The following is a 115,343-nucleotide window of genomic DNA, read 5'->3' on the forward strand; positions in this document are numbered from 1 at the left end:
AACTCATGATAGTTTTTTATTTCAGCAATTTGGTCGAGTAGATTGGGTTCAGGTTTTGTTGCATGGTGTATTTTTTGGTCCGGTTCAGTTTGTATGTTTTGTTTTTGAGCAGGTAGGCTCTGTATTTCTGGTTCCAGCTTTTCAGTGACCAGAGAATAAGGAGGGCAGTAGCAAGCACCAGTCCTGCAGTGGCGGGCCAGAAATAAGGTGAAATGACACCTGACTCGTATGCAAGGCCGATCGGTGAAAAGATGAAATACGTCAGGACGACTGAAGCCATCAATACGATCGACAGCGGGATGCTGTATTTCCATGGCATCATGTCCACCTTTGGATTATAACGGTATTCGTACGGTTTCTTCATCGGTTTCCACCAGCCGATCGCAAGCATCAGGAACACTTCTGCCACGAACAGAATTCCGTAGATGTGAATGAAGTTGATGTCGATCGTAAATCCGAAGAGATGACCTGTCCCCCACACCAGCATATAATACGTGATGACATGAAGGATAATGACCGTTTTCGCAGCTACTGCCGGAATCCGCTTTGAAAATACGCCGACTAAGAGGACCACGATGATCGGGATGTTAAAGAAGCCCGTGAATCGTCTGATCAGATCCCATAGCCCGTCCGTCGCATTGATCAATAACGGGGATACACACATGGATACAACGGCCAGAAGCGCCCCGAACCATTTACTGATTGTGATCAATTTCTGATCGCTCACATCCGGGTTGAACTGAGGCTTGTATATATCAAGGGCAAATAGCGTTGCTGCACTGTTCAGTAATGAATTAAAGGAGCTTAATACCGCCCCAAGCAGCACAGCCAGGAAAAAGCCTGTCAGGTATGAAGGAAGCACGGCGTTGATCAAAGCCGGATAGGCTAAGTCTACGCTCTTCAGGGAATCGCCATACAGATGAAAGGCAATGACTCCCGGGAGCATCATCATAAAAGGGACCAGCAGTTTATAAAAACCGGAAATGATGACCCCTTTCTGCCCTTCCGCCAGATTCTTCGCCCCAAGGGTACGTTGGATCACATATTGATTGGAGGCCCAGTAGAATAAATTCGCAAAGAGCAAACCGGTAAAGATGGTTGAAAAAGGAACGGAATCAGAGGCCGATCCAATGGAATTCAACTTTTCCGGATTTTTGGTGGCAATTTCTTTCACACCGGATAAGAAGCTGCCTTCCCCCAAGGCATAAAACCCTAAGATCGGAACGAGGATCCCAATGATCAACAGACCGATACCATTTAACGTATCGGAGATCGCCACAGCTTTCAATCCTCCAAAAATAGCATAGATACTGCCGATGATCCCGATCGTCCACACGATCATCCAAATCGATTGTGTGTAAGAAATTCCGAGCAGTGCGGGGACATCGAATAATTTCAAGACAGCAAGGGCCCCGGAGTACAGCATCGAAGGAATCGTTACAAACACATAACCAAGCATAAAGAGAATCGTCGTATATTGACGGACCCCCTTGTCATACCGCTGATTCAGAAACTCCGGCAATGTCGTGAAGCTTCTCCCCAAATATTTCGGAAGCAAATACAGGGCCATGATGATGATGGCGAATGCAGCCGTCACTTCCCACGCCATATTCGAGAGATTCGCACGGAAGGCCTGCCCATTCAGTCCGACCAGCTGCTCAGCCGATAAGTTTGTGAGTAGCAGTGACCCGGCGATGAATGTCCCTGTCAGCCCTCTCCCTGCCAAAAAATAACCTGTGGAATCATTCAGCGATCCCTTTGTTTTTATGTATGAAACCCACGCAACCAATCCCATGAAAAACACGCAGGACAAAAGTGTAAACAATAAACCATTCTCAAACATCGATCCTCTTCCCTTCATATTAAGTACTGAGACTGTTCCCTGAAAGTTATTCTAGTAAACTATTATGTTTGAGATTCTGTTAAAAATAGTAAAAAAGAACCGCCACGTTTTTCCAACGGATTCTTTCAAAAAAACGGTTGTGGATAGCTTTCATCCTGTGATAAAGTAGAGAACATATTTTAAAAATAACTTCATACGAATTCCTTATATATCTATGGTGATATGGACCATAAGTCTCTACCTGGCAGCCGTAAAGTGCCGGACTATAAGGAAAGTCTTTTCTATATGCTATGTGTATGGAGACTTTCCCTATGTTTATTAGAGAATGTCTTCATGCACTTTTTTATTTGTTTTTTTGAGAAGTCTGACATCATACGACATTACCCTAAAGGATTCGATGGAGAAATCATTTTTGGAGGATTGGTATTGTGAGTTTAGTCTACGGCATCTTATCTTTACTTGGCGTTTTATTTCTTGCGTGGTTGTTGAGCAGCAACCGCTCGGCCATTCAATGGAGGACGATCCTCATCGGCATCTGTCTTGAGTTTCTGCTCGTTCTCTTTGTTTTGAAGGTTCCTTTTGGACAGACTGTCCTGAAGAAAGCGGCACTTGGTGTCCAGAAGGTCATTGATTATAGCAATGAAGGAATCATGTTTGTATTCGGAGGATTCTTCGAAAAAGGGACGAACATCTCATTCGTCTTCGCCATCAATGTGTTAGGCGCCATCATCTTTATTTCTGCCTTGATCTCTGCCCTTTACTACCTGCGCATCATTCCGTTCTTTGTGAAATACATCGGGATTGGATTAGGGAAAATTCTTGGTACGACGAAGGTCGAATCCTTTAATGCAATCGGGAATTCGTTCCTCGGTTTGGCCGAAGCTCCTTTATTGATCAAGCCTTACTTAGTGAAACTGACCCGTTCAGAGCTTTTTGCCGTCATGGTCGGGGGTACGGCTTCAGCGAGCGGTGCCATCCTGATTGGATACTCGTTGATGGGGATCGATATGAAATTCCTACTTCTATCTGTATTCAGTGTTCCCATCGTCTCCCTTGTCATCTCGAAGATCATCGAGCCGGAAACGGAAGAATCACAAACAAATGGAGACATTTCATTAGGAAAAACCACTCATACGAACGTGTTTGAAGCGATTTCTGAAGGCGCCCTGAGCGGAACGCAATTAGCCATTAATATTGGCGGGCTGTTGATCGCATTCATCGGGATCCTGGCCGCCGTGAATGGGCTCCTTGGATTAGTGGACACGAGCCTTTCAACCGTATTCGGCTACGTATTTTATCCACTTGCTTTACTCGTCGGTATCCCGATGGATGAAGCATTCCGTGCCGCCTCCATCATCGGGACGAAGCTGTCTGTGAATGAGTTTGTGGCATACAAAGAGCTATCTGGAATGATGAGCGAGCTTTCACCCAAGACCGTGGCGATCCTTTCTGTTGCCCTTTGTAATTTCGCCAACCTGTCTTCCATCGGACAGCTGATCGTCGGACTGGGTTCATTAGAACCGACGCAACGACCGATGGTGTCTAAACTAAGCTTGAAGGCCATCCTTGCAGGAACACTCGCAAGCTTTATCACGGCCATCATCATTAGTATATTTCTATAATTTTTTGCGTCTTTTATGTTTCTTCCCGAGCACTTTAGTGAATAGTATAAGGTAGTAATCTTTTTTCACATTGACAACGGAAGGTGAAACCATTGAGAGAAAAAAAGACTATGAAAGAAACGAAAACCAGTAAAACGACCCATGTTCTTCCGCCTGATACGAACCATCACGGTACGCTGTTCGGTGGAAAACTGATGGCCTATATAGACGACGTGGCATCCATTGCCGCCACCCGTCATGCCCGCAAGCCCGTTGTAACGGCTTCCACGGATTCCGTCGATTTTCTTCAGCCCATTAAAGTCGGAGATGCGGTTACATTAGAAGCGATGGTCACTTATACCGGGCGCAGTTCCATGGAAATTTGCGTGAAAGTGACCTCGGAGGTCCTGCTGACAGGAGAAACCAATGTGGCTGCGATATCCTTCTTAACCTTTGTGGCACTGGAAGGAAACAAGCCGGCGATCATCCCTGAAGTCGTACCGGAAACAGAAGAAGAGAAATGGCTGAACGAAACAGCCCAAAATCGTGCCGAACACCGTAAAGCACGCAAAAAACATAGTGAAGAGCTGGCGGAATTTTTCCGTAAGGCGTATTAGTTTGTATGGAGATGCTTGTTATGGGCATCTCTTTTTTTGTGTCCATTTGTCCCTCGATAAAAATGAAACATTGGTCCACTCCCTCCACTCTTTTTTCCTTTTACACTTCAAAATAGGTCCGTCCCTCCGATATTAGAGAGGTACGGACATGTGAAGTGTCTTATCATTTTTTATTTTTGGAGGTTACGGTTTGAAAAAAATAGTCAGTATGTTTCTTCTTGTCATGCTTATGATGGCAGGATGCTCTACGCCCATGACGAATGAAACCAGCAAAGAAAAACAGCAAAGTATCGGTATCCTTCTCTCCGATACGGGTCTTGGGGATGGTTCCTTTAATGATTCCGCGTTCAGGGGGCTCGAACGTGCACGTGAAGAATTGGGGATTTTATTTGATTATAGAGAAGCGCCGGACGGGGATTTCGAAGGAGCCCTTCAGGAACTTGTCGATCAGGATCATGAACTTGTCATCGGACTCGGGTTTTCAATCCAGGATGCCCTTGAAAAAATCGCTGCAGAGAACCCCGATCAGAAATTTCTATTAATCGACGGATTTTCTGAACTTGATAACATTACATCGATTACATTCAAAGAACATGAAGGGAGCTTCCTTCTGGGTATGGTAGCCGCGATGAAATCCAAAACCGGTACGGTCGGGTTCATCAGTGGGGCAGATGTTCCTGTCATACAGCGCTTCGAAAAAGGGTATGAACAGGGCGCTAAATATATCAATCCTTCCATTAAGATCATCAAAGATACGGCAAACAATTTTGGTGATGCCGAATTAGGGAAGACCATTGCAGAGAAACAGATGAAGCAAGGGGCGGATTTCCTTTATCCTGCTGCCGGATTCACGGGGGTCGGGGCCATCCAGGCTGCCCAGAAAGCAGGTGCCTTATCAGGCGGTGTAGATTCGGATCAATATTTCATTGCCGAAAAATCCGTTGTCACTTCCATGGTCAAAAAAGTGGATAATGCTGTCTTTAACATAACAAAAGAGCTGACGAACAGTGGGAAGATCCCTGAGCACGCATATGAACTCGGGTTGAAAGAAGACGGTGTCGGACTTGCCCCCATTCGTGTCATCAGTCTTTCCCCGGATGAATCAAAAAAACTCGAAGACGCAAAAGAAAAAATCATCTCCGGGGATATCACGGTTAACATGCAATAATTCTACCTAAGGAGCAATCGATCTCATGGCATTAAAAAAACGTTTACTGATTTTGGGGCTGATCCCCCTTTTCCTTTCCACCATTATCATTGGTTACATCGTCTCACAATTGATTTCACTGCAGAACTCGGCAAAGGAAGATGTGCAGGTGCTTCTGGAGACAGAAACCTTAAGAGGGGATCTCATTGTAACAAAACAAGCTCTGTCGAATTACTCGGTCAACTCATCAGATGAAAATAAGCAGATGGTCGAAAATCTGTTGAAGCAAACCTCCACTCAGATAACCGAATTGAACAAACTCATTTCAGTGAGTAATCAAAAGCAGACCCTTTCTTCCATAGAGTCTAAATTCACCGATCTGAAGTCCGCGGCAGATACCGCTCTCAGTGATATGGACAAAGCGGAGATCAAACGGCAGTCCATCCGGATTTCCGGGATTCTGAACGATATGTATTTATTGAATAAACAAACAAGCGAATGGTATGAAGGTTTATTGAAAGAAAATAAAACTCAAATCCAGTTTATCGTCTGGGCGTCGATCATCGGGTTTATCGTGACCATCCTCCTTTCTCTTACAGCATCGAACCTCCTCACCAGGAGAATCGTCAAGCCGTTGAACCGAATGGTGGATCATGCTGAAAAGATGGCCCATGGAGATTTAACGATTACCATCGACTCCGTTAAAGAGAAAAACAGCCGATTCGAAGTCGATAAGCTTCAAACTGCCTTTCTTCATATGGTAGAAAATCTGCGGAGTACGGTTCAATCCGTCCATGACATCGGTAGTAAGGTCGAGACATTCACACGGGATGTACGCACGCAGATGACAAGTCTCACGGAAAGCAGCAACCAGGTTGCCCTTTCCACGGAGGAACTTGCCAAAGGAAGTCAATCGATTTCTGAAGATATCCAATCGACCGCTGCCCTTATGGCTGTCATGGGCGATGACTTCGCTCAAAATGTCGAACAAAGTGCACAATCTTCCGAGAGCAGTAAAGTCGCATTGACCTCTGTTGGAAACGGCCGAACTTCCTTAACGAAGCAGCAGGAATTTGCCGGGATGATCGCCGATTCTTCCACCTCCATCATGGATTCCGTCGAATCCTTCGCCCAATATACCGGGGAAATCGAAGACGCCGCACGAGCGGTCAGGGAAATCGCCGATCAAACCAACCTTCTTGCCTTGAATGCCGCCATCGAAGCCGCACGTGCCGGCGATGCCGGGAAGGGTTTCGCAGTCGTTGCCCAGGAAGTGCGAAAGTTAGCGGAGGACTCTTCTATTGCCACAGAACGCATAAGCAGCATGGTCGGTAACATTAAACATGGAATTCAGTCCATCATGGAAGCTTCCCAAAAAGGAAAGACCCTTTCTACCCGGCAGGTAGATTCCATGACCGTGACAGAACAGGCTTTTGCAGAGATTTCCGGCAATGTCTCTACTATATATGATAATCTTTCCAAGCTTGAGACAGGGATGCTTGCATCTTCCCAGCGGACAAACCAGGTGATTGCCGCCATCGAAAACATTTCAGCCATCACGGAAGAAACCGCCGCGGGTACCGAAGAAATTTCTTCTTCCACGGAGGAACAGCTCCGTTACTTTGAACGAATGAATGAGCAGGTTGGCGAATTGAATAAAATGACGATGGAAATGAAGAAAGAATTGGAGCGGTTTACGCTTTAGTAGAATGAGAGGATGCCTTGTGAGGAGGCATTCTCTTTTTATATTTCTAAAAGTATAAGTGTTTCGCTGGTCCGGGTCCCTTCCATTCACTGCTGTTCTTCCACTTTCCGCCAGTAACCTCACCCCATTACCCTACTGTCCATCTGAATACTAGTCAAAATAACCCCTTTTATTATTACAGAACGTTTAAATTTTTTTAACGAACAAAAGGAAGAGGTCCGCCCCTATATACGCACACAGGTATTTAAAAGGGCTCTATAGAGAGTTTTAATTTTTTGAGCAGCGCTTTCATGTCTGTCACAGTTTGTAACATTTTGTCGGTGGTAAATATCTCCACCTACATAACCCCCGAAAATCTCCTATACTGTATAGAAGGTTATACTGTATAGAAGGTTATACTGTCTAGAATTCTTATAGTTGGAGGAATACTGATGTTATCAAACTCTGAAATTGGGATCGATTTAGGAACTGCAAATATACTAGTTTACAGTAAAAATAAAGGAATTATACTTAACGAGCCATCTGTTGTGGCCATCGACACTGAAAACAAAACGGTATTGGCTGTTGGAACCGAAGCCAAGAGCATGATCGGGAAAACACCTGGTAAGATTGTGGCTGTCCGCCCTCTTAAAGACGGTGTGATTGCCGACTTTGACGTGACTACTGAAATGTTAAAGCAAGTGATGAAAAAAGCGAGCAAGAAACTTGGATTTTCTATTCGCAAGCCCACGGTTGTTGTATGTACTCCATCCGGCGCGACAAGTGTCGAGAGAAGAGCGATTCAGGATGCGGTGCGGGGAAGCGGTGCAAAATCCGTGACCCTTATCGAAGAACCTGTCGCTGCTGCAATCGGTGCTGACCTGCCTGTAGGCGAGCCTGTTGCCAACGTCATCGTGGATATAGGCGGTGGAACGACGGAAGTGGCCATCATCTCTTACGGTGGCGTTGTTTCCTGTAACACGATCCGAATCGGTGGAGATCAAATGGATGAAGATATCGTTCAATACGTGCGTAAACGCTACAATCTACTGATCGGTGAAAGAACGGCTGAACTTGTGAAAATTGAAGTAGGTCAAGCCCTCATCGACCATGAGGAAAGAACGATGGATATTCGCGGACGTGACCTGGTGACGGGTCTTCCGAAAACGATTGAACTTTCATCAAACGAAATTCAGGATGCATTGAAAGAATCCCTTCTTCATATCCTGGAAACCATCCGTGCCACATTGGAAAATTGCCCTCCTGAATTAAGTGGGGACATTGTGGACCGCGGTGTCATCCTGACAGGTGGCGGAGCACTATTAAACGGGCTCCAAGATTGGTTGAGCCAGGAGATCGTCGTACCGGTTCACTTAGCTCCAAATCCATTGGAGTCAGTGGCCATCGGGACAGGACGCTCCCTATCCGTGATTCACAAATTGCAAAAAGTAAAATAAGACGATTCTATCCCCCATTCATTTGGGGGATATTTTTATTTCCCACACCAAACCCATCTATTTACCCCAATAACAATTTTTTCAAACATTTGTGATCCAAATTCTTATTCCTCTCGTTAGCTTTTTAAAATTGAGTTCCACCCCGTTGTTTAGTATCCTTATTTTATATGTCAAAGATAAGGAGCGTATTATGCCCAATGATCGTCAGGATATAGATTTGTATCAACAAGTTTTGGCAAAAGATTCAACTGCATTACGGCAGCTTTATCAGCAATATGAAAAACTGATCTATTCATTTTCATATAAAATGACTGGAGACCGTGAGATTGCAGAGGAAGTGATCCAGGAGGTCTTCATGAAGCTTTGGAAGAAGCACGCTCCTTATGATCACAGTAAAGGAAAGTTTTCATCATGGCTGTTGACGATGACGAGAAACACGTGCCTTGATGCGATACGCAGACGCAAGAAACATGAGACTGTCGAATATATAGAGAAAGACTCCCTTCAGGTCACCTATGAAACTCCAGCGGATCAATTAGAGTGGAAAGAAAAAGGGACCGCGATCAGAGAGTGTATCCAATCATTAAAAGACGACCAGCAAAAAATCGTACAATTATTCTATTTCAAAGGATTGACTCAACAATCCATTGCCGAATCGACAGACACTCCACTTGGAACCGTTAAAGGAAGGATCCGTTTAGCACTCAAACATTTACACACGTGTCTCAAAGGGAAAGGAGGTACATTCGAATGACTTCACCACAATGCGATCTCTTACTGGATTACTACAACGGTCATTTATCTGAACTCGAGAAAGCTCAATTTGAAAAACACCTAAAGAGCTGCCCCCAGTGTCAGGAAGAACTTCATGAGCTGGAGCAGCTAATGGACTATTTGCCTTTTGCATCAGATGTTATAGAGCCTCCAAAAGACCTTGAGAACCGTGTTTTCACTCATATTCTGGGTGATGAGAAACCTGCTTTCACAGAGCCGCCTAAAATAACGAAGAAGAAAAAATCGTGGTTCCTTCCTTCTGTCGCGGCAGCATTGGCCCTTTCCTTAATTGGCAATGCGTATCTATTTACTCAGCTTGAGGATCAAAATGAAGTCGTGGAACAAGCAACGATCGATCAGGTCGTACAGTATGTCGATCTCGCCGCTGTTAATGGCAACGCCAAGGGAACCGCCAGCATCATCAAACAGGGCACGCAGACGAGCATGGTGGTCCAGGCTTCTGAACTCCAGGAACTCTCTGATGAAGAAGTGTATCAGGTGTGGCTTATAAAGGATGATAAGCCTGAGCGTGCCGGTACATTTGTGACAAGTAAAGATGGGAAAGGCTCTGTTGTATTTAAGTTTAATGAAGAATTCACCAAGAAAGATTGGGATACGGTGGCCATCACCCTTGAACCGGATGCCAATAGCCGGCTTCCCCAGGGAGACATCGTGTTAGCTTCCGAAATTTAAAAAAAGTTTCATTCAACATTTTGCCCGTCAGTCCAGGACTGACGGGCGTTTTTTTAGTTCGTACCTGTTTTAAAAGGAGAAAAATGCCAATCCAAATGTTTAGGAGTTTCAAACCAGGGAACATAGTCCTATGTAACAGAAGTTGTACAATAATTATACAAAACCTTCACTCTTTTAAAAGGTCACAGAGGAAGAGTCAAAATCCCTTTATCCTTCAAACTTTCGTTCTTCCTGAAAAAAAGAATTAAAAAAAGTTTTAAAAAAAGTGATCCGTATCAAAACTTCTGTCGTTAGCTTTATGAAAATATAAAAAACCAAAAGGAGAGAGTTACTTATGAAAATGAAAAAAAGTTATTTAGCCGTCCCATTGAGCATGACATTACTTATCCCGACTGCAGGTACCGTTTCGGCACACAACGGGGAAGATCATTCCCATGATGCCAAAGTGGATACACCGGCTGGAGAATTAAGAACCACACTGGATCACTTACTGACTGAGCACGCATACTTGGCCGTTGAGGCAATGAGACGCGGAGCAGAAGGCGCTGAAGATTTCGATGCAGCAGCTGGTGCTTTAAATGATAACGCAGCCGACTTAAAAGGCGCAATCGCTTCTGTATATGGTGAAGAAGCCGGGAACCAGTTCAACACGATCTGGACGAATCATATCGGATTCTTCGTTGATTATGTAAAGGCAACGGGTGCAAACGACCAGGCAGCGAAAGATAAAGCCCTGGAGAACCTGGCAGGATACAAAGAAGAATTCTCGAATTTCCTTGAGACTGCTACTGGTGAACGTTTGAAATCCGATAGTTTGGCAGAAGGACTTCAAATGCACATCAACCAGTTGATCGGCGCATTTGATAGTTATGTTGCCGGAGACTATGAAAAGGCTTACGAATACGAGCGTGAGGCAATCGATCATATGGGAATGGTAGCCAAAGGACTATCCAGTGCCATCACCGATCAATATCCGGACAAGTTCGAAAATACGATGGCCGTGACACCTGCAACGGACTTACGTTCCACCCTTAACCACCTGCTAACAGAGCACGCCGCCCTTGCGACAATGGCGATGCAGAACGGGATCGACGGTTCAAAAGACTTTGACGCTTCCGTTAATGCCCTGAATGCGAACACGGAAGATCTTTCTGCAGCCATCGCTTCTGTATATGGTGAAGAGGCAGGGAACCAGTTCAAGGATATGTGGTCAAGACATATCGGATTCTTCGTGGACTATGTAAAGGCAACGGGTGCAGAAGATGAAGCCGCAAAAGAAGAAGCAATCAAGAATCTTGATGGATACCGTGCTGAATTTTCAAAATTCCTTGAAACAGCGACAGACGGACGTTTGAAATCCGACGCACTCGCAGAAGGTCTTCAAATGCACGTGGAACAACTGACTGGTGCTTTCGACAGCTACGTGGCAGGTGACTATGAAAAGGCTTGGGATGAAATCCGCATGGCGTATGAGCACATGCTGAACCCTGCTAAAGGATTATCGGGAGCTTTCGTTGATCAATTCCCTGACAAGTTCAAAGCCAACATGCCTTCAGAAATGCCTAATACGGGTATGGGCGGTACCGCTGATACTGAAAACGGATTTCCATTCGAATTCCTGCTTGCAGCCCTGTTGATCATTGCAGGCGGAACAACCCTTGGAATGAAAAAATACGCTTCACACAAACAATAATCTTTAACATGAGAGGGACGGACCTGCATCAGGTCCGTCCCCCAGTGTGAAGATGAAAGGAGTGGCTTCACATAATGTATACTATGAGGGTTGTACTGCTTGTGCTTGTACTATTGCCCATTTCTGCCTGTTCTGCCGGAATTAGTTCAAATTCTACAGAAGAAACGGCGAAAACGCCCGGGAACCAGGAAAAGCCAGCAACCCAGATGGCGACTACCACCACCTCCCCTTCTCCGTTTGCCGATACCATCATTAAAGATGAGCGAAGCGGGATCATACCTGCGACGATCGAGATTCCTGCCATTGATGTCTCTACATCTGTAGAAGCGGTCGGTTTGAAGGAAAATGGAGAAATGGCCGTGACAGAAAGCTTTGAGACGACGGCTTGGTACCAGGGTGGATACAAGCCAGGTGAACCCGGCAACGCGGTCATCGGAGGGCATGTGGACAGCCGGAATGGTCCCGCCGTTTTTTATAAGCTGAACAAGCTTTCCAAAGGTGACAAAATCATCGTCAAAAATAAAGAAGGTGAAAAGAGGACCTTTGTTGTCAGAGAGAAGAAAGAATATCCTTGGGATGATGCTCCCCTTAAGACCATCTTTGGATACTCCCCTGCAAGCTCCCTTAATCTTATCACCTGTACCGGTGACTTTGACCGCTCTGCCAGGAATTACAGCAAGCGCCTGGTCGTCTATACTGAACTTGAATCCTGACTAAAAACAGCTCGGACACCCTCCGCTGCTGTTTTTTTATGGATAATTTTAGAAGAAACAAGAAATCCTACTAGTAAGGAAGGTGATACCATGAACGAGGAGCAATTGGAAGATCTATTCAGCTTCTATGGTTACGAGGATTTATATAAGCGGTTTAAGACTCCCCTTTATGTCACTGGGATCATGGATGATGCCGACGCTGAACTGCTCGAGGACTTCTTTGAGAACTTCACGTTCGATAAGCCTGTTTTATTCGACGAGTTCAGGTTCTGGTTTCAATATTATGAAGTTTCCAAGCGGCCGCCGTTTACTTTTTAGGTATGCAAAAAAGCTGTTCTCTGCATAAAACAGAAAACAGCTTTTCTTAGTATGGTTTATCTTGATAAAAGTAATTGGTCGACTTCCACGTGTTATCATATTCTTTATGGAAAATATGTGTTGTCGCCGGTGACACCGGCGGGATCAACCATGTCCAGTCCCCGGTCACATTGCGATCGGCATTTTTCTCATTTTCTTCGAATAGACGGAATTGCTGAGCCGCCGTATGATGATCGACGATGCTTACTCCCATTTCTTTGAACGAATGGAGAACGGCGATGTTCAATTCGATCAAGGCCTTATCCTTCCACAATGTTGCCGCCCTGGATGCATCGAGTCCCATGCAGCTGGCCACTTTCGGAAGAAGATTGTAGCGGTTCTCATCGGCAAGATTCCGTGCACCGATTTCCGTTTCCATATACCATCCGTTAAACGGTGCCGCCTTGTACGAAATCCCTCCGATCTTCAGTTCCATGTCGGAAATGATCGGGACGCCGTACCACCTTAATCCGAGATCCGCGAACCAATCGAACTCCGGATGACGGAGGGGCACCTCGAGAGTCAGTCCGGTCTTCAATTCCCTCAGCTCTGGAGGCTGATCCCCGATTTGCACGACGAAGGGAAGCACATCAAAGTCCGTCCCTTCCCCCTTCCAGCCAAGCTCCTGGCATTTACGGGTGAATTCAACGGAATGGGGATCTCCCTTGTACCGGCCGTCTTCCACATATCCCGCATACCGGATCAGTTGATGATTCCATAGGCGAATGTCCGGTCTGCCGGGTTGTGATGGTCTGAAAACCGTAATCGCCGGTCGGATCCGGCCTCCATTCGACGCAAAGTCCAAATGGCGGTCGAGGGCCTGGAACACCTCCTCCTCGGTCTCCGCTTCCCTCTCATCAAATACGTTCAACGAATTCCAGAACAGGCGGCCGATGCAGCGGTTGCTGTTCCTCCAGGCCAGCTTTGCGCCAAAGATTAGTTCTTCTGTTGTATGGGTATAGGTTCCCTCTGTATCGAGTTCATCCTTTATTTGTTGTAAGCGAGTCCCGATCTCTGCTTCGCTTTTATTCAATTCCTGATAACATTGTTGTATGAAGGCACTTGCCTCATCCATAATCGGTGTCAATATAATCGCTTCCCTGCTCTCTTATTCAGCGCATACTGTACCTTTAAGTATACCATTTTTCCCATATCATTTTCCTTGGTACATTTGAACAACCCTTGAATTCTAGAGAGTTACGGTTTTTTCATAGCATCTGTATTCCTGGTGACCTGGAGGTTTCGAGGTAAAATAGACCGATCCGCGATACTCATACCCCATTTTCTCATAAAGCGCTTTTGCACCCGTGTTTCTGGAGTAGGCGTCCAGCCTGATGCTCCCATATCCTTTTTCCCCGGCCAGTTCTTCACACTTTTCCATAAACGCCGTGCCGAGTCCTTTTCCCTGCTGCAGGGGATCAAGAAACAGGGCGTGGATCACCCATTCGTTATCAAGCTTCCACGGAATCTCTCTCCATTCCGGTGACTGCCATTCATTGAGGGTCGCGGAGCCCGCCACTTCCCCGTCCACCATCAGGACGTAGAGGTTCCCGCTTCCCATCTCTTCGTCAAAGTACTCCCTGCTTGGGTATTCATCATTCCACTGCAGCAGTCCCTTTTCATCGAGGTCATTTTTACATCGGATATATACATCCATGATCGTATCGAGCTCATCTGGAGTTGCCTTGATTAATTGTATATTCATGAAAATTCCCCTGCTTATCGTCGAATTTATGTAACTCTTAGTAGTGTTTGTCCGGGATCCTGTCGTTATGCGAACGGATCAAAATCCCTTGCATTTCCCGGCGATCCTTTCCCCGGCTGAAATCCCTGATAAATACGCACTTTCAAAGCGTGTCCTTCCTGCTTCATCATTTTCCCGCAGGAAGGCATCACCACATAACGTGATCCGGTGATCATGACCGGTTTCAACAAAAGGCTTGCTGATCACCCCCTCCGCTTCCGCATATCTCCATCTTTTCAATTGGGCTCCCCTGACCTCGCTTCCCTTTTCAAGATAACGTTCGGCCACCAGCCGGATCTCAGCCAATATCTCATGCTCCTCCGTACGGTCGTTCCGCTTCGACCAGTCCCCCGTCATATACACGCTGACGGTGACAGACGGAGAAATGCCCTTCTTACGGTGGTCCACGACCCTCTCCACCCCGTCAGGCAGATTCTCATCCAGATGACCCGGTGAGGGAATGCTGCTGTTCCCGTCGAGGGTGAATAAGCCCACAAAGCAGGGGGCAAAGGAAATATGGGATAACTGGGGCGGGGTCATGCCCTCAAGCAGGGATAAACCTTGAGGTACGGGGGCCGTCACCACACAATGGTTTGCAAGGATCCTCTCCCCACTTTCCAGTTCCACTTCCAGGGGTCCGTCCCTCCCTTCACGTATGGAAGATACTTTTGTGTTGAGTTTTACGGGGATGCCTTCTGCCAGGCGCTTTGCCAAAGAGTTCATTCCGGTTGGGGATGTGTACCGGGGGTAGGGGTCTCCGAACCAGCGTTTTACCCAACCCGATTTCAGCCATATTTCCACATCCCTTTCAAGCTCCCGGGACCGGACCGTGAAGAACTGGGCACCGTGATCGGCTTTCCCTTCCCCGATCCGCCTTGTGGCGAGCCTGCCACCGACACTTCGGCTCTTCTCCAGGATCAGGATGTCTTCTACCCCCTTTTCAATCAGGGTCCTTGCCGCCATGATGCCTGACAGTCCTCCTCCAATGATGATCACTTCTTTCGTCAACATCGTTCCTCATCCTCTCTTTTCTTTCATTATACGAATGTTTTCTGATAAAACGGAAGGGAGATGACTTCTATCGTCATCCCCCTTCTTTTATGCCAATAATTCTTCCAGCTCCCGATACATTTTGTTTCGTTCCATTTCCTTCTGTTCTTTTTCCTTGTACAGCCCCTGCAGGACATCCAGGTCTTCCCCGGAAAGAAGTTTTTCTTCAATGACAAAGAGCTCTTCTTCCAACCGTTCAAGCCCTGCTTCAATCTCCTCCACTGTAAGGGACGGCTTCTCCTCTGCCCGTTTAAGCGGTGTTTCCTTTACCCCTTTTATGACAGGTTCCTCCGGGGCGATTTCCGGAAGTTTTTCCTTCGCCCAGCTGTATGGACCGTCAAAGAAATAAATCTCTTCCTGATGGATCCAATACGTTTTTTTGAACAGCTTATTTAAAAAATACCGGTCATGGGAGACGGCAAGGATCGTGCCTTTAAAGTCCTCCAGGGCATCCTCCAGCACTTCCCGTGAATCGATATCCAGATGGTTCGTCGGCTCATCCAGCACAAGGAAGTTGATGTCCTGATGCATGAGCACTGCAAGGCGGAGCCTCATTTTCTCCCCACCGCTCAGCTGTCCCACCTTCCGGAATACATTCGGGCCATAAAACAGGAATCGGGCGAGGATATGACGGGCATCCCCTTCAGTGACGGCCACCTCATCCCTGAATGCATCAATCAAACGCACGGTCGGGTCAGCCGTGGTGAAGTGCTGGGAAAGGTAGCCGAGCTTCACATTGCTTCCGATCTTCACCGCGCCTGTATCCGAGGACTCTTCCCCAAGAAGCATCTTGATGATGGTCGATTTCCCGGTCCCATTCTGACCGACGATTGCCGTGCGATCCTTAAAATGAACAGTAAGGTTGGCATTTTCAAATAATGTCTTTTCCCCATAAGATTTCGAAACAGTGTCCATGGAGAACACGATTTTCCCGCTTCGATCACTTTCTTCAAATTCCAGACCCATCTTCCTGCGGTCGAGGATTGGACGCTTGATCTTTTCCATCCGCTCCAAGGCCCTTTCCATATTCCGGGCCCGCTTGTGAAGGGCTTCATTCGGCGGGTTGGCCTGGTTCGCCCATTCTTTTAACCGCTTGATGGCCTCTTTCATTTTCTTTATTTTCTTCTGCTGCTCCTGATAAGCCTGAAATTCGATCATCAGGCGCTCTTCCTTTTCCTTCACAAAACCGGAGTAGTTCGTATGATAGATCGTCAGCTCCCCGTCCTCTAGGTCATATACCTTGGTAATGACGTTATCGAGGAAATAACGGTCATGGGAAATGCACAGGACCGTTCCCTCATACTCCTTCAAAAAGTCCTCCAGCCATTCGACTGCGCCGATATCGAGGTGATTCGTCGGTTCGTCCAGAAGCAAAAGATCAGGCTTCTGCAGGAGGATGAGTCCGAGACAAAGCTTCGTCTGTTCCCCTCCGCTGCAGTCATTGAAATCTTTCTCCACCAGTTCACTGATGTCCAGGCCGTTCACGATTTTAGAAATAGAGGACTCTATTTCATATCCCCCGGCAAGAGTGAATTGATCCTGCATTCTGCCGTATTCCTCCAATAAACGATTGAGGATGTCCGGTTCATGCTCCGTCCCCATTTCGATTTCTAACTGCTTTAACCTTTCACCTGTCTTGATCAAATCAGAAAAAGCAGACCGTAATACATCGATTCCTTTTGTCCCTTCAGGATAGTGGGGGATTTGCGCAAGATAGCCTACCTTGGCTCCCTTTTTCAAATGAACAAGACCTTTATCGGCTGCTTCCACACCAGATAATAATTTAAAAATCGTCGTCTTCCCCGTACCGTTCCTTCCGACAAGGCCGATCCGGGCTCCTTCCGGTATTTCAAAGGATAAATCCTCAAATATTACATGTCCTCCAAACATCTTGCTTAATTCCTGTGCGCTGCATAGTATCATGTTCCTCTTCCTTTCGTTCATCTATTTTAAGGTAAGAGGTTCCGTTTTAGATCACAAAAAAGCCATGAGGAAGCAGAAGGCTCTCCCATGGCTGTTTGAAATGCGATTGTACCGCACTTCCCCCTTTTGTATAAAAGAAGGCGCAAAAAAAGAGAGCGAAAACGCCCCCTCTTTCCGAATTCTTTATAAAAAAGTGATTGGAATTGAGACCTCTTACCGTTCAGTATTCATATTCATTTGCTAAAAAAGGGCATACGTGTCCCCTTGAATGCAAACGCATGAAAAATTGCACGGCAAATGTAAATATAGTCTAAATACTTTCCACGCAATCCTACAGAACGATTCATCTCAATTCCACCTCCTTCATTCTTACACGTTAGTTTATATCATCATTATATAATTATTCTGAAAGCATTTGCAATGTGTTTATTTCTTTTTATATAAGATCCTTGATAGGATAAGCCCGATCACCCCAATCGGAATCAGGATCATGGCACGGATCGTGAAATCCAGGAACACAAGATCTGCCAGGAAGAATTTCACCAGGGCAAGAGCTAAAAAGCTGATTCCCACCCAGCGGTAGAACACATCCTTCCTGCTTTCCCCATAAATGAGATAGCCGATGGAAAGAGCCGCAATGGCGACGGTGAAGGCGGTCGTCCGCGGTGTGTACTCCCAGCCGATGACAATATAATCTGTAAAACGGAACACAAAGGACAGCACCAGCCCGGTTAACACAACTTTCATGAAGGTCGTCGACACATTCAGGAAAGAAGATGCCTGTCGGTTGTAATGGGAAAATACATAAACATAACCGAAAGCCAGGATGAAAATCGGGACTTCAATCGTAAAGAAATCATCCGATGACCCGACGGCCACACCCAGGAATGAGAAGATGATCAACAACATGGAGCCGGCAAGACCGGTATAGCTCTCCCTTCTTCCCGCAAGCCATAAAAGGGCATTCGCCTGGATGGCAACGAGGACGAAGCGCCAATCGTATTCGAACAGTTCAAGCAGGAGCAAAAGAACATGAAGGAATCCGAGGACGAGCAGGACATCCTTCGTTCGTTTCTTTTCCTTCGGTTCAATACATGATACACCGATATAAACGGATGCGAATACCACATAATACATGAGTGGTATGCTGACATAAATATCATTCAAAAGTCCAAGAAGGATGAAACAACCTGTCACGAGGGCCGGGATCATTTCGGCGTTCACCCGTTCATCCCGGTTAAGGACGATCAGCAATAGGATATACGCGTGCTGAACCGCAAAAGGAATCAGGACGGTTAACGTGATCTCGCCCACTCCAAAGGCCGCAAAGAAAAACAGGGAGAAATACAGTAAATAATAATGAATATTCCATGCAATCCGGTACCTCTTCAACGTGCTGAACGTCATCAACACAAAGAACAGCACCAATTCGTATCCGTAAAACAGCCATTCATTCCGTTCGTCCCCTGCGAAAATAAACGGAAACAGATACGCTCCTGACCCGATCAGGCACAGGATCAATTGGGAACTGTGCTTGTGAGATGCCCACAGACCGACGGAAATGATGATGATTAATAACAGATTTGTCGTGAGTCCCCCTATATACCCGTAAAGGATGTTAGCTGAAAATAATGTAATGATCGCAAGGACAATGCTTCCTGACAAGAGTGTAAGGGATAGTTTGCGCTGATCCCGGCTGTACCTCTCCCCAAGTGCGTACATCACGATACTGATCAAGGCACCGGTCAACACCCTCAACCCAGGTGTCACCCATCCGTTTTGGGAAGCCGCCATGAAGCCCCATATACTGCCTATTAATAGAACAAACAGGAATACTTTCGGCAGCCAGCGCTCCACTGAGAAGTCATATGGCTCTTTTTCAATGAAAGGCTCCGTTGTTTCCGCAGGTTCCTGTTTTTCAATTTCCGTATAGACCTCTGCTTTTTGTATGACGGGTGAGTCACTTTCGCTCTTCGCCTGAATCAATTGCCTTTTGACAAGATAAAGCTCTTTTTCCAAGTAGCTGATTTTTCTCTCTAATCGCTCAAACTCTTCCTTCTCCATCACTCCACCCCCTTACATTTATTTATACAGGAAAGATGGAATATTTTCCTTTATTTTTTAGAATGTGGGGGATTAATTTCTGCCGGGGCGCCGGGTGGGGAGCGGAAATCAACTACCAATTTCTTCAAAAGAATCGGCACACGCTTAATAAAGAAACATAAAAAACTCCACCTTCTCTATAAAGGTGGAGCCTCTCTGCTATGCTAATCGTTTGAAGTTTTGACCAAGGATTTCGTTCATGGTATGAACGGTGATGAACGCCCGGTTATCGATCTGGGTGATGAAGCCTTTCAGCTTGGAGAAGTCCTTGCGCCCCAGGATCGTCGTGATGACTTCCTTCTCATCGGACGTGAACGCTCCCGTTGCTGTATGGATCGTGGCTCCTTTTCCAAGCTCGTGAACGATATAGGACTTGATTTCATCACTGTACCTGCTGATGATGACAATTTCTTTATTAGAGTTGAATTGCTGCAGGGCATAATCGATGACCAGTCCGTTCAGGATGACACCGAAGAATGCATACATTCCGACTTGAGGGCCGAACAGGACGGCCGACGACAGGGCGATCGATAAGTCAGCCAGCAATACGCCCCTGCCGACATCTATATTGAAATATTTATTAAAGATCAGGGCGATGATATCCGTTCCACCCGTTGATGCCTGCTGGTTGAACACGATGGCCATCCCGGTTGCGGCAATGCATTGACCGATGATCAATTGAATCAGGATATCATCACTTAATGGCGCACTCATCGGGGCGAATCGCTCTAATAACCAAACATAGAATGAAAGGGCGAAACTAGCATAAATGGTTTTCGCACCGAAATTAAAGCCGAGAAAAATCACACCGACGATAAATAGAATGACATTGATGATAATCATGAACAATCCAAGAGACAATCCCGGAAACAGATCGTTCATGATGATCGACAATCCACTGACTCCCCCTGTCGCTAAATTATTAGGCGATAAGAAAAAATGGACATTCACCGAAACAAGAAATGCTCCGAGATTCATCATTAAGAAGGAAAATATTCTTTGTCGCATCACCGCAACCTCCTTTTTCTTTAAGATTTTTTTGGTTTTCCGTAAAAAGTTGAACAACGGGATTATAAAGCCCATCAAGACCCTTTGTAAAGGGAATCCGGTTAAAAAAATAAGGTTTAATAATTGTGAAAATTGGAAGGGTTTCCAGATGTGATGAGGGTGGGGATGAGGTTTGAGGGGGAGTGTTCTTTACAGTCAAATGGATAAACCAGCCGTGATCTCTTATAATCCAGCCGTTTTGTTGGAAAATAGAGCCGATTGCTCTGATAATCCAACCGGTTCGGGCCAAAATCCGGCCGGTTTCACTCATAATACAGCCGATTAACAATTATCTCCAACAAATCCCTCGCCAACGGCAAAAAAAGGACGATCCCATTCAGGAATCGTCCTTCCATCTTATCGATTATCAATCTTCTCCGGATACAAATCATGATTCATCAAGCGGTGGTCGGCCATCGTTTCATATTTCGTACCCGGCCTTCCGTAGTTGCAGTATGGATCGATACTGATTCCGCCACGCGGGGTGAATTTCCCCCATACTTCGATGTAGCGCGGGTCCATCAGCTCAATCAGGTCATTCATGATGATGTTCATGCAGTCTTCGTGGAAGTCTCCATGATTGCGGAAACTGAACAAATAAAGCTTGAGTGATTTGCTCTCCACCATCTTTTCACCTGGTATATAGCTGATGTAGATGGTCGCGAAGTCCGGCTGACCTGTTTTCGGGCAAAGGCTTGTGAATTCGGGACAATTGAATTTCACGAAATAATCCCGGTTCGGGTGCTTATTGTCGAATGCTTCCAAGATATGTGGGGCATACTCGAACAAGTAATTTGTCCCTTGATTCCCTAATAATGATAAATCTGTTAAATCTTCGTCTTTACGTCCAGACATGTAAAAAATCCTCCTCTTCATAGTGACCCGAATGAAGGAGGACATAGCATTAGCCTTAGAATCGACGGAACAGGCAGGTAAATTGCAAAATATGTTGAATCCTGTTACGCTTAAAGGATAACTTGGCACAGACTAGGCCAAGTCAGATTCATAGAACCATAGTTTTTTATAGAGGGTTAATGCTATGAACCTCTCTCAGTTAGCTGAGTGACACTTGTTGGTATAGAGGTAATATTAAATAAGAATTTCGGGAAAGTCAATCCAATTATAGATTGAAACGTACAGAAGGATTTTCGATTAAATCTATAGAATATATTAAATGGTATTTTTGCTAGGAGTGATCGTAAATGAATCAACTGGTAAAGGCTTTCACCAAGTCTATTCTAGAGGGTGACGTGCATTCACTATTGGAATTGCATTCCACTTCCATTCACTCAAAAATAGATAACTTTACTTTTTACGAGAAAATCATTAAACCTTCTATGTATAGAATAGGTGACCTTTGGGAGAAAAATCAAATTACCGTTGCAGATGAGCATCTGGCCACTGCTACCCTTAAATATTTGCTTGCTACTGTTTTTACCCATCAGGAGGCTTTTGAAAACCATCCGAAAGCCCTTTTATTCTGTATAGAGGGTGAACATCACAGCCTTGGGCTCGAGCTTGCGAACGAAGTATTCAAAGAAAAGCAATGGAATACCCGCTACCTGGGTTCCAATGTCCCTGTCAAGGACGCCCTCGCCTTCATCAGTGCATGGGAACCTCACGCCGTTGGGATCTCCATCGGTATGACGACAGAACTGACCAGGTTAAAAGAGTGCATCGGAGAGATCAGATCTCATCATAAAGAAGTTGAAATACTCGTAGGCGGCAGACTCATTTCTAACTATTCCCTTGATTTCCTGGAAAAATCAAAGGTGTCAAGCTTCCACGATTTGTTGGAGCTGGATGAATATCTGACCGATATGTCCGAGGTGCTTGTTTCCCTGAAGGGCTAACTCCTTACCTATAGGCAGCCGGACAAAATGAGGTTCTACTGAATGTTAACCCACATGATATTATCGCCATTTAGGCGGCAGAGGGCAATGACGTCCGTGACCTTACACAAAGGAGCGATCATGTGGAAAATTTACACTTATGCCCTATTCCCTATCTATTGCTGGATAGGCAGTTTAATTTAATAGATGCCTCTAATTCAGGCTATGATTTTTTAATGCCCGGTGAAAATTTCATGTCCATCGTTGAAGAAGAAAGTTCACCGAAGTTCGCACGTATCATTCATAAACGTACTCAAGGTGAGATGGAACTGAATTTGAAGAAAAATGATTCGTTCGAGCTTTTCGACATCTTCTTTCAGTTTTCAGATCTCCAACAGTATTTTCATGTAGCCATCATTGCAAAAGACAACCAGTATAAAAAGGTATCAGAGCAAATGAACGGCTTGTTCGACCTCATGGGTAAGTCCACTTATCCAAGAAAAGAACCGAATCTCACAGAAGTACTTGCGAAAGTTTCTTCATTATATTTAAAACTTGCCAACACATCTGATTGGAATCGGCAAGAAGTTATGGATAAAATAAAAGAGATAGAACATCACATTCAACAAAATGTGAAATAACTTTATTTTATAGGAGAGACGATATGACTTTATTAACGAACATACTTGATTACAACAAACAATTTGTAGAAGAACATTCGTATGAGGAGTACCGGACAACCAAGTTCCCGGACAAGCGCCTAGTGATTCTTACTTGTATGGATACTCGTTTAGTAGAGCTATTACCTAAGTCCATGAACATGAAAAACGGCGATGTAAAAGTCGTCAAAAATGCAGGCGCCATCGTAAGCCACCCTTTCGGAAGCATCATGCGCAGCCTGCTCGTGGCAGTCTACGAACTGCAGGCCGATGAAGTTATTGTGATCGGTCACCACGACTGCGGCATGAGCGCCATCAACAGCGATCAAATCCTGAACAAAATGAAGGACAGAGGCATTACGGAAGATACACTCGACACCGTCAACTTCTCCGGCATCGACCTTCATGACTGGCTGAAAGGCTTCAACTCAGTTCAAGAGAGCGTCGCCCACAGCGTAGAGATGATCAAGAAACACCCGCTTATGGATAAAAAGATTCCCGTCCACGGACTCGTCATCAGTCCAGAGACCGGAAAGCTCGACTTGGTAGTGGAAGGCTACTAAAAAAGCCAAAGGCCCTGCCGGTGACGCAGGCAGCCCCACCGGCATAATCCAAAACCCCCAGAAGGCACAACGCCTTCTGGGGGTTTTTTGGTATCTATAGGAGGGACGGACCTCAAAAATCAACATGATTCAAGGCTTAATCCCTATGATATCAATGTTTATAGGACTGAATGAGAGGTCCGTCCCTCTAAAAAATGAAAAAAATCCTGGAAATAGGGACTAAATTACTATACAATGAAATATGGTTTAAATTACCTGATATGGAGGTGAATAACATGTCAATCTATGGACTATTGGTTCTTGTCCACGTTATTGCTGCAGTCGCAGGACTTGGCGCCAGCTTCGCGATGCCCGTTGTGATGCGTACACCTGAAACGTCACATCAGGCGAAGTTCTCGTTGGAGCTCAGCAAAAGGATCGAGACCTTTGCAAAAGTCGGCAGTATCGTGCTGCTTATTACCGGTCTCATCATGGGTATTATGAACCCTTATTTATTCAAGACGGGATGGTATATCGCGTCCATCGTCATCTACATCGGAGTTCAATTCATCGTCGCCGGCATCATGCCGAAGAAAGTAAAGCAAATGGCTGAGATCATCCATGGCCACGAGGGTGAAGACGTACCGGAAGCCTACGGAAACATCAACTCAGAATTAAAGCCATACAACATCATTATACATAGTGCCGCTATCATTCTTATTATCTTAATGTCTATCAAACCATTTTAATTCTGAGTCGCCAGCCTGCTTGATGCGGGCTGGTTTTTTATTGGATTGAGGGGCCGCGCTCCCCCTTGAACATCACTTTTATTATCAATCATTCCGTTATAGAAAACAGACTTTTTATTCTTCCCCACCTCAATTTCCGTCATGTTCCCTCCACCCACTCATAAAATAGTGTAAGTAAGGAGGGATTGGATGAAGGTATCTCGTGCTCGCCTTTCAGACTTGGAAGGGCTTGTGGATTTGTTTGATTGCTACCGTATGTTTTACCATCAGGCGTCTGATAAGCCTGGCGCCAGAAAGTATCTTGAAGACCGCCTGTCTCATGATGAATCCGTCATTTTCGTCGCCGTCCACCATGACGAATATGTGGGATTCACCCAGCTTTATCCTTCTTTCTCCTCCGTTTACATGGAACGGATCTGGAAGCTGAATGACCTTTATGTATCTTCTCCGGCCCGGAACCGGGGAGTGGGTCAGATGCTGTTGGATGCAGCCAGAATGCATGCTGAACAAACCCATTCGAAAGCACTCATCCTAGAAACGGATCGGGACAATGTGGGGGCACAGGCATTGTATGAACGGAACGGTTATAGAAAGGAAGAGTTGGTGTATCATTACACCCTCCACCTTAAATAGACAGAGTAAAGAAGGTCCGTCCCTCAAAACGGCCCTTCTTTTTCTTTAGATCCAAGACCTTCTGCACCTGCCCCTTTCACATCGATCCTCCTGGCATTTAACCTTCGCCTGCAATTGCATGTATTGATAGAAGAGAAATGCGTGGCGTCCTTTTCGGGTATGAGGATTGATTTCTCTCTCGAGTTTCTTCATGAACATGCGGTCACACTCACAGGTCGGTCCGTACCTGTCGTAGCAAAGGTCATGGGCTTTACACGCTGCATCCACTGAATTGACCGGTGCACCCGGGCCGCTGCACCCCGGTCCGCACCATTTATATTCAGGGAAAATACATAGTTTTGGCGACACGTTTTTTCTCATCGTTTTCTTCCTTTCCAGTCATGATTTGCACACTTATACGTTTTAATTCTCACACAAAGGGAATTACACTTTATGTGAGAAAAAGTCATTACTATACTGTATGAATGTCAATCCGGTCAGGTTTGTCCTAACGCCTATCTGACTGGAAAAGAAAAAACATAGGAGGAATGAATAATGGCAACTTTTCAATTAAATGATACGGTACCAAATTTCACACTCCCGGCAGTTTCCGGTGAAACATTCTCGTTTGAAGACCACCGGAAAGAACATCAAAGCTGGCATCTCATCGTCTTCTTCCGAGGGTCATGGTGCCCTGTATGTCAGGAAGAATTAAGGGAACTTCAAGCAAACAAGGAATACTTCGAAAAACAGAATGTTCATTTACTGACGATCTCCAGTGATAAGATGGAGGACTTACAGGAGTTTGCAAACAAAGAAGATCTGACTTTCCCGGTCTTAGCCGACGAAAAATTAGAGGCGATCAAAGCTTATGATGTTTTCTATCATGGTGAAGATGCTCCGTATGAAGATCATGGCCAGCATGGTGAACCGGCTTACTTCCTTGTGAATGAAAAAGGACAAGCCATGTATCAACAAAGACAAACGAGTCCATTCGGACGTCCACATGCCAATGAACTGCGTAAGATCGTGAAATACATTCAAAAGAACGTGAAATAAAAAACAGGAAGCCGAGTTGATAAAATGATCAACTCGGCTTTTTTATGTCAGGGCAAGCTCCAGGCTCTTCCGGGCTTCCATCAATGTATGGGGCTGCTTTTCATGATAGCCGTAAAGAAGTAAAACCACGTTCGTATAGATGGCTTTAAATCGCGCGTATTCCAACTCGACCTCTTCTACCTCTCCATATTCCCTAAAAAACACCTCTCGACCTTTTGGAGTGAGAAAACAATACACGAGATTCAGATCAATCGCCCGATGACCAAGGTGAGCATCTCCCCAATCGATGATTCCTGATAACACCCCTTCTTCATCTACCACGATATTTTTAAAATGAAGGTCGCCATGGACCAATATCGTTTCCTGTGGCAAAGGCTTCCCGGGCAAGTGATCAAGATACCTCTCCAAATCTGCCACTTGTGGAAATAGGCCAAGCTTCTTGATTTCGTGCGTGTTTTTTTCCACCACAGCCTTCCGTTTTTCAACATTCAACCGATCCATTTCATCATAAGGGACTCCTCGTTTCTCAGCTTCTGAGGGATCTGTTCCATGCAGTTTTTTAAGAAACCGCGCCAGCCTTATAGCCGTCCCCCCTTCTCTCAAAACCGCATCTGCCCGGGATGGTAAGGTTCCCTCCACAAATCGGTAACCAAGAAAGGGCCATTTATAAAGGGACGAGGGCTTGCCGTAATGGACGGGTACCGGAATCTGAAGATCCAGCCCTCTATCTTCAAGGAGGGGCAAGAGCTTCCCTTCCGTTTCCAAAAGCCTTACGGCGATCTCACGCCTTGGAAAACGGAAAATCCAATTTTCATTCACTTTCATCACCGTATTATCAAAACCGTAGTCAATGATCCTGATGTCAGCAGGGATCAATTCCGGAAACTGAGCTTGTATCAATGTTTCAGCCTGCCGGGTGCTGACAGCTATCTCCGCATCCCATAGATGTGTCATATGCAGTACTCCTTTCTCAAGTGTTATTCTTTGTAGAATCCAAACTTTATGTGATAAGTTTCAAGTAACCGGAAAAAATAGTATAGCCAAATTAAGAGGAGGAATGTTTATGTTACCTGAAAAACAACAACAGATTCAATTAGTCTCCCGTCCTGAAGGAATGCCTGTTAAAGAGGATTTCCTTTACAAAGAAATCGAGGTTCCGAAGCCTTCCAAAGGAGAAGTATTAGTGAAGACCCTTTACCTTTCCGTTGATCCTTACATGCGTGGCAGAATGTCCGATGCCAAGTCGTATGTTGAACCCTTCCAATTAAATGAAGCGTTGGCCGGAGGAGCCCTTGGGGAAATCGTGGAGTCAGAATCCGAACACTTCCAAAAAGGGGATTTCGTAGTCGGCATGCTGCCCTGGCAGGAGTATTCCGTTGCGAATGAAAAAGAAGTCCGCTCCATCGATCCGAATGTTGCGCCCATCTCAACACACCTGAGCATACTCGGGATGACAGGTCTGACTGCTTATTTCGGATTAATGGACATCGGTCAGCCGAAAGAAGGCGAAACCGTTGTTGTATCCGGTGCTGCCGGTGCGGTGGGTTCTGTAGTCGGGCAAATCGCCAAGATCAAAGGAGCACGTGTCGTCGGGATCGCAGGCTCTGATGAAAAAGTGAGCTACCTGACTGATACACTCGGTTTCGACGAAGGAATCAACTACAAAACGACGGACAGTATCTACAAAGCGTTAAAAGAAGCATGTCCGGACGGCATCGACGTGTACTTTGAGAATGTCGGTGGGGAAATCGGTGACGCTGCCCTTAGTTTACTAAATAAACATGCACGTGTACCAGTATGCGGAGCCATTTCTTCTTATAATAAAACAGACCGTGACCTTGGACCACGCGTGCAAACGAAACTGATCAAAACAAGCGCGCTCATGAAAGGCTTTGTCGTCAACGACTATAATGACCGTTTCAAAGAAGGCGCTACTGAACTTGGTCAATGGCTGTCACAAGGAAAACTTCAATACGAAGAATCCATCACAGAAGGACTCGACAACGTAACCGATGCCTTCCTCGGCCTCTTCCAAGGAAAAAACATCGGCAAACAACTCGTCAAAATCGCCGACCCAAGCAAATAACCATTATGAGGGACGGACCTCCATTTTCACACCTGAAACCCTGTTATATCAGCGTTCAGGCAGGTGTGAAGGGTGTCCGTCCCTCTTTCATATGCACATCCTTATGTTTACTCCTCCCCATTGGACGGGAAAAGGTAGTGATATGTGATAGAACAGTACATTTCATTGAGGAGGAAATAACGTGAAGAAGTACCAGATGTATATTAATGGTGAGTTTGTTGATAGTACGTCCAAAGAGACGTGGGAGGTCATTAATCCGGCGAATGAGGAGAAGATTTCAACCATTCAGCTTGGATCGGAAGACGATGTCAATCACGCAGTAGATGTGGCCCATACGGCTTTCGCATCATGGAGTAAGGTCCCTTCCAAGGAACGGGCTTCGTATTTATATAAAATCGCTGATAAGCTTGAGGAACGACGGGATTCATTTGTACAAATGCTGACGGAGGAAAACGGAAAGACACTCGCTGCTTCTGAAGGCGAAGTCGATCTTGCCATCGAGTACTTCCGCTATATGGCGGGATGGGCGCTCCGTTATGAAGGTGAAATCCTTGAGAGTGAACGTTCCAACGAGAATATCCTCGTCTATAAGAAACCGATCGGTGTCGTCTCGGGAATCGTTCCGTGGAACTTCCCGATGTTCATCCTGGCAAGAAAAGTGGCCCCTGCGATCGTGACAGGTTGTACCATTGTCCTGAAACCAAGTCAGTATACGCCGAATACCGCATGTGAGTTTGCCAAGATCGTAGATGAAGTGGGACTTCCTAAAGGGGTCTTCAATCTTGTGACCGGGAAAGGCTCCGATATCGGTAACCCTATGTCCAGCCATCCTAAAGTGCGCATGGTGTCCATGACGGGAAGCTATCCGGCCGGTTCCAAGGTGATGGAGGCTGCATCAAAGTCCATCACGAAAATAAACCTTGAACTTGGCGGAAAGGCACCGGCCATCGTCACCAAACATGCCAATATTGATCTGGCTGTCGAGAAAATCAAAACATCCAGGATCACGAACTCCGGTCAGGCATGTACCAATGCCGAGCGGGTATATGTCCATGAGGATGTGGCAGAAGAATTCATCAGCAAAATGACGGATGCCATGAAAAACACTTCCGTCGGTGACCCGACAAACCGCGATAACGATATAGGGCCTCTCGTGAATAAAGATCGTCTGGAGACCGTGACGGAAATGGTCAACACTGCCGTCGAAAACGGGGCAAAAATCCTTACAGGTGGGAAACCGGTAAACGCAGAGAAAGGCTTCTATTATGAGCCTACCATTCTGGTTGATGTGAAACAGGATATGGATATCATCCAGGAGGAGATCTTCGGACCGGTCCTCCCGATCATGACGTACAAGGACTTTGATGAAGTGATCGAGCTTGCCAACGATACGGAATATGGTCTTTCGTCATCGATCTTCAGTGAGAACCTCCATGAAATCATGAGGGCCGCAAACGAACTTCAATACGGGGAGACCTTCGTCAACCGTGAAAACTTTGAAGCGATCAATGGGTTCCATGCCGGCCGGGGTCAATCCGGAATCGGAGGAGCAGACGGGAAACACGGACTGAATGAATACCTTGAAACACATGTTGTCTATCTTGAATATGATGAAAACTACAAAGGATAACGAAACGAAAAGCGTGGCCGCTATCACAATGATAGCGGCCACGCTTTTTCATTTGACATTTCCCTCCACAAAAAAAAGCCCTGTGACAGGACTTTTTCATAACCGATACCATAAAACACGATTTAAGAAATGATAAAGAAATTGGCTAAAGCAATTAATAATAGAATAATAGCAACACCTGAACTCATCCATAGAATGTCGTTGAAATCCATCTTCATATCCGCCATTTTATCTTTGTTTAGCAACGAACTTCACTCCCTTGAAGATTTTCGATAAAGCCGATGACTTTAAATAGGGATAGGTCTAATTTAGGATCCGTAGATGTGGAGCAGTTGGAGCATTCTATCTGGTTTACGTTCATCGTCGAACGGAATTCATTCGCACAACGTGTACACTCCAGTATATGTAAATCCTTTTTCTTTCCCTTACGATCAAATTGAATGCGCTCTCTTCCCTGGTTAATATAGCTCATCATATTCTCTCCCGTCGAATGTTATTTAGTACATATTTACCCGGTGTAGAGAACATAAAACATGATTTATCTGATTTCTTGGAGAAAAACGGTAAGCTGCACATCGAATAACTCCATTTCCAATTCATTCCCTTTTTTTCACAAAATGATGTTTAAACTGACTCTCATCCGTTTATATGAAAAGTAAGCATCCTATAAGGAGGAATTCCATGTCTTTTAACAAAACCTTAAGTGTTCTGGAAAATCTGTACTTGCAGAAGCCGGATAAATTATTGACGATCTACTTGAATACCGACCGCAGCGACCCTGATCAGCAGGGTGGAGAATGGAAGATCGCCCTCAAGAATGGGTTCAACCGGCTCGAAGAATATCTTGAAAGCGCACCGGAGGAAAAAGAAAGACTTCAAACGATACGTCCGAAGGTAGAAAACTATGTGCACAGCCTGGAACGTGAACTGCCGCGAAGTTTCATCATCTTCTCCTCAGCCGACAGCGGAATCTGGGAGACGTTCGAGCTGCAGGTCCCGGTTGAAACGAATTTCTATTGGGAAGAGAATCCTCATCTTGATCAACTCAAATCCCTTCATAGGGAGTATCCTTTCACGGGACTGGTGCTCCTTCAGCAAAATCAAATCAAAATCCTCACCTCCGCTTTCGGTGAAATCCAGTCAAGCGAGTTCATGGAGTTCGATTTGGAAACCGATGACTGGCGAAAGCATGAAGGACCGCATCATGCAGACGTCAGCATGGGAAGCGGCGGCGGTAAAGCCAATCAGCAGGAGGAATTCGAAAGCCGCTTGAAGGCCAATCAACAGCGCTGGTGGAAAAGTCTCGGCAGCATCCTCGACAAGAAGGCCGCGGATGAAAAATGGGAGCGGATCGTCCTCGTTGGGGATAAGGAAGAAGCCGCTGTATTGGAAGCAAGCATGAATAAAGAGATTCATGAAACAGTCGGGAAAAACTTGTTGAATGAGAATGAGCATAAGGTTGTAGAGAAACTGCTGGCATGATCATGAGAACCCGCCGTCTTATCAAAGACGGCGGGTTCTTTGTCTCCCAAAAAACAATTCCCCCTAAACAGGCACACCCCCCCCCTCTCATTCATACACTGAAATAAGGAGGTGTGTGTCCGTGCTTTCACGTATAAAATGGTTGTCCTTTTCGATTGAATTATTTCTGGCTGTCCCCATCTTTGGCAATATCGCCGGAGAATCGATTCCTTTTCTCCTCTGTTTAATAGCTCTGTGGCATGCGAGCGTATTGTACATTTCCAGGTCGGAAGATCAACCTATCCTCGGAAGTCTCCTTGGAATCCTGGCTTCTTTCCTGAACTTCTTCCCGATCATCCGATTGATTGCCCATGCGATCACTGCAATTGTCCTTATTTTTGAAATCCAGAAAGCTCCCGGGATGGAGTAACCCAGGAAAAAAAGGGATGATCCCCTGCAAGAAGGATCATCCCTTTCCCTTTTTATTGCACAACTCCGCCGGCATTTACATATCTGGCATTGAACTCCTGCAGGAATTGGTTCGTAATGGCATCGTCATGGATGATGAGCATATTTTCATCATTCACATTATTGCCGTTTTCACTCCAGTTGGTCGATCCCACAATGACCGTTGGATCACTGTTTGTGTCCGCGTCGATAAGCATCGTTTTGGCATGAAGCTTGCGGCTTTCATTGGCTGCGTAGACAGGTGCAGGATTCGCCCAGCGCGTGTTCGGGTTATTCGTACTCGTTTGGGTGGCCGTTCTTCCGGTCATTTCAATGCTTGCGGACCACCATTGGTTCCAGAAGCTTGGATCGAATACGCCTTTTACATCAAATCCTGTCAGCGTTCCCTGGTTATCTCCATAGCTTCCTTCCCATTTGTTCTTCAGTTCATCCACCAGTGCCTGATCACTCCAGGCGAAAATGGTGAAGTACGCATTTTCGTCCGCTTCCGTTTTCACGAGATCCGTCATGCGTCCGACAGCATCATCACCTGAGGAGAAATAGATTTCTACCGTATCGCCACCGATGGTCAGGGTATGAGGCGTATTATCGATTTTGCGGGTACTGAAATTGGAAACCGTATTATCCGGCGTGGTCGTCCCGCTTCCCCACATTTCTTCAAATTCCGTTTTATAAATAGAGGCAAGCTCAGGTGAATGGACCTCTACGACATGCTGTTGATTTCCGTCGAGAATCCCTTGATTCATGTTCTCTTCAGAGCCATAAAGTCCTGTCACCGTAAAGTTCCAGCTTCCCGTAAAGACCCATTTGCCGTCGATCACGGCAAATTTATTATGCATTTGATTACCTGGAGAATAATAACTGTCCGTGTCTTTCCATTCCCCTTCGACAAACATATATCCTGTTGTCGCCGTACTTCCGACTGTCACATCACGATACGGGAAATCATCGAAGTTCGCGGGTAATTGATAAGCCGCACGCTTCGTTGCATCTTCTACGACAAACATCGGGGAATCAGATAAAATATGGGCATCGTCCCCTGTACCGACTACTCCATCCTGTCCGCGAACAAGCCTTTCCAAGTATAAGCGCATCGTCTCATATCGTTCTGCATAGTGAGGATCACTCCCATCCTTCGCATCAGCGAGAATGCGCACGTCCACCCCTTGAGCTGCTTTTTCCATTAACGCATCCACCACCCGTGGCAGATTGATTTCATACGTGGCGAAATCGATTGACGTTGTCGCTGCATTCAAGCGGTTCAATAAGCGATCCTCCAGGTTGACATTGTAATTGGCTTCGTTACCAGGCATCGCGTATTGAGTGGACGCACTTTTATTGAAATAGACATTGATGGCACCAAGCTCCTCACTCACATTGGTGAGGGATTCGCTGCCATTACCGGCAGGCGTCGTAGAATTAGCGGCTTTCGGTGTCCCGAATCCGCCTTCATATGAAGAAGTTGCTGTACTCCAGTTCGTCGAAACCGTGCCACTGACAGATGGATCCATTCGGGCCATCGTGGCTTTCGTGGTGTTGTCACCTGCATACCATCCATCCACTTCATCGATGATGGCACCGGAAGCATCCTTCAAATAGAGGACTTCATTGGAATTCCCAAGGCTTCCTGTATAAATCTGATCGGCTGTAACGGATGAAATCGTGCCATCGCCCGTTCTCTCCAGTAAGAAATAATCCTGTGCCGCAACCGTCCCGCTTAAGGCAATGCTCGGTGAACCGTCCTCTGCTTCAAGCGTCCAACCATCTAGAACAAGATCCGTTGAAGATGGGTTATGGAGTTCCATCCATTCATTATTGTAGGAACCCGTCGTCCCCATCCATGCCACTTCATTGATGACGGCTGTCTGAGTGGCCGCTTCCACGCTCTTATTCATTCCCTGTGGCTGAATCAGTCCTCCCGTCAGTAAAAACAGGATACTGATGATCGATAGTGATACCTTTTTTGTCCTCATGCCCTTTCCCCTTTCAGAATGCAAATATATTAAAATGATTACAGTACAAGTATATTTTGTCGCATTTTGTAATGGAAGGGGAGAATGGGCATGATTTTTCTAACCATTTTGTAAATTTTGTAGATTCAGTGTAAATCGATATCACTATATTCCTACTAGTTTTACTTTATTTACTAATAGATTTGGTCTATATGGAAAGAAGCCTTTAGTTATTAGGAAAGAATCTTATTCAGGTACAAAGACCCAATAAAAAAAACGGCAAAGCCTTCTTCAGACTCTGCCGTTTTACCATTCGATTTCCCATTCCTCCCTCAATGCCAAATAGAGAAGGAGAAGCGTGTTTTCCAGTTCTTCATAGGTCTTGCCTTCCATATCCATTCCCAGTTTCGGAAACAGGATATCGGCCAATTTTTGGCTTAATTGATTTCGCTCTGAAAGGGGTAGCTGCAGGAAACGGTTGGCGTACGTCCTGACCAGGTTCCATTCTTTCGTACCAAGCTGCTTCAGAGTCCATTCTTCGACTGACAGGTCTTCCTGCCTGAGCCCTCGCTGCCGGATTTCTTTTTCGATGGCTTTCTCTTTTCTCTTCCCTTTGACCCGTCGTTCATGCACGACGATGGTTCCTGCCACGATGTCACCCAGCCGTTTGTGCTTGGAGTGAAGGAAGATCATGATCATTCCGAGAAAATAGGAGACCGGGAGCATGTCGATGATTCTCATCAGATTACGGATGAAGCAGGATAGTAGTGTGACACTGTGTCCATTCTCCTGTATCACGCGGATGCCCAACATCCGTTTTCCCACTGTTTTTCCTCCCCAGAAGTACTCCAGTGCGAAGAAATATCCCCAGTTAATGACGAAGATGGTGATCAAGAAGAACCCCAGGAGAACGGAGTTGAAATCGAACATATTTAGTTTCAGGTTATCGTCTGCCAGGGCGAAAAACAGGAGCACCACAATCAAAATATTCACGATGGTCAAGATGATTTGATCGATCATAAGGGCCGCAGCACGGCTTCCAAGTCCCGCAGGCTGAAATTTCAGGGATACATATTCGGGCGTCCGGATATCGACCTGTTCTTCATGCATATCCATCCCCTCCTTTTGGTTGAATTTACCTTTAATAGTTTCTATTTATTTCTAAACTTACTATAATAAGAGATAAGAAATCCAATGAACGAGTAGGTGTCACAATGAAAGTGAAGCAATTTGTCAAACAGCACCGGGATGATTGGAAGGCTCTTGAGGATCACCTCGGAACGTTGCGAAAAAGAAAGAATATGACGGGAACGTCCATCGATCAGTTCAATCGCCTCTATCAAAAGGCTGCCCAGAATTTATCGTACAGCCAGACCTATTTCCCCGAAGAAGAAGTGACGGATTATTTAAATGGACTCGTGTCGAAATCTCATAATCTCTTTTATAAAGATCAGATCACGAGCGGAAAGCAAATCCGGCATTTTTTCTCCACCACGTTTATCGGTCTCCTTCTCGATCAATGGAAATTCGTTGTCCTGGCAATGGTCTTGTTTACGATCGGTGCAATGGGTGCCTTTCTTTCCGTTGTGAATGATCCCCTGCACCTTTATTCCATCCTCCCCCCTGAAATGTCTCAGGGAGTGGATCCCGGTAATCTGGGAAAAAGTGATGGGGAAGTGAATTCTTCCATCATGTCCGCTGCCATCATGACCAATAATATCAAAGTGGCCTTCCTTGCTTTTGCAGGCGGTGTCACGTTCGGCTTATTGACGATGTATATGCTTGTTTACAACGGCATCATAGTCGGTGCCCTTACCGCCGTCTTCTGGCATCAGGGAATGAGCTACGAATTCTGGGCATATATCGTCCCCCACGGCATGATCGAGCTTACAGCCATTTTCATTGCCGGCGGTGCGGGATTGTTGATGGGCTATAAGCTTTTTGTACCGGGACGCTTCACGCGGGGATATCAATTGAAGGAGCAGGCGAAACGATCCGTCCAGCTCCTTCTCGGTACGATCCCGCTATTTGTCATCGCCGGGTTCATCGAAGGCTTCATCACGCCGGCTGCGATCTCCCTCCCTGCCAAGTACATGGTCGCTCTGTTGACGGTTGCCGGGCTGTTTCTCTATGTGGCCATCGGTAAGCTCCGACTCAGCAGGCTACACTAATCCGCGGTTCATCAAATCTATATAGTACGAAACGGCGGTCGTTGCCAGTTTCTCTTCCCGGGCCTCCACCATCAGGAGGCCCTGCTTTTCCCACTTGGACTTCTCCCTCTTTTTGACGAGCATCTGCTTTTGGGCCATACTCTTCATCATCGCCTGTATCTCGTCAACCGGCTCCGACTTGATCCTTCTTACCAACATGTCATCTTCTATCCCGATCATTAAAAAGAGATGCTGCCTGCGCAGGCGCTGCAAATAATAGAGAGCATTATCTTCATGGAGGAATGTGTGGATATCGCTGAATAATAACAGCAGACTCCGTTTCTTCTGGACCGTCTGGACGTAATGGAGGACGGCAGCGTAATTGGATTCCGCCGCGTCCACCTCGAGATGATAAATGCGGTGGAGGATGGTCTGGAGATGCGCCATCCCTTTGGCAGGCGGGATGTAGACCTTCACATTCTTACTGAAAGCGAGGACCGAAACATAGTCCCCGTTCTGAAGGGCAGCCGCCGTGACGGTCATGGCGGCTTCAAGGGACCTCTCCAGCCGGTTCCCTTTCTCAAGCTCCGCCCCCATCATCCGGCCGCAATCAATGAGAATCGTAATATACTTTCCATGCTCAGGTTCATATTCATTCGTCATCACTTCTCTGAGCTTTGCCGTTTGACGCCAGTTGATCTTTCTTGGATCATCCCCGACGACGTAATTCCTGATTTTCGAGAACTCCCCTGCCCCACTCTGCATCTTCCGGATTTTCACCCCTTCATACAGTAAAAACCGCTGGGCATCTTCGAGTACCTTTCTTGTTTCAGTGAGATCGGGGATGACTTTCACCATATCCATCGTTTCCACGGTTTTTTGTTTCTCCCATAGTCCCAGTGAGCTCCGGTAGCGAAAATAGAGCCTGGTTAACTCATAGTCCCCCCGTACAGGGGTCACCACATCGTAAAAGGGCTTAGCAGTTGAATGTCCGGATAGCTTCCCTTCAAGTGGGAATGTGGCTTGAAAGCTTTGCGGTGTCCCGTCCAAGAGACGATACGACATATCCCGATCCGATGTGTTATGGATCGTTAATTCCACCGTATAATCAAGTCCCCTTTCCATTTGATCAGGGATGCTCCTCTTTACTTCAATATTCTTCTTTGAAGGAGAGAACGTTAAATCGATGAGACTCAAAACGAGAAACAAAGCATTCAGTATAAAGATCCATATCCACGACAGCCCAACCAGCGTGCCTGCAAAAAGGATAACAGAAAAGCATGCGTACACGATCAGCAGCCGCCCAGTTGGCAGGATCCCCTTATCTTGGAACAGTAATCGACCCAATAAGCTCCTGGATGACTTGGTCAATGGTCAGTCCCTCCAATTCTACATGCGGGGATAGCTGGATGCGATGTCTGAGGGCAGGTCTTGCCACCATCTTGATATCATCAGGGGTGACATAGTCCCGCCCTGACAGATAGGCCCATGACCTGCCTGCCTTCCCGATGGAAATGGCCGCCCGTGTACTTGCGCCGAAGCGGATCGTCTCCGTTTCCCGGGTTTTCCTGACAATTTGCATGATATAATCCAATACCGCGTCGCTCAGGGTGACATCCTCGATTTCCTTCCTGATGGATAAGAAGGTTTCAATGTCGAGGACCGCCCCCACTTCACTCCGGTCAACATGATTCTCGATCACCTGTTTTAAAACCGATTTCTCTTCTTCAAATGAAGGGAAATCAATATCGAGCTTGAACAGGAATCGGTCCTGCTGAGCTTCAGGAAGCGGGTAGGTACCTTCGAATTCAATCGGATTCTGGGTTGCCACCACAAAGAATACCTCTTCAAGGGGGTACGTCGATCCTTGGATCGTCACCTGTTTTTCTTCCATGGCTTCAAGGAGTGCCGCCTGGGTCTTCGCCGGTGTACGGTTGATTTCATCGGCTAAGAGGACGTTGGTGAAAATCGGTCCCTTGATCGTTTGGAAACGGTTGTCCTTCATGTTATAAATCGTACTTCCCGTTATGTCACTCGGCAGCAGGTCCGGGGTGAATTGAATCCGGTTAAAGCTTCCTCCAAGCAAACGGGACAATGTTTTGACCATTTGGGTCTTCCCGGTGCCCGGGACCCCTTCGATCAATACATGTCCTCCTGCGAGAATCGAAGACAGCAAGAGTTTAAGATTCGTCCCCTGTCCTACGATGCGCTCTTCAAATATCTCCATTAAGGATGTGATTTCTGGTTTCAACGATCCTCCACCTCTTTCCTGAATAATTCTATTCTTTTCGACCACATGATATATTCCTGTTTACTGATTCTTTCTTTATTCAGCACACCTTTCATCCCCATTAAAAAGGAGGCGATGTCCTTTTCGGAAACGGTTTGCAGTCTCCGTTCCAGCGGTTCTTTCAAGTCCCCCCACTCTTTACTCGTCGGGATCCCCCACCGTTCCTGGAACAGGAGTCTTACATAATCAGACTGGATCAGAAGGGAAGCCTTGTACTGTTTCCCTTTCAAGTACCACGCTGAAAGGGCCTTGATTCGCTCATCGCTGAACCGGACCGTTTCCTCCCGGGGGGTGAGGATTCCCCCGAACCGTTTCCCCTGCATCCATAGCCCGAGTAAAGTGAAGATGGCTGATTGAAGAAGCAGGAGCAATAGCCATTGCGGATATAGTGTCGCAAGGGGTGCCCCGCTTTCTCCGCCGTGGAGGAATTCATCAAACAGGATGGTCCCCTCTTCTGCACCACCTTCTTTTAACAAAAGAAGAATCAGAGAAAGATGATCCTTCTCCAGGATCCTTCCGTTCGTCATCCAGGCAGGTGTGGTGGAAACAATGAGTGACCCCTGACCTACGTCCGTTTTGTAGGCGATTGTTCCGTCCACATCATCCAGGAGGACCTTATCTCCCGCCTCTTCCTCAAGGCGGACGCCTGATAAAGTTTCCGTTTCATATGTATTTCCTTTTCCGTCACGTACAAGGGGAAGAATGGGGCTGTCTATCATTTCCGTCTTGATATCGAACATCCCTTTTGGATTATCCTTCAGAAGGAGGATGGTATTTCCCCGCCTCATGAAATCCTCGTATTCTTCCATTTCTTCCTGATCCGGGACTGTAAAGGGCTCCGCCATGATCAAAAGCTGGCCGGTTTCTTTTTTAGACAACCGGTCAGGTGAAAGGGACCATCTGGAAATGGCACCCCCTTCGTTTTCCAAATAGGTGTAAAGGGCCTTTACACCAGTTGGCGAGGGGGATTCTGATACATAGGCCGGATACTCCTTCAGCTTTTCCGGAGAAAGAAAGACCCCGATCACGATGAATACACCAAGAAGACCCACCAGGGGGATCCACCTTTTTATAGTTAACTTCAATGCCCGATCCTACCTCCTTTCCCTTACACTATCCATCTATGAATCTCCATTTTCCAACCAGCTGCGGGCTTCCTGTTTATAGTGAAGATACTCCTCTTTATCCACTTCACGTTCACCATACGCAACCTTGTCGAATAGCAGGGCAAGCCGGTAGAATCGATCCGCCCATCCTTGATTCACTTTACGCAGTTCGTCGTAATACTCCCAGTTCGTCTTCCACACGCGTGCCTCCAGATACTCCCTTTCATGAAAGTACAGAAGCAATGCCAGGAACATGTGACGGGTAGCTCTCGTATAATCACCCAGGTCCTCCTGCTTACGGGCTTCCTCAAGATGCTTTGTATAGGACCACTCCATCTCGTTCATGGATTGAAGGGGCTTGTTCGAACGGAACCTGCGCCTTCTCACCCCGTTTCGCACCGCATTGAATGCTATGATGAGAAGGATGCCCACAACGATGACAATGAGTGTGATCAGGATCCCCGATGCCGCCCCGCCTGTCGGTTCAAGAGAAGGGTCAATGTTTCCGAGCAGATCCCGGATCCATTCCTTTGCCTTTTCCCACATCCTTGACAGCAGATCCTGATGATCCTGAAGGTAGGCTTTGTATTCTTCCCCTTCCAGGATTTCTTCGAGTTGATCCCTCGCTCTGTTTTCATTCAACACTTTCTTCACCTGGCTTTCAGATCAAAAGCCCGGAACCCCGGGCCAGACTGGATACTTCCTTGGTTAAACCCTATGATAGTCATCAATCATTTCATTTAAATCATCCGCGTCGTGTCTTGTCTTCAGGTCAAAGAACATCACTCCAAAACCAACAGCGAACAACATCGTCGTAAATAATGTCACCACATTGAGGATCATCCCGTATAAAACACTGTTCCCCAATACCAGGCCGAACGTCAATTCAAATGCGGTACTGACGATCCCAATGATCAGGCCGAACACAATATATAATCCAATGATGGTGAATGTGCGCTTTTTCGTCAGTCTCCAGCTTCTTCCAAGTCCTGGTGCGTCATGCTCAATAGCCGCCGCCCCCAGATAGAAGCTCCATCGTGTCAACAAATAAGCGACTACAGCCGCAATGAGGAGGAATAAGACGATGATCGTAATGATTATCCCAACCCCTGTATCAAACATGGCAGCACTGAATACCCCTGCGATCCCGATCGTGAAAACAGGGACAAATATGAAACCAAATACGATCAATCCAAATAGGATACTGCTTCCGATGATCGGCCAAAAACGGGAGAATGCTTCTTTGATGACCAGCTTGACCGAGTAGTCTTCATTTTTCCTCATATGATTCAGTGTGAATAATATCGCCGCCTGGGCGATCGGTGACAGAATCATTGTGATAAGACCAATCAGTGCCGCGCCGAGTTCCGCTCCCACATTCACAGCCGGCCCTTCCTCAGGTGAAAACTCTCCTGAAAAGCTGTTGACAATTCCTTCAAACCAGGTTTCCCCTGACCCTGTCGTTCTAAAAAAACTGACTCCCGACGCAAGATCAATGAGAGCCTGCAACAAATAGACAGGTCCCAATAACACAAGGACAATCAGGAAAAAATCTTTGAAATGATTCTTACTTAGTCGAAATGTATGATCCAGTATTTCACCAAATCGTTTAGGTTTACTGAATTGTGCGTTCATATTCTGATCCTCCACTGCTTATTTTTCAAATTTTTACAATATATCGCTTATTTTAACATTATTCCTCCTTCTGTTAATGAAATATTTGTCATTTTTCTGCACTTATTTACTCACAGCATCTTACTTCAATTCATATGGTTCCATTTACTTTTTTATTGCTTCCTGCTTCCTTCTTTATATACGAAAAAGTGACCCAAAAAGTTTTCTTTTTGGGTCACTTTTTTATCTTTATTTAGCCAGATCATGTTTAAAGGCATAGATGACGGCCTGGGTCCGGTCCTGTACGCCGAGCTTGGAGAGGATGTTGCTCACATGGGTTTTCACTGTTTTCAGGGCAATGAATAATTCATCGGCGATTTCCTGATTCGTTTTTCCCTGCGTCATAAGAAGGAGGATTTCAAGCTCCCGGTTCGTCAATTCCTCATGGGGATGAGAAACGGTCTTCTGCCTCATCCGTGTCATCATCTTCCCCGTCACTTCGGGTTCGAGGATCGACTGGCCGTTATGGGTTTTGCGAACCGCTTCTGCGATTTCACTTGCTTTCGAGGTTTTCAGCATATAGCTGACGGCTCCCGCTTCAAGGGCAGGATACACCTTATCATCATCGAGGAAACTTGTGACGATGATGATCTTCGCGTCCGGCCATTCCTGGATGATTTCCTTCGTCGCCTGGATGCCATCCATTTCTTTCATGACAAGGTCCATCAGGATGATATCCGGCCGCAGTTCAAGGGCCAGTTGGACGCCTTCCTTACCGTCCGATGCTTCACCTACGACATCGATATCCGCCTGGGCAGACAGATAAGAAGACACCCCGATCCTCACCATTTCATGATCATCGACAAATACTACTTTAATCATTCTTATCACCTTCATTCTCTACAACGGGAACCTTCACTTCCAAGCGCGTCCCCTTATTTGGCACACTGATGACTTTAAACGTCCCACCGATTTCAATGGCCCGCTCCCTCATATTCTGAAGGCCATACGAGCTCGTCACCTTCGATTCATTTACATCAAACCCCAGGCCATCATCCACCACCCTCAATATGATGATCGATTCCCTCTTAATGAGGCGGATGTCGAGGGAAGTCGCTTTGGCATGGCGAAGCGTGTTCGAAACCGACTCCTGCAAAATCCGGAACAAATGATCTTCGATTCCTTTATCAAGGCTCATGTCCTCGATTTTCCATTCGATATCAAGAGGGACTTTCTGAGCTAATTCGACCAAGAGCTCCTTCATTCCTTCTTGAAGATTCTTTCCTTTTAACGCCACGGGGCGAAGGTGGAGGAGGAGCGCCCTCATCTCTAGCTGCGATTGATGGATCATCTGCTCCACCATTCCCAGCTGCTTCTCTTCATGGGGGGTCCTGTGGGGGGAGGGTGTCTCCGTAATCGCCGACATGAGCATCGACGCAGCGAACAGCTGCTGACTGACCGAGTCATGCAATTCCCTCGCCAAGCGATTCCGCTCCTGAGATACGATTTCCTGTATCCTCTTTTCCTGCTCCTCGGCTTTTTCATTGGCAAGCTTCTGGGAGTACCGGGCTTGATCGGTTAGATGCTTCCCAAGGGCTTCGACCTTTTTCCACACCTGCTGCACCTCGGAGGTTGCCGTTTCAGGGATGGTGATCGTGCGCCCTTGCTCCACATGATGGAGGGCATCTTCCATTTCCCGCAGCTGCCGCTTATCCTTCAAGCCGCTCCGGATACCGAAAACAATCCCGATCACAATACTGAACACGAGAATAAACCCTGCTCCTGGGATATCCATGATTTCTACTTCCCATAAAAGAGACCAATCCTGTAACGGATATAAATAGAAGAAGGAAAAGGATAAAAATAACACCATGACAAGAGAAAAGAGGATACCTGCAACGACCTGCTTACTGACCGTACTCATATTCTCTTCACCTCAAGATCCCCAATCCACATGGAGGTGATGATCTTCACCCTCTGGACCGCCTCATCATATCCCGGTGTTTGATAATAGAGGGACTGATTGATCGCTTTCGGCTCCACTTCATCAAAAATCTCAATGGATCCCGCCAGGACCGAGTGATGCACACTCACTTCCACGTCATATGGGATGAGTATCTCGATATTCCCCAGTATATTCCGGATCGATACAACGGAAGTACCCTTTGGTAGAACCGTATTCCCGATGTCGATGACCGAATCCCCGATGACGCCCTGGATGTTGATATCATTCCATTCGTATACATCATCCGATGTCCGCTTCGGACCGAACCATTCATTCTGAAGAGCCGATCTTTTCATGATGAGTGGTTCATGACTCTGCGTAAATGTTTCCTTGATGGACGGCGTGATGTACTTCGGATGTTTCTTCGAATCGGCGAAACGTACAATGATAAATAGAAGGATACCGAATAACAAAAATTTAAACGCGACCGTATTGAAAATATTGATCGCTAAACTGATGATCCCGAACCACAGCAGGATCTTCCCCGACGTCCTCGGCAGCTTTTTACGTCCAATATAGATGCAGAATGCCGCAATGGATAGAAAGACGAGAACCCCCCCATCATAAAAGGAGACTTCCAGCAGTATAAGTAATGTCCCGATTAAGATGATCCAACTGATTCCGTCAGAGCGTAAGCGATTGAACATGGGGGTCCCTCCTTTCCGGTTATGTATGTAACGTCCCGCAACCGGCTCAAATCCTATGATAAAACGGGGTGAACCCTTCATGGGCTCCCCCTTTTTTTACGTTATCGTGTTTTTCTCCATTTAGAATACCATGTTTCAGGACGGAATGGCTTCTGTTTCCTCATTTTTCATTTCTTTTTCCAATTTGGCGATCTTCGCGTCAATCGTATTCCGGTAATAGGAAGAATTCACACCGTGCTCCAGTTGATCTAAGTATGTTTCAATTTCATCAAACTTAGAGAACGCCTCATTATTGTAACCTGAAGATGACTCAAGGACTGAATTCATCTTATTATGGGCGCGGGCAATGTTTTCCCTGCCCATCAGCTCCATCCTCTTGATGTACATATCCTTTAGCTTGTGCTTCATTTCTTCATATTTCCGTTCAAGCTCTTCTAGCTCTTTTGTCGCTTGCAGCTTGGATTCCTGGATGCGCACGGCACGTTCTTCATAGTATTTTTGTTCCTGAAGGGCAAATTCATACAGGCCTTCTTCGCTTGCTTTGGACGCTACCTCTGCCTGATACTTGCGTTTGTCGGCTAAAACGGAAGCCTGTTGATACTCTTTCTGAAACTCTTCTTTTAGTAGATACTGCCTTTCGACAAGCTTTCTTACCTTTTCCACTTCCTGCTCACATTGCCTTAAGTAATGATTCAGGACGGCAATCGGATTTTTCTTTTCCTTTTTATCAATTGCTTCGTGAAGGTCTGACATGACGGTATTCTTCAATCGTTGAAATAAATTTGCCATTGTTACATCTCTCCTTTAGTTTTTTAATTGTGACCATTCTCTTTCAAAGTTCGTGAAAGGGTCAGATGATTTTTCTTCTATCATGACTTCTTCTTTTTTCCAATTCTTATAAATGACATACAGTACATACAGAGCAACCAATCCGATGATGGCCGGGAAGTTTGATACGGTTGCACTGAATGCTGCAAGGCCGATCAACGCCCATAAGATCTTTTTACCCGTCGAATCTGTTTTGATAAAGCCTTTGAAGCTGTAGTACATGATCACTAACGAAATCGCCAGCCCTACAATCGGTCCTAAATTGGCAAGCAGTACAATCGCTGCAATCCCTCCAGCTAAAAGCAATCCGAATTTCTTCATATGTTGTTGCCTCCTTTCTTCTTCATGTCTCTATCCTACCTATTTTCCGGATTTCCCATAACGAGCCGGAGCTTTATTTTCGAATCAGACTTGAGGCTTAGGGGTGGTAGGACCGGGTGTATACGGGGATGGGGCGTTGCGGGGGATGTTGCGAACTCGATATCCCCCACCCAAACAAAAGGTCCGTCCCTCATATCCAGGGACGGACCTCAATCCTATGCTTATTTGTTTGTCAGTTCGAGGAATTCTTCCACGTCGGCGATGCAGAGGCGGATGCCTTTTTCCCAGAAGGCTTCTTTGGTGATGTCTTCTCCCAGGTGCTTCATGGCAAGGTCTTCTACGTTCATGACGGCTGTGTCACGGAGCAGGGCCATATATTTCTCTTCATAGCTTTCGCCGGACTCCAGTGCCTTCGCGTAAATGCTCAGTGAGAACAGGTAGCCGAATGTATACGGGAAGTTATAGAAAGGCACTCCCGTGATATAGAAATGGAGCTTCGAGGCCCAGAATCGCGGGTGGACCTCACCAAGGGAATCAGCGAATGCTTCCTTCTGGGCTTCCCCCATCAGGTCGTTCAACGTATCGACAGATACGATCCCTTTTTTGCGCGCTTCATAGAAACTGGTTTCGAATAAGAAGCGTGCATGGATGTTCATGAAGAATGCGACGCTCCGCTGAAGTTTATCTTCGACGAGTGCAATCTTTTCCTCCTTCGTTTCCGCTTCCTTCACGGCTGCATCTGCCACGATCATCTCCGCAAAAGTGGAGGCCGTTTCCGCGACATTCATGGCGTAGTTTCGGTTCAATGTATGCATTGGCTTTAACGCATGGGAATGGAACGCATGCCCCAATTCATGGGCAAGTGTCGAAACATTCGACATCGAGCCTGAGTACGTCATGAAGATCCGTGATTGATCGCTTAATGGGAATGATGTACAGAAGCCGCCGGGACGTTTTCCAGAACGGTCCTCTGCTTCGATCCACTCATCTTCAAATGCTTTCTTTGCAAATCCGGCCATCTCACTGCCAAAGCGGGAGAACTGTTTCAGAATGAATTTCGCTCCTTCATCGTATGACATCGTACTCGTCGATTCTGCCACCGGAGCGTCCAGGTCATACCAGTCCAGTTTGTCCTTGCCGATCAATTTCGCTTTCCGGTCCAGGTACTGGACGAAAGGCTTTTTGTTTTTGCTGATGGCCCCCCACATGGCATCGAGGGTTTCCTGCTTCATTCGGTTGTATTCAAGGGGCTCCTTCATCAACTCATCCCAGCCCCGCTTTTTATACACATTCAAGCGGAAGCCGCCAAGGTGATTAAGGGTTCGGGCAAAGAGCTCCTCATTCTGTTCCCACGCCCCCTCTAATTTGTCAAAAACCTCTTTGCGTGTTTTCGGATCCGGACTTGACAGCAGATTGTTGGCCTGTCCCACCGACAGTGTTTTACCGTCGTGAGTGATGTCCATCGCCCCGATGATCGTGTCGTACATCTGTCCCCAGCCGTGATAGCCATCGACGGCCAGCGCCTGAATCAAGGATTCTTCCGTACTTGAAAGCTTATCCTTCGCTTTTTGTCTCCACTCATTCAGCACAAACGAAATCTCATTCAGTTTTTCGTGCTTCAGCAAATCTTCCCATACTCCTTCTGTGCAATCGGAAAGCTGCTGCTGAAACTTCGTGAATGTAGAAGAAAAGTCAGCGCTCAGGCTTGTCACTTCGCCGCGGAGAGAATCGGCCTTCCGGTCATGCATGTTCTGAGCTTCCAGACAGCTGACAAATGCACCCGCCTGCCGCAAATACAGCATCACTTCCTTCGCTTCTTCAATGAGCTGCCACACAAGATCAGCATCATTTGCCGATTGAGGAGGATGGAACGCAAGAGCATTCTCCGCGAATTCATCCTTCTTCTTTTCCAATGCATCAAGGTGCTTCCTGAATTCCGGTGATTCACTTCCACCTTTGAAAAAAACATCTAAATTCCAAACATTCGAATATGTATGAGTTGTATGGTCCATAATGTCCCCCTATATGTTTGTGTAAATTGTCCCTATCCTATTTCTAATTCTCGATAAATCTTCTAAATCCTCCCTCTTCTTTTACGATTCCTTATACCCAAACTGTCATCACTTGGTTTTTAAACGGATAATAGTGGAATAGTATATAGCAAACAATAGTTCTCGAAGGGCCTCCCTTCGTGCATCATCATTCCATTCAAAGGGGGATACACAATGAAGTTGATTTTGAATATTTTAGCTTTCGCTTTAGTGATCGTGATGAATACGCTCGCTGTCACCTTGCCTTTGAATAATCAATCCACGGCAGAAATCAGTGACCGGCTGGACATCATGATCACGCCTGCGGGCTACGTCTTTTCCATATGGAGCCTGATTTATCTCCTCCTCGCCATCTGGATCATCCGTCAATTCCCCAAAGCGAGGCGTGAACTCCCGCTTTATCAGGAAACAAGCGGTCTATTTGTCCTCAGCTGCCTTTTGAATTCAGGATGGATCCTGGTATGGCACTATAATTATTTTCTCGTTTCCGTGTTTGTGATGCTCGGACTTTTATTAACCCTCATCGCCCTGTATAAACGGGTGAAGAGCACAGGTCCATCCCTCTTGGATTCGGCCCCTTTCTCGATTTATCTAGGATGGATTTCAATCGCTACGATTGTAAACATCACCTATTATTTGACGGATATCGGCTGGAACGGATTCGGGATATCCGACCTGGTGTGGGCGTACCTTGGATTGGCCGTCGCAACGGCTCTTGCCTTCTGGTTCCGCATCACACAGCATGATAAGCTATATCCACTCGTCTTTGTGTGGGCCTTTATCGGCATCGGAGTGAAGAACATGGCAGATCACTCCGCTTATTCCTATACAGCCTACGCCCTCGCCGTCATCATCCTTATCTTTGACCTGGTCTACAGACGTACAGGCAAGTAAAAGGAAGGTCCGTCCCTCCGTATAGAAACACCCCCTATGACTTACATTAAGTGATAGGGGGTGTTTGGATGAATCAGCCTAAAAGAAATGTAACGAAATCAGGGACGGACATTGATGAAGTGAAGCGTCAGAACGCACATTCAGGTCTGACGTATAATCAAGTGAAGCAGCTGCTGGGGGAACGATTTACGGGTAAAAAGTAAAAGAAAGCGCCGACTCAGTCGGTGCTTTCTTTCTGTTGGTCTTTCTTCTTTTTGTCTTCTTTCGCTTTTGTTTCCCGCTGGACATTCAGCTTCTCTTGAATCTTATTGACTTCCTTACAAGGCTGGGTCAGGCTGACAATCACATCTCCCTGCTCAATCTTTGGCGAGGCGCCTTCGGTGAAGAATTCGATCCTTCCCGTTGGTTTATGAGCAAACATTAATAAGGTATGTTCATCCCGCTCTTTTAAATATTCTTCAAAGGTGTATTTTTCCGTAATATTCGTTTTCCTGAAGACGTCCCCTCGCTCGATGCGTTTATTCAATTCTTCCCACGTTACATGGTTTTGGAATAGAATGCGGCCTCCGATGGTATGGACCATGTCTTCCAGGTCATCATCCCGCTGACTGCGTAGACTGAGCTGAAATAAATTATTCCGTCCGATTTCAGGGACGAAGGTCGTACAAACAAGGGCGTTATACGAATCAAGCTCCGTCGCGGCGATCATATACTCATATGGAGTCATGTCCAAATAATATTCGGTTTGCTCTGACAGGATTTCCCCCCTGTAAAACGGGATCCCGGCTTTTCTCACTGAAAACAACCGCTGCCAGGATGAATCTGTTATCAGCACAGGGATCTTCATATCCTGTAGGGTTTTGGCAAACTCGGTACTGAATTTGCTTCCACCGACAATCATGATCCCCGGCTGTTCACTGATGGCCAGGTCGAGCTTTTTCGCCAGCCATTTAATCGAGAATCCGTGTGCACATACGGTGGAGAATACAAGGGCAAAGGTCAGGGATGTCAGGATGGCGGCATCTTCAAATCCCTTTTCCAATAAGACCGACGCAAAGTAACTTGAAACGGTCAAAGCGACGATCCCCCGCGGTGCAATCCATCCGACAAGGATTTTCTCCCTGACGGAGAGGTCCGTCCCTATCGTGGAGAGCCAAATGGAGATTGGCCGCACGATGAATAGCATCAGGAGGACGAAGGCAACGATGTTCCAATTGAAGATCTGGAACAGGGTCTCGACGGTTAAGGAAGCCGTCAGCATCACGAATATGGTCGATATGAGCAGCACCGAAATGTTCTCTTTAAAATGACGCATATCGTCGATGGATGAAATATGCATATTCGCTAATGTCATCCCCATGGCCGTTACGGCAAGGAGGCCGGTTTCATGAGTGATATGATCTGAGATCGTGAAACAGGCCAGGACCAGGGCAAACACCACAGGTGACTTAAGGAATTCCGGAACATGTCCATTTTCAAAGATAAAGCCGGTGAATTTCCCAAGCGCCCATCCAAATACGACGGCAAACAGGGAAGCGGCAAAGAAAAGTAATAAAGTAAGTCCCGTTACATCATCACTAATTAAAAAGTTGATGATTTCAAAGGCAAATACAGCAATCAATGCGCCGAAGGGATCGACGACGATTCCTTCCCACTTCAGAATCGCTGCAGGTCTGGGTTTAAGCTTTGCCTGCCTTAATAGGGGGAGGATGACCGTTGGACCGGTTACGATGAATAACCCACCGATCACAAAGGCAACGGCCCAGGATAAACCGGCTACATAATGGGCTCCGAGAGATCCCAGTATCCAGGCAAGGAGGGCTCCGATCGTGACAATCCTGAAGACCGGTTTTCCAAGTCCCCTCACTTCACGAAAATCAAGGTTCAGGCTCCCTTCAAATAGTATGATGGCAACAGCCATTGATATGATGGGTTTAAATACTTCCCCGAAATCGTCCTTTGGATTGATGAGGCCGAAGATCGGACCGACGAGCAATCCTACAATCGACATGACCACGATGGCTGGAAGCCTGAATCTCCAGGCCACCCATTGGGAAGCGATCCCCAGTACTCCGACTAACATGATGTTGAATAAAATAGAATCGATCATAGCTTTCTCCTTTGAGGGTTTGAATTAGCCATCATAACAGCAGATAGTATGTAGGTGTTACAGATTACAAATAGAATAAAAGGTCCGTCCCTCATATTGCAAAACAAATGCCTTCTCTTCGGCACATTCGTTTTGTATAGTTTACATTTTTAAGGCTGATTTTAACCAAAGAGTCGTTTCCAGTTCCCTGCAGATCGTCACATAGTGGAGCATGGTGATCAGAACGGCTCCCGCGTTCATGCCAAGGATGACTCCTTCCATCCCAAACCGGGACCCCAACAGGTAAATGAGCGAAAAAGAAAAGATGCTCGACCAGATCGTATGAAGGAGAGCATCCTTCACCAATCCCAACCCAATCAAAAAGGCTTGGAGAGGGAATACTAAGAAGTGAAACAGAAAATACGGCCAGAGCAGCTTTAAATAATAGGCTGAGGATGCAGAGTGAAAAAACGTCTCTGTTAAATAGTCCCCCAGAATATAGTATATCCCCACAGCCGGTAAACCGTAGCCCAGTGTAATCCACATCACTTGTTTAAGGTGGGTCAAGATCCCATCAAAGTCCTTCGATGATGCTTTTTCCGATACGGTCGGGATCAGGACGATCAGCATCGAAAAAGCGATGAAGGAAGGAAAGAATCCGATGGTAAGGGCAATTCCCGCCAGCATCCCGAAATGTTCATTGGCATCCACTGCCCCCATTCCCGAAAGGACCAGGGCCCATTTAATCAGAAAAGGCTGAATGGCATGGGTCAGGGCATGAAAGATGCGAAGGACCGTGGTCGGGATCGAAACGGATAAAACCGACTTTCTCATTTCACCGGTGGCTAGGTTAGAATGGCTGTTCTTTCTTTTACCCTTAATTTCAAGAATGTAAGCATGAATCAAATAGACAAAAACCACCACTTCACTGGCAATTAACGTCCCAAGGGCGATGAAGATGGATGTATCGATGCCAAAGGATAAAAATTGATAAATTGACACTAATAAAAATAACTGGATTCCTTTACGAAGAAAATTCGCTGCTGCAATTTTCCCCATCTTCTGGATCCCCATGAAATATCCTCTTGTTATGGAAGTGAAGGCCACAATCGGGATCACGATCAGGACGAGCCAGCGAATCCCGGGATGGTATCCTTGAAATAAAGGAGTCCAGGCATAAACCATCACCATGATCAATAAAAGAATGCATGTCGTGATCACCGCAAATCTGAAAGCATAGTGCAGCATCCCCCTGTGATATCGTTCCTCCTTTTCTGCAAAGAATTTGGAAAGGCTGATCGGCAGTTCCATGCTCGATAAAATGACGATCAGGAATACCGTCGGCAGAATCGACATGTATGTGCCAAGCCCTGCTTCCCCAAGCTCCCGGGCCAGGATCATATTAATGATAAACTCCAGACATTCCCCTAAGAATGCCGTCACCACCAACACCAATGTACCTCTTAAAAACAGACTCATATGCTTGTACCCTGCCTTTATGTAAGATGGTTTATTCTATGATGGTTGTCCGGGGAATATGAGACGAGGGCGCGGGCAGGAGAAAGTATGGTGGTGGAAGTGATGCGTCGGATTCGGGGAACTTGTGCCAAATAGTGAACATACCATCATAATTCCCACACCCAACCAAAATAAAAAGCAGCCCCCAAAAGGACTGCTTTCCAACTAACGGATAATAAAAGTGGCAATCGAATGCAAAGGAAGAGTCGTACTGAAATTCCCCTCACCGCATGCAAGGGAAATCTCTTCCTCACGGTCATTCGCATTCATCACAATGACGACGATCTCCCCGTCCGGATTTTTAAAGGAAGCAGCCGATACAGCGTCATTGGAAATCTTGCAGCCGATACGCCTCGCACCCGCTTTGATATATTTACTGAAATGTCCGATGTAATAATAGGAGCTGTTGTAGCGCACCTCGTCGTTCACAGTGTCGACGATCACCGGGGCATCACAGTAATTCCCTACATGGTTCGGTCCTCCCTCTTCATTCAGGACCATATTCCAATCGATCCACGCTTCAAGGTAATTGTTCAAGTCACCGATGATGTTCCGGCCATATCGTTCACCGGTATCCCATGCTCCGGGTTTGACCCCGCCTTCGATGCATCCTTCTGTAAAGATCAAATGCTTATCAGGGAAATCATGATGCACCTTCGAAAGGTTTTCAAATTCCTCTGATACGTACCAGTGGACACCCGTCCCCCATACATACTTAGCCGCTTCCGGATCGGACAGGACCGCCTTGGCGCGCTCATGAATCACATCACGATTATGATCCCATATGATGACCTTCACATCCCCATGACCATGTTTCTCAAGGGACGGACCCAGATGATGCTTAATGAAATCACGCTCTTCTTCTCCCGTATACAGACAGGAATCCCACACTTGCTTTGCTTCCGGTTCATTTTGAATCGTCAATCCCCAAATCGGGATGCCCTCTGCCTGCATGGCCTCTATATATTTTGAATAATAGTCGGCCCATACGGACTCAAACTCGGGCAGCAGTTTCCCGCCGTTATTCATTTCACCGTTCGTTTTCATCCACGGCGGGGGACTCCAGGGGGAAGCCACGATGGAAAGCTCTTCGCCTGCCACTTTCATCGCTTCTTGAATGAGCGGGATCACGAGTTTCTTCTCACGGTCGATGGAAAAGGTATTTAACGATGTATCTCCCTCTTCCACATACGTATAGTTTCCCAAAGAAAAATCACAGCTGTTGATATGGGTCCTTCCGAAGCGGTAGCCCAGGCCTTCTGCAGGATCGAAATAGCGCTTGATGATCTCTTCCCTTTTTTCCGGGCTGATGAGGGAAAGGCTGTGAGCCGCCGCTTCGGTGAACGCACCGCCAAACCCCAGCATTTCCTGATAGGTTCGTTCGGGATCAAGCTGAATATGAGTGGACGATTGAGGACGATCAGAAGAAAAGGAAACCGGTTCTTTTTCAGAGAACCGATCTCCTGTTTCTTTTGCTGTCAAAATGACCTTCACATTCATTGTGCTACTTCCTCAGCATTTGTGTGAAGACCGTGCTTCTGTTTGTGTTCCCGGATGATTTCTGCATATCGGAAGGCACTGTCTTTCCAGATCCGCTCCTGTGTATCGAAGTCGACGTAAAGGATGCCAAACCGCTTATCATAGCCAAAGCTCCACTCAAAGTTATCCATCAGTGACCAGAGATAATACCCTTGGATGTTCATGCCTTCCTCATTCAGGTCAGAAACCGCTTGAAGATGGAGATTCAAGTAGTTCACGCGATCGTGGTCATGCACACGTCCATTTTCCAACACGTCGTCATAGGCCGCTCCATTTTCCGTAATATAGATTGGCAGATCCGTATATTCCTCTCTCAGGCGGCGGATGAGGTCTTTGAATTCATTCGGCGCGATATCCCAGCCCATCCCCGTTTTCTCATAATCGGAGTAAGCCCCTTTATGCATGAAGTCACTGGCAGCACTGAACTCGACGATTCCGCGGCTGTAATAGTTGATGCCGAAGAAATCACATTCCGTTGAAATCAGTTCCATATCCCCTTCTTTAATGAAGTCATACGTATGAACATATTTTGAGAACAGGTTCATCATGTCTTTAGGATATTCACCTTTGAACACAGGATCCAGGAACCAGCGATTGGAATATCCGTCCGCATTGTTTGCAGCAAGAAGATCGTTCACGGAATCCGTATTCGCGTAAACCGGAGACAGGTTCAACGTGATCCCGATATCTGTTTGGGACTTGAATTCCTTTTTCAGCATTTCTACCGCTTTTCCGTGTGATAACAGCATGTGGTGAACGGCTCTCACCGCTTCATCCAGATTGGTATGACCAGGAGCATGCACCCCTTGATGGTAACCGAGGAATCCTGCACACCAAGGCTCATTATGGGTGATCCATGAATCCACGACAGAATCAAGCTCTGTGAAGCACGCTTTGGCATATTCCATGAACCATTCTACCGATTCACGGTTGACCCAACCGCCTTCTTCATGGGCCCACATTGGCAGATCCCAGTGATACAGAGTCACAGCCGGCTTGATGCCTTCTTCCTGAAGTCTTTTGGCAAGATTTTTGTAAAAGTCCATGCCTTCCTGGTTGTATTTCCCCTTTTCAGGAAAAATTCGCGGCCACGCAATGGAGAAGCGATACGTGTCGACTCCAAGGCGTTTGATATGCTGGATGTCTTCTTCGAATCGGTGATAGTGATCACATGCGACATCACCATTATGCTGTTTGTATACTTTTCCTGGAATGTCACAGAACATATCCCAGATGGACGGTGTCCTGCCTCCTTCATTATGGGCTCCTTCAATTTGATACGATGATGTGGCGGTTCCAAAGGTAAATGTTTTCTCAAATTTCATAGGTCATTCTCTCCTCTATTCTTTGATTGATCCTGCTGAAATGCTGTTGACGATATATTTTGACAGGAATAGGAAGGCAATCATGATTGGTACAACGGAAATCGCAATCCCTAAGTACATGGATCCTAAATTCTGTGCCACTTGAGATCCTTTAAGGAATCCCATCAATACTGGCAGCGTATATTTCTCAGGTGAGAACAGGATGACGAGTGGCATGATGTAGTTATTCCATGATCCGATGAACGTGAAGATCGACATTGTCGCGACCGCCGGCATCATGATCGGAATGGCTACCGTATGGAAAATCTTGAACTCACTCGCCCCATCGATACGGGCGGCTTCGATTAAGCTTGGATGAAGTGTCGTCTGGATGTATTGTCTTAAGAAGAAGACGACAAACGGACTTGCAATGGCCGGAACGATCAGTGGAATGAAGGAATCAAGGATCCCCAGATTCTTACTCAGTTCGTAGAAGCCGATCAGCCCCAATTGTCCTGGAACCATCATCATCACAAGCATGAAGACGAACATGAAATTCTTCCCCCTGAATGTGTAAAAGGCAAATCCATAAGCAGTCAATGCTGAGAAATACCCTGATAATAAAGTCGTAAGGACAGAGATGATCAGACTATTCTTGAACCCCGACCAGATGTTTACATAGTCCATCATCGTGGTATAGTTCTCTACCAGGGAACTGCCAGGGACCAAGGTGAAACCGGACAATATCGCTTCGTTTGATCTTGTTGCGTTCACAAGCATCATAAGGAACGGGATGAAGCAAACGATCGCCATCACTACAAGCAGGGTATAGATGATGCTCTTCACGATGGTGATTCTGGTCTTAAGTCTGGACTCATGAGGCAGAAGTTCCGGCTTTTGTTTTTCCACTCTTTGAGTCGGTACATTTTTTTCAACGGCTGTTTTTCCCAACATGCTTTACACCTTCCTTGCTTGTTTGCGTTCATTTCCATACATCCCTTTGAAGACAATCGCCGAGAAGATCAAGGTAATGACAAACAATCCATATGCGACAGCTGATGCGTATCCATAATTGTTAAATTTGAATGCTTGATTGTACAGGTACAACACCATCGTGTTCAGTGATCCATCCGGAGATCCGATTCCATCCGTCAGAAGCATTGGCAGATCAAATAATTGAAGACCGCCGATCAGGGATGTGATCATGATATAAAGCAAGATCGGTTTTAATAAAGGAATCGTGATTTTCGTAAAGGTCTGCCACCTGTTTGCTCCGTCAATCAGTGCAGCCTCATAATAGTCCTTCGATATTCCGGAAACCCCCGCCATGACGACAATGAACGAATGACCGAACCACATCCAGGTAAGGATCAGGGAGACAGAAAGCTGTGCAGTCGCGGGCTCGTTCAGCCAATTAATCGGTTCTGATATAAGACCTATATTTAATAGAATCATATTTAATGATCCGTGCTGCCAGTCCAGTAGAATACCAAACAGCAGGGCGACCGAGCTAATCGTGATTAAATTAGGTAAATAAAAGATCGATCTGAAAAAAGCCAAACCTTTCAACTTCATTCTCATATCAGAGAAGATTAATGCGAGTATAAGGGCCAGACCGATTTGCAGGACAAAATTGATCCCCCAAATTTTCCATGTGTTAAAAAAAGCTTCCACAAAATAGCTGTCCGTGAGTAAACGGGTATAGTTCGCAAGACCGACGACTTCTGCTGTTCCGCTTCCTGAATAATTCGTAAAGCTGTAATAGAATGTCAGCGCAACGGGATAAATACTGAATATTAAAAAGATAATCCAAAATGGGGCAATAAATAGATAACCAAATCGATCTACTTTTTTCATTCCCCAGCCCCCCTAGTTGTTTAATAGATTATCGGCAGGCGACATGAAGCTGCGCCGCCTGCCATTGAATGTTTACTTGTTTAGTTTTTTGGTACTTTTATATCTGGATACGCGTTTTGAACTTTTTTATAGAATTCTTTAATCGCATCGTCTTTTGATTTCTTTCCATCCACATACTGTTGAACGGCATTTCCAAAGAATGTATCAAGCTGTTGGTCATACTTTGTCACGATACCAGGCTCGATTTCTTTCGCTTGTTCAAGGAAGAATTGATAGTTATTTTGACCACCAAGGAATTCATCGCTGAAATCATCCTTGATTTTGTTCGTTACAGGAAGGTAGGAAAGAACATCCCCTGTTTCCTTCGCCCAATCTGTCAGGAATTCATCATCCTGAGTCATCATTTTCACAAAGTCATATGCAAGCTCTTTGTTTTCTGATTTGTTGTAGACACCTAACCATGTCCCACCCCAGAAGTATGGGCTTGGTCCATTTGTCACTGCCCAATCCCCTGCAGATTCCTTCACGTTCGTTTTAAGAACACTGTGAAGTCCCCAAGTAGGAAGAACATAAGAGAATACTTGTGTTTCCTTTTCCTTGCCGTTTTCTTTCATCTTGATTGGTTTATCCATTGCTTCGAACCATGATGGTGACCACTCAGGTGCAAGTGCTGTGTAGCTATTCTCACGTAACTTCTTCGCGTAGTCCATATATGCGATCTTTTCATCTGTCAGCTGCAGCTCATTCTTGTCATTCACCCATGGTTGAGGATTATCTCCTTGTGAGAACCAACGGATGGAGCCTTCATCAGGGAACATGCTGTAACCTTTTTCCTTCATCTTTTCAGCCACTTTGAAGACGTTGTCCATTGAGTTCATCATGTTTCCTACTTCAGTTGGATCGTCTGTCCCAAGCACTTCTTTCGCGATACTTCTCTTGTAGTAGATTCCACCCGGTGTCGTCTGCCATGATAAAGCCCTTACATTTCCATCTTTATCTTTCCCTAAGTCGAATACATAAGGAACATACTTATCTTTGATTTCATCTACGTTGTATGGTTTTTCAGATAGGTTTTCCCAATAACCTGCGTCCACCCATTGCTTAAGGAACGCAATTTCACCCGTGAATACGTCCGGTGCCCCTACGCCGCTTTCAAGAACCGGCTTTAATTTCGTTGGATAATCGGCAATCGGAACGATCGTCAATTCTACTTTTACACCGTTCTTCTCTTCAAACTTAGTGATCGGCTTCTTCAGCTCATCCGTGAATGACCACACCTTTAAATCTACGTCTTTATCAGACTTTGAACTTCCAGATGACTTGGAATCTCCCGAACAAGCGGAAAGGACCCCTGCTACCAGTACAAACGTCATGAATAATGCCAAAATCTTCTTCATTTTAATCCCCCTTTTTCATTTGTAAATATAGACACGAAAGCGGTTTCGTTTTGTTGCATTTAAAAATTTCGAAACCGGTTTCGAAATTCCCAAAAAAATATAAGATTATTTCTTTTTTTCTTTTTTTGCTATAGTACAAGATTCTCTGATGATCAGTTCCACCGGAATGACCTCTGTTGTCAGCAGCTTTTTCTTCTGGATGATCTGCTTCATCAGCAGCTGTCCGGCTTTTGCACCGATTCGGTCCGTGTCCTGTCTGACCGTCGTCAGCTTTGGTGTGAGGTATGCAGACATCTCGATATCATCATACCCGATGATGGAAATATCTTCAGGTATCCTCAAACCTTTTTCTTTAATGGCTTCCATGGCACCTATGGCCATATGGTCACCTGCCACAAAGACAGCGGTAGGCATCGTTTCCAGTGCGAGAAGCGTTTCCATCGCCGATTTTCCTTCTTCAATAGAGAACATTCCACCGTTCACAAGATATCCTTGATGAATCGGAAGGTTCAGCTCTTCCATGCCTTTAGTAAAACCCTTGATTCGCTGGGCTCCGGCGTCGATCGAAGGATCACCGGATATGTGAGCGATTCTGGTATGACCAAGAGAATGCAGATAATCAACGGCCAACCTTCCACCGTCCACGTTATCGGAATAGACCACACTGCAGTTCTGATTGCTCATGTCGATCACGACAATCGGAACGTGACTATTGATCATATCCTGAACCTGCGGGTCGCTTGGATCGGAGCAAATCACGACGATTCCATCCACGGCACGGTACAAAAAATGCTCCAGATAACTCGTATCCCGGTTCCTAAGATTCCGTGAAGCAAAGATCAGGTCATACCCTTCCCGTTCCACATATTTGCGGAAACTTTCAATCAGGGCACTGAAGAAAGGATGTTTCAATCCTACCTCATTATCCTCGGCAAACATGACACCGATCGTCCATGATTTCTTTGTCGATAGGGACTGGGCATGGGCATTGGGTAAATATCCCATTTCAGCCGCGGCATCGAGGATTTTTTTCTTTGTTTTCTGGCTCACATCGGAATAATTATTTAGAGCCTTGGAAACGGTCGTACTGGAAAAACCAGTGCGTTTTGCTAAGTCATAGATTGTAACCATTGTTGTCTCCTCTTCATCGAAAGCGCTTTCGTTAATTGTTATTATAGTCCAGACTTTTAAGGGAAGCAATACTAATTTTTAGAAAACTTTAAAAAGTATCTTGGTTTTTTTGGGAAGTACTCCCAAAAGAGCGCTCGCACCCATCACCAAAAAAAGCAGCCCCATACAGGACTGCTTTTTCTTCCATCTATTCTTTCACTGCTTTACGCTTACGCCCACCGATTTTCCTTTTGATTTTCATCAGGGTTTCGTACACGATCGGTACGATGACAAGCGTCAGGAGCGTCGAGCTGGTCAATCCGCCAATAACGGTTACACCAAGCCCTTTCGAGATCAATCCGCTTCCTTCAAGCCCGAGTGCCAGTGGGAACAGGGCTCCGATTGTGGCAATGGCCGTCATGAGGATGGGACGAAGTCGGGTAGAACCGGCTTCAAGCAAAGCTTCCCGTGTGGATAGACCTTCATTTTCTTTATGAATCACACGATCGACTAAGACGATCGCATTGGTGACCACGATACCGATCAGCATTAGTGCTCCGATCATGGAGGAAATACTGATCGTTTCACCCGCGATCAATAACGCTACCAACGCGCCGATGATTGTGAATGGCAGTGAGAACAGGATGGCGAATGGTGCAAGACCGCCGCCGAATGTGATGACAAGGATCAGGTAAACAATCGCAATGGCTGCAAGCATCGCTAATCCTAATTGTGTAAAGGATTCTTTGATGTCTTCCGTTACCCCGCCCATGTTCACGTCGATACCGGATGGGATATCCATTTCTTCGATTTCTTTTTGAATATCCTGGGATGCTTTCGACACATCGTCGGTTTTCAGTTCTCCACTCACTTGAGCAAAGACTTTTCCGTCCCGTCGTGAAACGGTATCGGATGTTTTACCTTCCTGGACTTCGACAACGTCTTTGATCGGGACTTCCACACCCAGTGGTGACTGGATGGTCTTATCCGTTAAGTCGTTGATGCTTTCATACTTTTCTTTCTCCACATCAAGATAGACATTTACTTCTTCGCCATCTTTTTCAATGGTCGTAAGGACCGGACGCTGGCGTGTCTGACCAAGCTCCATGGCGATTTGACCTGCTGAGAGACCTAATTCGCTAAGCTTCTCCTGATCTGCGATGAACGAGTACTCATCATAGGATTCAGAGATGCTAGATCCGACTTTTTTGAAGTCCTTCTTGTCTTCCATCATGTCTTGAATATCGTTGACAACAGGTTCGATGTCTTTCAGGGTTTCCCCGTATACGTACACGACTATTTCATTGCTGCCGGCACTTGCAGAGAAATCCTGTGAAGCCCATTCCCCTTTGTCTGTTGCTTTTTGCAGGTCTTTGATGACCTTTTCTTTTTCTTCAGAGAAATTCTCTGTATCGTCTTTATATTGGACGTAGAAGATGGCATTGTTGTTGCTTCCCGGACTCATCGGGTTTTCCCCGCCGACAGAGTACTGAATGGTTTCAGCTCCTTTACGGTCCTGGAAATATCCTTCTGCGTCCTGTGCGATTTTCTGGACATCTTCTTCCGTTTGACCAGGTTCTGGTTTATAGGTTGCCATGATCATCTTCTCTTCATCGGATGGGAGGAAGCTGACACCGATCAATGGAACCAGGAACAAGCTTCCGACCAGCATGGCAATCGCCAGGATCGATGTGATGATTTTATGGTTCAGCGTCCAATTCAATACGCCTCTATACCAGTTCGCTAAACGGCTTTTCTTCTCAATATGCTTCTTCCCAACGCCTTTTTTAAACATGGAATGGGCAAGCATCGGTACGATCGTAACGGCTACAAGCAGGGAAGCCAGTAGAGCAAACACAATCGTTAAGGCAAATGGAAGGAATAGTTCCCCGATCATTCCTTGAACCAGTCCTAAAGGAAGGAACACGGCAATCGTGACAATCGTGGAGGACGCGATCGGAACGAACATTTCTTTCGTCGCTTCACGGATCAGGTCTTTTCCTTTCAGCATTTCACCCTTCAAGGACATTCTTCGATAAATATTCTCCACTACCACAATAGAGTCATCAATGACACGACCTATGGCGACCGTCATTGCCCCAAGGGTCATGATATTCAAGGTAATGTCCATCTGTTTCAGAAGTAAAATCGCGATTAATAAAGATAACGGAATCGATACGACGGAAATGAGCGTCGATTTGATATCCCGTAAAAACAGGAGGATGATAATGACTGCGAATACGGCACCGAATAACGCTTTATTCAGCATGGTGCTGACAGATTCTTCGATTGGTTCCCCCTGGTCAAACGTTGAAATGATTTCTACACCATCAATGTCTTTTTCAAACGTTTTGATCTTATCTTTAACCGCGTTGACTACATCCACCGTATTGGCGTCTGCCGTTTTCACCACTTGAAGTCCGATGGATTCTTTTCCGTTTGTTCTGGAAATGGATTCTGCTTTACCAACCAGTTCTATATCAGCAATATCTGAAAGTTGAATGGTTGGGATCTTCATGCCTGCAGGTGCTGCTCCAGCAGGAGGTGCTTGGCCCTGTCCGGATGGCTGTTGCTGCCCTCCGGCTGAGGTTCCACCAGTGCTTGGAGTCACAGGAATCTTCATTTCTTTCAAGTCTTCAATCGTCGTGATATTTCCGTCGACTACCACGGATTTCTGGCTGTCTTTAAACGTGTACAAGCCTAATGGGGCCGTCACGTCGGAGCCTTTGATCATATTTTGAACCGTTTCTTCTGTCAAACCATACTCAGCAAGCTTATCTTCATCAAATACAAGCTGAGCCTCCTGTACCTGCTGACCTGAAGCCTGGACAGAAGCTACCCCGTCCACTCCCTCTAGTTCAGGAACGATCGTGTCTTCCACTGTAGAGGTCAATTGTGCCAATGATTGATCTTCATTCGCTACACTAAGGGCGATGACCGGAAAGGCATTGAAGTTGAGTCTTGAAACTTCCGGCTCATTGACTCCATCCGGAAAAGGAAGATCGGAAAGAGCCTCTTCCACTTCCGTCTTGGCTTCATCCATATCCTTTGAAAACTTGTATTCTATCTGAACGGCTGAAGCATTCTGGTAAGAGGTAGAGCTGACGACATTTACCCCATCTAAATTCTTCAAGCGTTTTTCAATTGGTTCTGAAACCTTGGCTGCAACATCTTCCGGCGTGGCGCCAGGATACACGGTTGTCACACTGACAACCGGGGTATTGATGTTCGGCAGGGTTTCGAGCTTCATATTAAATCCTGAATATAAGCCTGCCACAATGACGATGATCGTCATCAGCCAAACAGCAAACTTATTCTTAAGTACGAAATTAATAATACTGTTCACGTTGTATTCATCCCTTCTCTCTTAATCTGACCGACTAGTCATAACACAATCTAATATAACTGACCGGATAGTCATAAGTCAATATACTTATAAAAGAAAAGGTTTATTTTTTGTGACCAATCGGTCATAATATACGTAAGGAGTTTATCAAGGAGAGGAACGTATGAAGGAAAAAGAAAAATTAATCATTGAAACATCCATTAAGCTTTTTGCCACGAAAGGGTTCAACGCTACCTCCGTGCAGGAAATCGTAAATGAATGTGATATATCGAAGGGGGCTTTCTATTTATATTTCAAATCAAAGGAAGCCCTGCTGCTCGCCATCATGAATTATTATTTCAAAATGATCACGGATAAAGTGAATGAGATTGAAAACGAAGATTTGCCTCCATATGAGAAATTTCAGAAGCAATTAGAATGTCAGCTGATTGAAATTTGTAAACATAAAGAGTTCATCATCATGCAGATCAGGGAGAATGCCATGCCGTTCAATGATGAAATCCATGATCTCCTCAGCGAGATGAAGATGAACACTCACCGGTATTACAGAAGAAGATTGTTCGGGATATACGGAAAAAAGATCGAGCCCTATTTCTGGGACATCACCATGATGATCCAAGGTTTTTTCCATTCTTATTTAGAACTGGTGATGCTGGATAAAATTGATCTGGACTTTTCATACCTATCCCATTTTATATTGAGACGAACCGATGACCTTGTGGATGGTTTGCTTAAGAGTGGCGATAAACCGGTGCTATCCTTTGAAAAACTGGATGACCTGGTTAAGGACTTTACCTCTTCGTCGAGAATCAATGAGTCGACACTCGTTCATATGATTCAGGATGCGTTGGAGATGACAGAGGACGAGAATATCCGGATTTCCCTGGAAGTCTTGAAAGAAGAAATACAAAAAGACGAAACCCGTCCCGTCGTCATTAAAGGAATGCTTGTGAATCTGGCTGAAGATTCTTCCATGAAGCACCTTATGAATGCTTTGAGACAGTTTTATCAAATATAATGATGAAAGACCCGCTTCCGACGCGGGTCTTTCATCATTTTCCCCTACTCCCTAAAGCTCTTGAATCTGCTCGGATTCATGTATGATTACTTCTTGATTGAACGCCCCTACCGCTGCCCGGTACATGCCATAGGCAACCTGTTTGCCCTGAATGCTTCTGTATCGTTTCAGCCTGCCCACCATGACAGGGCGTACAGCTCGAGAGAAGATTTCCCCGGCCTTTTCGCCAAATCGGAATTCCTGCCTCTCCCCCAATAAAAGGGATGGCCTGAATATATGGAGGGAAGGATAATGAAGCTCCTTCAATTCGTTCTCCAGATTCCCTTTGACCTTACTATAAAAAAACGGTGATTCCGGACTTGCACCGATTGAGGAGATCACGAGATACTGCTTTGCTCCATGTGCTTTCCTGAGCTTCCCAAGTTGAATGGGATACTCGTAGTCCACTTTCTTAAAGGCATGTTTCGTCTTGGCTTTCTTAATCGTGGTTCCGAGGCAGCAAAACACATCATCAATTTCCTCATGGGGCAGAAGCTTCATCCCCTCAAATGAAATGATCCGTTCATCCAGTTTCTCATGCTTCACCCCGCTATCCCTTCTCACAAAGGAAATCACTCTTGTGTATTCAGGACTCTTTAGGAGTATTTCCACCAGGTGGGAACCGACCAGGCCGGTCGCTCCTGCAACCAAAGCTGTTCTTGACATTGTGCATTCCTCATTTCTTCATCAAATCTATTCAGACAGGACTTTCCAGCTTCCGTAATGATGGACGGCGATTCCTTTATAGGAAGAATATGTGCCATACTCAGCATCGACCCGGGCCAGCTCCCCAAGCATGAACCCTTCCCCCTCTTCGTGGAAAGTCAGGAAATCACCTTCTGAAGATGGGGCGGTTTCCACCCCCGCTTTCACCTTTTTACCCGCAAAAAGGGCGTAATCCATCTCGTTCCTGATGAGTTCAATGATTCCATTCGGTCCCACCGCCTGGTCCCTGTAAGCCATTACCCCAACTTCATCGGTCTTTCCGATGACCCAGTGAGCAAGGTTCCCTTTCCCAAATTCATTATTGTACGATTTCTCATCGAACCAGAACGGTATATCCATTCCCAATGGAAGCTGAAGCGAATCCGAGCGATCGACTGCTTCCATCACCATCTTCTGATAATTCAACACCGTCTTTCCATAGGCGCTTGTCCATCCTGATAAAAGGTAAGGCTCCACATCCAAATGCACGCCGGTAAATCGCTGACTCTCATTGGCTTCAAGCTGATATGCCTCAAGCCAATCAAAAAAAGCAATGAGGGAAGATCGTCCATTAACGGTTGCCCATTTTGGCGCTCCGTCCAGTGCGTACACATGTATATTTTCTAAATTGGCCATTTCAATGAATTGATGATAGTGTTCTTTCTCTACTGACGGATTCACTTGCAGATACACTTCGTTCACTCCATGAACTTTTAAAAACCCGACGATTTCTTCTTTATTTTCAATGATTTCAACCGTATTCCAAAGCCACGTACTTTTCCCCATGCCCTCACCAGCTGCCTTTTCCTTTGATGGGAAAAACATAAAACTAACCAGTACAACACAAATACCCATCCACTTAAACATTTTGTTCATCACTCTTTCTCCTCTTCCCTGAGCCTGGGCTCTTATGAGGAGCCTGGCAGCCTGGCGGCCATTCGAATCGATTAGGCCCATGGCTTTGCGTCCTTGCTTTTCAGCAAGTTTGCCTTTTTCAGTTTTTGTTTTATTCTTCCTCTTTAGTATAGTCCTTTTTTCACCGTTGAAAAGATGTAATGTTCCGAATTTACTCGGATACAAATATTATATTTTATATATTTAATAAATCTTCTGGGCGGCGCCCAAAGTATCAAAGGAATGATTTGATGAACAATCCCGCACTAAATAAATTCAAAGAAGCGTCCATCGGGGAAGATGGGCGCTTCTTTATGTAATCCCTTATAACTCTTCATCTTCAAAAAACTGCTGTAATTTCTCCTCTTGTTCAGGACTCGCCTTTTCTGTCGCATAAGGATTATCTTTTACACCTTGCGTATCCATATTTGTTTTGATGGCGAAAAGCGGTCCTTTCGGTTCTTCTGCTATGATCCGGTCATTCAACTCTTTGAAGTCCGGCATTTCTTTGTTCCCTTTATCCATTCTGTCTCTCTCCTTCCGGGTTGCTTTCCGTTTTTTTATAGGCGATTAAGACGATGTCGTCCGCTGTTTGCTGGCGGAGTTCACTTTCCATACTCTTTACCTTATCCAAGGCTTCGTTGGACAGCTCTGCTACAGGAAAATCCTTCATATCCACTTTATCCCCCTCCTATCCGTTCTCATTTGCTTGTCCGATCACTTTCTCTGCGATGACCCCGTTTCCTTCTTCAACAGCATGATGCTCCTCCACTGACTCTCCAGGGACATACACCCCGCTAGGGTTACGCAGCCGGTCATTCATCGTGAATTCAGGCTTTAACGGGACTTCGATCCGTTTATCATTTGATTTTTCACCACTTCTCATTTGTAACACCTCCATTCTTTAGTATGGCTGGTGGCGGAAGAATCATCCCACGCAAAAAAAGGCGTTTGGGCATCTCTGCTCAAACGCCTTCCATATTCAAATCCACGTATAATCCCTTCCCCAGCTTTCACGGGCAAGGAGTTTGATTTCATCGACTATGTCATTCTCCACTGCGAAGGCATCACCCTGTTCATACGGGTTGTAGTGAAAGGCATAGAGCCTCGAGACAAATTCGTGAAACGGAAGAGAGCATTCTCCTTCCAGTTCCCCGTTTTCCATGACGGAAGGTTCGATCCCCTGTCCCCAGTTTTGCGAACCGTCGTTGTTCGGATTGTAGAAATAGATCCGGTATTCACCCCCGGGATCCTGAGTGATCCGCAGAATCGACACGGCGTGAAATCCAAGGAGCTTCCCATGGACGTTTGTGATGAAAATCCCGACTGGATTCGGGTAGATCAACCCGTAATCATCATTATATTCGGGATGATGAGTCGCATAGAACAGCCGGACAAACCCTGGATAATCCGAAATGAGTCCCGTCAATGGATCAATGACCGTGCTGAATCCCTTTTGGACCCAATCTCCGTAAAATTCAGGATTCACCCAGCGATGTCCATCCTCTCCTCTTAGGGAAACCCTTCTCATCATTTCACTATAAATCCGGTCGAGATGAGGGACGAGAACGAGGGACACGGGATCAAGCTCCTGATGAAGCTCAGGCGCAAGCCCTCCGCTTAAATCCTTGGAGTGCACAGGCGTCCCTTCAAACATGATATCGATATCCCCGTCTCTTGCCGCCCTCGGAATCAGTTCAAGTAAATATCCCGGGGCATGTTGGGCCCAAAGACTGATTCCGCGTGCTGTCTGACAGGTCGGGTTCAAGCCCTGCCCGATTCCGATGGGTTGTCCAAGGACATTGATGACCCCTGCCAGGAGCACTGAGTTTGCCGTAATACCGTCTCCTGTCTTACATGAATTGAGGAGGGTTTTCCTTACTTCCGCTCTGATATCAAGCTCGATCAGCCTTTTCAATCCCGGTGACACAGGTGATGAAGAAAGCACCCCCCGTTCAAGCATGAGGGCAAGCCCGTAGACCGATTGCTTTGTGGCAGGATAGATCGCCACTTTAATGAGTTGAAAGACAAGCTCCGCATGTTCATCGAGGTTCGCCTTTCCTTTGTCATTTAATTGAAGGGCTGCAGGAACCAGTTCCTTCACCTTCCTGCTTAAGTATCTTAATAAAATCGCATGCTGGGGAGCAACCAATCCTGTTTCGCGCATGGACCCGGCGAAGGCAACCGCTTCCTTCTCAAGCTCCTCATGGGACAAATCCATCAGCTTCTTACGATATTCACCCGGCTGGACGATACTTTTGCTCAGCGGGGACGGTCCTTCAATGGCCGATACATATTTCTCCAATACCAGGCGCTCCGCTACACTAAGATCGGAATGTAGCATTTTTTTGGCGGTCTCGATCATGGACACGGTCCGTTTCACCATGATCGGACGTTGGGCAGTCAATCGCTCGATCTCTTTGATCAGTGTGGTCGTAAGCGCTTGGTACGACAGCTTATCGGATAGGAAGTGAAATAATTCCGTTGCCCTCTCACTCTGTTCCCCTCCTTCTATCCGCGCTGCTTCCGTTGCTTCAGGGAACAGGAGGTTAAGGTTCAGGACCATCACTTCGTTCAGGAAATCCTGCGCCATCTCCGCCGAAACATCGGAATGCTCATATTGACCCTCTGCAATCGAGAGCATCCTGAGTTCGCTCAGGATCTCAATGATGGAAGGCAGCCCCTTCGCCTGCAGGGAGCCCGCGACAAGAGGCGGTTGAAGCTTGGATGCTTTCTCCCATGGACCGTCCTGGAAAACCCCGGCTTTTTCAAATCGACTTGCACTCCGGTATAAAATATCCAGTCCTTCATCTGTATCCAGTAATCTTTGGGCTTCCTGATAGACGTCGGTTTGATACATCGATTTAGCAAAGGAAGCTGCACTCTCGAGTTCATTGAGCGCTTGCAAAAATCGATCTTCCAGCTTGGACGTTAATTCAAATGCCATTTCAAAACTCCTTTATCGATCAGAATATCGGATAGGCTGTTTTTCCAAGGATGACCGCTCTTATAATCACTTATCAAATATAAAAATTAAATTGTTCGTATTCTTTTAATAAATCCCTCATGACTTCGCTATCTTCCCCGTAGAAGAAGATCGTCCCGTAATGGTTTCCAAAACCGATCCGCTGGGCCACCTTCCCCTGGGCCGGACTGAACATGTCATGCTTTTCAAAATAAGGATGGTTCTCCAGTTCATCGGGCACCTCAAGCTTCTCCACGTAATTCACATGGGGATGAACCATCAGACAACCCGCATGAGCTTTCGCTTTCTCGCCCGTTGAAGGGAAAAATTCCCTAAGCTCCTCTTCGGTTGTATTTGGATCACCGCACAGGATCTGTGCCTGGTAAGCATTGAAACCGTAGGCCCGCTCGATCAGATCAAAGATATGCCCCCCCGGTACCCTGGCCGCGACTTCACCGAAATGAAGCGTGCCATCGGACGTGATGAAATATTCAGGATGGATCACACCGTATTCAATTTCGAATGCATCGATGAGCTGCTGAATCGCCTCAAGGATGATCGGACGCTTTTCTTCAAGTGAAGGAGATGCCGGGACGAAGTTGGAATACCCCAATCGCACGTACTCCGTTATATTTAAAAATTGGATCTTTCCTTTATGAATGAATGCTTCGCATGAGAACTCCTGGCCATCTAAGTGGCTTTCCATCAATAGAGGGAACTCGGATTCGGTGAGGGCGTCGATATCTTCCGGATTCTCGATGGCACGGTGACCGACGGAGCCTGCTTTATCAAGGGGCTTGACGTGAATGGGATCATTCTTATCCCCTTCCACCTTCAACAGCGCTTCATTCACCCGTTTCAAGAAGCGTCTTACATCTTCCTTATCCCGCGCCTCTTCAAACACACCCACTTTGATTCCGGCAATCTGGGCTTTGCGCTTCATCATCCCTTTATCCCTTAAAAGGAGGGAGCGATTGAAGACGCGTGGTTCACTTCTGAAACGGGAGTTCAAAGCCCCTGCCCACTCCACACATTCTTCATACAAGGGGATCGCGACTTCAGCACCAAGTGCCTTCAGCTGTTTGTAGAGATGATCGGAACCTTCATTCAACCGCTCGAAGTCCCAGCCGATAAAGGCAATGTCATGCTTTTCAGCGTATGCTTCGAAATCAGGCGGTCCAACAACGACGAACGGTCTCTTTAACTTTGTACACGCCTCGATTGCCGGCAGGCTCCAGCCGATCAGTGCCGTTAAATAGGGTTTGGTTCTGTCCTTCACGCTCTGTTCTGCTTGCTGCAATTCAAGTTGATCTAGTCCCATATTTTCCTCTCCCTCTTTCACGTATTTATTCAGATTCACCTTTAGCATAACAAAGCACCTGGGGATAATGAAGTAATATGCTGAATTTTCAATCTATTCGACAAATAAAGTGATAAACCGACAAAAAACCCCCGATGCACCTGGCATCGGAGGTTTTTGCGGCATTCTATTATTCACCTAAATCGACATTATGATAAACCTGCTGAACATCTTCCAGGTCTTCAATCGCATCTACCATTTTCTCGAATTGAGCTTGATCATCATCTGAAAGTTCAACATCATTCTGGGCAAGCATCGTCAGCTCTGCCACTGTAAATTCAGTGACACCGGCCCCTTTGAATGCTTCCTGTACGGCATGGAATTGATCAGGTTCTGCATAAACGATCACGGCATCGTCTTCTTCGATGATGTCCCGGGCATCCACGTCCGCTTCCATCAGGATCTCCATGACTTCCTCTTCTGATTTCCCTTCGATTCCGATGACCGCTGTCGCATCGAACATGTACGCAACAGATCCGCTCACGCCCATATTTCCGCCATTCTTACCGAAAGCGGCACGCACTTCGGAGGCTGTACGGTTTACGTTATTCGTCAAAGCATCCACAATGACCATGGAACCATTCGGTCCGAAGCCTTCATAGCGAAGCTCATCATAGTTTTCTTCTGAACCGCCCTTTGCCTTTTCGATGGCACGGTCCACGATATGCTTCGGTACGCTGTATGTTTTCGCCCGCTCAAGAACGAATTTCAGCGTCTGATTCAGTTCGGGATCCGGCTCTCCCTGCTTGGCAGCAACATAGATCTCACGGCCGAATTTAGCATATATACGACTTGTATTGGCATCCTTAGACGCTTTCTTTTCTTTAATGTTATTCCACTTACGTCCCATTTTGTTTCACTCTCTTTCATTTATCTATGGATAGTTTCTGATAATAAAAGGTATATTCGTTTCTATTATACATGAAAAGGACACTCTTTGGCTAAGTGATTCCCTTCCATAAAAGAAGCCGACTCAATTGAGTCAGCTTCCTTCCTGGTAAGCACTGATGGCTTCGTATTCTTCTTCTAATAAACGCGGAACTCGGATGAAGATCGGCATCAGTTTCGTATAGGCTTCTGTTGCCTTCGGATCGGGCTGATGGGAATGAACGGAGCCGACCATTTCCCTTACTTCTTCAAGGGAGTCGATCATTCCGCTGCCGTACATACCAAGTACTACAGCCCCAAGGCATGAGCTTTCGAAGCTTTCCGGTACTTCCACTTCCTGATCGAAGACGTCGGCAAGCATTTGACGCCACAACTCTGAACGGGCAAATCCACCGGTTGCCTGCACCCGTTTCGGCGTCCCTATTAATTCCTCGAGGGCAAGAAGGACACTGTACAAGTTCATGACAATCCCTTCAAGGACGGCACGGATCATATGCTCTTTCTTATGATGCATCCCGAGTCCGAAGAAGGAGCCCCGTGCTTTTGCATTCCAAAGGGGAGCGCGTTCACCTGCCATATACGGATGGAACAGGAGTCCCTCCGATCCAGGCTCCACTTTAGCGGCAATATCCGTGAGTACTTCATAAGGATCCTTCCCTAATCGTTTCGCCACTTCGACTTCTCCGGAAGCAAGTTCATCCCGGACCCATCTGAAGATCATTCCCCCATTATTCACAGGACCGCCGATCACCCAGTGCTTATCCGTCAAGGCATAGCAGAAAATACGGCCTTTCGGATCTGTCACGGGCCGGTCCGTCACGGCACGGATCGCTCCACTCGTGCCGATCGTCACCGCTACTACACCAGGCTCGATGGCATTCACCCCAAGATTCGACAGCACCCCGTCACTTGCTCCTACAACAAATGGCGTATCTGCAGGCAAGCCCAGCAATTCCGTGTATTCCGACTTCAATCCGGTCAGACTCTCTGTCGTGGATACAGGGACGGAAAGCTGATCCGTCGTCACCCCTGCAACCTTCAAGGCTTCTTCATCCCACGTCAGGTTTTCCAGGTGGAACATCCCCGTTGCTGAGGCAATGGAGTAATCCACGACATATTTACCGAACAAGCGATGGAAGGCAAACTCCTTAATCGAAATAAATTTTGAAGCTTTCCCGAACAATTCCGGTTTCTCGTCCTTCAGCCAGGCAAGCTTCACAAGGGGGGACATCGGATGGATCGGCGTCCCGGTTCTCCGGTAGATTTCTAATCCGTTCATTTCTTTCTTTATTTTTTCCGCCCAGGCAGCACTTCGGTTATCCGCCCAAGTAATGGAAGGGGTCAACGGTTGATCATTCTCATCCACTAGGATCAAACTGTGCATGGCAGAGCTGAATGATACAAACGAAATCGTTTCTTTTGTATTCGATGCCACTTCCTTGATGCATTTAATGACAGCCTGAAAGATTTCCTCCGGGTCCTGTTCAGCCGTCCCGGGTGCTGGTGTATGTAATGGATATTCGATCCCGTGACGCTCGATCGCTTTTCCTTCTTTATTAAAAAGCACTGCTTTCGTACTTGTGGTCCCGATATCGACACCGATCATGAATTCTGACATCTTCGTTCCTCCTAAATAAATAGAGAAAAGGAAGAAGCAACATGGCTCTTCCCTCTTCTGCTATTATTCTATCCTATTTTAGCTAATGAATATCCCTAAAATGAACACAACGGCAAATCCTACAAAACCGATGAGCGTTTCCATCACTGTCCATGATTTTAACGTATCTTTCACATCTAATCCAAAGTAACGGTTCACTAACCAGAATCCGCTGTCATTTACATGGGAGAAGACCGTTGCACCTGAAGCGATGGCGATAACCATCAATCCAAGAACAGGTCCTTGCATACCTAGTGTTTCAATCAGCGGACTCATCAACCCTGCTGCTGTTACCATGGAAACAGTCGCTGATCCTTGAGCGACACGGACGACCATGGCAATCAAGAAGGCAAGGGCGATCGGCGGCAGGCTGGATCCAGCCATCATATTTCCTAATACTTCCCCAACACCGGAGTCAATCAACACTTGCTTGAATACCCCACCGGCACCTGTTACAAGGATGATGATCCCTGCAGGCTCAAGTGCTTTCGTTGCAATGTCCTGAACCTCCTGGCGTGAGTATCCACGCTTTGTTCCTAATAATACGAACGTCAGCAGTGTCGCAATCGTCAAGGCTACGAATGGATGTCCTAAGAAAGTCAGGATGGAACGAATCATGTTTCCTTCATCTAAGATAACACCCGAAAGCGTATTCAATAAGATCAAGACTAATGGGATCGAGATAAGAGAAGCAATCAAGGCGAAACTCGGAAGCTCTTTATCGTACTCCATTTCTTCTGCCTGCATATATTCAGGGACCACTGCGTGAATTCGTTTCGAAATCCATTTTGCAAAAAGTGGACCTGCGATGATCATGGATGGAACACCGGCAATCGCACCAAACAGGATGACCCATCCAAGGTCTGCCCCGATTAAGTCCGCAACTGCAATCGGTCCCGGAGTCGGCGGGATGAAACTGTGTGTAACGGCAAGACCTGCAAGCAATGGAATTCCATAGTATAGCAGTGACTTTCCAGTTTTACGTGCCAATCCATATACTATCGGTACAAGAATGATGAATCCTACATCAAAGAATACGGGAATGGCGACTAAGAAGCCTGTAATACCAAGGGACCATTGCGCCTTATCTTCCCCAAATTTGTTAATCAGAGTTTGAGCAAGTCGTTCCGCTCCCCCTGATACTTCAAGCATACGACCGAACATCGCACCTAAACCAACGACCACGGCGACAAATCCGAGGGTTCCGCCCATCCCGCTTTGAATCGAGGTGACGACTTCCTGCAAAGGCATCCCAGCGGCGATCCCTACGATTAAACTTACTAATAATAGGGCAACAAAAGCATGAAGCTTTGTTTTAATTACTAAAAATAATAGAAGAAAAATTCCGGCCAGCGCCACTAAAATAAGCATTTGATCTGACATTGTGTATCCCTACCTTTCTTTCCCTCACGACAGCCCTGCTGCCAATTTTTTATAACGGATGATCCTTTTTCTTTGTCACAGACGGAGAAGTAAAGCGTTTGCAAAACACTTTATGTAACTACTACTCTCTCATTTCAATAAGAGAGTTGCTTTTTCGACCGAACAAATCATCAGGAAAATTATTTTCTGTCTAACTCTATTATAAAAAATATTTTTCCTTTTGCAACCGTTTACAGAAATTATTTTTATTTTTCTATTAATCTTGTATAATGAAACTATGAAAACCCTTACAGGAGTGGTGTCTATGAGTCAACATCAACATTGTTTAGCCAGTATCCGTACACACTATCCGCAATTCAGTGTGACAGAGAAAAAAATTGCCGACTATATACTTGAAAATCCCACCGAAATCATCCATTCAACGATCAACGGCCTGGCCGAGGATTTGGGGGTTGCCGATTCAACCGTTTTCCGTTTTTGTAAGAGGATCGGCTTCAAAGGCTATCAGGCGATGAAGATCGCCCTTGCCTCAGAAATCGTCACGGGCCTCAAGGACATACACGAGCGCATCGATGAAGGCGACACGGCACAGACGATTGCGACAAAAGTATTCCGGTCCAATATTAAAACGATCGAAGACACTCTAATGGTAGTAGATGAGAAAAAACTGATGAAAGCTGTCGACATGATGATCAATGCCCGGTCCATCGAGTTTTTTGGCAGCGGCGGATCCGGTGTCATCGCCCTTGACGCCTACCATAAATTCATCCGGACGGGCTTACGGGTACATGCCGCCAGTGACAGTCATATTCAGCTTATGACCGCTTCCCAGATGACGAGTGAGGATTGCGCCGTTTTCATCTCCCATTCAGGATCGACGAAGGATATTCTCCAAGTGCTCGACATCGTCAAAGAAACCGGGGCAAAGACCATCTGCATCACCAATTTCGCCAAATCCCCATTGAGCCAAAAAGTCGATACGTCCCTCTTCACCGTTTCCGAAGAAACCGACTATCGCTCCGAAGCCCTCTCCTCCCGTATCGCTCAACTGACCTTGATCGATGCACTTTATGTAAACTTAATGATGATGAGGGAAATGGAAGGACAGGATGCCCTCAGGAAGATGAGGAAGGCCATTTCGGTTAAAAGGCTGTAAAAAAAGGTTGATCAGTTTGAACTGATCAACCTTTTTCACTTTAATCAAGATGACTCATCAACGATGCTTCGTACTCTGTCACCGCTTCGTCCAGCATGTGAAGACCGGCGTCAATCTGCTCTCTTGTAACTGTGAGAGGTGGAATCATCCGGATCACTTCGGAGTGGTTTCCACAGAGGTAAAATAAAACTCCTTTTTCCAGAGCCCGGTCAAGGATGTCCATCAGGCCATGCTGATTCGGTTCTCCTGTCTGGGGATGAACGATTTCGATCCCGATCATCAACCCCACCGCACGGATGCTCCCAATCACAGGGTGTTTCTCCTGCAATTGCTCGAGCTTCGAAACGGCGTAGGCCCCCATCGTCTTCGTATTATCCAAAAGGTTTTCCTCTTTCATGACCTCTAAAGTGGCAAGACCGACAGAGCAGGCGATCGGGTTCCCGCCAAACGTGGTCCCATGACTTCCAAGGGGCCATTGTTTCATCAGCTTATTGGATGCGACCGTCGCACTCAGGGGGAGTCCTGAGGCAATCCCTTTTGCAATCGCCATAATATCCGGCGTCACATCGAAGGTTTGTGCGGCAAACCAGTTTCCAGTACGGCCGAATCCAGTTTGGACTTCATCAAAAATCAATAAGATCCCATGGCGATCACAAATCTCCCTTACCTTTTTAAGCCAGGCTTTTGGCGGGACGATATATCCCCCTTCCCCAAGTACGGGTTCTAAAATGACACAGGCCACTTCTTCAGGGGTTACCTGATGATTAAAAAGCGTTTCAAAATCCTTTTCAAGCTTATCGACAACATACCGTGCCGAGTCCTCTCCCTCCCGGCACTCCCGTTCGTTCGCATATGGAATCTGATAGGTTAATCCTGTCGGCTGCATAAACTTTCGATATTTGCTCTTTGAAGTCGTCACACTGAGCGCACCCAATGAGCGACCGTGAAAACATCCGGTAAAGGAGATGACATAAGGACGTTTTGTCACATATTTTGCGAGCTTGATAGCTCCCTCGATGGCTTCCGTTCCACTATTGGCAAAGAAGAAGCTGTCCAGTTCACCTGGAAGGATCTCTGCCAGTTCATCCGCCAGCCGAAGGATCGATTCATACATAATGACACCGGATGGCCCATGCATTAACCCGTCAGCTGCATCTTTGATCGCCTGTACGATTTTCGGGTGGCGATGCCCCACATTCGTCACGGCGATTCCAGAGGTGAAATCAAGATACTTCCTTCCGTCAAGCCCGTAGTAGTAGCAGCCTTCTTCTTTCACTACCGGTAAATTCGGATGATCCTTTGCCATACTTGGTGCCAAACGCTCAGGCATACGCTCTATAAGCTCTTCAAACGTTCGTTCCATTTCAGTACCCCCATATCCTTATTTGTATAAATCCCCGAGGCATTACATAAAGAAGAAGTGCGCCAGTAACGCTACGATCGGCAACGTAATGATCGTACGCTGGATAAAGATGATAAACAGATCCAAGAAGCTGATGGGAATTTTAGATTTGATCAATAAAATCCCGATCTCGGACATGTAGATTAATTGAGTCAGAGACATGGCGGCAATCACGAATCTCGTTAACTCACTCTCAATGCCGCTCCCCACCACAGCCGGCAGGAACATATCGGCAAATCCGACAATCATCGCTGGGGCAGCATCTGCAGCCTGCGGGATTTGCAGGAGCTCAAGGAATGGAACGACCGGATAGGCCATGATATCGAATACCGGAGTATATTCAGCAACGACCAAAGCCAGTGTTCCAAGGGCCATCACAAGCGGAATGAGACCGAACCAGATATCCAATACGTTCTGCAATCCTTTCCTGGTCACTTCCCCGATACTTTTCACTTCGGATGCTTTTTCTACGGCTTTGTCAAATCCCCACTGAAGGCGGGATACATCATCAGGCACCGTTTCAGAAATCTGCATACCGACAGGCTCATAATACGTGTCTTTTTTGCGGGAAAGAGGTGGAATCCTCGGACAGATCACGGCGGCTGCGATGCCGGCAATGACGACCGTACCGTATAACTGAACAAACATTGATTCCAAGCCTATGAAACTGACAATCACAAGACTGAATGCAATGGATGCAACCGAGAAGTTCGTTGCAATCACTGCCGCTTCGCGTTTTGTATAGTAGCCTTCTTCAAATTGTTTCGTTGTAATGAGAACACCAACCGTACCGCTTCCCATCCAGGAAGCAAGGGCATCGATAGAAGACCGGCCGGGCAGCTGGAATAATGGCTTCATGATCTTTTGAAGCAGCGTCCCGAAGAAATCCATCAGGCCAAAGTCTAAAAGCAACGGCATCAATAGCCCTGCAAACAGGAACCAGGTCGTCAAGACGGGAACTAACGAATACAGGACCGTTCCACCCGTATAGTCGGATATAATCCACTCCGGCCCGATTCCATTGACGGTCATCACGGCAAAAACAGTACCGATGACACGTGTGGCAATCCAGAAATAACCTACATCGAATAATCCTTTTAAGAATGATTGCGTAACAATCCATTGAGGTTTAAATATTTTCGTATAAATGGCCATCAAAGCCGATAGACCAAAAATGACTGTCATGAATAATGGCAATATACCTTCGAACATACCTTGAAAATAAGAAGCAAATATTCCGACCCCGATGGTCATATTCCCTTCATAGGTAACAGGGATCAAAAATAACAGCACCCCTATGAAGGAAGGAATGATAAACTTCATCGCTTCTTTTACCGGTCTAGACTGAGTTTGTAACTCACTTACATTCGTTTTTCCAACTTCCATTGACACACACCCCTTTGAAATTTTATCCAATGACTGCGCAGCTAAGACGGTCCGTTCCCCCTTTATTCGTATCTGAGTGGATTCACCTTCTTACTTGCAAGTATCATGCCAATTTTTATTTTATTTTGTATTTTTTAAGTTTTCTGACCACTGAAGGTTGACTGATCCCTAAACATTGTGCCATTTGAGTTGTTGTCTTATGTTTGTCCCTCGCTTGCTTCAGCACCTGTTCTTCTACCGCTTCTAAAATGTCCGTCAATGATTGACCTTCATGGGCAAGTCCCGACAAATGACCACTATGTTGTATGTATTGACCCGGCAGGTTTTCCATCTCGATTAACTGCTTAGAAGATGTCACAATCAGCCTCTCGATCACATTCATTAACTCCCGCACATTCCCTTTCCACTCCTGAATCAAAAGCTGGTGAATCACCGCTTCATCCACCGTCCTCTGCCTGTCATATTTCTCACAAAAATAGTTCACAAAGTAATCGATCAACGTAATAATATCCGACGTTCTCTCCCTTAGAGGCGGAATGGTAATGGGCACTACATTCAGGCGAAAGAACAGATCCTGCCTGAACTCCCTCTTCTCTATCGCCACCTCCAAGTCCCTGTTCGTCGCTGCCAGGACCCGAAAGTCCACCTTCCTTTGCTTCGTTCCACCAACCCGATAAAATTGCTTCTCCTGGATGAACTTCAGGATTTTCACTTGATTTGATTGAGATAGTTCGCCGATTTCATCAAGAAAAAGAGTCCCTCCTTCTGCAAGTTCGGCCAATCCTACCTTTCCCTTACGATCTGCTCCTGTGAAGGAACCGGGCTCATATCCAAAGAACTCAGCTTCAAATAAGGACTCTGGTATAGCCCCGCAATTGACCTCTATGAACGGGCCAGCTTTCCTTTGGCTTTTGTTATGAATGAATTTGGCGATGTGGGACTTCCCTACACCGGATTCCCCAAGTAATAGGACATTCACATCGACATCCGCCACTTGAAGCGCGACCTGCAGTACCTTTTTCATCTCATCACTTGTTGCAATGATTCCTTCAGAATAATAATGGCGGCTCCTGAGAATTTCAAGCTCGCTTTTCACCCTTTCCATCTCGTCTTCCATATCCGTTAAGTACTTTTTCATATTTAATAACTCTGTTACATCGTGGGAATAGCTTACGACCCGCACCAATTGTCCATCTTCATGAAAAACTGGAATGCCTGTAACCAGGAGTTTCTTGCCTTCTTTACTTGTTTGAACCAGCGTGATTTTCTTCTTCTCCTTTAAAACCAACGGAGTCAATAAAGGTGTGAAGATTCCTTCTTTTTCAAGATCATAAACGGATTTACCGATCATATCTTCCGACTTCACATTGTAGATACCACCGGTTGCCTCACTGACTTTCAGAATGATCCCGTCTGTATTCGTCACTAAAATATCATCCTGCAGGGAATGAAGAATCGCTTCGTTTTCATTCCAAACTTTTTTCGATTCAGTCATCCAAGTCACCCCTTTAATTAGTATTGAGATTATTCAATGATGAATAATCTTCACAAATTTTATTATATTAATCCATTTATACCAGACTTTTTTGATTATTTATACACTTCTGAATAATTTATTCACAAATGAATATTTTCTATCCAATAATTATTTTACTATTCAAATCATTTCGATTATCATTTGGGTAAGACTGTTGAAGGTGGGATTTGAATGGTACATAAAGATGAATTAACCCTGGAACATGCCCGTGAGCTGGACAAACAGGACTCACTTGCTCCATTCCGCAACGAATTCTATTTAAAAGAAAATCACTATTATATGGACGGTAATTCTTTAGGACTGCTTTCGAAGCGGGCTGAGGAAGCATTGCAAACCTCTTTGAATGATTGGAAAGAACATGGAATCGATGGGTGGATGGATGGTCAGGAGCCGTGGTTCTATTATTCTGAAAAACTTGGAGAAATGACTGCCCCTTTAGTGGGAGCAGAAAAGGAAGAGGTCATTGTGACAGGTTCCATTACGACGAATCTTCATCAATTACTCGCCACATTCTATCACCCTCGTGGAAAACGCACCAAGATTCTGGCAGATGAGCTGACTTTCCCATCGGATATATATGCGATTCAAAGTCAGCTGGAATTAAAGGGATACTCCCCTGACGAACATTTACTACAAGTAAAAAGCACAGACGGTTATACATTAAGGGAAGAAGACATTATTGGACATATGACGGATGAAATTGCCCTTATTTTATTACCGTCCGTTCTCTATCGAAGTGGACAGCTGCTGGATATCAAGCTTTTGACGGCTGAAGCCCACAAACGTGGTATCGTCATCGGCTTCGATCTTGCGCATTCCATCGGCGCCCTCCCCCACCAGCTGCATGAAGACGGGGTGGACTTTGCGGTTTGGTGCAATTACAAATACTTAAACAGCGGACCTGGTGGTGTAGGGGGATTATTCGTCCATAACCGGCATAAAGGAAGAAAGCCTGGTCTGTCCGGATGGTTCAGTTCCCGTAAGGATGCACAGTTTGATATGGATCACACTTTAACACACGCTGAATCGGCCGGGGCTTTTCAAATTGGCACACCTCATATCTTGAGCAGTGCCCCCTTACTCGGTTCCCTCCAATTGTTTGAGGAAGCTGGGATTCGGAATCTGAGAAGTAAATCCCTTTCTCTTACACGATTCATGATGGACGTATTCCAACAGGAGCTTTCCGAATATGGATTCACCCTTTGCAACCCCCTTGAAGATGATCGCCGGGGTGGTCATATCAGCTTACAGCATGAGGAAGCAGCAAGAATCTGTAAAGCCTTGAAAGCAAACAGGGTGACCCCTGATTTCCGTTCACCTAATGTGATCCGTTTGGCCCCGGTCGCCCTCTATTCGTCGTACGAAGATGTATGGGAGACTGTTCAAATCCTGAAGGGGATCATGGAAAATGAAGAATACAAGCAGTTTGAAAATACGCGGAATGTTGTGGCGTAACGCAGAAAGGATGTTGCAATCATGAAGATCATTGATATATCGAGACCGCTGCACAATGAAACACCCGTCTGGCCGGGTGACACGCCATTTTCCTTCTCATTGAACTGGACGAAGGAGGAAACCGGATCCGTGAATGTTGGTCAGTTGATCATGAGTTCGCATACAGGGACCCATGTTGATGCTCCTTTCCACTTTGACAGTGATGGAAAACGGATCCTCGACATGCCCCTTGAGCGATTTATGGGAACGGCTATTGTGGTTTCAGTGGAGGGTGTGCCGGAAATCGGTCCTGAGCATGTAATGAAGGTCGACTTTACTTCTGTGAAAAAAATACTTTTCAAAACCAATGCCTGGAAGGAGCCTGCTCGATTCCCCGAGCATATCCCTCCTATCAATAAAGAGCTTGCCCCTTTTTTAAAGGAGAAGGGCATTGATCTGATCGGGGTGGATCTCCCTTCTGTTGACCCATTGGACAGTAAGGACTTACATGCCCATCATTCTCTTCGGGAGCATGATATCGGGATTTTGGAAGGGATTGACCTTTCCCATGTGGACCCGGGCGTATACGAACTTGTGGCCCTCCCCCTGCCTCTTAAAGAAGGGGACGGATCACCGGTTCGGGCCGTTTTGATCGATCGAACGTAAAACATTTTCTTCTGACTGAATGGTTTTTGTCCTTCGAGTCGAATATATCTCCACTCCTTTTTCATAGACTGATAGTAGATAGCCAGAAAAAGGAGTGGGGCTTATGGGAATTACGATCACCATTGGTTTTATCGTGATACTTGGAATCATTATGGGTATCCTTATTTATTTCTTACGGCAGGCTTTGGATTCGAATGATTCCAAAAAGGTTGATTCGCGTGATGATCATTTTTCACAATGAGGGTCTTATAAAGGTAGATAAACACCGCTAAATAGCCCCGGTATCCTGAGTTTCAAGGACGCCGGGGCTTTTTTTATTCCATAATCTCCTTCTCCCCAAGCTTCATAGAGCTTGAACAAAGGGGACAAATCTTGGAATCCGTGTCTTCATGGGTTTCGGGCCTCTGCCATGCGATGCAGCCGGGGCTTGTGCAAACCCATGCCAGAATCTTACTCACCTTACCGCTTCTCGCCTTTTTGGATATTTTCGGCTGATCCACATGAGGAATCTGTTTGAATAAGTCCGAGATAAAGCGCGAGCACTTCCGCTGTTCCCCTTGATAATAAGCAGGGGAAGAAATGAATAATCTCTCTTTCGCCCTTGTGATTGCTACATAAGCCAGGCGTCTTTCTTCTTCCACTGCCCCGGATGCCTTCTCTTTTTGATTGGGATCCTTGTATACCTTATCCTCCAGCTTATTGGCGTTGAGGGCTGAACTGTGGGGAAGATTCCCTTCGATGGCGCCGATTAAAAACACGACAGGGAACTCCAGCCCCTTTGACCGGTGAATCGTCATAAGCGAAACGCTGTCGGTGTCCCTGTTGCCTCTTTGATTTGAATAGATTTCTTCATACTTCACTTTCATCTCATCAATGAACGTAATGAAGCTAGAAATTGTATCAAAACGCTTTGCCGACCCTTCAAGCTCGTCCAGCATTTCTTTGATGAGTTCCTTCTGTTCGGTTACGACATGAGATTCCTGGGCATCGATGTATTGATGGTAGAATTCCTTCCGGATACGCTTAATGGCTGTTTCCGGCGATTGTTCCCCGATCGCCTTCAGAAACTTCATTCGCTCTTTTATATTTTTCACTTGGAAAGGCTTAAGCCCTGATAAAGTCGTCAAGTGAATGAGAGGATATTTCTTTCTCTCTTTCTGTTCTTCTTCCAAAATGTGAGCCATCCCTCGATCCCTTCTGATGAAAAGCGTGGGCAGAATGGATTCCATCGCTGAGAAATTTCTTGGAACGATTGACAATCGTAAGTAATCCACAACCGGTTTCACCGTCCAGTTATCATAGAAAAGGGAATCCTTCTGATTATATGGAGTGAAGGGGATTTCCTTTAGCAGCAACTGCTCGAACACGGCACGGCAGCTGCTCATGGTGCGGTGGAGAACCGTCATATCTCTGTATGTGTACCCTTCATCTATCAGTCTTTGAATCTCTTCGGTGATCCAGACGGCTTCTTCATCTGCCGTTGCGGGTCTTGAATAGAGTGGCTTCTGTCCCTCTATTTTGGTGGCAATCAGCTCTTTTTTCCTCCGGTGATCATTCCGACCGATCACTTCATTCCCAAGTCCGATGATATACGCATCAGACCGGTAGTTTTCTTTCAGCGTCACGACTTTGGCATCCGGAAACTCGTCGTCAAAGTCCAAAATGAATTCGTTCCGGGCGCCGTTGAAGGTGTAGATCGTTTGATCATCATCCCCCACGACGAACAAATTCCGATGAGCCGCAATCAATTTGATCAGTTCATATTGAACCAGGTTCGTATCCTGGAATTCATCGACCATCACGTATTGGAAACGATGCTGAAGGGATGTCAGCAGATTCGGATTCCCCAATAGTAATTGATATGCCTCTGTCAAAATATCATCGAAATCCATTTTATGATTCATGCGCTTCCACTCTTCATATTTTAAGAGAATGCTGCGCACTTCTTTTTCAGACTTGGATTTTTCAGGGAGCTCCCTGATATCTTTCTGATTCAGCTTATAGTGAGAGAGTTTGGCAAGGAGCGTTTCGGCATCATACGGATCATATATGTTCATTTCTCTCTGGATCTGCTTTAAGATGATCTGTTTATAGCGCTCATTCCCGATCACTTCCTGTGTATAGTGACGGGACCTCAATAAATAAAGGAACAAAGCATGAAATGTGCTGGCATGAACCTGTCCGCCATTTTCCGCACCGGGAAGCCTTGCGATCCTCTGCTTCATTTCTTCCGACGCTTTTTTGGTGAACGTCACCAATAGAATATTTCTTGGTTGAATATTTTTCACAGTCATCAGATAACCTGCCCGGCAAACGAGAACCGTCGTTTTTCCCGTTCCCGCACCGGCAAGGGTCAAACACGGTCCGTCAACATGACGAACCGCTTCAATTTGAGACGCATTCAGATGGATCCCCGCTTCTTCCATCGTCCGAAAGAAAAAAGCATCCTCATCCCGGGAGGATATCAGCTGCTTCGTGGTCTCTCCCTTATGGAGCGGCGCCACGGGAATCTCTTTCTTATCTGCTTCATATGGATAAATGGAATAGTTGGTCAATACTTTATTCAAAGCTCATTCTCCTAGCTTTTCTTTACGATTCATAACCTTCTCATCATAACAAGAGCCCTTTGTGAATAGCAATGACAATCTCGGAGTGAAGGATGAGCCGACTGGATATGTAAATATTGTTAAACGATTGTTTAATCCCTTGAACCCTAGTAGAATGAATGTTTTGAAGTACTAATCAAACGTTTGTTTAAATCGGATATGCTCCCTGATGATTAGAAAATAGAAAGAAAAGGTAATAGAAGATTAGGTGATAAACAATGAAACTAACAAAATGGGGCTTTACCCGCTTCAACAGCATAAAGGCAGAATTCGACCACTTCCCTCACTCCCTTGTCATCCTCAGGAAAATCAGAAACTACTACTTCGTCAACAAAGTACACTGGTCCCACCTCGACCCCGTCGTCGAAAGGCATCACCTTGAACAAATGGAACTCCTCGTAAATAGAGAAATGGATTTGGAAATGAATTATCTTAATAGAAGATTGGATTAACGCTGGCTTTTTTGTTCATATAATGAAATTAGCGCTTTTCCAATGTAGATGTCTGATTTTGAAGTAAAGTTCAATACTGTTGTTAAATGATTTTTACTGTTTGATCCATCTACTGCTTATTCTTATAAAGAAAATATAATGAAAAAGCACAGAGTGGATTGAAGCGGAAGGTGCTCGACTCCTGCGGGAAACAACGAAAAGCGGAGGCGGCTTGCTCAGCCCCGACAAGCATAAGATGAATGGGCCGGGAAGGCGTTTTTTTGCCTTCATGGACCATTTAGCTTATGACCTCGAGGGGCTAGCCGCCGGAGCTGGACAAGGGTAGGACACCATTTAAAGCCCGAGGAGGCTCACCGCCAGCCCCGCGGAAAGCGAGCACCTGCAGCGAAAAGGAACGGTCTCTGCCTTAATCAATGCTCCTTTCAAAGCTACTAAGCTCTTTGAAAAAAATAAAAAACCAAGAAAAAATAAGATAAACCAAGATAACTGCCCATTTCAATTCAAAAACCACCCAAAATCGCACTATATTGATTATTCTGAACATTTGCATTAATTTTATAATTTGTTAATATATAATTAATAAATGATTTACAAACACAAACTTTAAAGGAAGGCGTGATTCCAATGAAGTGAGCTAGCAAAGCATATCAGCATCACATCTAGCGTTTGAGATCGGCCCGTGAAAACTGATTTCAAGATGTGTGGATATGCGGGAATGCGCAATCTTATTTCAGGAGATGATTCCAATGAAGAGTGTAAGCGAAGCATGCTAACATCATGGTACGCAAGAGGATAGCCCGTGAAAACTATCTTCGTAACATGTGGGCGTGTGGGGAAATCAGCGGCAAGTGAAAATAAACTAAATATTACATGCAAGATCATTAATTAAAATGAATGTTTCGTATGTGTATTAGTAAGAAAGGATAGTAAAGGTAATTGAATAAGGTTTACTTAAGTTAAGGCGCTGTTTATGTGGTATAGACATAAGCAGCGTCTTAAATTTGTGGTTAAAATTCTTCTTTTAAAAGGGAGCAGACAGCCGCATCGCAAAAGACGCCCTTTTCAAATGCCGCTTTCCTTAATACTCCTTCAAATACAAAACCGGCTTTTTCAAGGCTCCTCTTCGATGCCTCATTTTCCGGATCATAATAGGCTTCAATCCGGTTCAGATTCATTTCTTCAAAGCCGTATGTCAGGATCGGCTGTAACACCTCTGTGATGACCCCTTGTCTCCAATGGGACGGATGAACCTCAAACCCCACCTCGGCTTTAAAATGTTCTTTTTCCCATTGATGAAAGCCGCAGCTTCCGATAATCTCGTTGGAGCCTTTTAGCGCAATCCCCCATCTGATCCCTTCATTCAGATGAAACCTCTCGTTCCACCTATCGATGATCTCCAGTGCTTGTTTTTCCTCTTGAAACGACTCCAGATCATAGTATCGGGTGACTTCGTCCTTTGAAAAATAATCAAAAACACGGGGAGCATCCCCTTCTTTCATTTGCCGTAAGCGGAATCTATCTGTTTCAAGCACTGGGAAGGTTCGTGTCAGCATACTCATTCTCCTTTTCTTCTTGTTCTCCTTTTGTATTCAACATTGGATTTCCCAATGCCTTCTTGAAAAAGAAAGTTTTCAAGAAATTGCAGTTTGTGTTCTTTCCTTATTCTGGTTACAATCGATGTAGCAGATTAAAAAGGATGGGAATGGCGATGATGGCCCATAAAATAATTGTAAGTACCGCCCTATTTACCGGGAATTCAACCTCCCCGACCGATGGCTTTGTGGCTGTGAAGGATGACAGGATCATCGGGACCGGTCCCCGTTCGGAGATGGAGGGTTTCAGAGGACCGGACACGGAAGTATGGGATGTCGGCAGCCGCCTGGTGACGGCTGGGTTTCATGATTTTCATCTTCATTGGTTTTTAGGAGCGATGTTCGAGGGGTTTTGTCAGCTGACTTTCGGGTCTACAGAGGACAGAACGGCGAAAATGGTTGCAGAGTATGCACGGAAACATCCCGATGAGGAATGGGTGCTTGGTTTCGGATGGCATCATGTGCGCTGGCCGGGTCAGACACTGCCCACCCGCCATTCATTGGATCGGTACCTTCCCCATCGCCCCGTTGTGCTGCTGAACGAAGAAGCACACAGCGCATGGTTGAATACGGCTGCCCTGGAGAAATTGGGGATTCACCGTGATACGCCGGAGCCCCCTTTCGGGAAGATTGAAAAAGATGATAACGGTGAGCCCACCGGCTTTTTATATGAGACGGCTGTGCAGTATGTGGTGGAAGCTTTTCTCTTTGATGAAAAAGTTAAAACCAGATTGATGAACGGCATGCTGAAGAAGACGGCTTCCAGCGGGATCACCTCTGTTTCCGACATGCTGCCCCTTCCCGGATATACTTTAGGGGATCCCGCATTCTATCGGGAGTTTGAGGAAAAAGGGAAGCTCTCGACACGCATACATTTTCTCGATGTGCTGGACGGCAACCTCGAGCGGGCATTTCACTATAGAGAGAAGTATCAATCGGATAAGCTTCAATTTTCAGGATTGAAGCAGTTTTTGGATGGGGTCCCCCTTACGTATACCGGCTATTTGCTTCAGCCTTACAGTGACCGTCCTACAGTGACAGGCGGCACCATTTATGAACCCCAGGTGTACCGGAATTGGATCGAGGATGCTGATCGGGAAGGGTTCAGGATCCGTCTTCATGCATGTGGGGATGCGGCCGTCCGGTTAGGCCTGGATGTGTATGAGCATGCCCGGAACGTCAATGGCGTACGGGACTCCCGGCATACCATCGAGCATATAGAGGTGTGTGACCCACGTGACTTCGGGCGGTTCCCAAAGCTCGGAGTCATTGCATCCATCCAGCCTGAGCATCTCACGTCTGGTTCGATGGATACTCATGCCTATCTGGAGCGCCTTGGCATGGAGCGGGCCCGTTACACATGGCCGATCGGATCTTTGCAGAGGCATAAGGCGTCCATTGCGTTCGGTACGGACTTCCCGATTGTGGATTTGAATCCCACGCTCGGTCTGTACAGGGCCGTCACCCGTAAGCATGAAGACGGCACTCCCCAAGGCGGATGGAACCCGGAAGAGAAGATTTCATTGGCACACGCCCTGATTCACTACACCAAATCCCCTGCTTACGGAAACTTTAGAGAACATGATTTAGGAACAATCGAATCCGGGAAGAAAGCGGACTTGGTCGTTTGGGATCGAAATCTATTCGAAGTGGAAGCGGAGGAAATCCTCGAGACAGGGGTATGGATGACACTGATGGATGGTAAGGTTGTATTTGAAAAGTAGTGATAGAGCCGATTATAAATAGAGGTCCGTCCCTCACATCCGGGGGACGGACCTCTTTTCTTATTTTGTTTCGGGTTCTTGCAGCCCTCCGCCGCGAATGGTTTTTTCGTGGAACGGGAGGTTGAGTTCTTTGCTCAGTTTTTCAAGGAAGCTCAGTTCGCGCTTGGATACGAGGCAGATGACGGTTCCTTCTGCTCCCATGCGGCCGGTTCTTCCCGAACGGTGGATGTACTGCTTTGTGTCACTCGGGAAGTCGAAATGGATCACGTGTGTGACGTCTGTGATATCAAGTCCCCGCGCGGCAACATCCGTTGTCAGAAGCATGGAAACTTTCCCTGAGCGGAAACGGTCCAGGGATTGCTTACGCTCCATCTTATTCGATTCCCCTGCGAGTACTTCGAGCTCGACTCCCTTATATTTAAGCTTTTCTTCCATTTCAGAGAGTTTTTCCAACTGATTAAAGAAGACGAGTGCTTTGATTCCTTTGAAATAAGAGATGCTTCTGAGGGCTTCCATCTTATCCCGCAGTTCACTATAGACAAAGACGTGGTCCACTTTCGGATTATCGAGATTGGCTTCCATTTTGACGATCTCGTGATTCTGCAGGAGGGATTCGGCTACCTGCTCTGTTTCATCCGATAATGTGGCGGAGAAAAATAATACCTGGCGCTCTTTCAGGGTCGATTTGATGATATCCTGCACTTCGCGGATATGCTCTGACGATATCATCAAGTCGAATTCATCGACCACGATGGTTTTCACTTCATGCATTTTCAGTTTTTTCATTTTCATCAGTTCGATCAGGCGGCCGGTTGTTCCCACAACGATATGCGGCTTTTTCTTCAGCTTCTCAACCTGCTTCTTAATGTTTGCCCCACCGATGAAGGCTGCACTTGTTACGTCAGTCCCTTTTGCCCATTTCTGGATTTCCTGATGGATCTGCATGACCAGTTCTCTTGATGGCGCCAGGATGACGGCCTGTGCCTGTTTTCTGGATGGGTCGATGGCCTGGATGATCGGAAGTAAATATGCGAGGGTTTTTCCGGTCCCCGTCGGTGATTCACATACGACATCCTTCCCCTCCATGATAAGGGGTACGACTTTTTCTTGAACTGGTGTTAAGCCAGTAAACCCTGATTCTTCCCAGTTTTTCTGGAGGGAAGGTGTATGGAGGATGCTTGTGATTGAATTCATTTCATTCGTCCTTTCTTATCGGCAAAGTCGGAAGGGGCCTCACTTTCCTCGAGGGGTAAGGTGATCCCCACTGCCGTTCCTTTTTCTTTTTCACTTTGGAAATGTATATAGCCTTTATGTCGATGGATGATTTTTTTGCATACGGCGAGACCCAGACCCGTGCCTTTTTCTTTCGTGGAGTAAAATGGCTCTCCCAGGTGCTCAATCCTTTCAGGTTCCATTCCCACACCATTATCCTTTACCGTGACATATGCTTCCGTTTCATGATCCTCCAGGATGATGGAGACTCTCCCATCTTTGTAGGTAGGAATGGACTCCACCGCATTTTTAATGATATTGATGAAAACCTGTTTAAGCTGATTCGCTTCCCCTAATACGGTCAACGGTTTTTCAGCCAGGTTTTCATATGTAATGGACACATTATCAAGATGTGCCTGTGCTTCCATCAGCACCAGTACTTGTCTTAGGATATCATCGAGTCTCTCAAGACGGAAATGGGTTTCTTGTTGCTTTCCAAGTATGAGCATCTCCCCTGAAATCAAATCTATCCGGTCCACTTCAGAGAGCATAATCTCCAGATGATCATGGTTAATGGTATGGGTGGTCTGCATCAATTGGATGAACCCTTTGAGAGATGTAAGCGGGTTACGGATTTCATGTGCAACGGCAGCCGCTAATTGCCCTATGACCGAGAGTTTTTCAGATGCCACAATCATTTCTTCATTTTCTTTAATATGGGTGATATCTCTTGCGATTGCAAATATCCCCGTGACATTCCGGTTCACAATGATTGGAACGAGGGAGCAGCGCAGAAATTTCTTTTTCTCATTAGGCAAATGAATCGTGGTTTCAAAATAAGAAGCTAGCCCTTTGAACGATTCGAAAAAATACCCTGTCACACGCTTCATTTCTTCTCTATCCAGGAAATTACCGAAGTTGACTTCTTTTAATTCATCATATGTCGACTCAAGTAATCCCTCAGCCTCTCCGTTGACAGCCATTACGTTACCATCCAGGCTCAATTCCAGTACTGCATCAGGGTTTTGCTCGAATAAAGAGTGATAATGTTGGTTCTTTATTTGCAGCTGTTTCTCTTTTAAAGTCAATTTTTCATTCGAGTGAATGAGTTCACGTGTCCTCCGGTAGACCAATGCAAAGAGGATCGTGCCCGTCACAAACACAAAAAACCAGCCTTTATACCGTTGAAAATAGATATACATATTAAGGTTTTCATGAGCAAGGTCCATAGAAAAATAGTCCGACAATATAATCCATAGAATGCCTAACAATACGTAGGTGATGGTTATTTTTAATGCGATGTCTTTTGCCTGTTTCATTCCGGAATGTTCACCTGCATTCAGATAGTCTTCCTCCTATGGTTTCACATTTCTTACCAATTTATCAATAATCTTTCCCCTTCTTCTCCCCTTTTAGGAACAAGGTGGATAAGGGATAGATTCCCACACTCTGTATCAGGAGTGAAAGCATGATGACTCCGAACGTCAAGGAGTGCAGAAGAAAGGGGCCTTGGTCGTCTAAACCCAATAATAAAGCAACAGACATCGTACCTTTAATCCCCGACCAGGTTAAGATGAATACTTCCTTCCATCCATATGTCTTTCTCCATGTATCCTTCATTTTGACAACACCAATAATAATAACATAGCGAACGAATAATGAGAGAACAAATAGCAGGAAGATCCATCCGGTTAAAGAGAAAGATAAATATCGTGTCGTCTGGATGCCGATCAATAAGAATAAAAAGGTCAGGATGGTCGGTTCAATGACCGTCCAAAACCCATCCAGATCCTTCCTGAAGTGATTTTCCTTTATCGTTTTTCCGTATTCATAAGAAAGCAGGATTCCTGAAGATACAGTGGCAAGGACACCTGAAACCCCCAATTCCTCTCCTATATAAAAGGTTCCATATGCAAGGATGATACTAAGCATGATCTGATATCTCGAATCCGTCGTGAAATGAATGGCTTTACTCGCAATCCATCCCAGCGTCACACCCAGTACGATCCCCCCTACTGACACCAGCAGGAATTCCCCCATGAAAGATGAAACGGAAAATTTCTCCCCGCCAAAGTAGATTCCGGCTACCACCGTAAAGAGAACGATGCTTGTGCCATCATTGATCATCGATTCCCCCTCCACTACATCGGCTATGTCCTGTCTATTTGAAGACTCTTTCAAAACCGAGACCACAGAAACTGGATCCGTTGGAGTTAAGATTGCAGCAATCAGTAAAGCTTCTGTGTAGGTCATGGGGATCCATGGATGTAAACAATAGTACATGAGAAGGCTCAGCAGCAATGTAGTGATGACAATCCCTACCGTACTCAGGAGAGTGATGATCCCAGCATGCTTCTTTAGGGCCTTTGCCGGGAATTGATATGCGGATATAAATAAAAGAGCAGGGAGAAACCATTGAAAAATAATATCTTTCGTCAGGGTGACATCAGAAAATGCCGGAACGAACGAGAGACCGATCCCAACGAGAAGCAACACAACAGGAACAGGAACGTTCTTCTTCTTTTTATCAAAGGTAAAGACACTATAACCAATCATAAGCAGGAATAAAATATGTATAGGTTCGATGGTTCACACCTCCATTTACAAGTTACTATTTCCACTCATCTTATTTTACTAAACTTCCCTCCCAACCTTCTTCCTATTTTTTCAAAATCGCGTTTATTCTTTTATAAGGATGGTAAAAAGAGAGTAGCAAGGATAGTGAAAGCAGGTGATGCGAATGTTAAGTATGATGTACGGCAGCAAACCATTCAGCAAAAGCGGCACGATTACCCTTCCCCACAAATGGAGACAAAAATTCGGGCTGTTGCCCGGAAAGCTTGCGGAGCTCGTTTATCAAAACGATTGCCTCTATATTATGCAAGCCTCAAAGGACTCCACCCATAACAAACGCTATATCTCAGAAAAAGGGACCGTCCATATACCAAAGGAACTACGGGAAGAAATGGGGATGACTTCCCAATCCTCCTACTCCCTACACATCAATGAAAAAGAGAATTGTTTCATGCTGACCCGGGAGAAAGAATGAAACAAGGTCCGTCCCTCGCCGCTTTAAAGCGATGAGGGACGGACCTTTGGTTGTTGGAGAGTGATGCTGCTGCCGGACTTGGCAATGGATAGTTTACGGACGTCCATGGATGGGAAGGATTGTTCGATCTGACGGAATAGCCATTCGCTTGCTTCCCGTTCCACGAAGCAGGCAATCGTCGGACCGGCACCGCTTAATGCGACACCGAATGCACCGAATCGGTCCGCCACTTTTTCTACTGCATCATAATGGGGCAGCAGCTTCCTTCGGTGAGGCTGATGATAACGATCCCGCTTCATCATCTTACCGACCATTTCCCAATCCCCGGTCAAAAATGCCGCCACTAATACATTGGATATCGCTCCAGCCCCTACGGATTCTGCAAATGAATGAGTGGACGGCAGGACATTTCTCGAATCTGATGTTTTCAGCTCCGCTTTCGGGATGACACATACTACATCGATCGGAAGGTCAGGGACCGTTATGAGGTTGACGCCCTTTTCATGCTGACAGCTGACGATGAATCCTCCGTAAAGCGACGCCCCGACATTATCGGGATGCCCTTCAAACCGATTGGCAAGTTCAAGTTTCTTCTCCTGAGTCAGGTTGAGGCCGCATAAGACATTGGCGAGCTCGATCCCTGCCACGACGGCTGCTGCACTGGAGCCGAGGCCCCTCGTCAACGGAATATCACTTGATACATACAAATGACATGGAGCCGGCTTCTTTCCATATTCCTCCCCCACTTCCTTTGCCACCTCTACAATGAAATGGGACTCATCAGCCGGAAAGACCTCAAGGGCCGAGGAGAGAGGAATCACCTGCCAATCATCCGCCTCATGCGCCTCAACGGTTAAAAAGACATTCAAAGCCAAACCAAGTGAATCAAATCCGGCTCCTAAATTAGCTGTACTTCCCGGGACGACGATTTTCCATGAGCGCGGGTCCCGGCCCTTCATACTCCGATCGTCCCCTTAATATAATCCTTCACCATTTCGCGGTCGTTAGGGAGCTTCACCGGTGTCACCGGGCTGCACTCCATGGCCGTGACCGGATCTTTCAGGCCATTACCCGTCAGTACCGCGACTACCCTTGACCCTTGTTTAAGCAGGCCTTTTTCTAATGACTTCTTTATCCCTGCGATGGAAGCACATGAAGCCGGCTCTGCGAAGATCCCTTCTTTTCTTGCCATGAGCTGATAGGCTTCCAGGATTTCTTCATCCGTCACTTCATCGATATGCCCATCGGATTCCTTCAGCGCGTCGACGGCCAATGTCCAGCTAGCCGGGTTTCCGATCCGGATCGCAGTGGCAATCGTTTCGGGTTGGGGAAAGACGCGGTCGTGAACGAGAGCCGCTGCCCCCGATGCTTCAAAACCAAACATCCGGGGAAGTGTTGAAGCGTTTCGATCTGAATACTCTTTAAAGCCTTTCCAGTAGGCTGAAATGTTCCCGGCATTTCCAACAGGGATCGCAAGTACATCCGGAGCTCCCCCCAATCCTTCTACCACTTCGAAAGCAGCCGTCTTCTGTCCTTCGAGGCGGTATGGATTCACTGAATTGACAAGAGTGACCGATTCGGTTTTGCTTAACTCACGTACAATTTCAAGTGCTTCATCAAAATTCCCGTCGATGGAAATGATCTCAGCCCCGTACATGACGGCCTGTGCCAATTTTCCTTGAGCGATCTTCCCCTCTGGAATCACGACGATGCACTTGATCCCCGCCCTTGCTGCATATGCTGCAGCAGATGCCGAAGTATTACCGGTCGATGCACAAATGACTGTCGAGCTTCCGGATTCCACCGCCTTCGCAACTGCAAGTACCATGCCCCGGTCCTTAAAGGAGCCCGTCGGATTGGCCCCCTCTACCTTTGCGTAAAGCTCGATGCCCCATTCCTCGGATAGTGACTTCAGCTCGATCAGCGGCGTGTTCCCTTCGTTCAAGCTTAAAAGGGGAGTATCTGCATTTAATGGAAGATGTTCTCCGTACTGTGCCAGTAATCCTTTCCACCTCATCCTTTTTCCCCTCCTTCTACGCGATATGAGCTTTCAATTGAATGAATGGCTTCATAATCCTTCAGTTCCATGAGGATATCCTCGTAATGATCGAGTGATGCTTTGTGGGTCACCAGGACAATTTCAGCAAACTCATCGCTATCCAGCGGGTTCTGCAGTATTTTTTCGAAACTGACTCCGTGGTCCGAGAAGATCGACGTCAGTTTGGCTAAAACGCCTACTTCGTCCTGGACGTGCAGACGCAGGAAATATTTCGAATGGATCTCATCGGGTTCTTTCAATTTTTTCGGGAACTGCGGATTTACGGCACTCTTGCCCGTGACACCCAATCTCATATTCTTCATGATTCCCACCATATCCGATACGACGGCTGTAGCCGTCGGCAGACTGCCTGCACCCGGCCCGTAAAACATCGTTTCCCCTACCGCTTCGCCGTACACATAGACGGCGTTATATTCGTCGTGAACCGATGCAAGGGGATGCTCATTTTGCAAGAGAGTCGGCTCCACGCTCACCTCGACCTTTTCCCCTTCACGGTGAGCGTAACCAATGAGTTTCATTGTATATCCGAATTGCTCGGCATATTGGATATCGTCACCCGTTACTTCCGTGATGCCTTTCACTTTCACATCCGCCAGATCCACGTTCATCGAGAAGCCTAATGTGGACAGGATCGCCATCTTCCTCGCTGCATCCAGGCCACCGACATCTGCCGTCGGATCCGCTTCAGCGTAACCGAGTTCCTGAGCTTCCTTTAATACATCATCGAAGGTCCGTCCCTCTTTCGTCATCTTCGTCAAAATGAAGTTGGTCGTCCCGTTGACGATCCCCATCATTTTGGTGATGCGGTCCGAGGCGAGGCCGTCTACTAAACTTCTTAAAATCGGGATGCCTCCCGCTACGCTTGCTTCGTAGAACAGGTCACAGCCGTTTTCGGAGGCTGCCCTCAGTAATTCCGGTCCGTGAAGAGCCATGAGGTCCTTGTTTGCCGTTACGACATGCTTACCCTCGTTTAACGCATGGAGGAGATGCTCCTTCGTTGCTTCGATTCCACCCATGACCTCGACCACAATATCAATTTCAGGATCAAACAGGACTTCCTCAGGATTTAAGGTCAATATGCTATTCTCGATTTCCAGTCCCCTATCTTTCTCTAAATCCTGAACAAGGGCTTTTTTCACCGTTACCGGGCAGCCGATTTGATGGGACAGTTTATCCTGATGATTTTCTACGATCTTCACCACTCCGGCTCCCACCGTTCCGAGTCCTAAAAGTCCGATTGAAATTGATTCCATAAGCCGAAAACCTCCATTTGTATATTTCTGATGTACATTTGTTCTTATATAGTGGACATTATAGTTGAAAAAATTACCTATTACAATAGGTTTTTGTGTATTTTCTGAATGTAAGAGCTTACAAGTATAATTGGTTATGATCGCTTTAGTTATCTCCACGAAAAATTCATGCAGGATTTGTACTTTTCAAAGATCACCTATGATTTGTTGATCTTTCTCGGGTTTTGTGGTGCTTTTATCTATTATTGCGGCACTTCCCTACCCCAACTTGTAGATAATTGCGTCATTATAGTGAGTAATTGCGTCATTATTATGTTTATTGCGTCTTTTTCTCGATAATTGCGTCTTTTTACATAGTAATTGCGTATTTTTCCATTTATAGGAAAAATATCGAAACCATATCAACTTACTATAAACAGAGGACCGCCCCCAACTACTCGCATAGTTAAGAGCCGTCCCATCTTTTTACACGATATGATGCAGCTGTCTGGCCATTTTGGAAAGATCCCGGTACACAGGGATTTTGCTTGGATCGGCATTCCCGCCACTGATGACACAGCCGACTTTCTTGCCCTGCACGTTTACCTTTTGGCACATGGCTGCTGCTAAGGAGGCGGCTCCCGCTCCTTCGACGAGAGTTTTCTCCCGTTGAAGCATGAACATGATGCTATAGGAGATTTCTTCATCCGTCACCGTCACCATGTCGTCTACATACTTCCGGATAATTGGAAACGTGAGCTCTCCAGGCTTTTTGACAAGAATGCCATCGGCAATGGTGTGCACATGCTCGAGGGATCCTTTGTTTCTGCCGGTGAAGAAGTTGTACGTAGCAGGCGCTCCCAGTGCCTGCACACCAACGATTTGCACCCGTGGGTTAAATGCCTTTACGGCCAGTGCCATCCCTGCGAGCAAGCCCCCTCCGCCGACAGGGACAAGGATCATGTCCAGATCACTGAGTTGCTGAAGCATTTCCAGTGCGACTGTCCCTTGCCCAGCCATCACTTTATGATCATCAAATGCATGAACATACGTTGAGCCATTTCTGATTTTATCTTCCAGTGCTGCCCCGTAGGCCTCCTGATAGGTGTCTCCCGTGAGGACGATTTCAGCTCCGTAATGTTTCGTTGCCGCAATTTTCGTGGAAGGTGTCCGTTTTGGCATGAAGATTTTCGACGGAACTCCGCGCAGGGAAGAAGCAAGCGCCACACCCTGTGCATGATTTCCTGCAGACGCGGCAATGATGCCCCGCCCGGCCTCTTCTTCAGACAATGACATGATTTTATTCATTGCGCCTCTTACTTTGAAAGAACCTGTTCGCTGCAGGTTCTCCATTTTCATATAGATCTCTCCACCAGTGAACGTATTCAGCGTCGATGATTGCTTTAACGGTGTTCGATGCACCTGATGACTGATTCTTTCCATCGCTTCTACAACTTCAGTGTTATCCATTAAATTCCCAAGCCACTCACCTCATAATTTTTTTCGTATTGTTCAATATCTTTATCGTAATGCAGCGTTAAATCGATTTCATCCAGCCCCTTTAGAAGCATCGTTTTCCAGTAGGGATCGATGTCAAAGGAGACACGGAGTCCTTCTGAATCACAAATGGTCTGATGCTCAAGGGACACTTCGATTTTATACAAATCTACCTGACTCTCATTTTTCAGAAGCGCATCGACTGTCTTCTCATCCAGTTGAATCGGCAGGATCCCATTTTTTAAGCAGTTATTATAAAAAATATCAGCGAAGCTCTTCGCAATGATCACTCGAAATCCATAGTCCTGGAGGGCCCAAGGTGCGTGCTCCCTGGAAGATCCGCAGCCGAAATTCTTTCCGCCAAGGAGGATCCCTGCGTCCTGATATTGTGGGGTATCCAATAAGAAATCATTTCTTAAGGACTCCCCATCGTCTTCAAACCGCCAATGATAAAACAGGTACTGCCCAAAGCCTTTGCGTTCGATCCTTTTTAAAAATTGTTTCGGGATGATTTGATCGGTATCTACATTGTCTCTCCTGAGAGGAAACACTTTATCTTCCACATGATTGATCGCCATGGGATTCACCTCCTATGAAATCGGCAGCTTCTCAAGTTTACGCACATCTGTCAGTTTACCGGTCACAGCCGCCGCTGCGGCCATGGACGGGCTCAGCAGGTGGGTTCTCGATCCATTTCCCTGCCTTCCTTCAAAGTTCCGGTTGGACGTGGATGCACAGCGCTTGCCCGGTGGAACGAAATCGTCATTCATGGCCAGGCACATGCTGCAGCCTGCCTCTCTCCATTCAAAGCCGGCTTCTTGAAAGATCGTATCCAGGCCTTCCTCTTCGGCCTCTTTCTTCACCTTGAACGATCCAGGAACAACCAATGCGGTGACGCCTTGTTTTACACTGTGCCCTTTTACCACCTCAGCCGCCGCCCTCAAGTCGCTCAAGCGTGAATTCGTACACGAACCGATGAACACATAATCAACCTCGATGTCCTCTATCCGCATCCCGGCCTTAAGCCCCATATAATGAAGCGCCCGCTCTACCCCTTCCCTTTCAGAAGGATCCCCGTACTCTTCAGGATGAGGGACGGACCTAGAAATCCCCGCACCCATCCCGGGATTCGTTCCCCATGTCACATGAGGTTCGATTTCTTCACCCTTCACTTCAATTTTGTGATCATATCTTGCATCACTGTCGCTCGTCAAAGACTTCCATTCTTCCTTGCACTGTTGGAACGATCGATCCTTAGGAAGATATTCTCTTCCCTCTAAATAGTCGAAGGTCGTTTCGTCGGGACCGATCAATCCTGCCTTGGCACCTGCTTCGATGCTCATATTGCAAACCGTCATTCTTTCTTCCATGGACAGATTGCGGATCACGTCACCGGTAAATTCGATGACATATCCGGTCCCGAATCCCACTCCATACGTGGAAATGATGTTCAAGATCACGTCTTTGGCCGTGACGCCGAATCCAAGCTCCCCCGACACTTCCACTTGAAGGGTTTTCGGTTTCGACTGCCAAAGGGTCTGGGTCGCAAGTACATGCTCCACTTCACTCGTCCCGATCCCGAAGGCCAGTGCCCCGAACGCTCCGTGGGTTGAAGTATGGCTGTCTCCACACACGATGGTTTTTCCCGGCTGGGTCAGACCGAGCTCTGGTCCGATGACGTGGACAATCCCTTGATCGGGATGATGGATATCGGCAAGAGTGACGCCGAACTCATCGCAATTCTTCTTCAACGTATCCATCTGCAGCCGGGCGATTTCATCCCTTATGATGTGACGCTCCCTTGTCGGAACGTTGTGATCCATGGTGGCGTAAGTCAAATCGGGTCTTCTCACCTTGCGATTCTTTAAGCGCAGGCCTTCAAATGCTTGGGGGGACGTGACTTCATGTACAAGGTGCAGATCAATATACAATAAATCCGGCTTTCCCTTTTCCCTGTGCACAATGTGTTTTTCCCATATCTTTTCGATGATATTTTTCCCTGCCATGAACTCCCTCCTCGTTCATAAAAATTTTATTCCGTGCTAATCGGGTACTTCTTATTTATAAATAAGCTGCCAGGATCGAAGACAGCGCATGATCTGCTTCCAATCTCTCTACGACCAGCTGGCTCATGGCACCCGTCCCGACAACGGTCCCGCGGCCCATCGTCCAAAGGTCTCCGGTACGGTAGCCTGCGTTCAGGACTTCCTGGACGCCCATTTCGATCATTTCCGCTTCTTCTTTTAAACCGAAGGAATGGCGGAGCATCATGGCCACCGACAGAATCATGGCCAGTGGATTGGCTTTTCCTTTTCCGGCGATATCAGGGGCTGATCCGTGTACGGGTTCGTAAAGACCGAAGGAGTCCCCCCTTAAACTGGCGGAAGGGAGCATTCCCAGGGAGCCTGTGATCATGGAGGCTTCATCACTCAGGATATCCCCGAACATGTTCTCCGTCACGAGGACATCGAATTGCTTCGGCTGATACATCAGCTTCATGGCCGCGACATCGACCAGCATGTGTTCCACTTCAACATCCGGGTATTCAGGAGCCACTTCATTCACGACTTCACGCCACATTCGACTCGTTTCCAGAACGTTTGCCTTGTCGACGGAGGTTACTTTTTTCTTGCGCTTCTGAGCCAGCTTGAAGGCTTTATGAACGATTCGTTCGATTTCACTTTTCTCATAAACGAGTGTGTCCACCGCTACTTCGTCCCGCTTCCCCTGCCGACCTGACGGCTGACCGAAGTACAATCCTCCTGTCAGTTCCCTGACAATCACTAAATCCACTTCTTCTACAATCTCCCGTTTCAGAGGAGACGCACCCAGTAAACTCTCAAATGCTTTCACCGGTCTCAGGTTCGCGAAAAGGTCGAACTCTTTGCGGATGGCGAGGAGCCCTTTTTCAGGACGAAGCTCTTTCGGGAGATGCTCCCACTTCGGTCCTCCCACTGCTCCCAATAGGACGGCATCGCTCCCTTTACAAAGCTTGATCGTTTCAGGAGGTAATGGTGTACCGAAGCGATCAACGGCAGATCCGCCGATGTATCCTTTCTCCACTTCGAATTCATGGCCGAACCAATCACCCACTGCCTTCAGCACTTCTAATGCCCCGTCCATGATCTCTTGACCGATACCGTCTCCTGGTAGTACAGCGATTTTTTTCTTCATTAGAATTACCTCCTGTTATTGGGTTTAGTAGAGGAGCCTTGAACCTCAAGGCTCCAGTGGTTTATAAGCTCGCTTCCACCGCTTCTTTCTCCCTAGAGTAAGATCGTTGTGCCGAGCGATTCACGGCATTTAAATAAGCGCGGGCGGATGCTTCCAACACATCCTGTGCGGTTCCCCGTCCGCTTGTCTTTTCACCGTCGTATTCCAATCGGACGTATACTTCGGCAAGGGCATCACGGCCGCCGCCCACTGAATTGATCTTGTAATCCAGCAGCCTGGATTTGCCGGGCAGGATCCTTTCGATGGTATTGTAGATGGCTTCCACGCTTCCCGATCCCGTCGAAGCAAGCCGGGTCACGTTTCCATCCTCGAACTTCAATTCGATCGTGGCCGTCGGGATATTGTCCATACCGTATTGAACCTGCATTCTTTCTAACGTAAATCCAACTCCGTCATCCATTTCTGTTTGCTTATTGGTCAGGATGCTGAAGAGGTCTTCATCGACGATTTCCTTTTTCTTATCTGCCAGATCCTTGAAGGTACGGAATGCTTCATTCAGCTTTTCATCCGTCAGTTCAAAGCCCAGTTCGACGGCCTTGTTTTTGAATGCGTGACGGCCTGAATGTTTTCCAAGGACGAGACGGTTGGAGTTCACTCCAATCAGCTCCGGTGTGATGATTTCGTAGGTTGTTTTCTCTTTCAATACCCCATCCTGATGGATCCCTGACTCATGCGCGAAGGCATTGTCACCAACGACCGCTTTATTGGCCGGCACCCTCATTCCCGTCAGCTTGCTGACAAGGGAACTGGTTTTCTTGATTTCATCCAGCTTCAGGCGGGTGGTCGCTCCGTAGAAATCTTCACGGATCCGAAGGGCCACGGCGATTTCTTCCAGGGCTGCGTTCCCGGCACGTTCACCGATTCCATTGATGGTTCCTTCAATCTGATCGGCCCCGTTTTCAATGGCGGCAAGTGAGTTGGCCGTCGCCATTCCCAGGTCATCATGACAGTGAGCCGAGAGCTTCACACCGTCGATATTCGGGACATTTTCTCTTACGTATCGAAACAATTCACCGTATTTATGAGGAGTGATATACCCTACCGTGTCAGGAAGGTTAATGACGGAAGCCCCTGCTTCAATCACTCTCTCCATGATCTTGACCAGAAAGTTCAGATCCGATCGGCACGCATCCTCCGCCGACCACTGAACGACGGGGAAAAATTTCTTCGCGTATTGAACGGCCTGGACGGCTGTATCGATGACCTGATCCGGTGTCATCTTCAGCTTATGGGTCATGTGGATGGGAGAAGTGGCAAGGAAGACATGCAGCCTTGGTTCCGCCGTTCCTTTAAGGGATTCCCATACCGCATCGATGTCCCGCTGCTGCGCCCGTGCAAGCCCCGTTACCGAGCTGTTCTTGATCGTGGCACCGATTCGCTGCACGGCATCGAAGTCCCCTTTTGAAGCTGCGGGAAAACCGGCTTCAATGACGTCCACCCCGAGTCTCTCCAGCTGTCTCGCCACCTCGATCTTTTCAATCGTATTCAGATTTACGCCCGCTGACTGTTCTCCGTCCCGAAGAGTCGTGTCAAAGATCTCAATGGTTCGCACTCGCTACCACTTCCTTTTCTTTAGTAGAAGGTTTCTGTACAAATGGCATCATTTTACGAAGCTCTCTTCCAACGACTTCAATCGGATGCTGACTTTCACGCTGATTGATGGCGTTGAATTCCGGTCTGTTCGCCTGGTTCTCCAGGATCCATCCCTTCGCAAATTTTCCTGTTTGGATATCCGTCAATACTTCCTTCATGCGGGCCTTCGTTTCTTCGTTCACAACACGTGGACCTGAAACGAAGTCTCCCCATTGAGCAGTGTCGGAGATCGAGTAGCGCATCCCTTCCAGTCCTTGCTCATACATCAGGTCAACGATCAACTTCAATTCGTGTAAACACTCGAAATAGGCAACTTCCTTTTGATAGCCGGCTTCCACCAGCGTTTCGAATCCTGCTTTCACCAAGGATGTCACTCCTCCGCACAATACCGCCTGCTCCCCGAATAGATCGGTTTCCGTTTCTTCCTGGAAGGAGGTCTCAAGGATTCCTGCACGTCCTGCCCCTACACCTTTTGCATAAGCGAGAGCAAGCTCCGCGGCTTGACCCGAAGCGTCTTGATAAACCCCAAAGAGTGCAGGTACCCCGGCTCCTTCTTCAAATGTCCTTCTTACCAGATGCCCCGGTCCTTTCGGTGCGACAAGGAATACGTCTACATCTTCCGGAGGGACTACTTGATGGAAATGGATATTGAATCCGTGTGCAAATGCCAGTGCTTTACCTGAGGAGAGGGCCGGCTTGATTTCTGCTTCGTACACTTTCGGCTGATGCTCATCCGGCAGGAGAACCATGATGACATCCGCCTGTTCACTTGCTTCCCTTACGGAGTAGACATCGAAGCCGTCCTTTTCCGCCTGGTCCCACGACTTCCCTTTCCGTAATCCCACTACAACATCAAATCCGCTTTCCTTCAGATTCTGCGCATGTGCGTGACCTTGTGAACCATAACCGACTACCGCTACCTTCTTCCCTTTTAAAACCTCTTCATTCACATCTCCGTTATAATATACCTTTACCATTTCCCTCATCCTCTCCATTTTTTGAATAATTAGTTTTCTTAAAATATGAAGCTGCTAATTCACGATGGAATACTGTTTCAACTCTGTGACTGATTTACCATTTCCCCTTGCAAATGCCGTGATGCCGGTCCGGGCAATCTCTTTGATTCCGTAAGGCCTTAACAGATCGATGATGGCCTCGATCTTGGATGTTTCCCCCGTCACCTGTACGGTCACGCTGTCCCTTGCCACATCAATGATGGCGGCTCTGAACGGTTCCACGATCCCATTGATTTCAGATCTTGTCTGCCCGGTACTCAATACTTTGATGAGTGCCAGTTCCCTGGCGACCACTCCTTGATCCGTGATGTCGGAAACCTTGAGGACATCGATCTGTTTATGGAGCTGTTTTAACAGCTGCTCGATTTTGCGATCGTCTTCAACATTCACGACGAAGGTCATCCTCGAAATCCCTTCGACTTCCGTATAGCCGACGGAAATGCTTTCGATGTTGAACTGACGCTTTGTAAACAATCCGGTCACCCGGTTCAAGACACCGCTCCGGTTATGAACGAGGGCGGTTACAATCCGTTTCCTCATGGTTTCACCCCTAACATTTCGTGTAATCCTTTTCCTGGAGCCACCATCGGGTAGACGTTTTCCTTAGGATTTACCCAGCAATCGATGAGTACGGGTTCATCACTCGTTAAGGCATCCCGTAAGACGGAATCGACTTCTTCCTGTGTTTTCACCCGATATCCTGTGATTCCGTATGATTCAGCCAGTTTTACAAAATCAGGCTGAGTGGAGAACACCGATTGTGAGTATCTCTCTTCAAAGAACGTTTCCTGCCACTGCCTCACCATCCCGAGGGTACCGTTATTAAGAAGGACCACTTTCACAGGAAGGTTCAGCTCTTTCAGGAGGACAAGCTCCTGGAGAGTCATCTGGAATCCCCCATCCCCTACAAAAGCAACCACCGTACTGGATGGGTTCGCTAGCTGGGCTCCGATTGCTGCCGGGAATCCGAATCCCATGGTGCCGAGGCCTCCGGATGTGACCCAGTTATTCGGCTTTTTGAAAGAATAATATTGCGCCGCCCACATCTGGTGCTGCCCTACGTCCGTCGTGACGACGGCTTCCCCGTTCGTCATTTCGTACACCTGCTCGATCAGGCGCTGAGGGGATAATACATCGTGAGCCTGGTTATACCAGAAGGGATATTCCCTTTTGTATGATTTAAGATGGTGATGCCAGGCATCAAAATCCGGTTTTTCAGCTTTATGCAGAAGGAGTTTGGCTAGTGCCTGCTTCGCATCGGCCACGATCGGGATCTGGGTTTCAACGTTCTTACCGATCTCCGCGGGGTCGATGTCGATGTGGACCACCTTGGCCCGTGGTGCGAAGGTAGCAAGATTCCCCGTCAGCCGGTCATCGAAGCGTGCTCCGATATTGATGAGCAAGTCGCATTCATGGATGGCCATGTTGCTTGCATAGCATCCGTGCATCCCTGCCATTCCGAGAAATAAGGAATGGTCTGCCGGAAATCCGCCTAATCCGAGTAACGTATGAATCACAGGAATGTCATATTGCTCTGCGAATGCCTTCAATTCCTCTGTTGCCTTTCCGTGAAGCACTCCTGCCCCCGCTAGGATGACGGGCTTCTCAGAAACCGAGATGGCATCCACCAGCTTCTTGATTTGAAGGGGGTTCGGATAAAAGTTAGGCTGATACCCCGGTAAGTCCATTTCCACGTCTGGAACAGGATACGCTTGCTGCAAGGTCAAGTCTTTCGGAATGTCGACGAGTACCGGTCCGGGCCTTCCGGTCGAAGCAATGTGAAAAGCTTCCTTCACGATTCTCGGAAGATCCTTGATATCCCGGACCTGATAGTTATGCTTGGTGATTGGCATCGTGATGCCGACCACGTCCGCTTCCTGGAATGCATCGGTCCCGATCACCCCTGAAGCCACCTGCCCCGTAAAGACCACCAAAGGAAGGGAGTCCATCATGGCATCGGCAATCCCTGTCACAAGATTTGTCGCTCCCGGTCCCGATGTGGCAATGACGACACCCGGTTTCCCTGATACCCGTGCATATCCTTCAGCCGCGTGGATGGCCCCCTGCTCATGTCGGGCGAGTACATGCTTGATCGGGGCTTTGTATAGAGCATCGTAAATCGGCAAGACCGCTCCTCCAGGGTACCCGAATAGAATCTCAACCTTTTCCTCCTTTAAAGCTTTCATGAGCATATCAGCACCGTTGACGTTTTCCGTCAATGTCTGTGAAGCCGGTTCTGCCTCTACCTTCGCTCTCATTGCCTATCTCCTCCTTTTTTTAAAAGCGCAGGCGGCTCTAGCCGCCGGAGCTGGATCTATTAAAAGCGCAGGCTGTGAACCACCTGAGCTTTTTTCAAACAAAAAAGACCTTTCCACCCACTACGACAGAGTTCATCTTTCGCAGGGGCGAAAAGGTCTTACTTCCTTTCCACGGTACCACCCTAGTTCAGAGACGACAAATAGCATCTCCCTTTGCAGGCTGATCGGTTTCATCAGCCTTTGTTTTTGTAACGAGTATCATCTACTCGATCGTTCCTACTTACACGGTTCAGAACGATACTCAGAGGGGATGTCGGTATTGGATGTATTACTGGTTTGCAGCACCACCAGCTCTCTGAAAATACGATGTCCAATCCTTTTACCTCTTCAACGCTTTCACATTTATTCTGTTTTCAAGACTCCGCCGGTACTTGCCGATGTCACAAGCTTTGCGTATCTTGCCAGATAACCTTTCTTGATTTTCGGAGGAGGCTGTACCCACTCCTGTTGTCTGAACGTCAACTCTTCTTCTGAAACCATCAAGGAAATCGTCCGATTCGTCAGATCGATGAAGATGGGATCTCCATTTTCAACGACGCCGATCGGTCCTCCTTCGGCCGCTTCCGGTGAGACATGACCGATTGAAATGCCCCGGGACGCTCCTGAAAATCGTCCGTCTGTCATGAGTGCCACTTTCTTCTCAAGGCCCCGTCCTGCAATGGCTGCCGTCGGTGCGAGCATCTCCGGCATCCCCGGACCGCCCTTTGGCCCCTCATAACGGATCACCACGACGTGGCCTTCTTTCACTTCCCCGCTTTCGATTCCGGCAAGGGCATCATCCTGGGATTCGTAGACAATCGCTTCTCCCATGAATGTTTTGATCGATGGATCGACTGCCCCCACTTTGATGACCCCGCCGTTTGGAGCGATATTCCCGAATAGGACGGATAAACCTCCGACTGGACTGTGGGCATTATCCCTGCGACGGATGACATCATCATTTTGAATATGAGCATCCTTCACATTTTCGTAAAGCGACTTTCCTGTAACGGTGAGCCGATCCTTGTGTACGGCTTCCATTTCACAGAGCTCTTTAATGATGGCGCTGACCCCGCCGGCATTATGGACATCCTGCATAGAGTAATCGGATGCCGGGCTGATCTTGGACAAATAAGGGACCCTTTCTGCCACTTTATTGATCCGGTTGATGTCATAATCGATTTCCGCTTCATTGGCGATGGCCAGTGTGTGAAGGACGGTATTCGTTGATCCCCCCATGGCCATATCCAGCGCAAATGCATCATCGATGGTGTCTTCGGTTATGATGTCTCTTGGTTTAATATCTTTTTTCACCATTTCTACGAGGTATTTCGCGGCGTCCTTGATTAACTGGTGCCGTTCTTCAGAAGTCGCTACAATCGTTCCATTTCCCGGAGGAGCCATTCCGAGCATCTCCATCAGGGAATTCATGGAGTTCGCCGTGAACATCCCTGAGCACGATCCGCATGTCGGACAGGCATTGGCTTCAATGTCGAGAAGCTGTTCTGCCGTCATCCTTCCTGACTGATGGGCACCGACCCCTTCAAAAACGGATACGAGTGATAATGGCTTCCCTTCACTCGATACCCCCGCTTCCATCGGACCTCCCGATACGAAAACGGAAGGGACATTGGTTCTGACTGATGCCATCAGCATCCCCGGTGTGATCTTGTCACAATTCGGAATGTAGAACACGCCGTCGAACCAGTGGGCATTGATGACGGTTTCCGCTGAGTCGGCGATCAGTTCCCGACTCGGTAGGGAATACCTCATCCCGATGTGTCCCATGGCGATCCCGTCGTCAACACCGATTGTATTGAATTCGAACGGGATGCCTCCTGCTTCACGGATTGCCTCTTTTACCACCTGGGCAAAGCCATTTAAATGCATATGACCCGGGATGATATCGATATAAGAGTTACACACCCCGATGAATGGTTTTTCCAGATCCTCCAGTTTCACTCCCGTCGCATATAATAAACTGCGGTGGGGAGCACGATCGATTCCTTTTTTGATCATGTCACTTCGCACATCATCACCTCCAACTTAGCCGACTTGAGCATTCTGTTTGTAAACTTTTCTTCCATCCTGCGTGACAGTATTTCTGAATTCCTGCAATAATTGAGTTGTATACTTTCCTGGCTTTCCTTCTCCGATCACACGTCCGTCAACCTTGACAACGGCAATGACTTCGGCAGCTGTTCCTGTTAAGAACACCTCATCTGCTGTATATACATCATGACGGGTGAAAACTTCTTCCTTCATCTCGAATCCGAGCTTCCCGGCGATTTCGATGATGGCATTACGGGTGATCCCTTCAAGGGCCCCTACATATCCAGGAGGGGTCAGGATCTTCCCTTTTTTGACAATGAAGATATTGTCCGCTGATCCTTCCGCTACATACCCCTGGTCGTTAAGCATTAATGCTTCACTCACACCAGCCAGGTTGGCTTCGATTTTTACGAGGATATTATTTAAGTAGTTTAACGATTTAACCTTTGGTGAAAGAACATCTGCACGGTTACGGCGACTTGCTACTGTCACGATATCGATGCCCGTGTCGTATAAGCTTTTAGGGAATAGAGCTAATTGTTCTGCGATGACGATGATTTGTGGCTTTCTACAAGTAAATGGATCCAGTCCCAAGTTTCCAACACCTCTAGAAATGACCACGCGTATGTAGGCATTTTCCAGCTGATTCTTTTTCAGTGTATCAACGATAATGTCGCTCATCTCTTCTTTAGAGACTTCGATATTCAACATGATTGATTTTGCAGAGTCATAAAGGCGATCAACATGTTCTTCCAGACGGAACACGTTCCCATCGTACATTCGAATCCCTTCGAACACTCCATCTCCATATAGAAAACCATGGTCGTACACAGATACAACTGCGTCTTCCTTTTTTACGTATTGCCCGTCTAAGTAGATCCATTGTTCGTTCATGTTAATCATTCCTTTCCCGGTTGAAATTTATTTGATTATTCGGAATTTTATTTTTGCAACGGGAGTCCGTTGACTCGGAGACCATTTAGCAGGCGGCCTGGTTGGATTGTGACTGCCGCTTTCTGCTGGCTCAGTTTTTTTTATTGAGGACAATATTACTCCCGTTTCACGGTAAGGTCAACAGGCTTTTTGTAAATTTTTTGACTATTTAGATTTGTCTGATTATAAGTAAACGCTTACATCTTTGTCCTAATGGAGTTTGTTGCATTGAAAATTTTTTTGAGATTTTTTTATTTTCGGAGTAAAAGGAAGCTTTAGATCCGGCATGTATGCATGACATGAATCTTTCGACAAAATCCTGTGGGAATGGGGGTTCGGGGAGTTTTGACATCTGTGTAAAGGCATGGCATATTCTCATTGGAAAACCACAAATGAGAATACTATTTTCTATATAATAGAATGTATGTATGATTATTCATTCGAAAAAGACAAGTAACCTGATGAATTTCATGGGAACAAGTTCTATTCCATCCTCATTCTCGACCTCTTCGTGTTGATTCACTTTTTCTCATCACTTGGATAATCTTCCGTTCAAAAATATATTTCCCCACTGGGGCCTTCACTCTTTTTTAAACTCTATACAAATAAAGAAGAATCAATCCAAAGTCTTTGGATTGATTCTTCCTTTACACCCATGTGAACATATAATTCGGATCTTCGACATCCTTTGCTTTCTTCACGATTTTCAACGGTTTGAAGGTATCGATCATGACGGCGAGCTCAAGGGTTTCTTTTTTTCCGATGCTGGCTTCAGTGGTTCCTGGATGAGGACCGTGTGGAATCCCGCTCGGGTGAAGGGTGATCGATCCTTCCTTGATACCCTTCCTGCTCATGAAGTTTCCTTCCACATAGTACAAGAGCTCATCACTGTTCACGTTGCTGTGATTATAAGGAGCCGGAATTGATTCCGGATGGTAGTCATATAATCTGGGCACAAAGGAACACACCACGAAGTTATGACCTTCGAACGTCTGATGGACAGGAGGCGGCTGATGGACCCGGCCGGTGATCGGCTCGAAGTCTTCGATGTTGAATACCCACGGATACAAATAACCATCCCAGCCGACGACATCCAATGGATGATGATTCAATATATGGGAATGAAGAGCGCCCCTTGATTTGGTGATGACTTCAAACTCACCCTCTTCATCCACGGTCTCGAGCTTTTCCGGTCCCCGCAGATCCCGTTCACAAAACGGACTGTGCTCCAGCAGCTGACCGTACTCGTTTCGATAGCGGCGAGGAGTGGTGATCTGACTGAAGGACTCCACAATCAGCATCTTCGTCTCTTCTTCCGGTACGACACGGTAGATGGTTCCGATCGGGATCACCACATAATCACCTTTTCCATAGGTGATCGTCCCGAACATCGTTTCCACCACTCCCTTGCCGAAATGAATATAAAGCATTTCATCCCCGTCACCGTTTCGGTAAAAGCTTTTCATCTCTTCCGTGACAAAGGCCGTTCCGATCAACAGATCCGAATTACCCAGTAAATACTCACGGCTTTTTAAGGCACAGCCTTTCTTCTCTACTTTATCTGTAAAAAAATGTCGATGACGAAGAGCACCCTCTTCTTCAAACTCCGGCATATAACTCCCTAAATAGTCCGTTTTCGCCACAGCCGTCGGCAAATGATGATGATACAAGATCGACTGTGTTCCCGAGAATCCCTTCGTCCCCATGACCTGTTCTCTGTAAAGCGTGCCGTCGTCCTTTTTAAACATGGTGTGACGCTTATGAGGTATGTTCCCCAGTTGACGATAGTACATGGTCTTCCTCCTCTCTTCTCTTTGCAATCGAATTACGCAAAACACCTAATCCCGTAATCTCTAATTCCACCGTATCCCCGGGCTTTAACCATGGATGTTTCTCTGGACCAAGCTCTAATATGCAGCCGGTTCCGACCGTCCCTGATCCAATGACCTCACCCGGATAAAGGGTAACGTCTTTTGAAGCACGTTCGATCATGTCGGCGAATGTAAAATATATATCCTGGTAATTGCCTTGGGACAAGAGCTCCCCATTCACTTTTGCCGTCATGGAGAGATCAAAACGGTCTCCCCTGCGATAAGATTCCAGTTCATCCCCCGTCACTAAATAAGGACCGAATGAAGTGGCAAAATCCTTTCCTTTCGCAGGACCAAGCCCCACTTTCATTTCATGCTTCTGGATATCCCTCGCACTCCAGTCGTTCATGATGAAATATCCATAAATATAGTCTTCCGCGTCGGCTTTTGAAATGTTCCTGCCTTCTTTCCCGATCACACAGGCGATTTCGAGTTCATAATCGAGCCACTCACAGTCAGCCGGCGTTTCAATGTGATCGAGAGGACCCTTGACGGCCAAATGATTGGAGAAATAGAAGACGGGGATGTCATACCATTCCGGCACCACATCCAGCCCCCTCCGTTTACGGGCCGTTTTCACATGCTCTTCAAATGCATAGAAATCCCGGATGCTGACAGGTCTTGGAATCGGCGACTGCAGCGTGACATCACGTAATGAATGCACTCCCTTGTCTTTTTCTGAAAAGGTACCGAACCCCTTCATCCGTTTCATGCCTTCTTCTCCCAAATCGATGATGGATAATATGTCTTTAGGGAGTGATCCGCCACTTACAGCATGGATGTCTGCGACAAGATCACCCTGAACGATCCCTGCCCTGACTTCTCCTTCTTTTATAAAACTAACCAGCTTCACGTCATATCACCTTTTTCGAATCAATTCAAATGAATCGGATAATGGTTTGGTATACATCTGACCGGCAAGGCGTCCCACCGGCTTGAGTTTCTCTGAGTCTATCTTTCCATCGTAATAAAGTGCATCATTGATCCTGACACACTCCACCTTCCCGATGACTAGGCTCCCGGCACCAGGATGATCGCCGAAGTGAAGGACCTCATGAAGAACGCACTCCAATTGAACCTTGCTTTCGGATACTCCCGGTGGCTTGACGGTGATGGACTCTTTCTTCGTCAGACCGACCTGTTCGAATTCATCCACATCCGGGTCAAATTCAATGGCACAGTTATTCATTTCCTCCACAAACTCTTCACTGACGATATTGATGACGAATTCCTTCGTTTTCTCGATGTTTTCGAGGGTATCCTTTTTGCTGCCATCCTTTCCTCTTCTCATGGGTGAGAAGCAAACGAGCATGGGCTCTGCACAAATCGCCGTAAAGAAGCTGTAAGGGGCAAGATTCGCATTCCCCTTTTCATCCAGGGATGAGACGAAGGCGATCGGACGGGGCAAAATCGAGCCGATCATCAGTTTATAGGCGGACTGCCACTCGAGCGTCTGGGGTTTGATATCCACTTAATTCACCCCTCTGTTTTGCAAAATGTCTTTCATTGCTTCAACGAATCGCTTGTTATCCTCTTCCGTTCCAATCGTGACCCGGACCGTTGTCGGATACCCGAGAAGCGTTCCCGAACGGACGACGAGCCCTCTTTTCACCAGCCCATAAGAGACCGTATCCCCATTCAATCCTGTGTCCACCATGATAAAGTTCGATTGAGATGGGAAATAAGATATGCCCATGCGGTCAAATTCCCTCTCCAAATAGAGACGCCCCTGTTCGTTCTTATGGGTGCACTCCCTGATAAACGCTTGGTCTTCCAGGGCAATGATCGCTGACTTCTGGGCTACGGTATTTACATTGAAGACGTCCTTCACTTTTCGGAGCTGTTCAGCAATTTCCTCATTCATGACCCCGAAACCGACCCTTAACCCGGCAAGGCCGTATATTTTTGAAAATGTCCTGAGGACGATCAGATTTTCGAATGCAGGCAGGAGGGGCAGGGTTTCTAAATAGTCATCCGTTGTCACGTACTCCATATAGGCTTCATCCACCACCACCAGGATGTCTGGCGGCACGGTCTCGATAAACTGCAGGAGCTCTTTTTTCCCGACAATGGTTCCGGTCGGATTATTGGGGTTGCACACAAAGATCAGCTTCGTGTTTGGAGTGATATGTTCCTGCATCCCCTGTAAGTCATGGGTTCCGTCTACAAGAGGCACGATGACCGGGGTGCCACCCTCCAGTAACACATTGGTCTGATACCTCGGAAACGTAACATCGGCCATGATAGCTTCATCACCGACGCTCAAATAGGCCCTCGTCAACAGCCGGATCACTTCATCAGAGCCGTTCCCGAATACGAGCTGTTCTTTCGGAACCCCCAGAAACGCTGAAACCTTATGACTAAGATCGACCGCTGCCCCGTCCGGATACAAAAACAGGTCGGTGCCATTTTCTTTAAACCACTGCTTCACTTTCGGAGAGCAGCCGTAGATGTTTTCATTTTCGGACAGCTTTCTGATCGAGCTTAAGTTATGCTCCTTCTGCAAGTCTAAAAGCGTCTTTCCCAGCACATATGGAGCGATATGCGTGACCGCTTCCCTTGTCTTGATCTTTAATGTCATACATATACCCTCGCCTTCCTCATGGATGAAGGGGGTTGACTCACGCGTTAGCTTGTCTTCACGTCTTAATATCGTACCTTTCATTTGGACGATATTAATCATAGAAGCAGCTAATCTCTTCATGAGTTAACCCCCTGACCGGTTCCTTTGACCCCCGTTATATATGTTCTATTTATCTATTTTTTTGTTTATAGGTTTCCTCTGCGTTCCTGTTCGCGCTCGATGGATTCAAATAGTGCTTTGAAGTTTCCTTCCCCGAATCCCCTCGCCCCTTTACGTTGAATCACTTCGATGAACAGCGTAGGACGATCCACGATAGGTTTCGTGAAGATTTGAAGCAGGTAGCCCTCATCATCACGGTCTACTAAAATATTCAGCTCTTTGATTCTCGAAATCTCTTCATCAATTTCCCCCACACGTTCTGAAAGCATTTCGTAATAAGAATCCGGCGTGCTTAAGAACTCGACTCCATTCTCCTTCAGGATACCGACTGTTTTGACGATGTCCTCTGTCAGGATGGCAATATGCTGCACCCCTGGACCACCATAGAACTCTAGGTATTCCTGAATCTGTGATTTTCGTTTTCCTTCAGCGGGCTCATTGATCGGGAATTTAATGCGGCCGCCATTATGCATGACCTTCGACATAAGGGCTGAGTACTCCGTCGTAATATCTTCATTTGTGAAGTGACGCATTTCCTTGAATCCCATGACTTTCTCGTAATACTCCACCCATTCTTCCATTCGCTCAACGTTTCCGACTACGTGATCGACAGCGATGATACCGGCATCTTCATTTGTAAGGGCAGAATCGTACTTCTCGAAACCTGGCATGAAGATCCCTTTGTAATCTTTACGTTCCACAAGTGTATGGATCGTGTCCCCATATGTACCAATGACGGCTTTCTTTACTTGTCCGTGATCATCTTCCATCGTCGAAGGAGGCATGATTTCAATCGCCCCACGGGATACAGCGCCATTGTAAGCCTTTTCAATATCATCCACCACAAGGGCGATATCTTTGATGCCGTCTCCATGCTTCTTTACAAACTGAGACACACGGCTGCCTTCGTGAAGGCTTCCCGTAATGAGCAATCGTACTTTGTTTTGCTGCAATACATAGGATACTGTGTCACGGTTTCCGGTTTCGAGCCCTGAGTAGGCAACTGTCTTAAAGCCGAATGCCGTACAGAAGAAATGAGCCGCTTGTTTCGCATTTCCCGTGTAGTACTCTAAATAGTCAACATCCCTTACTGGAAATACCTCTTCTACTTTTTCCTGTTTTCTCGCTACATTCTCTTGCATCCTGATCCCTCCATTAAACGTTAATATATTCTGAATATTATAGTAAATTGTTTTATAAAACTTCTCAAGAGCGGCTAGTAAAGCTTAAACGCTTCTCTGTGGAAAAGCGTGTCCCCCATTTCATCTGGCCGGTTCCTTTTTACGGGGAGGCATATGAACGGCATCCCCCTTTAATCCTTCGACCGCTTCAAGCAGACTTTCATTCATACTCGGGTGCGGATAGAGTGGAAAGCGAAAGTCCTCATCCCTCGCCGCCATCTCAAGACCCAGCACACCTGATGAAATCAGCTCGGACGCGCCCTTCCCCATCATATGAATCCCAAGGATCATATCCGTTTCACTGTCTGACACGACCTTCACGAATCCATCCTTCTCACCTGTCAGCTGAGCGTACCCGTTGGCCCTGACAGGGTTCTCACTCACTGTGACCGAATAGCCTTCCCTGCGTGCTTCCTCTTCTGTAAGACCCGCCCACGCAATCGGAGGGCTCATCTGTACCACCATCGGCACAAACTGCAGATCCACTTCCACTTTAAGCCCCGCCATTGCCTCAGCTGCTGCCTTCCCCTGTTTGATTGCCTTCACTGCGAGGGACGGACCTTCTGTCGCGTCCCCGATCGCCCAAATATGCGGAATGGAGGTCCGTCCCTCCCGATCCGTCCGGATATAGCCTTCCTCTTTCAGGTCCACACGGAGACGGTCAAGTCCAAGGTCTGGCAGGTTGGGCTTCACTTGTCCGCTCACGACGAAATGAGATCCTTCGATGGAAACCGTCTCGCCATTTTCTTTTTCGAGGTCCACCATGACGTGTCCGTCCCTCTCACTTGCCGCTCGCAGAACGGAGTCCTTGATGACATTGATTTTATGCTTTTTCAACTGCCTGAACAGTTCTTTTGACAGGGCAGAGTCAAATGGAAGTCCTTTATTCAGGATGAGCGTGACACGGCTTCCCAATATGGAGAAAACGGACGCCATTTCCAGTGAAATATAGTCTGTTCCATATACGATCAGTTCCCGCGGGAGCTCCTCCATCTCAAAAACCTGTCTTTCCTTCAGGACACGGTCAGCATTGAACTCAATCCCCTCCGGATAGTGAAATTCCCCTCCCGTTGCCACGATCGCCTCTTTGAAATTAAAAAGGGTAAACTCGTGACCATTTTCAACCCCGATACGGGATTCAGACAGGAAGGACGCAGACCCTTTAACGATCTCAACCCCATTCGCTTTACAAAGTGACTCCACCCCGGTTCGAAGCTGGGTGATTTTTTTATCTTTATAGAGTTGAAGAGCAGCAAGATTAGCTTCTGCTTCCCCGAACTCCATTCCCATTTCCTTCAGATGCTCCATCTTTTTAAATTCCTGGGCAAAATGGGTGAATACTTTGGAAGGGATGCATCCTTTGTTTAAGCAGGTCCCTCCAAGATCCTCCCGTTCGATCAAGGTCACCTGTCTGCCGAGACACGCGGCCCTGATGGCTGCATGATAACCCCCGGGACCCCCTCCGATGACGACAACGTCTTTCTCTTCGGTAATCTCTCCCACTACCATTTACATCAACTCCAAAAGCATGGATTGAGGCTCTTCAATCAAATCTCTTAAACGATTTGTAAATTTCACGGCCGTCCCGCCGTCTGCCACTCTGTGATCAAAGGACATGGATATATTCATCATGGAGCGGACGACAATCTCATCATGTTCATTTACCATCGGACGCTTCTTCGTTTTATGAAAGGCGACGAGGGCGACTTCCGGCTCATTAATGATCGGTGTCGCTCCGATCGAGCCGTTCAACGGTCCTACGTTACTGACCGTGAAGGTACCGCCTTTGATCTCTTTCATCGAGAGGCTCCCCTCCAGTGCTTTAACGGTCAGTTCCTTCATTTCAACGTGAATGTCCTTCATCGTTTTTCCTTCCACATGCCTGATGACAGGGACGATGAGCCCTTCATCCGTGTCAACGGCAATACCGATGTTGTGTTGAGACTGAAGCTCGACGCATTCTTCCTCTTCATTCAGGCGGGCATTGAAAATCGGAAACTCTTTCAAACAGACAGAAAGGGCTTTGATAAAATAGGCTCCCATGGAAACGGACCCGCCTCCCGCTTTCATCGTATCTTTCCAGACTAATAGATTCGTCACGTCGATTTCTTCAAAATGGGTACAGTGGGGGATCGTTCTGAGCGACTGTGACATTTTGGACGCGATTTGTTTGCGTCTGCCCCGGAACGGGATGGTCTTCGCTTTCGTTTCTACTGATGCAAGAGGCGATACCGGTTGACGTTCTTCTGCCTGCCCGGAAGCCGTCGCACTTTCTCCTTTCATATAAAGGAGTACATCCTCATCAACGATTCTACCCCCGGCTCCGGAACCCCTCACTTCTTCTATGTTGACACCATTTTCCCTGGCGATTTTCCTTGTATACGGTGAAGCCAGGATTCTTTTTGTCTTTACTATTTGAGTGGTTTCAGGCCCATTTCTCCGGCCCCCGGTCTGATTCCCGTTTTCTTTTTCCATCAACAGGACCGTCGATCCAACTGGAATCGTCTCTCCTTCATTTACCGTAAACTCCTTGATTACACCTGAAAATGGCGCAGGGATCTCCGCCGTCATTTTATCTGTTTGCACCTCTACCAGTGGTTGATCCGCTTTGACGATATCCCCCACTTTTACAAGAAAGTGATTGATATTGGCTTCGGTCATCCCTTCCCCGATATCATGAAGCTTAACTTCCATGGACTCCCTCCTTGTCTAATAACGTGCCACTTTTTCCACTGCAGCAAGCACTCGCTTACTGTCAGGTAAATAGAAATCTTCAAATCCGAAATAAGGAACAGGGGTATCGAACCCCGTTACCCGCTCAGTCGGCGCTTTCTGATATAAAAAGGATGTGTCATTGATAATCGCAAGCACATCATTTCCGACTCCCCCAGTGGCATGAGCTTCGTGGACAACCACCGTTCTCCCCGTTTTCTGGACAGAGCCTGAGA

General features: G+C 46.6%; 105 protein-coding genes, 2 riboswitches and 1 other annotated feature (1 of these 108 running past the window's edge). Of the genes, 31 read left to right on the forward strand and 74 right to left on the reverse strand.

Going from position 1 to position 115,343, the window contains the following annotated elements:
• Nucleotides 1-16 precede the first annotated feature (16 nt).
• Nucleotides 17-1,843, reverse strand: a complete 1,827-nt coding sequence (locus CN378_RS06685) for a solute:sodium symporter family transporter (protein WP_098351130.1) — start codon at nt 1,841-1,843, stop codon at nt 17-19.
• 184 nt (nt 1,844-2,027) lie between these two features.
• Nucleotides 2,028-2,129: riboswitch (purine riboswitch) on the forward strand.
• Nucleotides 2,130-2,271: 142 nt separating this feature from the next.
• On the opposite strand from CN378_RS06685, the gene CN378_RS06690 reads away from it, so the two are divergent.
• The 10 genes from CN378_RS06690 to CN378_RS06735 all read left to right on the forward strand — a co-directional run bounded on the left by CN378_RS06690 (nt 2,272) and on the right by CN378_RS06735 (nt 12,540).
• Nucleotides 2,272-3,465, forward strand: a complete 1,194-nt coding sequence (locus CN378_RS06690; RefSeq protein WP_098351131.1) for a NupC/NupG family nucleoside CNT transporter — start codon at nt 2,272-2,274, stop codon at nt 3,463-3,465.
• A gap of 92 nt (nt 3,466-3,557) precedes the next feature.
• The gene (locus CN378_RS06695) at nt 3,558-4,061 is read left to right on the forward strand and encodes an acyl-CoA thioesterase (RefSeq protein WP_034761222.1); all 504 of its coding nucleotides are present in this window, start codon (nt 3,558-3,560) and stop codon (nt 4,059-4,061) included.
• Between the two features lie 190 nt (nt 4,062-4,251).
• The gene (locus CN378_RS06700; RefSeq protein ID WP_098351132.1) at nt 4,252-5,229 is read left to right on the forward strand and encodes a BMP family ABC transporter substrate-binding protein; all 978 of its coding nucleotides are present in this window, start codon (nt 4,252-4,254) and stop codon (nt 5,227-5,229) included.
• 25 nt (nt 5,230-5,254) lie between these two features.
• Nucleotides 5,255-6,913 carry a methyl-accepting chemotaxis protein gene (locus CN378_RS06705; RefSeq protein ID WP_098351133.1) on the forward strand — a complete coding sequence of 553 codons (1,659 nt, stop codon included), beginning with the start codon at nt 5,255-5,257 and terminating at the stop codon, nt 6,911-6,913.
• 431 nt (nt 6,914-7,344) lie between these two features.
• The gene (mreBH, locus tag CN378_RS06710) at nt 7,345-8,349 is read left to right on the forward strand and encodes a rod-share determining protein MreBH (protein WP_034761217.1); all 1,005 of its coding nucleotides are present in this window, start codon (nt 7,345-7,347) and stop codon (nt 8,347-8,349) included.
• A 190-nt stretch (nt 8,350-8,539) separates the two neighbouring features.
• Nucleotides 8,540-9,103 (forward strand): RNA polymerase sigma factor, encoded by a 564-nt coding sequence (locus tag CN378_RS06715; protein WP_098351134.1) that lies wholly within the window; start codon nt 8,540-8,542, stop codon nt 9,101-9,103.
• Nucleotides 9,100-9,816, forward strand: a complete 717-nt coding sequence (locus tag CN378_RS06720; RefSeq protein WP_098351328.1) for an anti-sigma factor — start codon at nt 9,100-9,102, stop codon at nt 9,814-9,816. Before CN378_RS06715 ends, CN378_RS06720 begins: the two co-directional genes overlap by 4 nt.
• Before the next feature lie 334 nt (nt 9,817-10,150).
• The gene (locus CN378_RS06725; protein ID WP_098351135.1) at nt 10,151-11,509 is read left to right on the forward strand and encodes a copper amine oxidase; all 1,359 of its coding nucleotides are present in this window, start codon (nt 10,151-10,153) and stop codon (nt 11,507-11,509) included.
• Between the two features lie 74 nt (nt 11,510-11,583).
• Nucleotides 11,584-12,222, forward strand: a complete 639-nt coding sequence (locus tag CN378_RS06730) for a class F sortase (RefSeq protein ID WP_257141041.1) — start codon at nt 11,584-11,586, stop codon at nt 12,220-12,222.
• Nucleotides 12,223-12,312: 90 nt separating this feature from the next.
• Entirely contained in the window at nt 12,313-12,540 is a 228-nt protein-coding gene (locus CN378_RS06735; RefSeq protein WP_098351136.1) for a hypothetical protein, read from the forward strand.
• Between the two features lie 46 nt (nt 12,541-12,586).
• Here the strand turns inward: CN378_RS06735 and CN378_RS06740 are convergent, their stop codons facing one another.
• The 8 genes from CN378_RS06740 to queF form a co-directional block, all read right to left on the reverse strand.
• Nucleotides 12,587-13,654: a nitric oxide synthase oxygenase gene (locus tag CN378_RS06740; protein WP_098351330.1), complete on the reverse strand. Its 1,068-nt coding sequence runs from the start codon at nt 13,652-13,654 to the stop codon at nt 12,587-12,589.
• 114 nt (nt 13,655-13,768) lie between these two features.
• Complete coding sequence (locus CN378_RS06745; protein ID WP_098351137.1) at nt 13,769-14,284, reverse strand: GNAT family N-acetyltransferase; 516 nt, start codon at nt 14,282-14,284, stop codon at nt 13,769-13,771.
• A 78-nt stretch (nt 14,285-14,362) separates the two neighbouring features.
• On the reverse strand, nt 14,363-15,334 hold the full coding sequence (locus tag CN378_RS06750; protein ID WP_098351138.1) for an NAD(P)/FAD-dependent oxidoreductase: 972 nt from the start codon (nt 15,332-15,334) through the stop codon (nt 14,363-14,365).
• An 87-nt stretch (nt 15,335-15,421) separates the two neighbouring features.
• On the reverse strand, nt 15,422-17,296 hold the full coding sequence (gene abc-f / locus CN378_RS06755) for a ribosomal protection-like ABC-F family protein (protein WP_098351139.1): 1,875 nt from the start codon (nt 17,294-17,296) through the stop codon (nt 15,422-15,424).
• A 233-nt stretch (nt 17,297-17,529) separates the two neighbouring features.
• Complete coding sequence (locus tag CN378_RS23070) at nt 17,530-17,643, reverse strand: RAxF-45 family protein (protein ID WP_098351140.1); 114 nt, start codon at nt 17,641-17,643, stop codon at nt 17,530-17,532.
• A gap of 79 nt (nt 17,644-17,722) precedes the next feature.
• Nucleotides 17,723-19,360 carry a DUF2339 domain-containing protein gene (locus CN378_RS06765; protein ID WP_098351141.1) on the reverse strand — a complete coding sequence of 546 codons (1,638 nt, stop codon included), beginning with the start codon at nt 19,358-19,360 and terminating at the stop codon, nt 17,723-17,725.
• A gap of 198 nt (nt 19,361-19,558) precedes the next feature.
• Nucleotides 19,559-20,407 (reverse strand): YitT family protein, encoded by an 849-nt coding sequence (locus CN378_RS06770; RefSeq protein ID WP_098351142.1) that lies wholly within the window; start codon nt 20,405-20,407, stop codon nt 19,559-19,561.
• A 396-nt stretch (nt 20,408-20,803) separates the two neighbouring features.
• Nucleotides 20,804-21,301, reverse strand: coding sequence for a preQ(1) synthase (gene queF / locus CN378_RS06775; protein WP_098351143.1), 498 nt, complete (start codon nt 21,299-21,301; stop codon nt 20,804-20,806).
• 347 nt (nt 21,302-21,648) lie between these two features.
• Here queF and CN378_RS06780 point away from each other — a divergent pair, with 347 nt between their 5' ends.
• The 4 genes from CN378_RS06780 (at nt 21,649) to CN378_RS06795 (ending at nt 24,228) form a co-directional block, all read left to right on the forward strand.
• A complete protein-coding gene (locus CN378_RS06780) occupies nt 21,649-22,299 on the forward strand; it encodes a cobalamin B12-binding domain-containing protein (RefSeq protein ID WP_098351144.1) in 651 nt (216 codons plus the stop codon).
• A 122-nt stretch (nt 22,300-22,421) separates the two neighbouring features.
• Nucleotides 22,422-22,919 carry a hypothetical protein gene (locus tag CN378_RS06785; protein ID WP_142323584.1) on the forward strand — a complete coding sequence of 166 codons (498 nt, stop codon included), beginning with the start codon at nt 22,422-22,424 and terminating at the stop codon, nt 22,917-22,919.
• Nucleotides 22,920-22,942: 23 nt separating this feature from the next.
• Nucleotides 22,943-23,500: a beta-class carbonic anhydrase gene (locus tag CN378_RS06790; protein ID WP_098351146.1), complete on the forward strand. Its 558-nt coding sequence runs from the start codon at nt 22,943-22,945 to the stop codon at nt 23,498-23,500.
• A 275-nt stretch (nt 23,501-23,775) separates the two neighbouring features.
• Nucleotides 23,776-24,228 carry a DUF2269 family protein gene (locus CN378_RS06795; protein WP_098351147.1) on the forward strand — a complete coding sequence of 151 codons (453 nt, stop codon included), beginning with the start codon at nt 23,776-23,778 and terminating at the stop codon, nt 24,226-24,228.
• Here CN378_RS06795 and CN378_RS22550 read toward each other — a convergent pair.
• Nucleotides 24,225-24,371, reverse strand: a complete 147-nt coding sequence (locus CN378_RS22550) for a hypothetical protein (RefSeq protein WP_179884832.1) — start codon at nt 24,369-24,371, stop codon at nt 24,225-24,227. The genes CN378_RS06795 and CN378_RS22550 overlap by 4 nt on opposite strands.
• Nucleotides 24,372-24,417: 46 nt before the next feature.
• Between CN378_RS22550 and CN378_RS06800 the strand changes: the two genes are divergently transcribed.
• Nucleotides 24,418-24,861, forward strand: coding sequence for a GNAT family N-acetyltransferase (locus CN378_RS06800; RefSeq protein ID WP_098351148.1), 444 nt, complete (start codon nt 24,418-24,420; stop codon nt 24,859-24,861).
• A gap of 45 nt (nt 24,862-24,906) precedes the next feature.
• On the opposite strand, the gene CN378_RS06805 is transcribed toward CN378_RS06800, so the two are convergent.
• Entirely contained in the window at nt 24,907-25,221 is a 315-nt protein-coding gene (locus tag CN378_RS06805) for a phospholipase (protein WP_098351149.1), read from the reverse strand.
• Between the two features lie 174 nt (nt 25,222-25,395).
• Between CN378_RS06805 and CN378_RS06810 the strand changes: the two genes are divergently transcribed.
• Nucleotides 25,396-25,899, forward strand: a complete 504-nt coding sequence (locus CN378_RS06810) for a peroxiredoxin family protein (protein WP_098351150.1) — start codon at nt 25,396-25,398, stop codon at nt 25,897-25,899.
• 42 nt (nt 25,900-25,941) lie between these two features.
• On the opposite strand, the gene CN378_RS06815 is transcribed toward CN378_RS06810, so the two are convergent.
• Nucleotides 25,942-26,853 (reverse strand): phosphotransferase, encoded by a 912-nt coding sequence (locus CN378_RS06815; RefSeq protein WP_098351151.1) that lies wholly within the window; start codon nt 26,851-26,853, stop codon nt 25,942-25,944.
• 109 nt (nt 26,854-26,962) lie between these two features.
• Between CN378_RS06815 and CN378_RS06820 the strand changes: the two genes are divergently transcribed.
• Entirely contained in the window at nt 26,963-27,985 is a 1,023-nt protein-coding gene (locus CN378_RS06820) for an NADP-dependent oxidoreductase (RefSeq protein WP_098351152.1), read from the forward strand.
• 181 nt (nt 27,986-28,166) lie between these two features.
• Nucleotides 28,167-29,615, forward strand: a complete 1,449-nt coding sequence (aldA, locus tag CN378_RS06825; protein ID WP_098351153.1) for an aldehyde dehydrogenase — start codon at nt 28,167-28,169, stop codon at nt 29,613-29,615.
• A 238-nt stretch (nt 29,616-29,853) separates the two neighbouring features.
• Here aldA and CN378_RS06830 read toward each other — a convergent pair whose 3' ends face one another.
• Nucleotides 29,854-30,087 (reverse strand): hypothetical protein, encoded by a 234-nt coding sequence (locus CN378_RS06830; protein WP_098351154.1) that lies wholly within the window; start codon nt 30,085-30,087, stop codon nt 29,854-29,856.
• Nucleotides 30,088-30,296: 209 nt separating this feature from the next.
• On the opposite strand from CN378_RS06830, the gene CN378_RS06835 reads away from it, so the two are divergent.
• Both CN378_RS06835 and CN378_RS06840 read left to right on the forward strand, forming a co-directional pair.
• A complete protein-coding gene (locus CN378_RS06835; RefSeq protein ID WP_098351155.1) occupies nt 30,297-31,097 on the forward strand; it encodes a VLRF1 family aeRF1-type release factor in 801 nt (266 codons plus the stop codon).
• 121 nt (nt 31,098-31,218) lie between these two features.
• Nucleotides 31,219-31,506, forward strand: a complete 288-nt coding sequence (locus tag CN378_RS06840) for a hypothetical protein (RefSeq protein WP_079530780.1) — start codon at nt 31,219-31,221, stop codon at nt 31,504-31,506.
• A gap of 52 nt (nt 31,507-31,558) precedes the next feature.
• Here CN378_RS06840 and CN378_RS06845 read toward each other — a convergent pair whose 3' ends face one another.
• Both CN378_RS06845 and CN378_RS06850 read right to left on the reverse strand, forming a co-directional pair.
• Nucleotides 31,559-33,517 (reverse strand): phospholipase D-like domain-containing protein, encoded by a 1,959-nt coding sequence (locus tag CN378_RS06845; protein ID WP_257141044.1) that lies wholly within the window; start codon nt 33,515-33,517, stop codon nt 31,559-31,561.
• A gap of 285 nt (nt 33,518-33,802) precedes the next feature.
• Nucleotides 33,803-34,606, reverse strand: a complete 804-nt coding sequence (locus CN378_RS06850; RefSeq protein WP_098351156.1) for an RDD family protein — start codon at nt 34,604-34,606, stop codon at nt 33,803-33,805.
• A 104-nt stretch (nt 34,607-34,710) separates the two neighbouring features.
• Between CN378_RS06850 and CN378_RS06855 the strand changes: the two genes are divergently transcribed.
• The gene (locus CN378_RS06855) at nt 34,711-35,667 is read left to right on the forward strand and encodes a stage II sporulation protein M (protein WP_098351157.1); all 957 of its coding nucleotides are present in this window, start codon (nt 34,711-34,713) and stop codon (nt 35,665-35,667) included.
• Here the strand turns inward: CN378_RS06855 and CN378_RS06860 are convergent.
• From CN378_RS06860 to CN378_RS06910, 11 genes are all read right to left on the reverse strand, one after another.
• Complete coding sequence (locus tag CN378_RS06860; protein WP_257141045.1) at nt 35,659-37,017, reverse strand: DUF58 domain-containing protein; 1,359 nt, start codon at nt 37,015-37,017, stop codon at nt 35,659-35,661. The genes CN378_RS06855 and CN378_RS06860 overlap by 9 nt on opposite strands.
• Nucleotides 36,968-37,897: an AAA family ATPase gene (locus CN378_RS06865; protein WP_098351158.1), complete on the reverse strand. Its 930-nt coding sequence runs from the start codon at nt 37,895-37,897 to the stop codon at nt 36,968-36,970. Before CN378_RS06865 ends, CN378_RS06860 begins: the two co-directional genes overlap by 50 nt.
• Nucleotides 37,894-39,021, reverse strand: coding sequence for a DUF4350 domain-containing protein (locus CN378_RS06870; RefSeq protein ID WP_098351159.1), 1,128 nt, complete (start codon nt 39,019-39,021; stop codon nt 37,894-37,896). The genes CN378_RS06865 and CN378_RS06870 overlap by 4 nt, the downstream gene beginning before the upstream one ends.
• 36 nt (nt 39,022-39,057) lie before the next feature.
• Entirely contained in the window at nt 39,058-39,687 is a 630-nt protein-coding gene (locus CN378_RS06875; RefSeq protein WP_098351160.1) for a DUF4129 domain-containing protein, read from the reverse strand.
• Nucleotides 39,688-39,750: 63 nt separating this feature from the next.
• A complete protein-coding gene (locus CN378_RS06880) occupies nt 39,751-40,677 on the reverse strand; it encodes a hypothetical protein (RefSeq protein ID WP_098351161.1) in 927 nt (308 codons plus the stop codon).
• Between the two features lie 228 nt (nt 40,678-40,905).
• The gene (locus tag CN378_RS06885) at nt 40,906-41,538 is read right to left on the reverse strand and encodes a response regulator transcription factor (RefSeq protein ID WP_098351162.1); all 633 of its coding nucleotides are present in this window, start codon (nt 41,536-41,538) and stop codon (nt 40,906-40,908) included.
• Nucleotides 41,531-42,580, reverse strand: a complete 1,050-nt coding sequence (locus CN378_RS06890) for a sensor histidine kinase (RefSeq protein WP_098351163.1) — start codon at nt 42,578-42,580, stop codon at nt 41,531-41,533. Before CN378_RS06890 ends, CN378_RS06885 begins: the two co-directional genes overlap by 8 nt.
• Nucleotides 42,577-43,389 carry a cell wall-active antibiotics response protein LiaF gene (gene liaF, locus CN378_RS06895; RefSeq protein ID WP_257141046.1) on the reverse strand — a complete coding sequence of 271 codons (813 nt, stop codon included), beginning with the start codon at nt 43,387-43,389 and terminating at the stop codon, nt 42,577-42,579. Before liaF ends, CN378_RS06890 begins: the two co-directional genes overlap by 4 nt.
• Nucleotides 43,390-43,443: 54 nt before the next feature.
• The gene (locus CN378_RS06900; protein ID WP_098351164.1) at nt 43,444-44,097 is read right to left on the reverse strand and encodes a PspA/IM30 family protein; all 654 of its coding nucleotides are present in this window, start codon (nt 44,095-44,097) and stop codon (nt 43,444-43,446) included.
• A 15-nt stretch (nt 44,098-44,112) separates the two neighbouring features.
• Nucleotides 44,113-44,457, reverse strand: a complete 345-nt coding sequence (locus CN378_RS06905; RefSeq protein WP_098351165.1) for a lmo0954 family membrane protein — start codon at nt 44,455-44,457, stop codon at nt 44,113-44,115.
• Nucleotides 44,458-44,678: 221 nt separating this feature from the next.
• Nucleotides 44,679-46,469: a M3 family oligoendopeptidase gene (locus CN378_RS06910; RefSeq protein ID WP_098351166.1), complete on the reverse strand. Its 1,791-nt coding sequence runs from the start codon at nt 46,467-46,469 to the stop codon at nt 44,679-44,681.
• 213 nt (nt 46,470-46,682) lie between these two features.
• Between CN378_RS06910 and CN378_RS06915 the strand changes: the two genes are divergently transcribed.
• Nucleotides 46,683-47,402 (forward strand): tryptophan-rich sensory protein, encoded by a 720-nt coding sequence (locus tag CN378_RS06915; RefSeq protein ID WP_098351167.1) that lies wholly within the window; start codon nt 46,683-46,685, stop codon nt 47,400-47,402.
• A gap of 68 nt (nt 47,403-47,470) precedes the next feature.
• Entirely contained in the window at nt 47,471-47,605 is a 135-nt protein-coding gene (locus CN378_RS22875; protein ID WP_098351168.1) for a hypothetical protein, read from the forward strand.
• 14 nt (nt 47,606-47,619) lie between these two features.
• On the opposite strand, the gene CN378_RS06925 is transcribed toward CN378_RS22875, so the two are convergent.
• The 9 genes from CN378_RS06925 to CN378_RS06965 all read right to left on the reverse strand — a co-directional run bounded on the left by CN378_RS06925 (nt 47,620) and on the right by CN378_RS06965 (nt 61,562).
• Nucleotides 47,620-49,512, reverse strand: coding sequence for a cation:proton antiporter (locus tag CN378_RS06925; protein WP_179884833.1), 1,893 nt, complete (start codon nt 49,510-49,512; stop codon nt 47,620-47,622).
• A gap of 141 nt (nt 49,513-49,653) precedes the next feature.
• On the reverse strand, nt 49,654-50,970 hold the full coding sequence (locus CN378_RS06930) for an oligosaccharide flippase family protein (RefSeq protein ID WP_098351169.1): 1,317 nt from the start codon (nt 50,968-50,970) through the stop codon (nt 49,654-49,656).
• Between the two features lie 204 nt (nt 50,971-51,174).
• Nucleotides 51,175-52,509 carry a glycoside hydrolase family 30 protein gene (locus tag CN378_RS06935; protein ID WP_098351170.1) on the reverse strand — a complete coding sequence of 445 codons (1,335 nt, stop codon included), beginning with the start codon at nt 52,507-52,509 and terminating at the stop codon, nt 51,175-51,177.
• Nucleotides 52,506-53,873, reverse strand: coding sequence for a GH1 family beta-glucosidase (locus CN378_RS06940; RefSeq protein ID WP_098351171.1), 1,368 nt, complete (start codon nt 53,871-53,873; stop codon nt 52,506-52,508). Before CN378_RS06940 ends, CN378_RS06935 begins: the two co-directional genes overlap by 4 nt.
• 15 nt (nt 53,874-53,888) lie before the next feature.
• A complete protein-coding gene (locus CN378_RS06945) occupies nt 53,889-54,665 on the reverse strand; it encodes a carbohydrate ABC transporter permease (protein WP_257141068.1) in 777 nt (258 codons plus the stop codon).
• A 144-nt stretch (nt 54,666-54,809) separates the two neighbouring features.
• On the reverse strand, nt 54,810-55,709 hold the full coding sequence (locus CN378_RS06950) for a carbohydrate ABC transporter permease (RefSeq protein WP_098351173.1): 900 nt from the start codon (nt 55,707-55,709) through the stop codon (nt 54,810-54,812).
• Between the two features lie 80 nt (nt 55,710-55,789).
• Nucleotides 55,790-57,106: an ABC transporter substrate-binding protein gene (locus tag CN378_RS06955; protein ID WP_098351174.1), complete on the reverse strand. Its 1,317-nt coding sequence runs from the start codon at nt 57,104-57,106 to the stop codon at nt 55,790-55,792.
• A gap of 105 nt (nt 57,107-57,211) precedes the next feature.
• On the reverse strand, nt 57,212-58,237 hold the full coding sequence (locus CN378_RS06960; protein WP_098351175.1) for a LacI family DNA-binding transcriptional regulator: 1,026 nt from the start codon (nt 58,235-58,237) through the stop codon (nt 57,212-57,214).
• 187 nt (nt 58,238-58,424) lie between these two features.
• On the reverse strand, nt 58,425-61,562 hold the full coding sequence (locus tag CN378_RS06965) for an efflux RND transporter permease subunit (protein ID WP_098351176.1): 3,138 nt from the start codon (nt 61,560-61,562) through the stop codon (nt 58,425-58,427).
• A gap of 163 nt (nt 61,563-61,725) precedes the next feature.
• Here CN378_RS06965 and CN378_RS06970 point away from each other — a divergent pair, with 163 nt between their 5' ends.
• Nucleotides 61,726-62,580, forward strand: coding sequence for a TetR/AcrR family transcriptional regulator (locus tag CN378_RS06970; protein WP_098351177.1), 855 nt, complete (start codon nt 61,726-61,728; stop codon nt 62,578-62,580).
• A 51-nt stretch (nt 62,581-62,631) separates the two neighbouring features.
• Here CN378_RS06970 and CN378_RS06975 read toward each other — a convergent pair whose 3' ends face one another.
• From CN378_RS06975 to CN378_RS07015, 10 genes are all read right to left on the reverse strand, one after another.
• Nucleotides 62,632-63,285, reverse strand: a complete 654-nt coding sequence (locus tag CN378_RS06975; RefSeq protein WP_098351178.1) for an NAD-dependent epimerase/dehydratase family protein — start codon at nt 63,283-63,285, stop codon at nt 62,632-62,634.
• Between the two features lie 27 nt (nt 63,286-63,312).
• Nucleotides 63,313-64,281 (reverse strand): amidase, encoded by a 969-nt coding sequence (locus CN378_RS06980; RefSeq protein WP_179884834.1) that lies wholly within the window; start codon nt 64,279-64,281, stop codon nt 63,313-63,315.
• Nucleotides 64,243-64,324: riboswitch (cyclic di-GMP riboswitch) on the reverse strand. Its footprint overlaps the gene before it by 39 nt.
• A 218-nt stretch (nt 64,325-64,542) precedes the next feature.
• Nucleotides 64,543-64,743 (reverse strand): hypothetical protein, encoded by a 201-nt coding sequence (locus tag CN378_RS06985; RefSeq protein ID WP_098351180.1) that lies wholly within the window; start codon nt 64,741-64,743, stop codon nt 64,543-64,545.
• Nucleotides 64,736-64,897 carry a hypothetical protein gene (locus CN378_RS22555; RefSeq protein WP_179884831.1) on the reverse strand — a complete coding sequence of 54 codons (162 nt, stop codon included), beginning with the start codon at nt 64,895-64,897 and terminating at the stop codon, nt 64,736-64,738. The genes CN378_RS06985 and CN378_RS22555 overlap by 8 nt, the downstream gene beginning before the upstream one ends.
• Before the next feature lie 12 nt (nt 64,898-64,909).
• On the reverse strand, nt 64,910-65,104 hold the full coding sequence (locus CN378_RS06990; protein ID WP_098351181.1) for a hypothetical protein: 195 nt from the start codon (nt 65,102-65,104) through the stop codon (nt 64,910-64,912).
• 96 nt (nt 65,105-65,200) lie between these two features.
• Nucleotides 65,201-67,165 carry a hypothetical protein gene (locus CN378_RS06995; RefSeq protein ID WP_098351182.1) on the reverse strand — a complete coding sequence of 655 codons (1,965 nt, stop codon included), beginning with the start codon at nt 67,163-67,165 and terminating at the stop codon, nt 65,201-65,203.
• Between the two features lie 73 nt (nt 67,166-67,238).
• Complete coding sequence (locus CN378_RS07000) at nt 67,239-68,504, reverse strand: ATP-grasp domain-containing protein (RefSeq protein WP_098351335.1); 1,266 nt, start codon at nt 68,502-68,504, stop codon at nt 67,239-67,241.
• Between the two features lie 169 nt (nt 68,505-68,673).
• Complete coding sequence (locus CN378_RS07005; protein WP_098351183.1) at nt 68,674-69,393, reverse strand: YebC/PmpR family DNA-binding transcriptional regulator; 720 nt, start codon at nt 69,391-69,393, stop codon at nt 68,674-68,676.
• 132 nt (nt 69,394-69,525) lie between these two features.
• Nucleotides 69,526-71,037 (reverse strand): gluconokinase, encoded by a 1,512-nt coding sequence (gene gntK / locus CN378_RS07010; protein ID WP_142323586.1) that lies wholly within the window; start codon nt 71,035-71,037, stop codon nt 69,526-69,528.
• A 90-nt stretch (nt 71,038-71,127) separates the two neighbouring features.
• Complete coding sequence (locus CN378_RS07015; RefSeq protein WP_098351185.1) at nt 71,128-72,471, reverse strand: GntP family permease; 1,344 nt, start codon at nt 72,469-72,471, stop codon at nt 71,128-71,130.
• Nucleotides 72,472-72,775: 304 nt separating this feature from the next.
• On the opposite strand from CN378_RS07015, the gene CN378_RS07020 reads away from it, so the two are divergent.
• Nucleotides 72,776-73,627, forward strand: a complete 852-nt coding sequence (locus CN378_RS07020) for a MurR/RpiR family transcriptional regulator (RefSeq protein ID WP_098351186.1) — start codon at nt 72,776-72,778, stop codon at nt 73,625-73,627.
• Nucleotides 73,628-73,667: 40 nt separating this feature from the next.
• On the opposite strand, the gene CN378_RS07025 is transcribed toward CN378_RS07020, so the two are convergent.
• From CN378_RS07025 to CN378_RS07035, 3 genes are all read right to left on the reverse strand, one after another.
• Entirely contained in the window at nt 73,668-74,990 is a 1,323-nt protein-coding gene (locus tag CN378_RS07025) for an aspartate aminotransferase family protein (RefSeq protein ID WP_098351187.1), read from the reverse strand.
• Nucleotides 74,991-75,032: 42 nt separating this feature from the next.
• A complete protein-coding gene (locus tag CN378_RS07030) occupies nt 75,033-76,415 on the reverse strand; it encodes a YjiH family protein (protein ID WP_098351188.1) in 1,383 nt (460 codons plus the stop codon).
• A 115-nt stretch (nt 76,416-76,530) separates the two neighbouring features.
• Entirely contained in the window at nt 76,531-77,910 is a 1,380-nt protein-coding gene (locus CN378_RS07035) for a sigma-54 interaction domain-containing protein (RefSeq protein WP_098351189.1), read from the reverse strand.
• Nucleotides 77,911-78,123: 213 nt separating this feature from the next.
• On the opposite strand from CN378_RS07035, the gene kynU reads away from it, so the two are divergent.
• From kynU to CN378_RS22560, 3 genes are all read left to right on the forward strand, one after another.
• Nucleotides 78,124-79,407 (forward strand): kynureninase, encoded by a 1,284-nt coding sequence (gene kynU, locus CN378_RS07040; protein ID WP_098351190.1) that lies wholly within the window; start codon nt 78,124-78,126, stop codon nt 79,405-79,407.
• Between the two features lie 21 nt (nt 79,408-79,428).
• Nucleotides 79,429-80,052 carry an arylformamidase gene (kynB, locus tag CN378_RS07045; protein WP_098351191.1) on the forward strand — a complete coding sequence of 208 codons (624 nt, stop codon included), beginning with the start codon at nt 79,429-79,431 and terminating at the stop codon, nt 80,050-80,052.
• 103 nt (nt 80,053-80,155) lie between these two features.
• Complete coding sequence (locus CN378_RS22560) at nt 80,156-80,293, forward strand: hypothetical protein (RefSeq protein WP_179884835.1); 138 nt, start codon at nt 80,156-80,158, stop codon at nt 80,291-80,293.
• 73 nt (nt 80,294-80,366) lie between these two features.
• On the opposite strand, the gene CN378_RS07050 is transcribed toward CN378_RS22560, so the two are convergent.
• Entirely contained in the window at nt 80,367-82,619 is a 2,253-nt protein-coding gene (locus CN378_RS07050; protein ID WP_142323585.1) for a UvrD-helicase domain-containing protein, read from the reverse strand.
• A gap of 257 nt (nt 82,620-82,876) precedes the next feature.
• On the opposite strand from CN378_RS07050, the gene CN378_RS07055 reads away from it, so the two are divergent.
• Complete coding sequence (locus tag CN378_RS07055) at nt 82,877-83,110, forward strand: hypothetical protein (RefSeq protein WP_098351192.1); 234 nt, start codon at nt 82,877-82,879, stop codon at nt 83,108-83,110.
• Nucleotides 83,111-84,117: 1,007 nt separating this feature from the next.
• Here the strand turns inward: CN378_RS07055 and CN378_RS07060 are convergent.
• Entirely contained in the window at nt 84,118-84,663 is a 546-nt protein-coding gene (locus CN378_RS07060; RefSeq protein WP_098351193.1) for a GNAT family N-acetyltransferase, read from the reverse strand.
• Between the two features lie 155 nt (nt 84,664-84,818).
• Here CN378_RS07060 and CN378_RS07065 point away from each other — a divergent pair, with 155 nt between their 5' ends.
• On the forward strand, nt 84,819-86,426 hold the full coding sequence (locus CN378_RS07065; protein ID WP_257141051.1) for an amidohydrolase: 1,608 nt from the start codon (nt 84,819-84,821) through the stop codon (nt 86,424-86,426).
• Between the two features lie 60 nt (nt 86,427-86,486).
• Here CN378_RS07065 and CN378_RS07070 read toward each other — a convergent pair whose 3' ends face one another.
• From CN378_RS07070 to CN378_RS07080, 3 genes are all read right to left on the reverse strand, one after another.
• Nucleotides 86,487-87,620 (reverse strand): DEAD/DEAH box helicase, encoded by a 1,134-nt coding sequence (locus tag CN378_RS07070; protein WP_098351195.1) that lies wholly within the window; start codon nt 87,618-87,620, stop codon nt 86,487-86,489.
• Nucleotides 87,617-88,957, reverse strand: a complete 1,341-nt coding sequence (locus tag CN378_RS07075; RefSeq protein WP_098351196.1) for an ATP-binding protein — start codon at nt 88,955-88,957, stop codon at nt 87,617-87,619. The genes CN378_RS07070 and CN378_RS07075 overlap by 4 nt, the downstream gene beginning before the upstream one ends.
• Nucleotides 88,958-89,021: 64 nt before the next feature.
• Nucleotides 89,022-90,194, reverse strand: coding sequence for a cation:proton antiporter (locus tag CN378_RS07080; protein ID WP_098351197.1), 1,173 nt, complete (start codon nt 90,192-90,194; stop codon nt 89,022-89,024).
• Nucleotides 90,195-90,378: 184 nt separating this feature from the next.
• Here CN378_RS07080 and CN378_RS07085 point away from each other — a divergent pair, with 184 nt between their 5' ends.
• On the forward strand, nt 90,379-90,687 hold the full coding sequence (locus tag CN378_RS07085) for an AbrB/MazE/SpoVT family DNA-binding domain-containing protein (RefSeq protein ID WP_098351198.1): 309 nt from the start codon (nt 90,379-90,381) through the stop codon (nt 90,685-90,687).
• A gap of 23 nt (nt 90,688-90,710) precedes the next feature.
• Here the strand turns inward: CN378_RS07085 and thrB are convergent, their stop codons facing one another.
• The 21 genes from thrB to CN378_RS07190 all read right to left on the reverse strand — a co-directional run.
• Nucleotides 90,711-91,646, reverse strand: a complete 936-nt coding sequence (gene thrB, locus CN378_RS07090; RefSeq protein WP_098351199.1) for a homoserine kinase — start codon at nt 91,644-91,646, stop codon at nt 90,711-90,713.
• Nucleotides 91,643-92,704 (reverse strand): threonine synthase, encoded by a 1,062-nt coding sequence (thrC, locus tag CN378_RS07095; RefSeq protein ID WP_098351200.1) that lies wholly within the window; start codon nt 92,702-92,704, stop codon nt 91,643-91,645. Before thrC ends, thrB begins: the two co-directional genes overlap by 4 nt.
• On the reverse strand, nt 92,701-93,999 hold the full coding sequence (locus CN378_RS07100; RefSeq protein WP_098351201.1) for a homoserine dehydrogenase: 1,299 nt from the start codon (nt 93,997-93,999) through the stop codon (nt 92,701-92,703). Before CN378_RS07100 ends, thrC begins: the two co-directional genes overlap by 4 nt.
• Nucleotides 94,000-94,464: 465 nt before the next feature.
• Nucleotides 94,465-95,448: a threonine ammonia-lyase gene (gene ilvA / locus CN378_RS07105; protein WP_257141052.1), complete on the reverse strand. Its 984-nt coding sequence runs from the start codon at nt 95,446-95,448 to the stop codon at nt 94,465-94,467.
• A complete protein-coding gene (gene leuD / locus CN378_RS07110) occupies nt 95,448-96,053 on the reverse strand; it encodes a 3-isopropylmalate dehydratase small subunit (protein ID WP_098351202.1) in 606 nt (201 codons plus the stop codon). The genes ilvA and leuD overlap by 1 nt, the downstream gene beginning before the upstream one ends.
• A gap of 12 nt (nt 96,054-96,065) precedes the next feature.
• A complete protein-coding gene (gene leuC, locus CN378_RS07115) occupies nt 96,066-97,481 on the reverse strand; it encodes a 3-isopropylmalate dehydratase large subunit (protein ID WP_098351203.1) in 1,416 nt (471 codons plus the stop codon).
• Nucleotides 97,482-97,536: 55 nt separating this feature from the next.
• Entirely contained in the window at nt 97,537-98,649 is a 1,113-nt protein-coding gene (gene leuB / locus CN378_RS07120; RefSeq protein WP_098351204.1) for a 3-isopropylmalate dehydrogenase, read from the reverse strand.
• A gap of 61 nt (nt 98,650-98,710) precedes the next feature.
• Nucleotides 98,711-100,261, reverse strand: a complete 1,551-nt coding sequence (locus CN378_RS07125) for a 2-isopropylmalate synthase (protein ID WP_098351205.1) — start codon at nt 100,259-100,261, stop codon at nt 98,711-98,713.
• Nucleotides 100,248-101,279: a ketol-acid reductoisomerase gene (gene ilvC / locus CN378_RS07130; protein ID WP_079530754.1), complete on the reverse strand. Its 1,032-nt coding sequence runs from the start codon at nt 101,277-101,279 to the stop codon at nt 100,248-100,250. Before ilvC ends, CN378_RS07125 begins: the two co-directional genes overlap by 14 nt.
• 54 nt (nt 101,280-101,333) lie before the next feature.
• Nucleotides 101,334-101,858 carry an acetolactate synthase small subunit gene (gene ilvN / locus CN378_RS07135; RefSeq protein ID WP_098351206.1) on the reverse strand — a complete coding sequence of 175 codons (525 nt, stop codon included), beginning with the start codon at nt 101,856-101,858 and terminating at the stop codon, nt 101,334-101,336.
• Nucleotides 101,855-103,576, reverse strand: a complete 1,722-nt coding sequence (gene ilvB / locus CN378_RS07140; protein WP_098351207.1) for an acetolactate synthase large subunit — start codon at nt 103,574-103,576, stop codon at nt 101,855-101,857. The genes ilvN and ilvB overlap by 4 nt, the downstream gene beginning before the upstream one ends.
• A gap of 140 nt (nt 103,577-103,716) precedes the next feature.
• Nucleotides 103,717-103,976 (reverse strand) — a binding site (T-box leader).
• Nucleotides 103,977-103,978: 2 nt separating this feature from the next.
• Nucleotides 103,979-105,646: a dihydroxy-acid dehydratase gene (gene ilvD / locus CN378_RS07145; protein WP_098351208.1), complete on the reverse strand. Its 1,668-nt coding sequence runs from the start codon at nt 105,644-105,646 to the stop codon at nt 103,979-103,981.
• A 15-nt stretch (nt 105,647-105,661) separates the two neighbouring features.
• Nucleotides 105,662-106,561 carry a branched-chain-amino-acid transaminase gene (ilvE, locus tag CN378_RS07150; RefSeq protein ID WP_098351209.1) on the reverse strand — a complete coding sequence of 300 codons (900 nt, stop codon included), beginning with the start codon at nt 106,559-106,561 and terminating at the stop codon, nt 105,662-105,664.
• Between the two features lie 686 nt (nt 106,562-107,247).
• Nucleotides 107,248-108,393, reverse strand: coding sequence for a homogentisate 1,2-dioxygenase (locus tag CN378_RS07155; RefSeq protein WP_098351210.1), 1,146 nt, complete (start codon nt 108,391-108,393; stop codon nt 107,248-107,250).
• Complete coding sequence (locus tag CN378_RS07160; RefSeq protein ID WP_098351211.1) at nt 108,359-109,324, reverse strand: fumarylacetoacetate hydrolase family protein; 966 nt, start codon at nt 109,322-109,324, stop codon at nt 108,359-108,361. The genes CN378_RS07155 and CN378_RS07160 overlap by 35 nt, the downstream gene beginning before the upstream one ends.
• A 6-nt stretch (nt 109,325-109,330) precedes the next feature.
• Entirely contained in the window at nt 109,331-109,942 is a 612-nt protein-coding gene (locus CN378_RS07165; protein ID WP_098351212.1) for a flavin reductase family protein, read from the reverse strand.
• Nucleotides 109,943-111,175: a histidinol-phosphate transaminase gene (gene hisC, locus CN378_RS07170; protein ID WP_306471847.1), complete on the reverse strand. Its 1,233-nt coding sequence runs from the start codon at nt 111,173-111,175 to the stop codon at nt 109,943-109,945.
• Between the two features lie 65 nt (nt 111,176-111,240).
• Complete coding sequence (hppD, locus tag CN378_RS07175) at nt 111,241-112,356, reverse strand: 4-hydroxyphenylpyruvate dioxygenase (RefSeq protein WP_098351213.1); 1,116 nt, start codon at nt 112,354-112,356, stop codon at nt 111,241-111,243.
• Nucleotides 112,357-112,476: 120 nt separating this feature from the next.
• On the reverse strand, nt 112,477-113,904 hold the full coding sequence (gene lpdA, locus CN378_RS07180) for a dihydrolipoyl dehydrogenase (protein WP_098351214.1): 1,428 nt from the start codon (nt 113,902-113,904) through the stop codon (nt 112,477-112,479).
• The gene (locus tag CN378_RS07185) at nt 113,905-115,089 is read right to left on the reverse strand and encodes a dihydrolipoamide acetyltransferase family protein (RefSeq protein WP_098351215.1); all 1,185 of its coding nucleotides are present in this window, start codon (nt 115,087-115,089) and stop codon (nt 113,905-113,907) included.
• 15 nt (nt 115,090-115,104) lie between these two features.
• Nucleotides 115,105-115,343, reverse strand: the final stretch of a protein-coding gene (locus CN378_RS07190) for an alpha-ketoacid dehydrogenase subunit beta (protein ID WP_098351216.1). It continues 757 nt past the right edge of the window; 239 of the gene's 996 nt are visible here — the last part of the coding sequence; its start codon lies off the right edge, out of view; the stop codon is at nt 115,105-115,107.

Origin of the sequence: Bacillus sp. AFS015802 (assembly GCF_002561455.1) — a bacterium.
Taxonomy (GTDB): domain Bacteria; phylum Bacillota; class Bacilli; order Bacillales; family Bacillaceae_B; genus Rossellomorea.

Bases quoted from the DNA above. Each gene is read 5' to 3' on its own strand.
- mreBH (WP_034761217.1), top strand. From the start codon at position 7,345: ATGTTATCAAACTCTGAAATTGGGATCGATTTAGGAACTGCAAATATA.
- CN378_RS06810 (WP_098351150.1), top strand. From the start codon at position 25,396: ATGGCAACTTTTCAATTAAATGATACGGTACCAAATTTCACACTCCCG.
- CN378_RS06850 (WP_098351156.1), bottom strand. From the start codon at position 34,606: ATGCATGAAGAACAGGTCGATATCCGGACGCCCGAATATGTATCCCTG.
- CN378_RS06830 (WP_098351154.1), bottom strand. From the start codon at position 30,087: ATGAGCTATATTAACCAGGGAAGAGAGCGCATTCAATTTGATCGTAAG.
- CN378_RS06970 (WP_098351177.1), top strand. From the start codon at position 61,726: ATGAAGGAAAAAGAAAAATTAATCATTGAAACATCCATTAAGCTTTTT.
- CN378_RS06940 (WP_098351171.1), bottom strand. From the start codon at position 53,873: ATGAAATTTGAGAAAACATTTACCTTTGGAACCGCCACATCATCGTAT.
- hppD (WP_098351213.1), bottom strand. From the start codon at position 112,356: ATGCAAGAGAATGTAGCGAGAAAACAGGAAAAAGTAGAAGAGGTATTT.
- CN378_RS06705 (WP_098351133.1), top strand. From the start codon at position 5,255: ATGGCATTAAAAAAACGTTTACTGATTTTGGGGCTGATCCCCCTTTTC.
- CN378_RS06735 (WP_098351136.1), top strand. From the start codon at position 12,313: ATGAACGAGGAGCAATTGGAAGATCTATTCAGCTTCTATGGTTACGAG.
- CN378_RS06975 (WP_098351178.1), bottom strand. From the start codon at position 63,285: ATGTCAAGAACAGCTTTGGTTGCAGGAGCGACCGGCCTGGTCGGTTCC.
- CN378_RS07155 (WP_098351210.1), bottom strand. From the start codon at position 108,393: ATGTACTATCGTCAACTGGGGAACATACCTCATAAGCGTCACACCATG.
- CN378_RS07085 (WP_098351198.1), top strand. From the start codon at position 90,379: ATGTTAAGTATGATGTACGGCAGCAAACCATTCAGCAAAAGCGGCACG.
- CN378_RS06800 (WP_098351148.1), top strand. From the start codon at position 24,418: ATGAAGGTATCTCGTGCTCGCCTTTCAGACTTGGAAGGGCTTGTGGAT.
- CN378_RS22550 (WP_179884832.1), bottom strand. From the start codon at position 24,371: ATGACGGAAATTGAGGTGGGGAAGAATAAAAAGTCTGTTTTCTATAAC.
- CN378_RS06820 (WP_098351152.1), top strand. From the start codon at position 26,963: ATGTTACCTGAAAAACAACAACAGATTCAATTAGTCTCCCGTCCTGAA.
- lpdA (WP_098351214.1), bottom strand. From the start codon at position 113,904: ATGGTAGTGGGAGAGATTACCGAAGAGAAAGACGTTGTCGTCATCGGA.
- CN378_RS07055 (WP_098351192.1), top strand. From the start codon at position 82,877: ATGAAACTAACAAAATGGGGCTTTACCCGCTTCAACAGCATAAAGGCA.
- leuD (WP_098351202.1), bottom strand. From the start codon at position 96,053: ATGGCGATCAATCATGTGGAAGATAAAGTGTTTCCTCTCAGGAGAGAC.
- CN378_RS07100 (WP_098351201.1), bottom strand. From the start codon at position 93,999: ATGGAATCAATTTCAATCGGACTTTTAGGACTCGGAACGGTGGGAGCC.
- CN378_RS06855 (WP_098351157.1), top strand. From the start codon at position 34,711: ATGAAAGTGAAGCAATTTGTCAAACAGCACCGGGATGATTGGAAGGCT.
- CN378_RS06750 (WP_098351138.1), bottom strand. From the start codon at position 15,334: ATGTTGACGAAAGAAGTGATCATCATTGGAGGAGGACTGTCAGGCATC.
- CN378_RS06770 (WP_098351142.1), bottom strand. From the start codon at position 20,407: ATGCGACAAAGAATATTTTCCTTCTTAATGATGAATCTCGGAGCATTT.
- CN378_RS06995 (WP_098351182.1), bottom strand. From the start codon at position 67,165: ATGGCATTTGAATTAACGTCCAAGCTGGAAGATCGATTTTTGCAAGCG.
- kynB (WP_098351191.1), top strand. From the start codon at position 79,429: ATGAAGATCATTGATATATCGAGACCGCTGCACAATGAAACACCCGTC.
- CN378_RS06740 (WP_098351330.1), bottom strand. From the start codon at position 13,654: ATGGATGAGGCAAGTGCCTTCATACAACAATGTTATCAGGAATTGAAT.
- CN378_RS07035 (WP_098351189.1), bottom strand. From the start codon at position 77,910: ATGACTGAATCGAAAAAAGTTTGGAATGAAAACGAAGCGATTCTTCAT.
- ilvE (WP_098351209.1), bottom strand. From the start codon at position 106,561: ATGAACGAACAATGGATCTACTTAGACGGGCAATACGTAAAAAAGGAA.
- CN378_RS06955 (WP_098351174.1), bottom strand. From the start codon at position 57,106: ATGAAGAAGATTTTGGCATTATTCATGACGTTTGTACTGGTAGCAGGG.
- CN378_RS07020 (WP_098351186.1), top strand. From the start codon at position 72,776: ATGAGTCAACATCAACATTGTTTAGCCAGTATCCGTACACACTATCCG.
- CN378_RS07030 (WP_098351188.1), bottom strand. From the start codon at position 76,415: ATGGAAGTTGGAAAAACGAATGTAAGTGAGTTACAAACTCAGTCTAGA.
- CN378_RS06780 (WP_098351144.1), top strand. From the start codon at position 21,649: ATGAATCAACTGGTAAAGGCTTTCACCAAGTCTATTCTAGAGGGTGAC.
- CN378_RS06935 (WP_098351170.1), bottom strand. From the start codon at position 52,509: ATGAATGTGAAGGTCATTTTGACAGCAAAAGAAACAGGAGATCGGTTC.
- CN378_RS06900 (WP_098351164.1), bottom strand. From the start codon at position 44,097: ATGGCAAATTTATTTCAACGATTGAAGAATACCGTCATGTCAGACCTT.
- CN378_RS06835 (WP_098351155.1), top strand. From the start codon at position 30,297: ATGTCTTTTAACAAAACCTTAAGTGTTCTGGAAAATCTGTACTTGCAG.
- CN378_RS06950 (WP_098351173.1), bottom strand. From the start codon at position 55,709: ATGAAAAAAGTAGATCGATTTGGTTATCTATTTATTGCCCCATTTTGG.
- CN378_RS22560 (WP_179884835.1), top strand. From the start codon at position 80,156: ATGGGAATTACGATCACCATTGGTTTTATCGTGATACTTGGAATCATT.
- CN378_RS22875 (WP_098351168.1), top strand. From the start codon at position 47,471: ATGAATCAGCCTAAAAGAAATGTAACGAAATCAGGGACGGACATTGAT.
- liaF (WP_257141046.1), bottom strand. From the start codon at position 43,389: ATGAAGGGTTCACCCCGTTTTATCATAGGATTTGAGCCGGTTGCGGGA.
- CN378_RS06885 (WP_098351162.1), bottom strand. From the start codon at position 41,538: ATGATTAAAGTAGTATTTGTCGATGATCATGAAATGGTGAGGATCGGG.
- CN378_RS06790 (WP_098351146.1), top strand. From the start codon at position 22,943: ATGACTTTATTAACGAACATACTTGATTACAACAAACAATTTGTAGAA.
- ilvB (WP_098351207.1), bottom strand. From the start codon at position 103,576: ATGAGAGCGAAGGTAGAGGCAGAACCGGCTTCACAGACATTGACGGAA.
- CN378_RS07015 (WP_098351185.1), bottom strand. From the start codon at position 72,471: ATGTCAGATCAAATGCTTATTTTAGTGGCGCTGGCCGGAATTTTTCTT.
- CN378_RS06815 (WP_098351151.1), bottom strand. From the start codon at position 26,853: ATGACACATCTATGGGATGCGGAGATAGCTGTCAGCACCCGGCAGGCT.
- CN378_RS06715 (WP_098351134.1), top strand. From the start codon at position 8,540: ATGCCCAATGATCGTCAGGATATAGATTTGTATCAACAAGTTTTGGCA.
- CN378_RS06805 (WP_098351149.1), bottom strand. From the start codon at position 25,221: ATGAGAAAAAACGTGTCGCCAAAACTATGTATTTTCCCTGAATATAAA.
- CN378_RS06925 (WP_179884833.1), bottom strand. From the start codon at position 49,512: ATGATCGATTCTATTTTATTCAACATCATGTTAGTCGGAGTACTGGGG.
- CN378_RS07185 (WP_098351215.1), bottom strand. From the start codon at position 115,089: ATGGAAGTTAAGCTTCATGATATCGGGGAAGGGATGACCGAAGCCAAT.
- CN378_RS07000 (WP_098351335.1), bottom strand. From the start codon at position 68,504: ATGGGACTAGATCAACTTGAATTGCAGCAAGCAGAACAGAGCGTGAAG.
- CN378_RS07060 (WP_098351193.1), bottom strand. From the start codon at position 84,663: ATGCTGACACGAACCTTCCCAGTGCTTGAAACAGATAGATTCCGCTTA.
- kynU (WP_098351190.1), top strand. From the start codon at position 78,124: ATGGTACATAAAGATGAATTAACCCTGGAACATGCCCGTGAGCTGGAC.
- CN378_RS06795 (WP_098351147.1), top strand. From the start codon at position 23,776: ATGTCAATCTATGGACTATTGGTTCTTGTCCACGTTATTGCTGCAGTC.
- ilvA (WP_257141052.1), bottom strand. From the start codon at position 95,448: ATGGATAACACTGAAGTTGTAGAAGCGATGGAAAGAATCAGTCATCAG.
- ilvN (WP_098351206.1), bottom strand. From the start codon at position 101,858: ATGAGGAAACGGATTGTAACCGCCCTCGTTCATAACCGGAGCGGTGTC.
- leuB (WP_098351204.1), bottom strand. From the start codon at position 98,649: ATGAAGAAAAAAATCGCTGTACTACCAGGAGACGGTATCGGTCAAGAG.
- CN378_RS06910 (WP_098351166.1), bottom strand. From the start codon at position 46,469: ATGGACCATACAACTCATACATATTCGAATGTTTGGAATTTAGATGTT.
- CN378_RS06765 (WP_098351141.1), bottom strand. From the start codon at position 19,360: ATGGAGAAGGAAGAGTTTGAGCGATTAGAGAGAAAAATCAGCTACTTG.
- leuC (WP_098351203.1), bottom strand. From the start codon at position 97,481: ATGGCAGGGAAAAATATCATCGAAAAGATATGGGAAAAACACATTGTG.
- CN378_RS23070 (WP_098351140.1), bottom strand. From the start codon at position 17,643: ATGAATCGTTCTGTAGGATTGCGTGGAAAGTATTTAGACTATATTTAC.
- CN378_RS06725 (WP_098351135.1), top strand. From the start codon at position 10,151: ATGAAAATGAAAAAAAGTTATTTAGCCGTCCCATTGAGCATGACATTA.
- CN378_RS07075 (WP_098351196.1), bottom strand. From the start codon at position 88,957: ATGAAACAGGCAAAAGACATCGCATTAAAAATAACCATCACCTACGTA.
- CN378_RS07005 (WP_098351183.1), bottom strand. From the start codon at position 69,393: ATGGGACGTAAGTGGAATAACATTAAAGAAAAGAAAGCGTCTAAGGAT.
- CN378_RS06960 (WP_098351175.1), bottom strand. From the start codon at position 58,237: ATGGTTACAATCTATGACTTAGCAAAACGCACTGGTTTTTCCAGTACG.
- CN378_RS06745 (WP_098351137.1), bottom strand. From the start codon at position 14,284: ATGAATATACAATTAATCAAGGCAACTCCAGATGAGCTCGATACGATC.
- CN378_RS06905 (WP_098351165.1), bottom strand. From the start codon at position 44,457: ATGAAGAAATTCGGATTGCTTTTAGCTGGAGGGATTGCAGCGATTGTA.
- CN378_RS06945 (WP_257141068.1), bottom strand. From the start codon at position 54,665: ATGGCGATCGTTTGCTTCATCCCGTTCCTTATGATGCTTGTGAACGCA.
- CN378_RS07025 (WP_098351187.1), bottom strand. From the start codon at position 74,990: ATGGAACGAACGTTTGAAGAGCTTATAGAGCGTATGCCTGAGCGTTTG.
- CN378_RS06980 (WP_179884834.1), bottom strand. From the start codon at position 64,281: ATGGGCCTAATCGATTCGAATGGCCGCCAGGCTGCCAGGCTCCTCATA.
- CN378_RS07070 (WP_098351195.1), bottom strand. From the start codon at position 87,620: ATGAATTCAATCACAAGCATCCTCCATACACCTTCCCTCCAGAAAAAC.
- CN378_RS06915 (WP_098351167.1), top strand. From the start codon at position 46,683: ATGAAGTTGATTTTGAATATTTTAGCTTTCGCTTTAGTGATCGTGATG.
- CN378_RS06685 (WP_098351130.1), bottom strand. From the start codon at position 1,843: ATGTTTGAGAATGGTTTATTGTTTACACTTTTGTCCTGCGTGTTTTTC.
- thrB (WP_098351199.1), bottom strand. From the start codon at position 91,646: ATGAAGGGCCGGGACCCGCGCTCATGGAAAATCGTCGTCCCGGGAAGT.
- CN378_RS07065 (WP_257141051.1), top strand. From the start codon at position 84,819: ATGATGGCCCATAAAATAATTGTAAGTACCGCCCTATTTACCGGGAAT.
- ilvC (WP_079530754.1), bottom strand. From the start codon at position 101,279: ATGGTAAAGGTATATTATAACGGAGATGTGAATGAAGAGGTTTTAAAA.
- CN378_RS06880 (WP_098351161.1), bottom strand. From the start codon at position 40,677: ATGAACGCACAATTCAGTAAACCTAAACGATTTGGTGAAATACTGGAT.
- hisC (WP_306471847.1), bottom strand. From the start codon at position 111,175: ATGAAGAGATTAGCTGCTTCTATGATTAATATCGTCCAAATGAAAGGT.
- CN378_RS06990 (WP_098351181.1), bottom strand. From the start codon at position 65,104: ATGAGAAGTGGTGAAAAATCAAATGATAAACGGATCGAAGTCCCGTTA.
- queF (WP_098351143.1), bottom strand. From the start codon at position 21,301: ATGTCTGGACGTAAAGACGAAGATTTAACAGATTTATCATTATTAGGG.
- CN378_RS07080 (WP_098351197.1), bottom strand. From the start codon at position 90,194: ATGATTGGTTATAGTGTCTTTACCTTTGATAAAAAGAAGAAGAACGTT.
- CN378_RS06730 (WP_257141041.1), top strand. From the start codon at position 11,584: ATGTATACTATGAGGGTTGTACTGCTTGTGCTTGTACTATTGCCCATT.
- CN378_RS06845 (WP_257141044.1), bottom strand. From the start codon at position 33,517: ATGAGGACAAAAAAGGTATCACTATCGATCATCAGTATCCTGTTTTTA.
- gntK (WP_142323586.1), bottom strand. From the start codon at position 71,037: ATGATCGGTGTCGATATCGGGACCACAAGTACGAAAGCAGTGCTTTTT.
- CN378_RS06985 (WP_098351180.1), bottom strand. From the start codon at position 64,743: ATGGATAAAGGGAACAAAGAAATGCCGGACTTCAAAGAGTTGAATGAC.
- abc-f (WP_098351139.1), bottom strand. From the start codon at position 17,296: ATGATACTATGCAGCGCACAGGAATTAAGCAAGATGTTTGGAGGACAT.
- CN378_RS06890 (WP_098351163.1), bottom strand. From the start codon at position 42,580: ATGAGTACGGTCAGTAAGCAGGTCGTTGCAGGTATCCTCTTTTCTCTT.
- thrC (WP_098351200.1), bottom strand. From the start codon at position 92,704: ATGAGGTGGAAAGGATTACTGGCACAGTACGGAGAACATCTTCCATTA.
- CN378_RS06720 (WP_098351328.1), top strand. From the start codon at position 9,100: ATGACTTCACCACAATGCGATCTCTTACTGGATTACTACAACGGTCAT.
- CN378_RS06930 (WP_098351169.1), bottom strand. From the start codon at position 50,970: ATGAGTCTGTTTTTAAGAGGTACATTGGTGTTGGTGGTGACGGCATTC.